Source organism: Nonomuraea sp. NPDC050478, from assembly GCF_044458265.1.
Lineage (GTDB): Bacteria > Actinomycetota > Actinomycetes > Streptosporangiales > Streptosporangiaceae > Nonomuraea > Nonomuraea ferruginea.
The window spans coordinates 394,101-504,975 of record NZ_JBITHT010000007.1 but is presented as its reverse complement, the minus strand read 5'-3'; the positions used below and the strand labels follow the sequence as shown (position 1 = coordinate 504,975).

Sequence of the window (110,875 nt, the reverse complement as noted above, 5' to 3'; positions counted from 1 at the left end):
TGAGCGCCTGGCAGCCGCCCTTGGCGCGCTCGGCGTTGGTGAGGCGGACGACCTCGTTCTCCTCGGCCGTGCCCACGGTGCCGGGCGACGAGGTCGTGGTGGGCTGGGGAGCCTGGGTGGCGGTGCGGGTGGGGGTCGGCCTGGGCGTCTGCGTCGCCGTGCGGGTCTGGGTGGGCGTCGGCCTCGGCGCCTGCGTGGCGGTGCGGGTGGCCGTCGGAGCGGGCTGGGGAGTCCTCGTCGCGGTGGGGACCGGCGTGGCGGCCAGGTCGCACTCCTTCACGCGGACCGCCCGGGACTTGCCCGCGTGGCCGCGGTAGTCGGTGGCGACGGCGTAGTACGTGCCCGGCGCGCACGCCATCGCGACGGTGACGCGAGGGCTGCGGCCCCGGTCGGCGCCGCTCTTGAGGATCCGGTCCTTGCCCGGCACCGCTCGCAGGATGCGCACGCGTACCGTGCCGTAGGTGTAGCAGCCGCGCAGGGCGGCGGTCGCCCGGATCTTGCCGTCGTCGGCGAGACGCGGCTTGGTCACGGAGACGCGGCAGGCCGACTGGGGCACCGTCGCGGCGTTCGCCGTGGCGACGGGTGCCGAGAGCGCGGCCGCGCCCACGAGGCAAGCGAGTACCCCTAAGGGTCTACGCATGGGGGGATTCCTTCCAGTTTGCGGTAGAGAGGCTGGATGGATTCCGCATTCTGCCGAGTCCGTCTCGCCTTTGTCACCAAAAACCGGATATTTGTGTAAACCAAAGGGGCCTCTCAGGCGTCTGGGACGCCTGCGAGAGGCCCCCTTCTCATGGGGATACGCGGACAGGTGGGACTCGGTTCACCACTGCCGCCGTCGAACGCGCGGCCACCGGCCCGCGCGGAGGCCGGTCAGCCGAGCCCGAAGGCGTCCAGGAGCCCGGCGATCCTGAGCTGGTCGAAGACCCGGGGGGTCGGGTTGACCACCCTGAACCCGGCCTCGACCTCCCACGCCGACTTCATGGCGTCGACCAGCACGCCGACGCCGGAGGAGTCGAGGAACGTCACCTCGCCCATCTCGACCCGCACCGCGCGGGGCCGCCGCGCCGACACCGCGGAGGAGATCGTCTCCCGCACCCGCGCGGCGTTCGTGAAGTCGATGTCGCCGCGCAGCACCACGGTCAGCGTCCCGTCCGTGACCTCGCCCACCGAAACCACGTCCATGTCGCGTTCGCCTCCTCGGAGCCTGGGCGAGCCTCGCCTGCTTGCCCGTACGCTGCCATACTCGGCCGCGTCCGGTCGAACCGGCCCGGCGCGGCGTCCGCGCCGGGCTTCCCCCACCGCTGTCTATCATCGGGACCTCCGCACCGCTACGGCGGGCTGCCGGTCGATCGTGCGGAGGGACGCCGCCGCCCCCGCCCGGCGAGGTGCGGGCGGGGGCGGCGGCGTGTGCGGGGACGGCCGGGCGGCCGGTCAGCGGGCGCCGAGCAGGTGGTCCATCGCCAGCTGGTCCAGGCGCTCGAACGCCATGCCGCGGCCGCCCGCCGCGTCCGCGTCGAACTCCTCGAAGGCGGTGCGGTCGGCCAGCAGGTCCGCCAGCGACTCCCCGTCCGCCAGCGTCGGGCGGGCCAGGTCGTCCAGCCGGGCCGCCCGCAGCGCCTCCTGCACCTCCGGGTCCGCGCGGAACGCCGCCGCGCGCTCCTTCAGCAGCAGGTACGTCCGCATGTTCCCGGCCGCCGAGGCCCAGACGCCGTCGATGTCCTCGGTGCGCGGCGGCTTGAAGTCGAAGTGCCGCGGGCCGGTGTATCCGCCGGTCTCCAGCAGGTCCACCACCCAGAACGCGTCGCGCAGGTTGCCGGCGCCGAACCGCAGGTCCTGGTCGTACTTGACGCCGGTCTGGCCGTTCAGGTCGATGTGGAAGAGCTTGCCGTGCCACAGCGCCTGGGCGATGCCGTGGGTGAAGTTGAGCCCGGCCATCTGCTCGTGGCCGGTCTCGGGGTTGACGCCGACCAGCTCGGGATGGGCGAGCTCCTCGATGAACGCCAGCGCGTGGCCGACGGTGGGCAGCAGGATGTCGCCGCGCGGCTCGTTCGGCTTGGGCTCGACCGCGAAGCGCAGATCGTACCCCTGGCCGAGCACGTACTCGCCGAGCAGGTCGAAGGCCTCCTTGAGCCGGTCCAGGGCCACCCGCACGTCCTTGGCCGCGCCGGACTCGGCGCCCTCGCGCCCGCCCCACGCCACGTACACCTTGGCGCCCAGCTCGACGGCGAGGTCGATGTTGCGGATGGTCTTGCGCAGCGCGTAGCGGCGCACGTCGCGGTCGTTCGCGGTGAACGCGCCGTCCTTGAAGACCGGGTGCGTGAACAGGTTCGTGGTCGCCATCGGCACCACGAGGCCGGCCGCGTCCAGCGCCTGGCGGAAGCGCTTGACGTGGCCCTCGCGCTCGGCGTCGGTCGAACCGAACGGGATGAGGTCGTCGTCGTGGAAGGTCACGCCGTACGCGCCCAGCTCGGCGAGGCGGTTGACGCTCTCCACGGGGTCCAGCGGGGCGCGGGTGGCGTCGCCGAACGGGTCGCGGCCCTGCCATCCGACGGTCCACAGGCCGAACGAGAACTTGTGCTCCGGGCGGGGAGTGAGGCTGTCAGTCATCGGACTCCTATTCGTAAGGGCAAAAAACAAATTAATATGCGGGAGCGCGGTAGGGAAGCCCACAACCGGGAGGCACCATGTCGGCACAGCGCGTCGTCATCGGCATCGACAGCTCCACCCAGTCGGCGAAGGCCGTCGCCGTGGACGTGGACACCGGCGCGATCGTGGGAGAGGGCCGCGCCCCGCACAGCGTGACCTCGGGCGCGGGCCGCGAGAGCGACCCGGAGCAGTGGTGGCGGGCGCTGTGCGCGGCCGTCGAGCAGACCGGCTGGGCGGGCCGGGCCGGCGCGGTCTCCGTCGGCGGTCAGCAGCACGGCCTGGTCACCCTCGACGAGTCCGGCGCGCCCGTCCGTCCCGCCCTGCTCTGGAACGACGTCCGCTCCGCCGGGCAGGCGGCCGCGCTGGGCGACAAGTACGGCCCCGAGTCGCTCGCCCGGCGCACCGGCAGCGTGCCGACGGCGGCGTTCACCATCTCCAAGTGGCTGTGGCTGCGCGAGAACGAGCCGCACCACGCCGCGCGGGCCGCGGCCGTCCGGCTGCCGCACGACTACCTGACCGAGCGACTGACCGGCGAGGGCGTCACCGACCGCGGCGACGCCTCCGGCACCGGCTGGTGGACACCCCAGGGGTACGACACGGACCTGCTGCGCGACATCGGGCTCGACCCGGCGCTGCTGCCCCGGGTCGTCTCGGGACGGGCGGGCACCGTACGGGCGGGCGGGCCGCTGCCCGAGGGCACCCTCGTCGCCTCGGGCACCGGCGACAACATGGCCGCCGCGCTCGGCCTCGGCCTCGAACCCGGCACCCCCGTGCTCAGCCTCGGCACCTCCGGCACCGTCTACGCCGTCACCCGGCAGCATCCCGAGGACCCGACCGGCATCGTCGCCGGGTTCGCCGACGCGCTGGACAACTGGCTGCCGCTGGCCTGCACGCTCAACTGCACCCAGGCGATCGACAAGATCGCCGCACTGCTCGGCCGGGACCGGGAGGCGGTCGAGCCGGGCGGCGACGCCGTCGTGCTGCCGTTCCTCGACGGCGAGCGGACCCCCAACCTGCCGCACGCCGCCGGGCTCGTGTACGGGCTGCGTCACGACACCACCGCCGGGCAGGTGCTGCAGGCCGCCTACGACGGCGCCGCCGCGGCCCTGCTGGCGGCGCTCGACGACGTGCTGCGCGCCGGCGGCGAGCGGCCCGACCCGGCCACGCCGCTGCTGCTCATCGGCGGCGGCGCCAGGGGCGCCGCCTGGCGGCAGACGATCCTGCGCCTGTCCGGGCGGCCGGTGCTGGTGCCGGCGGCGGCCGAGCTCGTCGCCCTCGGCGCCGCCGCCCAGGCCGCGGCCCTCCTCACGGGCGAGGCCCCGGACGCGGTCGCGCGCCGCTGGGGCACGGCCCGCGGCGAGCTCCTGGAGCCGGTGCCCCGGGACGTCGCGGCGGTGGAACGCATCGCCGGCACCCTGCCCCGCGCCGGCCAGCTCTTCACCCGGCTCTGATGTCGGAAGAACCGCCATGCGTCCCCACCGGCTCTGATCCGAGAGAACCGCCATGCGTCCCTTCCCCCGGCCCCACGCCACCGGCCCCCCTGCCCGCCCAACCCTCCACCCCCCGCCCCTCGTACCCGACCCCCGCACCCTCCCTGGTCCGTCTTCCCTCCTGTACCGGCGCGGAGACCTGCTGACCACGCCGGGAGCCCTCGCACGCTGTCCCCGGCCACGGCGCGTACGCTCCCTGCTCCGGGCCGCGTGCGTTCCCTGCTCTGGTCCTTCGGTCAGGACCGGGTACGCCGCCTGCTTCGGTTCTTCGGTCCGTGCGATGGGGGCAGTGCTGGGGATGCCCGCCGGTCTTGGCCATCCGGCGTGGGCTGTGTGGGGCGCTCCCCACTCCGGTTTTCCGCCCGCACGAGTACGCTCCCCGATCTGGTTCTTCGGTCTGTGTGATGGAGGGTGACGCGCGGGTGACCGTTGGTCTGGGTTTTTGGTGGGTGCGCCCGGATGTCTGGTTGTTGCTTCGGTACGGTTTGCGCCGTTGGGGGTGGTCGGTCAGGTGAGGTCGTTGTTCGGGGGAGGTCCGGGGTGAGAGGCGGGACGCGGCCCGCGTCGCAGCGGAGCATGCGGCAGCACAACCTGGCCCTGGTCATGGGCACCGTCGCCGGGCGCGGCCCGGTGTCCAGGGCGGCCGTCGCCGGGCACACCGGGCTGACCAGGGCGGCCGTGTCGAGCCTGGTCGACGAGCTGTTCGCCGCCGGGCTGCTGACCGAGCTGGGACCGGCCGCCAACGGGCGGGTCGGGCGGCCGGGCAGCGCGCTCATGGTCAGCGACCGGGGTCCCGCCGGGCTCGGGCTGGAGGTCGGCGTCGAGCACCTGGGCGTGTGCGTGACCGACCTGCGCGGCCAGGTACGCGCCTGGACGGTGGTGGACAGCCCGAACGCCGCTCTGCCGCCCGCCGAGGTGCTCGCCCGGCTGTCCGCGCTCGCCGACGACGCGACGGCAGACGTGGCCGGGCTGGGGTTGCGGCCGGTGGCGGCGGTGATGGCCGTGCCCGGTCTGGTCGCCGACGCCTCCGGCACCGTCGGGAGCGCCCCCAACCTGGGCTGGCACGACGTCCCCGTGGCGGACCTGTGGCCGGGCGCGCTGCCGCCGCGGGTCGAGAACGAGGCCAACCTGGGGGCGCTCGCCGAGCTCTGGGCGCACCCGGTGGCGTCCGACTTCATCCACGTCTCGGCGGAGAGCGGCATCGGCGCCGCCCTGGTGGTGGGCGGCCGCCTCTTCACCGGCGCACGCGGCCTTGCTGGCGAACTGGGCCACATGCCTGTCCACCCCGACGGCCCGCCCTGCTCCTGCGGCGCCCGCGGCTGCCTGGAGCAGTACGCCGCCAAAGCCGCCGTCCTCCGCACCGCCGGCCTCCCTTCCCCCTCCGCCCCCACCACCCCTGGGGTAGAACCTCGGATGACGGCCCTTTCACCTGACCTGGGTGCCGCGCCGGCGAGGCAGCAAGCGGCTCCTTCCGGTTCCGGGGACCCTCCGGCGACGTCTTCCGGGAGCGGGGGCACTCCGGCGGATTCTCTCTACGATTCAGGCGCCCCCGGGCGGCAGGCGGCTCAGCCTTACGGCGTGGCTGCCGGTGAGGCTGGGCACCGCGAGGCGGCTCCTTCCTCCGGTTCCAGAGGCCCGGGGGCAGGGCTCCCGGCGGCTCCTCCGTACGGGCGCAGGGGCGTCTCGGCAGAGGGCCGTGCGACGGTTCCCGATGCGCACGAGGCGGGGCTTCCGGCGGTTTCCTCTGATCCCGGGACACTCGTGGCGGGCCTCCTGATGGATCGCGATGCGCCCGGGGCGGGGTCTCGCGGATCGGGGGGACGGATGCCCGGTCCCGATGGGATCGGGTTGCTGGCTGCGCGGGCGCGGGAGGGGGACGCGCGGGTGGTGGCGGCGCTGGAGGAGGCCGGGAGGGCGCTGGGGACGGCGCTGGCCGGGGCGGTGAATCTGCTCGACCCGGCCGCCGTGGTGCTCGGCGGGGCCTATGCGGAGCTGGGGGAGTGGCTGGTGCCGCCGATACGGCGGGAGCTGGCCGCGCGGGTGACCGTACGGGAGTGGGACCCGGAGGCGCTGACCGTGTCGGAGCTGGGGAGGCGGGGGCCGCTGCTGGGAGCGGCGCTGGCCACGGTGCGCTCGGTGCTGGAGGACCCGGCCGCGCTCTGGGCCTGAACCCCGAGGGTGCTCTCCCGGGCGATCAGCGTGTGGGAGGCGCACACCTCCTGGGGGCGCCGGTCGGGGGCCGGGCCGGCCAGGAGGCCGGCGAGCAGGTCGACGGCCGTCTGGGCGATGCCCGCGCGGTCGGGCGCGATGGTCGACAGCGACGGGGTGGAGAACCGCCCGTCCTCGATGTCGTCGAAGCCGAACAGCGCGATGTCGTCCGGCACCCGCACCCCGCGCGACAGCAGCGTGCGCAGCGCGCCCAGGGCGAGCGTGTCGTTGAAGCAGAAGACCGCGTCCGGCTCGGCCCCGGAGTCCAGCAGATCGGCCATCGCCCGGGCCCCGTCCGCGCGGTGGAAGGCGTCGACGGGCACGACCAGCGCGGGGTCCTCCGCGAGCCCGGCGGCGGCCAGCGCCTGCCGGTAGCCGCGCAGCCGCAGCCGCGCCGTCGCCCCGGACGCGGCCTGGCGTGCGCCTATCGCCGCGATGCGGCGCCTGCCCAGCCCGGTCAGGTGCGAGGTGGCCTCTTCCGCCGCGGCCACGTTGTCGATGCAGACATGGTCGTACGCGGTGCGCCGCCGGCCGATCCGCTCGCCGAGCAGCACCATCGGCGTGTGGTCGGCGCGCTGGGCGAGGTCGGCGGCGGTGAGCGCGAGCGGGCTGAACAGCAGGCCGTCGATGAGGTGGGCCCGGATGCCCGACACGACCAGGCGCTCCTTGGCCCGGTCGCCCTGCGTCTGGTCGATGAGCACGGTCCAGCCGTGCCGGTCCGCGGCGGTGATCACGTTGGTGGCCAGCTCGGCGAAGTAGGGGATGTCCAGGTCGGGCACCGCCAGCGCGATCACCCCCGACCGGCCCTGCCGCAGGTTGCGCGCGGTCAGGTTGGGCCGGTAGTTCAGCTCGGCGATGGCCCGCTCCACCCGCTCCCGGGTCTCCGGCTTGACGAACGGATAGCCGTTGACGACGTTGGAGACCGTCTTGATCGACACTCCGGCGAGCTCGGCGACGTCCTTCAGTCGTGGCTGCACAGAGGCACTATAGCCGGGTTTCCAACGATGTAACACTTCAGTCTCCTCCTGTTTACAACGTTGGATTCATCGATGTAGAAATGCGGTCATCTCACCACCGTTGGGGAAGTGATCGTGATGACCGAGACGTCTACCCACACCCTCACCCGCCGCGGCCTGCTCGGCCTCGGCGCCGGCGCCGGCACCGCCCTGCTCCTCGCGGCCTGCGGCGGAGGCGGCGGTCCCGCCGGCCCCGCGGCCCGCCGATCCGGCCCCGCCTCCGCCGCCCCGACCGCCTACACGGGCCCGAACGTGACCCTGTCCTTCTGGAACGGCTTCACCGGCGGCGACGGCCCGTACATGAAGAAGCTCGTGGACCAGTTCAACGGCGAGCACCCCAACATCAAGGTGACGATGAACGTCTACCAGTGGGCGGACTACTACGCGAAGGTGCCCGCCGCGGTCACCGCGGGACAGGGGCCAGACCTGGGCATCATGCACGTCGACAGCGTGGCGACCAACGCCGCCCGCCAGATCGTGCTGCCGCTGGACGACCTGGCCGCCTCGCTCCAGCTCGCCGAGGCCGACTTCTCCCCGCCGGTCTGGCAGGCAGGCACCTACAAGGGCGGCCGGTACGCGATCCCGCTGGACGTGCACCCGCTCGGCATGTTCTACAACAAGACCGTCATGCGGGAGGCCGGCCTCGACCCGGAAAAGCCGCCGCAGAACGCCGCCGACTACCTGGCCGCGCTGGAGGAGCTGAAGAAGGCCGGCGTGCAGGGCCACTGGGCGACCCCGTTCCCGTTCACCGGCACGTTCCAGTTCACCAGCCTGCTCTACCAGCACGGCGGCACGCTGTTCAACGACGACGCCTCCAAGGCCATGTTCGGCGGGGACGCCGGCGTGCAGGCCCTGACCTGGCTCGTCGACCTGGTCAAGAAGGGCTACAGCCCGAAGAACGTGGGCCAGGACGCCGACGTCATCGCGCTGAAGAACGGCAAGGCCGCCTTCAACTGGAACGGCATCTGGACCATCAACACCCTCAACGAGGTCGAGGGCCTGGAGTGGGGCGTCGCGCCGCTGCCGCAGATCGGCTCCCAGCCGGCGGCGTGGGCGGGCTCGCACCAGTTCGTGGTGTTCAAGCAGCGCAGCCAGGACGACGACAAGCTCACCGCGGCCAAGGTGTTCATCAACTGGATCAGCCGCCACTCCCTGGAGTGGGCCAAGGGCGGCCAGGTCCCCGCCCGCAAGGCGATCAGGGAGAGCGCCGAGTTCCAGGCGCTGAAGGAGCAGGCGACCATCGGCTCCCAGATCGACCACCTGTTCTTCCCGCCGCCGGTCGCGGGCGTCGCCGACGTCAGCCCGCTCATCGACACCGCCGTCAACAGCGCGATCCTGCTCAAGAAGGAGCCGGCGGCCGCCCTGTCGGACGCCGTGACCAAGGCCGACAAGCTCCTGGAGCAGAACCGCAAGAAGTACGGCGGCTGATCCCGTGGTGGACGTACGCATCCGGCGGCCCGCACCGGTCGGGGGAGGCATGACGGCGCCCCCCGTGCGCAGGCGCGGGCGGCTCACGCCGCTGTTCTTCCTGAGCCCGTACCTGCTGCTGTTCTGCCTGTTCGTGGCCGTGCCGGCGGTGTACGGCCTCTACATCAGCCTGCACGAGTGGGACTACCTGCTGCCCGGCAAGCCGTTCGTCGGGCTGGACAACTACGCGGCGTTGTTCGACCCGGACTCGCCGGTGCACGACAACTTCTGGACCTCGATGAAGGCCACCGGCGTCTTCACCCTCGGCAGCGTGCCGCCGCTGGTGGTGCTGCCGCTCGGGGTGGCGATGATCCTGAACCGGCGCTTCCCCGGCCGCACGTTCTTCCGCGCGGTGTTCTTCCTGCCGTTCGTGCTCGGCGTCGCGGTCATCGGCGTCATGTGGCGCATCCTGCTCGACCCTAACCTGGGCTTCGTCAACCACCTGTTCGGCCTGGACATCCCGTGGACGACCGACCTGCCGTGGGCGTGGGTGTCGCTGATCGGCATCACGGTGTGGTGGACGCTCGGCTTCAACGCCGTCATCTACCTGGCCGGGCTGCAGGACATCCCGCGCGAGCTGTACGACGCCGCGTCCGTGGACGGGGCGGGCGCCTGGCAGCGGTTCGTGCACGTCACCCTGCCAGGGCTGCGGCCGGTGGCGGTGTTCGTCACCACCGTGACGATCCTGGCCTCGGCCAACATGTTCGGCCAGGCGCTGCTGGTCACCCAGGGCGCGCCCGGGATCGAGACCCGCACCGCGATCATGTACATCGCCCAGGAGGGTCTCGTCGACTACCGGATGGGCAGCGCCGCCGCCATGAGCTACGTGCTCACCCTCGCCCTCATCGTGGTCAGCGTGATCAACTTCCGGATCTTCAGGAGCAGGTCATGAAGACGCTGAAGGCGTCCGCCTGGTACGTCATGCTCGTCGGCTTCGCCGCGATCGTGATCGTGCCGCTGCTGTGGATGCTGCTCACCTCGCTCAAGACCAACGTCGAGGCGACCCGGATCCCGCCCACGTTCGTGCCCGAGGAGTGGAGCACCGGCGCCTACCGGACGCTCGCCGAGGGCACCAGCGAGACGCCGGTGCTGCGCTGGTTCCTCAACAGCATGGTCGCCGCCACCGGGCAGACCGTGCTCGTGCTGGTGGTCGCCTCCACCGCCGCCTACGCCCTGGCCCGGCTGGAGTTCCGCGGCCGCGGCCTGCTGTTCGGGATCATCGTGGGCACGCTGCTGGTGCCGAGCTTCACGCTGCTCATCCCGAACTTCCTCGTCGTGGACCAGCTCGGCTGGCTCGACAGCCCGTGGGCGCTCATCGTGCCCGGCGCTGCCAGCGCGTTCGGGGTGTTCTTCCTGCGCCAGTTCTTCCTGTCGCTGCCGCCCGAGCTGGAGGAGGCCGCCACCCTGGAGGGCGCCAACCACCTGCAGATCTTCCTGCGCATCGTGCTGCCGCTGGCCCGGCCCGCGCTGGCCACGCTGGCGGTGCTCACCTTCCTGAGCAACTGGAACGAGTTCATCTGGCCCATCTACGTGCTGTTCAGCCCGGACCAGTTCACGCTGCCGCCGGGGCTGTCCATCCTGCAGGGCGCCTACACCATCGACTATCCGGTGATCATGGCGGGCGCGGTGCTCGCCAGCGTCCCCGTCCTCGTCCTGTTCGTCATCGCCCAGCGCTACGTCATCGAGGGCGTGTCCCGGTCGGGCCTCAAGGGCTGACCCGTCCGCATTTCAAGGAGCTGTTTACGTGGAGACCGCACGGCTGACCCTGGACCGCGACTTCACCATCGCCCCGGTCGGCAGGCGCCTGTTCGGCTCGTTCGTCGAGCACATGGGCCGCTGCGTCTACACCGGGATCTTCGAACCCGGCCATCCGACCGCCGACGAGCACGGCTTCCGCGCCGACGTGCTGGAGCTGACCCGCGAGCTGGGGGTGAGCGTCGTACGGTACCCCGGCGGCAACTTCGTCTCCGGCTACCGCTGGGAGGACGGCGTCGGCCCGGTCGCCGACCGGCCCACCCGGCTGGACCTGGCCTGGCGGCAGATCGAGACCAACCGGTTCGGCCTCGACGAGTTCATGACCTGGACGCGGGCCGCCGGGGTGGAGCCGATGATGGCGGTCAACCTCGGCACCCGCGGCATCCAGGAGGCGTGCGACCTGCTGGAGTACGCCAACCACCCCGGCGGCACCCGGCTGTCCGACCTGCGGGCCGAGCACGGCAGGCCCGACCCGTACGGGATCCGGCTGTGGTGCCTGGGCAACGAGATGGACGGGCCGTGGCAGGTCGGCCACAAGACCGCGGACGAGTACGGCCGGCTCGCCAACGAGACGGCGCGGGCCATGCGGCTCGTCGACCCGGACGTGCGCCTGGTGCTCTGCGGCAGCTCCAACAGCCGGATGCCGACGTTCGGCGGCTGGGAGGCGACCGTGCTGGAGCACGCCTACGACGCCGTCGACTACCTGTCGCTGCACGCGTACTACGAGGAGGACGGCGACCTGCCAGGCTTCCTGGCCAGCGCGGCCGACATGGACCGGTTCATCTCCTCGGTGGTCGCCACCGCCGACCACGTCGCCGCCAAGCAGCGCACCCGCAAGCGGATCGACCTGTCCTTCGACGAGTGGAACGTGTGGAACCAGGCCGACTACCACGGCCGCGAGCGGGAGCCGTTCGAGGAGGCGCCGCGCCTCATCGAGGACACCTACACCGCCGCCGACGCCGTCGTCGTCGGCGACCTCCTCATCACGCTGCTGCGGCACGCCGACCGGGTGGCGGTCGCCTGCCAGGCGCAGCTCGCCAACATCATCGCGCCCATCCGCACCGAACCCGGCGGCCCCGCCTGGCGGCAGAGCATCTTTCACCCGTTCGCGCTGACCGCCCGGCACGCGCGCGGCGAGGTGCTGCGCGTCGAGCCGGTGTCGCCGGCGCTCGACACCGGGCGGCACGGCGAGGTGCCGCAGCTGTCCGCGGTGGCCACGCTCGACGAGGACGGGGTGACGCTGTTCGCCGTCAACCGGTCGCCGGACCGGCCGCTGGAGATGACCGCCGACCTGCGGGACGTGCACGCGGACCGCGTCGTCGAGGCGTGCACCCTCGCCGAGGACGACCCGCACCGGGTGGGCGGCCCCGCCGAGGAGGTGCGGCCCCGGCCGCTCGACGGCGTGAAGGCCGACGGCGGGACGCTCACCGCGGTGCTTCCCCCGGCCTCCTGGACAATGGTCAGACTGGGGCGCCGGGCATGAACCCCCGCGTCCTGGCGGGCGCGCTCCTGTGCCTGCTGGCCGCCTGTTCGACGGCAACCCCCACGGGAGAGAGCATGACCTTCACCAACCCGGTCCACGACGCGAACTTCCCCGACCCGGGCGCCCTCCGGGTGGGCGCGACGTGGTACGCGTACGGGACCAACGGGGGCGGCGCGAACGTGCCCCTGCTCACCTCGCCCGACCTGGTGACCTGGACGCCCCGCGGCGACGTGCTGCCCGAGCTCGGCTCGTGGGCCGAGCCGGGCCACACCTGGGCGCCGGAGGCGATCCAGGTGACCGGCGACCGGTTCGCCCTCTACTACACGGCCCGCGCCGCCGGGACCGGCCGCCAGTGCGTCGGCGTCGCCACCGCCGCCCGCCCCGAGGGGCCGTTCAGGGACGACTCCGGCACCCCGCTCGTCTGCCAGGCCGGCGAGGGCGGCTCCATCGACGCCAGCCCGTTCCGCGACGCCGACGGCGCGCTCTACCTCTACTGGAAGAACGACGGCAACGCGATCGGGGAGACCACCTGGCTGTACGGGCAGCGCCTCACCCCCGACGGGCTCGGCCTCGAAGGGGAGCGGGTGCGGCTGCTGGCGAACACCGCAGCCTGGCACGGCAAGGTCGTCGAGGCGCCCCAGCTCGTCCGCCACGAGGGCCGCTACTACCTGTTCTACTCGGCCAACGCCTTCGACGCCGCCGCGTACGCGGTCGGGTACGCCACCTGCGACACCCCGCTCGGCCCCTGCCACGACGCCCCCGAGAACCCGATCCTGTCCAGCGGCGAGGGGGCGGAAGGCCCCGGCCACAGCTACCTGGTGACCACGCCGGCCGGGCAGACCTGGCTGCTCTACCACGCCTGGCCGCCGGACGCGATCGGCAGCGTGGAGCCGGGGCGGCGGCTCTGGCTGGACCGGGTCGACTGGGAAGACGGCAAGCCGATCGTGCGCGGCCCCACCGCGACCCCCCAGCCCCACCCCGCGTAGGAGGGCCGGCCTAGCGTCTCCTGTCCTGGCGGCGGGCCAGCAGCGCCAGCCCGCCCGCCAGCGCGAGCAGGCCGCCGCCCGCCAGCCAGGGCAGGCCGGCGGCCCCGTCCGGCGGCTTCGCGGCGATCGTGAACACCACGTCCGAGCACGAGTAGTACGTGTCCGGAGTGTCGGTGTTGCGCCACACCGTGTAGATCAGGTGACGCCCCGTCTTGCCCGCGGGCAGGCGGCCCTCCATGACGTATGAGCCGTCCCGCATCGGCGGGTCGGTCGCCTCCACGAACGGGCGCGGCTCCAGGTCGTCCCAGCCGAGCGGCCGGGCGGGGTCGTAACCGTCAGCCGTCACGTACAGGTGGAAACTGCCCCGGTGCGGGATCGTGCCCCGGTACCTGAAGGTGAAGTCGCCGCCCCGCACGAGCGTGGTGGCGGGCCAGTCGGCGCGCGGCAGGTCCAGGCCCCGGTAGGCGTCGAGCCCGCCGCTGCACAGCCTGCCGTCGGGGATCACCTCGCGATCCCGCCCGCCGACGTCCGCCACCCGCAGGTCGTCCCACGCGTCCGGCAGGCCGCCGCCGCTCGCCGCCGCCGCGGCGGCGCACGCCGGCTCCCGCGGCGCCCCCTCCGCCCCGCAGGCCGCCGCCCGGCTGACGGGCTCCTCCAGCGCCCCGTGGGAGCCGGTCGCCCACAATCCCAGCACCGCGACGGCCACTCCGGCGATCCGCTGACGCACCTCGGCCGACCTCCTCCTCCGGCGACACCCTGCGCTCAGAGGTACGCCGCCGGGCCCCGGGCAGTTCAGGCCCATGGCGTAAAGGGGACATTGAGCAGTTAATGAGCGTAGAACGACCTGTTGAGTGAACAATGCCCCGGCGCATGCTCGCCGGGTGAACAGGGGGCAGGACAAGGCGTACGAGAGCCGGCACCGCAAGGCGGACCGGCTGTACGAACTCGACGGGTTACGGCTGGCGGCGGCGCTGTGCGTGGTGCTCTTCCACTACACGTTCTCCGGGCCGGTGGGCGGCACGACGACGATCACGTATCCGGAGATCTCCGGTCTGACCCAGTACGGCTACCTGGGCGTGGACCTCTTCTTCCTCATCAGCGGCTTCGTGGTGCTGATGAGCGCCTGGGGCAAGAGCCCGCGCGCGTTCGCCGCCTCCCGGCTGGCCCGGCTCTACCCGGCCTACTGGCTGGGCGTGGCCGTGACCGCGCTGGTGACGGTGACGCTCGGCCAGGGCATGTTCGAGGTCTCGCCGGTCCAGGTGCTGGCCAACCTGACCATGTTCCAGTCGGTGGCCGACGTGCCGAACGTGGACGTCGTCTACTGGACGCTCTGGGCCGAGATGCGGTTCTACTTCCTCATCCTGGCGTTCGCCTGGGTGGGGATGACCAGGGGCCGGGTCATGGCCATGCTGTGGGGGTGGCTGGCCATGACCGCCCTGGTCCAGGCCGGGGTGCTGCCGGGGGTCGCCGACCTGGTCGTGCAGTCGGAGTTCGCGCACTACTTCATCGCCGGCATGGCGCTGTTCATGGTGTACCGGTTCGGGGTCACCTGGCAGACGCTGCTCCTCGTGCCGCTCTGCCTGGCCAACGCGGTGTACCGCGGCATCGGGTACGCCGACGCCGTCGGGCGGCGGTACGGGGCCGAGTACGACCCGTGGGTGATCGCGATCGTGATCGCGGCGGCGTTCCTGGTCATGACGCTGGTCGCGGTGCGCGCGCTGCGGCCGCTCGCCCGGCCCTGGCTGGTGACGGCGGGAGCGCTCACCTACCCGCTCTACCTGCTGCACGGTCACATCGGCTTCGTCGTCATCGAGCGGACCGGCGGCGTCGTGGACCGGTGGGTGCTGCTGGCGGCGCTGGTCGCGGTCATGTGCCTGGCCGCCCACGCCGTGCACCGCTGGGTGGAGCGGCCCGCCGCCCCGCTGGTCAGGCGTCTGGCCGGGCCCCGAACACCTCCTGGTGCCACAGGATCTCCGCCACCCGTTCCAGTCCGGCCGCCAGATGCCGCCGGTAGGTACTGAACGGCAGCCCCAGCCTCTCGGCCGCGGCCTCCTGCGTGGGGACGCGGCCGAAGTACGTGGTGGCCAGAGCCCGGTGGAAGCGGTCCGCGCGCGGGTCCTGCCGCACCTGCTCGACCGCCTGTTCCAGCAGGTCGCGCACGGCCCGCGCGGGGTCGCGCTCGGGGTGCACGGCGACCAGCCGGCACCGGGCCAGCGCGTTGCCCGCCAGCGCGTCCGGCCGCGACACGTTCCGCAGCGCGTCGCGTACCGCCGCGTCGAAGTCCGTACGCGCCAGCACCGCGAGCTCCTTGCCCTGCGGGGACGCGGGCCTGCGCAGGCCCAGCCCGCGCGTGCTCATCCGCTCCAGCCAGGCCTCCGGCGTGATGGTGCGCCAGTCGTGCGCGAACAGGCCGAACGTCTCGCGTCCCAGCGGGATGCGGGCGCCCAGGTCGTGCATGTCGTAGTGGCCCAGGTAGCGCCGCCACGAGTCCGGGTCCCGCATGACCAGGAACGTCCAGGCCAGCCGGTCGGAGCGCAGGCACTCGCCCACCGCGCGCCACTGCACCAGGTCCATGACCGGCGACCTGCCGTGGAAGGGGGGCAGCACCCAGGCGCGGGCCAGCGCGATGTGCTCGCCGGGCCGCGGCGGCGCGGTCTCCTCCACGTGCCGCCACGCCGCCGCGATGAGCGGGCAGTCGGCGTCCGGCTCGGCCGGGCCGCTCACCCGCACCCACGACATGAGCGCGACCGGCTCGCCGGTCTCGGTGCGCCGGTGCACCCAGAACCCCTCCGGCTGCCGGTCGATCCAGTAAGCGGCGTCCGAGGCCGACGCCTCGCCCTCGGCCTCGGCGGCCATCCGCAGGACCTCGTCGCGGTCCTCGGGGTTGAAGGCCTCCTCGTGCACCTCGCCGTCGCCGCGCCAGTTCTGGAACTTCGAGGTCACCCCGTCGTGGCGGTGCAGGAAGAACAGCGAGCCCATGGCCGTCAGCGTGTCCTGCCCTGCGGCGGCCCGCACCTGCGCGGCCAGGTGGGCGTGGATGCGGTGGTGCATGTCCGCGTACCCCTCGGGGTCGCGCCAGCGCAGGTCCGCCTCCAGCGCGTCGCGCACCACGTCGTGCGGGAACAGGCCGTGCCGGCCTGACTCGATGAACGGCAGCCGCCGCAGCCAGTCGAACAGCGGTTTCGGATGGTCGGGCAGCACCGCGCGCAGCAGCTCCTCGGTGGTGGCGTGGGCGTGGGCGCACACCTCCAGGGCGTGGCGGTGGGCCGCCGAGGGCACCTCGCCGACGAGCTGGTCGAGCAGCGTCTCGGCGAGCTCCTCCGGGATGTCCTTGTCCAGGGTCCAGCGGGCCGAGGCCCGCTCGTCCTTGGCGGCGACGGCCGCGCCCAGGCACAGCGCCAGCGGGTGGCCTCCCGCGAAGGCCAGCAGGGGCTCGCGCAGGTCCGCCGCCACCCCGCGGGCGTCGATCAGCGCCATCGCCTCCTGCGGCGCGAGCGTGCGCAGCCGGATCACCCGCAGCACCTCGGCCCAGCCGGGGTCGGCCTGCCAGCGCAGGTCGGGCGGGTTGCGCCCGGCGACCACGACGAGGGCTCCCGCCGGCACCCGCGGCAGGAACCTCTCGCGCAGCCAGCCCTCCAGGCCCTGGCACCGCTCGAACGTGTCGACCAGGAGCACCCCGCGCTCCACGGTGAGCACCTGCCCGGCCTCGGCCTCGAAGCCGCCGGGCGACGGGTCGACGGTGTGCCCGTCCACCGTCACCACCGGACGGCCCGCCGCGGCCGCCTCGGCGCCGAACCGGCGCAACAGCGCCGACTTGCCGATGCCGCCCGAGCCGTGCACGAACAGGACCATGAACGAGCGGTCCGTGCCGAGCGCGGATCGGAAGAGGGCCTGCTCCTCCTCCCGCCCCACGAACGCACGGTCACGGGCGGCCTCCAGGCGCTGCCCCAGTGACGAGAAATCCGCCTCAGGACCCGATAACATGCGGGCCACGATAGCTGTGTGATCTTGACAAGGTCCGGCTAATACAGATCGTCAAACGTGAAAAATTCAACAGAATTTGCTCGCGAGTCATGTTGGCCGAGCACGCGCGGGGCCGTGCTAGTCTTAGAGACGTTGCAGTTCTGGTACCCATGACTTCGTGTGCGCCTAACGGTATGTAACCGTCGGGCGCATTTTGTTTTACCGGTCATTTCCGGATGGGTCCGGACACTCCGGCTCTGTACTCATCAAAGGAGAAATGACATGGCCACAGGCACCGTGAAGTGGTTCAACGCCGAAAAGGGCTTCGGCTTCATCGAGCAGGACGGCGGCGGCGCCGACGTCTTCGCCCACTACTCCAACATCGCCGCTCAGGGCTACCGCGAGCTGCGTGAGGGCCAGAAGGTGAGCTTCGACATCACCCAGGGCCAGAAGGGCCCGCAGGCGGAGAACATCGTCCCCGCCTGACGCTCCACGGCCGAGGGCCCGCATCCCGTTCCGGGGTGCGGGCCCTCGCTCGTTCCCCGGCAGCTCCTCGGCCGCGCCGGTCGCTCGCCGCCAGGCCATGGCGCTGCGGGTGCCCGCGACGTGCTAGACGGGACGCGCCGGAGGCTGCCAGTCGTCGCCGGGGACGGGCGGCTCGTCGCGCTTGCGGATGAGGTAGGGCGGCAGGGCCAGCGCGTGCAGGCCGGTCTTGCGCAGGGTGCCGACCGAGTGCTCCGGCGTCTCGGTGAGCGGGTCGCCCGGCCCGTTCAGCGAGGCGTTGACGAGCACCGGGCAGCCGGTCCTCTCGTGCCAGCGGGTCAGCAACTCGTGCAGGAACGGCGTGCGGCCCGGCTCCACCGTCTGCGGCCGGGCGGTGCCGTCCACGTGTGTGACGCAGGGCAGCTCCTCGCGGTGCTCGGGCCGCACCTCCGCCGCGTACTGCATGAACGGCGCCGGCCGGTCCACGTCGAAGATCCGCCCCGCGTGCTCGGCCAGCACCAGCGGGGCCAGCGGCCGGAACCACTCGCGGCCCTTGACCTCGACGTTGACGTAGTCGCGCAGCTCGGGCACCCGCGGGTCGCCGAGGATGCTCCGGTTGCCCAGCGCGCGCGGCCCCGACTCGGAGCGCCCCTGGTGCAGGCCCACCGTCCGGCCGCCCGCCAGCAGCTCGACGATCGCGCCCGCCAGGTCGGCGGGCCGCTCGGCCGTCAGATCCTCCGGCAGCGCCCGCACCGCCGCGTCGATCTCGGCCGGGTCGGGTTCGGGCCCGAGGAAGTCGTCGGCCCACCGGAAGCCGCTCTCGGCGCCCAGGCACTCGATCATCCCGTACAGGGCGCAGCCCACGGCGGTGCCGCCGTCGTGCGGGCTCGGCGGGATGAACACCTCGCGGAACGGCGACCCGCGGATCAGCCGGCCGTTGGCCGTGCAGTTCAGCGCCGTGCCGCCCGCGAACACCAGGTCCGCCAGGCCCGTCCGCTCGTGCAGCCAGGCCGCGAGCCGGTCGAGCGCCCGCTCGAACGCGCGCTGACCGGCGGCGGCCAGGTTGGCCGACCGCTTGAACGTGCTCGCGCCGTTGGTCACGTAGCGGAACGCCGCGCCCTGGTCGAACGTGTCCAGCCACGCCCGCGGGATGAACACCTCGTGCCCGCGCACGTCCAGCTCCGGCAGTCCGAGCGCGTCCGGGTCGCCGAACGGGGCCAGGTCCATCACCTTGCCCTCGTCGCCCCCGCCGCTCGGCCAGAGCATCCGCGTCAGCAGCGCGTAGAAGCAGCCCAGCCCCGCGGGCCTGGCCCAGTCGCCGTCCCAGAGCTGCTTGGCCAGGCATTCGACCCGGCCGCGCGAGCAGCGGTAGAAGGACGACACCTCCAGCAGGTCGCCCGGCGTGCCGCGGGGCAGCTCCACCCGCTCGGTGAAGTCCCGCACCCGGCTGCCCTGCGTGTCCACGACCAGCCCCGCGGCCTCCTCGAACGGCGACGGCGGGAAGGCGCTGTAGAGGTGGCTCAGGTGGTGCGAGACGAGCACGACCGGCGTGTCCCCGGTCAGGCCGAGGGTCTCGCGCAGCTCCGCACGGTAGGCGGCCAGATTGGCGATCTCGGTGTCGGACGAGTAGCCCTCCACCACGAGGTCCACCGGCCCGGCGAGCTGGGGCAGCCGGGGCAGGTAGTGGTCCGGCAGGTCGCGGAGCCGGCCCCGGTGGTGCTCGCGGCGGGTCATCCGCTCCTTCTGCAGGCTGTGGACCGAGGTCCGGCCGCGGGCGACCGCGATCGACCCGTCCCGGGTACGGTTGACGCCGATCACGACAGGACTTCCGGTCATCTTCGAACCCCCCGAACGAGCGACGAACCAGGAGTCCCGTACCCCGATATCACGATATGTCACAGTATGGTGACACAGTGCTCATGAAGGCCCGGCCGGATCCTCTTCCGGCAGCGACCGCACCCGCTCGATGATCGCCGTCGTGGACCGGTCCGAGACGTAGTCCAGCACCCGCACCTCGCCGCCCATGGCCCGCACCAGCGGAGCCTCCTCCAGCATCTCCGGCGTGTAGTCGCCGCCCTTCACGTACAGGTCGGGGCGGACCATCCGCAGCAGCCGCTCGGGCGTGTCCTCCTCGAACGAGATCACGTAGTCGACGTAACCGAGCGCCGCCAGCACCGACATGCGGTCCTCGCACGAGTTGATGGGCCGCCCCGGCCCCTTCAGCCGCGCCGTGCTCGCGTCGCTGTTGACCGCCACCACCAGCACGTCGCCGAGCCGGGCGGCCCGTTCGAGGTACGTCACGTGCCCCCGGTGCAGCACGTCGAAGCAGCCGTTGGTGAACACGATCCGCTGCCCGCGCCGCCGGTGCTCGTCCAGCCGGGCCGCCAGCCGCTCCGGCGTCTGCGCCCGCCCGTCCTCCCGGTGCAACGCCCGCAGCAGCTCCTGCCTGGTGCAGGTGGCGGTTCCCGGCCTGCGCACCACCACCCCGGCGGCGGCCTGCGCGGCCTGCGCCGCCTGCTCCGGGGCCGCCCCGCCGGCCAGCCACAGCGCGAACGCCGCCGTGTAGGTGTCGCCCGCCCCGGTCGTCATGTGGTCCGGCGCCGGCTCGGCGTAGGTCCGGTACGGCGGCCGTCCCTCCTGGTGCAGCAGGGTGCCCTCGCCGTCCAGCGTGGTCACCACCATCCGCGCGCCCGACTCCGCCAGCAGCCGGCCGGAACGCTCGGTCAGGAAGCGTACCCGGTCGTCGTGGCCGCCGTCCTCACCCAGCAGTTGCAGGACCTCGCCGTAGTTCGGCAGCACCACCGCGGGCGCGCAGGTCCGCCACGGCGTGATCGCGTGCGCGTCCACCACCAGCAGGGGCAGCCCGGCCAGCGCCCGCCGCACCGCGTCCGTGCACCCGCCCGCCCCGTAGTCGCAGGCGATCACCACGTCTGCGCCGGGCAGCGACTCCCGCAGCTCCTCGATCACGCGGGCCTCGGCCGCGGCCGGGATCGGGTCGCGGTCCTCCTCGTCGTAGCGGGCGATGAGCTGCTCGCCGACCATGAGCCGCTGCTTGTGCGGGGTGCGCCTGCCGGGCACGGTCACCATGCGGGCGTCCACGCCCAGCAGGCTGAGCGCCGTGGCGAGCTGCTCGGCGCAGGCGTCGTCGCCGACCGGCCCGATCAGCCGCACGCGCGCGCCCAGCGCGGCCAGGTTGGCCGCCGTGTTGCCCGCCCCGCCCGGCGCGTCCTCGGTGGCCTCGACACTCACCACGGGGACCGGCGCCTCCTGGGCGATGCGCTTGACCGGCCCGCGCAGCCACGAGTCGAGCATCACATCACCGACGACCACGGCCTGGATGTCCCTATCCATAGAAGGGCGACTACCAGGAGGAACGGTTCTCAAACGGTCGCGCTGATCTCACGACCCGGCAGGTCCCCGGACGGCGGCGGCGCACCCCGTGATCCGCGCGGTTCTCCCGCTCTATACAGTCGCCCCATGACGACCGTCCGCTCCCTGATCCTGTTCGCGCTGGCCGCCGTCGCGGAGATCGGCGGGGCCTGGCTCGTGTGGCAGGGGGTGCGGGAGCAGCGCGGGCTCCTCTGGATCGCCGCCGGCGTGCTCGCGCTCGGCGCCTACGGTTTCGTCGCCGCCTTCCAGCCGGACCCGCACTTCGGGCGCATCCTCGCCGCGTACGGCGGCGTGTTCGTGGCCGGGTCGCTGCTGTGGGGAGTGCTGGTCGACGGCTTCCGGCCCGACCGCTGGGACCTCGCGGGCGCGGCGATCTGCCTGGTCGGCGTGGCGGTCATCATGTACGCGCCGCGCGCCTAGTCGCAGAGCCGGGCGTCCGGCAGAGGGCGGCCCATCACCACGTCGGCGGCCGTCGGGAAGGCGCCGACGCACTGCTCGTTGATGCGGTAGAGGCTGGACGTGCCCTGACGCTCCACCAGCACGAAGCCGACGTCGGCGAGGATCTTCAGATGGTGGGACACGGTCGACTGGCCCACCCCGGACGCCGCCACGACCTCCCCGACGCTCATCGGCCCCCGGCGCCGGGCGAGCAGCGACACGATCTGGATGCGGGTGGCGTCGGCCAGCGCCCGGAACCAGCTCGCGTACTCTTCCGCCGCTGCGCGGTCCAGCGGCTGCGTCGACTCGTTCATCGGCCACCCACGATAGCCGTCAGGCGTCCCGCCGCAGCACCACGAGCGCCACGTCGTCCTCGCGCGACCCGAAGGCGGCCAGCATCCGGTCGCAGAAATGCTCCAGGTCGTCCTCGACCGTCTCCGCCAGCTCCCTGGCCCGCTCCAGGCTGACGTCCAGCAGCACATCGCGGTCTTCGAGCAGCCCGTCGGTGAACAGGACGATCGTGCCGCCCGGCGGGAGCATCAGGTGGTCCACCTTGTACTCCTCCTCCGCCACCCCGAGCAGCAGGTTCCCCATCCCGTGGTAACGCGCCCCGTCGCCGACCAGCAGGGGAGGGATGTGACCGGCGTTGGCGAGCTGGACCTCGCCGGTGCCGGGGTGCAGCAGCAGCATGCAGACCGTGGCCGTCATGCCCGGGTGGTAACGGCGCAGGACCTTGTTCAGCAGGCTCATCGAGGCCGCCAGGTCCACCTGGTCCATCACCGCGGCGCGCAGTGCGTGCCGCAGCTCGGCCATGACGGTGGCGGCGTGCAGGGAGTGGCCCATCACGTCGCCGATCGCCACCAGCACCCGGTCGTCGGCCTCCAGCACCTCGTAGAAGTCGCCGCCGACCTCCACGCTGTCGACCGCGGGCCGGTAACGCAGCCCCACCGACAGCCCCGGCACCTCGGGCACCCGCGTCGGCAGCAGGCTGCGCTGCAGGGTGAGCGAGATCGTGTGTTCCTGGGTGTAGGCGCGCAGCGCCTCCACGGCGAGCGCCAGCTCCTGGGCGAGCTGCCGCAGCAGGTTGATCTCGTTGCCGTCGAGTATGGGATCGGCCTCCACGCCCAGGAACACCGGCGGCCTGCTCTTCTTGGTGCGGCACAGCACACCCACGACGGGCCGCGTGACCTCCGAGCCGGGCATCAGCGTGGCCCAGTCGGCGGGGGAGATGGTGACCAGCTCGGCGCCGGCGCTCGGGCCCAGGACCATCTCGCACAACCGGTCGAGCAGGTCGGGCGCGACGTCCCTGGTGACGGCGCGCTCGCCCGGCTGGCCGAGGTAGCGGCGCAGCCGCCCGTCGGCCGGCACCGCCAGCGCCCTCGCCTGGCGGCCCAGGATCGAGGCGGTGCCCTGGACGGCCACCTCCTGCAGGCGTTCGAACGAGTCGGACCGGTTGATCCGCAGCGTCACCTCGGCCAGCTCGGCCAGCCGGTCGGCCATCACCTCCGCCCGCCGCCGCGCGCGCGAGTAGCGCAGCGTCGCCTCCACGGTCGCGATGAACTCACTCGGCTCGATCGGCTCCGCCAGGTAGGCGTCGGCCCCCCGCTCCAGACCCTCGGTACGGTCCTGCACGGTGACGGCGTTCCCCGACACCTGGATGACCGGGATGGACGCCGTCGCCGGATCGGCCTTGATGCGCTCGCACACCTCGAAGCCGCTCATGTCGGGCAGCCAGACGTCCAGGACCACCAGGTCGGGATGGTGCGCGTGCAGCACCGCCATCGCTTCCTCGCCGCCGCCCGCCTCGATCACGCTGTGACCGGCCCGGCGCAGCCAGCTGGACAGGATGTAGCGCTTGGCCGGCGTGTCGTCGACCACCAGCACGCTGGCCGGGCCGGAGTCAGGCACCGCGCCCCCTGGCCGCCTCGCGCACCGCCTCCAGCAGGTCGTGACGGCGCATCCCCTGCTTCGACAGCACGGGATGGCCCTCCGCCGCCTTGCCGGGCGCCACTGTCACCACGACCACCGAGACCTCCCCCAGGTTCTCGTCCTCCGACATCCGCTGCAGGAGCGCGTTGCCGTCAAGCCTGGGCATCAGCATGTCCAGCACGAGGACGTCCGGGGGCCGCGCCGTCATCAGCTCCAGCGCCTCGATGCCGTCGGCGGCCTCCTCGATCTCGCTCGCGACCCCGTACAGCATCCTACGGGCCAGCTCGCGGAAGCCCTGGTCGTCGTCGGCGATGAGCAGCCGCCCGATCTCGGGAGGCCCGTGGCGGCGGGGGAGCCGCAGAGTGGCGGTCGTGCCGGAGCCGGGCGCGCTGGTCAGCTCCAGCTGACCGTCGAGCGCCTCGGCCAGCCTGCGCGCGTACGGCAGGCCGAGGCCGGTGCCCTTGGTCTTGACCTGCAGCGCGTTGGGCACCTGGAAGAACTCCTCGAACACGCGGCTCAGGTGTTCCTCGGAGATGCCGATGCCGGTGTCGGACACCGTGATCACCACCTGGCCGGCCTCCTCGTCGAGGTGGGCGCTCAGTCGCACCTCGCCCTCCTGGGTGTACTTCAGCGCGTTCGCCACCAGGTTGCGCAGCACCCGGGTGAGCATGCCCTCGTCGGTGTAGATCTCGCCCACCTCCGGCGCCACCTCGGTGTGCAGGGCGACGTCGCTGGTGGGCTGCATGGTGGCTCTGAGCTGGTGCACGAGCCTGACGAGGTTCACGGACCCGAGCTGGGGATGCAGCGGGCCCGACTCGGCCTTGGCCATGTCGAGCAGCTCGCCGACGAGCGCCAGCAGCGTCTCCGCCGAGCTGCCGATGAACCCGATCTGCTGCTCCTGCTCCCCGGAGAGCGGCTCGCCGCCCGGGCCGGTCAGCAGCCGCACCAGGCCGATGATGGAGTTGAGCGGGGTGCGCAGCTCGTGGCTGACCGTGGCCCAGAACCGGTTCCTGGTCTCGGCCACCTCACGCAGCTGGCTGGACTTCTCGTCCAGCTCGGCGTAGAGGGCGACCACGCCCCTGTTGGTCTCCTCCAGCTCCGTGGACAGCTCGTTGTACAGGGCCAGCACGCCCGCGTTGGTCTCCTGCAGCTCGGCGTTGAGCCGCAGCACGTCGTCCAGGGTCGCGGCCAGCTCCCTGTTCTGCTGGCGCAGCTCCTCCAACGCGGTGGTGGGGGCCACACGGGCCAGCTGCTCGCGGATCCGCGCGGCCGGCATCGAGGGCTTGCGCCCCGGCAGCCGCTTGACGAGGGTGAACCGCCCGTCGTCCGCGGTGACCCTGTCCACCAGGCGGCGGGCCAGCGCCACACCGTCGGATCCGGCCGGGTCGGCGTCCGCGGCGTGCTCGATCGTGATGATCAGTTCGCCGTCCTCCAGCGTGGAACGTACGAGGGCGCCCGAACCGATCACCTCCCGGCCCACCTCGCTGAGCGCGGTGGCGATCCGGATCTGGTCCTGCGCCTCCAGCCCGGCCAGCTCGGCGGCGGCACGGCCGAGCCGGCGCAGCACGAACACGTCCCGGTCCTCGGCCAGGCGCATCCTGAAAAGCTCAAGCGCGGTCACGTCGCGGCCTCACGATCACTACGCAGGCGTCGTCCCGCCGGCTGCCCGCGTCGCGGAGCAGCCCGGCGGCGATCACGGCGGGGGAGCGGGAGAACAGGCCCGGCATGGTGGTGGGCGACCACCGGTCCGTGAGCCCGTCGGAGTGCAGCACGACCGTCGCGTGCTCGTCCAGTTCGTACTCGTACTGCCTGAGGCGCCGCCGCTGGTGGCCGGTGATGCCGGGCACCGACACCATGCCCTGGCGGTCGTCGGCGTGCGTGATCCAGCCGGAGATGTTGCCCAGCCCGGCGTAGCTCACCCGCGCGGGGGTGACCCGCGCGACCGCGGCCGCGCCGCCGCGGGTGTGCGCCAGCCCGTCGTGCAGGCGGCGCAGGATGGCCAGCGGCTCGTCGGCCGGCCTCTCCAGGAAGAGCTCGACCGCCTCCCGGGAGGCGTGCGCGGCGGCCGGTCCGTGGCCCAGTCCGTCGAACAGCAGGACGGTGATGTCCTGCTCGCCGGTGGACACGGCGAAGGCGTCACCCGAGACGACCTCCTCGCCGATGGGGCGGACGAGGCCGCTGGCCGGCGGCGGCTCGATCGTTCCCTTCGCGGCGAACTGGACGGCGAGCAGCGTTCCCCGGCCCGGCAGCGAGTGCACGTCGTACGAGGACGCCATGCGGGTGATGGCGCCCAGTCCGATGCCGAGCGTGCCGGAGGTCGAGTAGCCGTCGCGCAGCGCCCGCGCCACGTCCGGCATGCCCGGCCCCCGGTCCAGCGTGATCAGTTCGACCACCTGCGGCGCGACGGGGCAGGGGCGGACCAGGGCCACACCCTGCACGGCATGCTTGACCAGGTTGGAGACGGCCTCGGTGACCGCCACCGCCACCTGGCCGACGCGCTCGTCGCCGAACCCGGCCGTCTTGGCGAGGTCGACGGCCAGCCTGCGCACCGCCCCCACCGCGCTGGGCTCCTCGGCGCGGATCCAGGCGTCGTCGCGGACCTGGTCGGCTTCGATCATCCTCGGGCCCACTTCGTCACGACGATCGTGGTGCCCTCACCGGGGGCGGAGGTCAGGTCGAACTGGTCGACCAGCCGCCGCGAGCCGCCGAGGCCGAGACCCAGCCCGGCGCCGGTGGTGTAGCCGTCGACCAGCGCCTGTTCGACGTCGGCGATGCCGGGGCCCTCGTCGCTGAAGGCCAGACGCAGCCCGCGACGCCGGCCGTCCTCGACGACCTCCACGGTGACGCGGCCCCCGCCGGCGTGCACCAGCACGTTGCGTGCCAGCTCGCTCGCCGCGGTCACCACCTTCGTCTGGTCTATCAGGGACATGCCCGCCTCGATCGCGACGGCGCGCACCTGCTGGCGGACCGCCACCACGTCGGCGTTGCTGGCGATGGGCATCCGGCCGCCGTCCGTCATCGCGTCGTGTCCCTGCCGCGGAGGTGGCCGAGCGCCGCGACGCCCTTCTCCAGGTCGAGCGCGGTGCGCACACCGCCGAGTGACAGACCGAGCTCCACCAGGGTGATGGCCACGGCCGGGCGCATGCCGACGACCACGGTGTCGGCGTCGAGCAGCCGGCACATGGCCGCGATGGTGGCGAGCATCCTGCCGATGAACGAGTCGATGATCTCCACCGCCGTGATGTCGATGACGACGCCCCGGGCGCCGGTCGCGACGACCCGCTCCGCCAGGTCCTCCTGCAGACTCAGCACGCTCTGGTCGTCGAGGTCGATCTGGATGGAGATGATCAGGATGTCGCCGAGCTTGAGGATGGGGACACGTTCCATCACGCGTCCTCCGCGCGGATCGCGATCTGCGTCCGCCGGCCCTCGCCGAACTCGATGCCGCTGCGCCGCAGCGTGTACGCGAGCGCGTCGGCCAGCGTGGCCTTGGTCACGATGTCGCCGAACTCGATGCCGAGCGTGACGATCGTGTACGCGATCTGCGGGCTGATGCCGGAGATCACGCACTCGGCGCCCATGAGCCGGGCGGCCACCACGGTCTTGAGCAGGTGCTGGGCCACCTGCGTGTCGACGGCGGGGACGCCGGTGATGTCGATGACGGCGTGCTCGGACCCGGTGTCGACCAGGGTCTGCAGCAGCTTCTCCATCACGACCTGGGTCCTGGCCGAGTCGAGGGTGCCGACCAGGGGCACGGCCACGATGCCTTCCCACAGCTTGACCACCGGGGTGGACAGCTCCAGGAGCTGCTCGGCCTGGTCCAGGATGACCTTCTCCCTGGCGGCCGCGTACGTCTCGATGGTGTACAGGCCCAGGTCGTCGATCAGCCGCGAGAACCAGATGAACCCGCGCAGCGCCTCGGGCTCCCCGTCGGCCTCGACGACCTCGTACACCGCCTCCTTGAGGCCGAACACCGCGCGTGCGGTGTCGGAGGGGGTGTGGCCCCGGCGGACGCGGTCGCGCGAGAGCTCCGCGAGCAGGCCGCGAATGTCGGCGAGGTCACTGCCTTCCTCCGCCAAGGCGGTGCGCAGGGCCTGGTAGAGCTCCTTCAGCTCGTCTACCGGGGCCTTGGCGAGGGCGCTCCAGCGGCGCAGGATCTGCTCGTCCGAAGTGCCCAGCAGCTCCTCTATGCGTCGCCTGGCGACGTCGGCATGGACGTTCAAATGGACTCCTGATGATACGTATGACGCACTGCCGGGCAAAGATTAACGCCCGATTGGTCCGGCAGGTGAAAGATGTGCGATTTGTCCCGAACCGTGTGCTCTCACGACGATATCCGATGCTGAGCACCACACCGCGTACCGAGATATTCCCGTGGTGCGAAAGCGGAAAGCCGCTGGCCGGGCCTGGTCAGGACACCGCCGCCGTGGTACGCCGGGGCACCAGCGTGGGCGTGATCGAGATGCGCGCCGACGCCGTCCGGCCGCCGATGCGCTCCAGCAGCAGCCGGCCCGCCGTGCGGCCCATGGTGACGCCCGACTGGTCGACGCTGGTGAGCGAGATGTGCGCCAGCGCGGCCAGCCAGCTGTTGTCGTATCCGGCGACCGAGACGTCGTCCGGCACGGCGAGCCCGGCCTCGCGCAGCGCGGCGAGGGCGCCGATGGCGGCCAGGTCGGCGCCCGCGAAGATCGCCGTCGGCGGCTCGGGCCGGCTCAGCAGCTCGCCGACGCCCTTGTGGCCGCCTTCCTCGGTGTACGTGGTCCACGCGATGTCGGCGTGCTCGCCCAGGCCCAGCCGGACCATGGCCCGCTCGTACGCCCGGGCGCGGATGGCCTGCAGCAGGGTGGCGGGCTCGCCCCGGCTGGAGTCGCGGTGGGCGATGTGCGCGATGCGGCGGTGGCCCAGGCCGGCCAGGTGCTCGACCACGAGCTCGGCGCCCACCTCGTCGTCGTCGAAGACGGCGTCGTAGCGGGGGGAGCGGTCGTGGCGGCCGAGCACCACGACCGGCACCGTGGCGGCGATCGCCTCCAGGTCGGACTGCGGGCTGAGGGGGGCGACCAGCACGATCCCGCCCACCGACTGGTCGATGAGCGCGTGGATGGCCCGCGACTCGCTCGCCGGGCCGCGGCCCCCCTGGCTGATCACGACCTCGTACCCGGTGCCGGCGATCTCCTCGACGACGCCGTCGACCAGGTCGGGGAAGAACGGGTTGCGCAGGTCGGGCAGGAGCACGCCGAGAGTGGAGGTGTGGCCGCGCAGCGCGCGGGCCGCCACGTGCGGCCGGTAGCCCAGCTCGTCGATGGCCGCCAGCACCCGGGCGCGCATGGAGGGGCTGACCCCGTAGGCGTCGCGGAGCACCTTGGACACCGCCGACCTGGACACCTGGGCGTGCAGCGCCACGTCCGCGATGGTCACCCTGGTCATCCGGCCTCCCCGTAGAACGAACCACACCAGACGTGCCGTCGAGCCTCTTGACGCCCCTCCGGAGCGGAGGATAGCAATGGAGAACGTTCTACATCCCGTCTCGGAGCACCCGGATTCCCTCGACACCGCCCGCTTTCACGACATAACCGGAAAGCGGCCTTTCCGCATGCCATAAATTTCCGGAAATATCACCGATGAGTAATTGTTATCCGGACAAAGTCTTGACGCTACCGAATCGCAAAGTTTAAGTTAGCGGCGATTGGGGGGTTTGAAACGATTTAATGGTCCACGCGAAATTCCTGGAGGGCGTCATGAAGGCCGCTTGCCTCAGAGTCGCAGCCGCCGCCACCGCCGTGGTCACGTCACTGACCTCATGCGGGTCGTCCGAGCCGACCTCGGCCGACGGGACCGTCACGCTCAAGCTGCTCATCGACAACGCCGAGGCCACCGTGGCCGCCGCAGAATCCGTGGTGCGGGCGTTCGAGGCCGCCGAGCCCACTGTCGAAATCGACACCGAGACCCGTCCCGGCGGCGCCGAAGGCGACAACATCGTCAAAACCCGGCTCTCCACCGGCGAAATGGCCGACGTTTTCTGGTACAACTCGGGCTCACTCATCCAGGCGCTCAACCCGAGCCAGACGCTCGTCGACCTCACCGGCGACCCCGTCCTCGCGAACGTGCAGGAGTCCTACCTGCCGGTGGTGTCCCACCAGGACAAGGTGTACGGGGTCCCGGCCGGCACCGCGGCCGGCGGCGGCATCCTCTACAACCGCAAGGTCTACGCCGACCTCGGCCTGGAGACGCCCAGGTCCTGGGCCGAGTTCATGGCCAACAACGACAAGGTCAAGGCCGCCGGCCTGGCGCCGGTCATCTCCACCTTCAAGGAGACCTGGACCTCGCAGCTGTTCGTGCTCGGCGACTTCTACAACGTCCAGGCCGCGGTGCCCGCCTTCGCCGCCGGCTACACCGCCAACAAGGCCAAGTACGCCACCACCCCGGCCGCGCTGTCGGGGTTCCGGAAGCTCGCCGAGGTGCACGCCGCCGGCCTGCTGAACGACGGGTTCGGCTCGGCCACCCTGGACAACGGGCTGAAGCTGCTGGCCGAGGGCAAGGGCGCGCACTACCCGATGCTCACCGGCGTGATGCCGGCCCTCATCGAGCAGTACCCGTCCGTCAAGACCGACATCGGATTCTTCGGCATCCCCGGCGACGACCCGGGCACCCACGGCGCCACCGTCTGGGAGCCCGCCGGCGCCTACATCCCCGCCTCCAGCGAGCACGTCGACGCGGCCAAGAAGTTCCTCGCCTTCATCGCCTCACCGGCCGGCGCCCAGGCGTTCTCCGAGGGCGTCGCCCCGGCGGGACCGTACCGGATCAAGGGCGCCGAGCTGCCCGAGGACGTCATCCAGGTGGCCAAGGACCTCAGCGCCTACATCGAGAGCGGCGCATCCGCGCCCGCGCTGGAGTTCGTCTCGCCGGTGAAGGGCCCGTCGCTGGAGCAGATCACCGTCGCCGTCGGCTCCGGGCTCACCACGCCGGCGGAAGGCGCGGCCCAGTACGACAAGGACGTGGAGAAGCAGGCCAGGCAACTGGGGCTGGCCGGATGGTGACCTCGGCCCGGCCTCGCCGGGCGGCCGCTCCGGAGAGCGGCCGCCGCCCGGCCCGGCCCAGGGCCCGCGCGGTCTACCCGTACGCGTTCTACCTGCCGGCCGGGATCGTCTACACCGTCATCTTCCTCGTGCCGACGGTGATGGCCTTCTACTTCGCGCTCACCCGGTGGACGCTGTTCGACAGCACGTTCGTCGGCCTGGACAACTTCCGCGACTTCTTCGCCGAGCAGAACCTGCGCGTCGGCTTCCGGAACACGATCGTCTACGCGGTCGTCACCAGCGGGCTGAAGGTGGTGCTCGGCCTGCTGCTGGGCGTGCTGCTCACCTCGAACCTGCGGCTGCGCGGCTTCCTGCGCTCGGTCGTGTTCTTCCCCGTGCTGGTCAGCACCGTCGCGGTCGGCATCACCTTCAGCGTCCTGCTCAAACCCGACACCGGCCTGGTCGACAAGGCGCTGGGCGTCTTCGGGATCTCCGGCCCCGACTGGCTCGGCGACGCCACGACCGCGCTGCTGTCGGTGGCGCTGGTCGACGTCTGGAAGGGCGTGGGCCTGGCCACCGTCATCTACATCGCCGGGATCATGTCGATCCCGCGCGACTACTACCAGGCGGTCGAGGTCGACGGCGGCAGCGCCTGGCACCGGTTCCGGCACGTCACGCTGCCGCTGTCCTGGCCCGCCACCTACTCGGTGATCATCCTGTCGTTCATCGGCGGCCTGCGCACCTTCGACCTCATCTGGACCATGACCCGGGGCGGTCCCGGCTTCACCAGCGACGTCATCGCCTCGATCATCTACAAGCAGTATCAGGCGGGCTTCTACGGCCTGGCCACGGCCGGGAACGTGATCCTGTTCCTCGCCGTCACCGCGATCGTGGTCCCGCTCGTCCGCCTGCTCGACCGCCGGGAGATCCACTCGTGAGGACAACCGCGCGCAGGATCGGCGCCGAGACGCTCGCGCTGGCGGTGGCCGCCGCCGTCTTCCTGGTGCCCTTCTCGTTCATGCTGCTCACCGCGGTCAAGGACGAGAAGCAGGCCGCCGACCTGGACTTCGCCTGGCCGACGAGCTGGCCCGTGGTGCGGAACCTGGTGGAGGTGATCTCCGCCCGCGACTACCTGCTGCTGACCGCGTACGTGAACAGCACCATCCTCACGGTCACCTCGGTCGCGCTGCTCGTGGTGTTCGCCTCCATGGCCGCGTTCGTGCTGCAGCGGCGGCCCGGCCGGGTGGCCGGCGTGGTCAACCTGCTCGTGCTGTCCGGGCTGATCATCCCGCCGGCCGTGGTGCCGACCATCTGGGTGCTGCAGGGCATCGGGCTGTTCAAGACGCTGCCGGGGCTCATCCTGGTCGAGGTCGCCTACAGCCTGTCGTTCGCGATGCTGCTCTACCGGGCGTTCATCGCCGCCATCCCGCGCGAGCTGGACGAGGCCGCCATGATCGACGGCTGCACCGGGATGGCGCTGTTCTTCCGGGTGATCTTCCCGTTGATGCGGCCGGTGACCATCACCGTGATCCTCACCACGTCCGTCGCCGTCTTCAACGACTTCGTCAACCCGCTCTACTTCCTGCCCGGCGACGACAACGCCACCGTCCAGCTCACCCTCTACAACTTCCAGAGCCAGTACAGCACCCAGTGGAACCTGCTGTTCATGGACATCGTCCTGATCACGATCCCGCCGCTGCTGGCCTTCGTCTTCTTCAACCGCAAGATCGTGGCCGGCATGACCGCCGGCGCGATCAAGGGCTGACCCACTCGCACGAGGAGCACCATGACCCGAGCGTCCGGCATCACCGTCGACGCCCCCCGTTTCGAGCACCACCGCTTCGACCCGCACCGGCCGCCCCTCGGCATCGGTGCGTCCAGGCCACGCCTGACCTGGACCGTCACCGCCGCACCACCGTCCTGGACGCAGGACGCGTACGAGATCGAGATCCGCACCGGCGGCGGCACCGCCAGCCACCTGGTGCGCTCGGCCGAGTCCCGGCTGGTGCCGTGGCCCGGCGAGCCGCTCGGCTCCGCCGAACGCTGCGCCGTCCGCGTCCGGGTGCACGGCGGCGGCCGAGCCGGCGACTGGAGTCCCTGGTCGGAGGCGGAGACCGGGCTGCTGACGGCGGACCGCTGGCAGGCCGCGGCCGCCGCGCCGCCGCCGTCGCTCACCGGCCCGCCCGACGGCCCGGCGCCGCTGCTGCGCCGCGGCTTCGATCTGCGCGAGCGGCCCGTGCGGGCCCGCCTGTACGTGACCGCGCACGGCCTGTACGAGGTCGAGATCAACGGCCAGGTCGTCGGCGACGACGTGCTCGCCCCCGGCTGGACCAGCTACGGCCACCGGCTCCGCTACCGCACCCACGACATCACGGCCCTGCTGCGGCCCGGACCCAACGCGATCGGCGCGATGCTCGCCGACGGCTGGTACCGGGGCCGCGTCGGCTTCCTGGACGGCAGCACCGCCACGTACGGGACGCGCACCGCGCTCATCGCCCAGCTCGAACTCGTCTACGCCGACGGCGGCACCGAGACGCTCGTCACCGACGGCTCGTGGCGCGCCGCCCCCGGCCCGATCACCGCGACCGGCCTGTACGACGGCGAGAAGCACGACGCCCGGCTGCTGCCCGGCGGCTGGTCGTCGCCCGGGTTCGACGACTCCGGCTGGCTGCCCGCGGACGTGCTCGACCACGACCCCGCCCTGCTGGTGGCCCCCGACGGCCCGCCGGTGCGCCGGGTCGAGACGCTCGCCCCCGTCGCCACCCTGACCGGGCCGTCCGGCGAGACCATCCTCGACTTCGGCCAGAACATCTCGGGCCGGCTGCGCATCCGCGTGCAGGGTCCCGCCGGGCACACCGTCTCCCTGCGCCACGCCGAGGTCCTGGAGGACGGCGCGCCGGCCGTGCGCCCGCTGCGCGGCGCGGCCGCGCACGACACCTACACCCTGCGCGGCGGCGGGGCCGAGGAGTGGGAGCCGCGCTTCACCATCCACGGCTTCCGCTACGCCGAGGTGACCGGCTGGCCGGGGGAGATCCCGCCGGACGGCGTGGTCGCCGTCGTCTGCCACACCGACATGCGCCGCACCGGCTGGTTCGGCTGCTCGGACCCGCTGCTGGAGCGGCTGCACGAGAACGTGGTGTGGAGCATGCGCGGCAACTTCGTCGACATCCCCACCGACTGCCCGCAGCGCGACGAGCGGCTCGGCTGGACCGGCGACATCCAGGTGTTCGCCCCGGCCGCGGCGTTCCTGTACGACTGCGCGGGCCCGCTCGCCTCCTGGCTGCGCGACCTCGCCGCCGAGCAGGCCGAGCTGGGCACGGTCCCGCCCTACGTGCCGTGGGTGCAGGTGCAGTTCCCGCCGCTGCCGGCCGCCGCCTGGGGAGACGCGGCGGTCCTCGTGCCGTGGGTGCTGTACGAGCGCACCGGCGACCTGGAGCTGCTGCGGCGGCAGTATCCGAGCATGCGGGCCTGGGTGGACCAGGTCGCCGAACTGGCGGGGCCGGACCGGGTGTGGTCCGACGGGTTCCAGTTCGGCGACTGGCTCGACCCGTCCGCCCCGCCGGACGCGCCCGCCGACGGGCGCACCGACCCCTACCTGATCGCCACCGCCTACCACTTCTCCACCGCCTCCATCCTGGGACGGGTGGCCGGGCTGCTCGGCCACGAGGACGACGCGGCCCGTCACGCCGCTCTGGCGGGGGAGGTGCGGGAGGCGTTCCGGCGGGAGTACGTCACGCCGTCGGGACGGCTGGTCGGCGACAGCCAGACGGCCTACGCGGTCGCTCTGCGCTTCGGGCTGCTCGACGACGGCGGCGAGCGGGAGAGGGCCGGGCGGCGGCTGGCGGAGCTGGTCGCCCGCGACGGGTACCGGATCGGCACCGGCTTCGTCGGCACCCCGCTGGTCTGCGACGCCCTCGCGGAGACGGGCTCCCACGACGCGGCCTACCACCTGCTGACGCAGCGGGAGTGCCCGTCGTGGCTCTACCCGGTGACGATGGGGGCGACCACGATCTGGGAGAGGTGGGACAGCCTCCTGCCCGACGGGTCGGTCAACCCGGGGGAGATGACCTCGTTCAACCACTACGCGCTGGGGGCGGTGGCCGACTACCTGCACCGCGTGGTGGCCGGGCTGGCCCCGGCGGCGCCCGGCTACCGCCGCCTGCGGGTCGCGCCGCGGCCGGGCGGCGGCCTCACCCAAGCCTCCGCCGCGCACGACACCCCGTACGGGCGGGCGGCGGTGTCGTGGCGGCGGGCGGGCACGGAGCTGACGGTCGAGGTGACGGTGCCGCCCGGCACGACGGCCGAGGTCGATCTGCCGGGTCGGGCCCCGGTGCAGGCCGGGCCCGGTGAGCACGTCTTCACCTGTGACTACCGCGCGGCGGATGACGACCCGCCGATCCCGGCCACGGCGGGCCCGTTCCCGCTCCCCGAACCCGTCGCGACGTCGTAGGTCACGAACGGGCGGGGCGCCACCGGCGTGGTGTCCCGCCCCTTCCTCACTCCGTCAGGTGAAGGGCCTGGCCACCTCGTCCAGGATCTCCTCGCCGACCTCCAGCAGGGACCGGGCCTCCTCCTCCTCGATCCACTGGAAGGTCGCCAGGCGCAGCGCCCCGAGGAAGGCCGCCGCCATCACCCGCGGCCGTGCCGGGGCGCGCCGGTCGGCGATGGCCTGCGCCAGCTCGCGTTCGAGTGCGGCGTGGTTGGCGAGCTGGCGTGCCAGCAGCGCCGGGTGCTTCTTGGCCAGCCGGGTGCGGATCGCCCACTCGCGGTCGGGGGTGCCGACCTCCTCGTACAGATCCAGGATCGTGGCCCGCATGGCCTGCCACGCGCTGTGGCCGGGAGGCTGCTCCTGCACCAGCGCCACCAGCCGGCGGAAGCGTTCCTCCTCCCCGTACAGGAGGGCGTCTTCCTTGCCGGCGAAGTAGTTGGAGAAGGTGCGGCGGGAGATGTTGGCGGCGTCGGCGATGGCCTCGACCGTCACGCCGTCGAAGCCGTGCTCGACGACGAGCCGCAGCGCCGCCTCGTGCACGGCCTGCCGGGTCTCGGCCTTCTTGCGCTCGCGCAGTCCCAGCGTCGTGGTGTCCATCTTGCGGTCACTCTACCCGCCGGGAATAGATGCGCAATGCGCAAACTTTCTCAATGGGAAGTAGAGTATCCGGTCGTCACCCCGAGATCCGAAACGGAGGTCGCGCGTGAGCGCACCCATGACAGCACCTGCCGAGCCGATGACGCATCGGCAGGTGCTGAAAGCCCTCAGCGGGTTGCTGCTGGTCCTGTTCGTCGCCATGATCAGCGGCACGATCGTGTCGGTCGCGCTGCCCCAGATCATCGGCGCGCTGAAGGGCACCCAGTCGCAGTACACCTGGGTCGTCACCGCCTCCCTGCTGGCCGCCACCGCGTCGACGCCCATCTGGGGCAGGCTGGCCGACCTCTTCAGCAAGAAACTGCTGCTCCAGATCTCCATCGTGATCTTCATGGTGACCTCGCTGGCCTGCGGGTTCGCCCAGAACACCGAGCAGCTCATCGCCTTCCGGGCGCTGCAGGGGCTCGGCATGGGCGCGCTGCAGATCCTGGTCCAGGTCGTGATCGCCGCGATGATCAGCCCCAAGGAGCGCGGCCGCTACAACGGCTACCTCGGCGCCGTCATGGCCGTGGCCACCGTCGGCGGGCCGCTGCTCGGCGGGCTCATCGCCGACACCTCGTGGCTGGGCTGGCGCTGGTGCTTCTTCATCGCCGTGCCCTTCACCGTCGTCGCCCTGGGCCTGCTCCACAAGACGCTGCACGTCGCCACCGTCCGCCAGGACAACGTCAAGATCGACTACGCCGGGGCGACCCTCATCGCGGCCGGCGTGAGCGTGCTGCTCATCTGGATCACGTTCGTCGGCAACTCCTTCGACTGGCTGTCGTGGCAGACCGCGGCCATGGCCGGCGGCGGCGCCGTCCTCCTGGCGCTGGCCACCTGGGTGGAGACCAGGGCCGCCCAGCCCGTGGTGCCGCTGCACGTCATCCGCCGCCGCACCCCCGCCCTGGCCATCGTGGCCAGCCTCGCGGTCGGCATGGCCATGTTCGGCGGCTCGGTCTTCCTGGGCCAGTACTTCCAGATCGGCCGCGGCTACACCCCGACCGAGGCGGGCCTGCTCACCATCCCGATGATGGCGGGCGTGCTGGTCTCCTCCACGATCAGCGGCCGCATGGTCTCCAGGAGCGGCAAGATCAAGCCGTACATCGTGACCGGCTCGATCGTGCTCACCCTGGGCTTCCTGGTGCTGTCGACGATGGACCACCAGACCTCGCTGTACCTCATCGGCGCCGCCATGGTGCTGGTCGGCGTGGGCGTCGGCATGTCGATGCAGAATCTGGTGCTGGCCATCCAGAACACCGTCCCGCTGCGCGAACTCGGCGCGGCCAGCGGCGCCATCACGTTCTTCCGCTCGCTCGGCGGCACCATCGGCGTCTCGGTCCTCGGCGCCGTCCTCGCCAACCAGGTCGCCACCAGCATCAGCCAGGGTCTGGCCAAGGCCGGCATCCCGGCCTCGGCCAGCGGCGGCGCGGCCACCCTCGACATCGCCGCCCTGCCGGAGCCGATCAAGACGATCGTCCGATCCGCGTACGGGGACGCGACCGGTCACATCTTCCTCATCTCGGCGGGGCTCTCGGTCGTGGGCGTCATCGCCACCCTCTTCTTCAAGTCCGTCACCCTCCGCGACACCCTGGACCTCCCGGACCCCAAGCAGGCGGACGAGCACCCGGTCCCGGCCTCCTGACACCGGCCCCTTCCCGTGCCGAGCCGCCAGGATGAATCCGTGACTCCTGATCATCGGGTGATCCGGGTCGAGAAGATGCTCGACGGCGGTACGGGGTTCAGCGCCGCCTGGACGGCCGTGGGGGACAAGGTCACCGTTCCCGTGGCGTCGCGGCCCGTCCCAGACTCCAGGCTCCTGTCCTCGATCGGGCGCGGCCTGCGTGCGTGCGGCCAGACCCGCGTCCTCGCCGCGCCGCTCGGTGCACGGCGAGTCGAGACGATCCTGGTGGGCGATGGCGCCCTCGCGCTCCCGGGTTCGTGGGCCGGCTCCGACGTCGTCATGACTTTGCCCGACATGTCGGGAGCGGTCCTCATGACCATGCGGCAGTACGCCCTCGTCTCCGGCCCTCGTGCGTTCGTCGCGGCCTGCCTCGCTTGCGGGACCGAACAGGCGAAGGCGGATTTCGCGCGGCTCGCGCGGCGGCTCGCCACGACGAATCCCTTCCTGCTGGAGGTCGCGGCGGCTCATCCGCCCCGATGGCCCTCCTGGCGGACGCCGGCGGAGGTGCCACCGGAGTCGGTCACCCGGAGGAAACTCTCGCTGATCGACGGGTTCGTGGCGGGCCGTCTCGACGTCGAGCGGTTCCGCCACGCTTGGGTGGCGGCGAGAAGGGAAGCCATGGCGGCGGGGGAGCGGGCGCACGGCGATCTCGGCCGGCTTCTCGACGAGGCGTTCCACGAGATCGACGACTACGACGTGTACTCCGACGAGCGGGAGTTCACGCGGAGGATGACCGTGCTGCACGCCCGGCTCCACCGCATGTCGCGCAGGCAGGAACCCCGCTGACAGTCGGGTTCGCCCACTCCACCCGCGCGGGTCAGTCCGCCTTCTTCCAGCGGGCGATCAGCTCGTCGTAGTCCAGGGTCTCCGGCTTGCCGCGCTCGTCCGGGAGCTTCGCCACGGGCGCGCCCGGCTGGTCGAACCAGTACTGCGCGTCCCGTTCCTGGTTCAGCTTGGGCGCGCACTGGCCGCCGTAGCCGCGGCGCTCCAGCCGGGACAGGATGTCGTCCTGCTGCTTGGCCAGGCTGTCCATCGACTGCTGCGGCGTGGTCTCGCCGGTGACGGCGGTGGCCACGTTCTGCCACCACAGCTGCGCCAGCCGCGGGTAGTCCGGCACGTTCGTCCCGGTCGGCGTCCACTGCACGCGCGCCGGGCCGCGGTAGAACTCGATCAGCCCGCCGTACTTCTCCGCGTTCTGCTCGAAGTACTCGCTGCGGATGTCGGTGTCGCGGATGAACGTCAGCCCGACGATCGACTTCTTCAGCGACACCGTCTTGGACGTGACGAACTGCGCGTACAGCCAGGCCGCCGCCCTGCGCTCGGCCGGGGTGCTCTTCAGCAGCGTCCACGAGCCGGCGTCCTGGTAGCCGAGCTTGTGGCCGTCCTTCCAGTACGCGCCGTGCGGGCTCGGCGCCATCCGCCACTTGGGCGTGCCGTCCTCGTTCACCACCGGCAGCCCCGGCTGGGTCAGGTCGGCGGTGAAGGCCGTGTACCAGAAGATCTGCTGGGCGATGTTGCCCTGCGCCGGCACCGGGCCCGCCTCGCTGAAGTTCATGCCCGCGGCCTCGCGCGGGGCGTACTTCTTCAGCCAGTCGACGTACTTGGTGAGCGCGTACACGGCGGCGGGCCCGTTCGTGTCGCCGCCCCGGCTGACGGACGAGCCGACCGGGCGGCAGTTCTCCACCCGGATGCCCCAGTCGTCCACCGGCAGCCCGTTCGGGATGCCCGGGTCGCCGTTGCCCGCCATCGACAGCCACGCGTCGGTGAACCGCCACCCCAGCGACGGGTCCTTGCGCCCGTAGTCCATGTGGCCGTAGACCTTCTGGCCGTCGATCGTCCCGTCACCGTTCACCTTGCTGGTGAAGAAGTCGGCGATGTCCTCGTACGCGGCCCAGTTGACCGGCACCCCGAGCTCGTAGCCGTACGCGTCCCTGAACTGCTTCTTGACGGCCGGGTCGGTGAACCAGTCGTAGCGGAACCAGTACAGGTTCGCGAACTGCTGGTCGGGCAGCTGGTAGATCTTCTTGTCGGGCCCGGTGGTGAAGCTGATCCCGATGAAGTCCTCCAGGTCCAGCGTCGGCGAGGTGACCGCCTTGCCCTCCCCGGCGATGTAGTCCGACAGCGGCAGCACGTAGTCGCCGCGCGCGTGGGTGCCGATCAGGTCGGAGTCGTTGACGTAGGCGTCATAGATGTTCTGGCCGCCCTGGATCTGCGTCTGCAGCTTCTCGATCACGTCGCCCTCCTGGATCAGGTCGTGCTTGAGCCTGATCCCGGTGATCTCGGAGAACGCCTTGGCGAGCTGCTGCGACTCGTACTCGTGGGTGGTGATCGTCTCCGACACCACGTTGATCTCCATGCCGCGGTACGGGGCCGCGGCCTTCATGAACCAGTCCATCTCGGCGAGCTGCTGCTCCTTGGAGAGCGTGCTCGGGGTGAACTCGGTGGACACCCACCGCTGGGCGGCCGCCTTGGCGTCGGCCTCCCTGAACTCGCCGCCGCCTGCCGAGCCGCCGCCCTGCGAGCAGCCCGTGGCCAGCAGGACGAGCACGGCCGCGCAGATCGTGCTCCTCTTGGGGATCTTCCTGCCGAACGGCATCGCCGCCTCCTTAGTCAGCCCCACATCCCGATCGCCAGCACCACCAGGAACGCCACCGCCAGCGCCAGCCACATGGACAGATCGGTGACGGCGATCCACCCGGCGAGCACGGCGGCCCCACTGATGAGGCCGATGTACAGCCGGTCCCCCCGATCGGTCTCGATGCGCAGGAACCCCCGCCGCGACACCGGCGGCGAGATCCTCGCCCAGATCGCCATCCCGCACAGCAGCAGGCCGAGGCCGACGAAGACGGCGGCGGTGGGCCCGGTCCACACCATCCAGTCGGGCATCGGCTACACCCTCCCCAGACTGAAACCCTTGGCGATGTAGTTGCGGACGAACCAGATGACGATCGCGCCCGGCACGATCGTCAGCACCCCGGCCGCCGCGAGCAGCCCCCAGTCGACGCCCGCCGCGCTCACCGTGCGGGTCATGGTGGCGGCGATCGGCTTGGCGTTCACCGACGTGATCGTGCGCGCGATGAGCAGCTCGACCCAGCTGAACATGAAGCAGAAGAACAGCGTGACGCCGATCGCCGACCGGATCATCGGCAGGAAGATCCTGACGAAGAACCGGGGCAGCGAGTAGCCGTCGATCGCGGCCGTCTCGTCGATCTCGCGCGGGATCCCGGACATGAAGCCCTCCAGGATCCACACCGCGAGCGGCACGTTGAACAGCATGTGCGCGATGGCCACGCCCAGATGGGTGTCGAACAGCCCGACCGCCTGGTAGATCTGGAAGAACGGCAGCAGGAACACCGCGGGCGGCGCCATCCTGTTCGTCAGCAGCCAGAAGAACAGGTGCTTGTCCCCGGCGAACCTGAACCGGGAGAACGCGTACGCGGCCGGCAGCGCGATGACGAGCGACATGACCGCGTTCATGGACGTGTAGACGATCGAGTTGAGATAGCTGGAGTACCACACCGGGTTGGTGAAGAACGTGACGTAGTTGTCGAACGTCACCCGCTCCGGGATGAGCCGGAAGCTGCCGAGGATGTCCTGGTTCGGGCGGATCGACATGCCGAACATCCACAGCAGCGGCAGCATCAGCGTGATCCCGTACAGCCAGAACACCGTCCGCGCCCACGGCAGCCTCCGCACCGTGCTCACCTCCCGGTCCTGGTCAGCACGGTGAAGAACACGTAGCAGACGATCTGCACGGCCAGGAAGTACAGCAGCGAGAACGCCCCCGCCGGCCCCAGGTCGAACTGCCCGACCGCGATCTTCGACAGCAGGACGCTGAGGAACGAGGTCGCGTTCCCCGGCCCGCCTCCGGTCACCACGAACGGCTCGGTGTAGATCATGAAGCTGTCCATGAACCGCAGCAGGATCGCGATCGTCAGCACCCCGCGCAGCCGCGGCAGCTGGATGTGCCGGAACGTCGCCCACGCCGACGCGCCGTCGATCTGCGCCGCCTGGAAGTACGGGTCGGGGATCGACCGCAGCCCCGCGTACGCCAGCAGCGCCACCAGCGGCGTCCAGTGCCACACGTCCATGACGAGCACGGTGATCCACGCGTCGGCGGCGTCCAGCGTGTAGTTGTAGTCCAGGCCGAGCACGTTGTTGACGGCCCAGCCGCCGAGCCCGATGTCCGGCCGGGCGAAGATCTGCCAGATCGTGCCCACCACGTTCCACGGGATGAGCAGCGGCAGTGCGACCAGCACCAGCGCCGCCGGCACGCCGAGACCGCGACGCGGCATCACCACCGCCACCGCCACGCCCAGCGGGATCTCCAGCAGCAGCACCTGCGCCGAGAACAGCAGCGTGCGGACGAACGCGGCCCGCACCTCCGGGTCGCGCGCCACCGACCGGAACCACTCCAGGCCGACGAAGAGCCGGTCGTCCGGGCTGAAGATGTCCTGCACCGAGTAGTTCACGACCGTCATCAGCGGGATGACGGCGGTGAACGCGACCGACACCACCACCGGCAGCACCAGGAACCAGGCCCGGTTGGCGCGCCGCTTGCCCGGGGCCCGGTCCTCGGCGGCCGGCTCCGTCCGCCGCGAGGGGAGGGCGGCCGTCACGGGGCGCTCCCCGGCAGCGGCTCGACCACCCCGCACCGGACCGCGTCCCTGAACAGGAACGCCCGGCCCTCCGCGAAGCGCAGGAAGGTCACGGAGCCCGGCTCCCGCACGGCCGCCGCGTCCGTGCGGGCGACCAGCGGGTGCCCGTTCACCTGGGTGTGCACCAGATCGTACGCGCCCATCCGGTCGATCCCGGTCACCCGGGCGGCGAGGCCGGGCGGCGCCTCCTCGCTTGTGAGCCGCACGAACTCCGGCCGCACCCCGATCCGCACCGGCCCCGGCGGCAGGTCGCCGGACGCCCGGCCGACTGCGGCGTCGCCCACCCGCACCAGCCCGCCGGCCACCGCCCCGTCCAGCACGTTCATGCCGGGCGAGCCGATGAAATGGCCGACGAACTCGTGCGCGGGCGACAGGAACAGCTCGCCCGGCTCCCCGGCCTGCACGATCTCGCCGTCGTTGAGCACCACCACCTCGTCGGCGAACGTCAGCGCCTCCGTCTGGTCGTGGGTGACGTAGACCAGCGTGTGCCCGGTGTCGCGGTGGATCTCCTTGAGCTTGCTGCGCAGCGTCCACTTCATGGCCGGGTCCACCACGGTCAGCGGCTCGTCCAGCAGCACCGCGGCCACCTCCGGGCGGACCAGGCCGCGGCCCAGCGCCACGATCTGCTGGCGGCCCGGGTCCAGCCGCCGCGACCGGCGGCGCAGGTGCTCGTCCAGCCCGAGCAGGCCCGACACCCGGCGCACCCGCCGGTCCACCTCCTGCCTCGGGTACCCGCGGTTGCGCAGCGGGAAGGCCAGGTTGTCGTAGACCGACATCTGGTCGTATAACACCGGGAACTGGAAGACCTGCGCGATGTTCCGCCCCGCCGGCGGCACCCCGGTCACCTCGCGGTCGTCGAACCAGATCCGTCCCCGCGTCGGCGTCAGCAGCCCGCTGACGATGTTGAGCAGCGTCGTCTTGCCGCACCCGCTCGGCCCGAGCAGCGCGTACGCCCGGCCGGTCCGCCAGGTCCACGTCATCGGCTTCAGCGCCCACGTGCCGCCGCCGTCGTAACTGTGCGCCACGCCTTCCAGGCGGATCTCAGCCATGCGGGCGGACCTCCGCCCCCAGCGGGGCATGCAGCCGCGCGCCGTCCTCGCCGAACACGAACACCCGCGCCGGATCCACGTACGCCACCGCCGGCTCTCCCGGCTCGTACGGGTGCGTGCCCGCCAGATGCGCCACCAGGTGCGTCCCGCCCTCCAGCAGCAGGTGGACGAACGTGGCGCTGCCCGTCACCTCCGCCAGCCTGATCTCGGCCGGGAACTCCAGCATCCCGGGGCCGGCCCGTTCGATGCCCACCTGGTGCGGGCGCACCGCCACCACCACCACCCGCCGGTCCGGCCCGGTCAGGCCCGGCGCGGGGAACGAGGCGCCCAGGCACTCGATCCGGCCGTCGCGCACCAGGCCGGGCAGCAGGTTCAGCGGCGGGTCGCTGAGCGTCGCGGCCACCTCCAGCGTCGGCGGCCCGGCGTACAGGTCCGCGGGGTCGCCCCGGTGCCGCACCCGGCCCTCGCCCAGCACCACCGCCGGCGCGGCGAAGGACAGCGCCTCGTTCGGGTCCGCCGTCGCGTACAGCACCACGCCGGGGGAGTCCCTGAACATCCGCTTGAGGTCGGCGCGTAACTGCTCGCGCAGCTTGAAGTCCAGGTTGGCGAGCGGCTCGTCGAGCAGCAGCACGTCCACCGGCCGGGCCAGGGCCCTGGCGATCGCGGTGCGCTGCTGCTGGCCGCCCGACAGCTCGCCGGGACGGCGGCCGAGCAGCTCGCCGATGCCCATCAGCTCCGCGACCTCGCGCACCCGCCGGTCCACCTCGCCCTTGGGGAACTCCGCGGCCAGGCGCAGCGGGGAGGCGATGTTCTCGTAGACGGTCAGCGACGGGTAGTTGATGAACTGCTGGTAGACGAAGGCCACCGACCGCTTGCGCACCGACACGCCGGTGACTTCCTCGCCGTTGACCACCACCCGCCCGGCGTCCGGCGGCAGCAGCCCGGCCACTACCCGCATCAGCGTGGTCTTCCCCGCGGTCATCGGCCCGAGGAGCGTCGTCATGCCACCGGATGACTCCAGGTGGATGTCGTCGAGCCAGATCTCCCCGCGCCGGCGTACGGAGACGCCATCGATGACGAGCGTCACTGTGCCCGGTCCTTCCCGGAACAGGTGTCAGCTACCGCGACGATCGAGACTTTTCACCTCTAGTTAACATGATCCACAACCTCGTGCAAAGGCCGGATTTTGTGGTGCGAAGCGGGATTTATCCGGCGGGAAGATGAGAATCCACAGGCACCTCTTGTACGCAGAGTTACTTTGTGATTACGGTGGGTAGCAATCCCGGGGTGACCCGATTACCCGCCCAAGGAGGGCACATGCGACCCACCACCCGCTCGCTGACGGCCGCCGCGCTCGTGGCCGCCGGCCTGCTCGCCGCTACCCCCGCCCACGCCGTCGTCGACCCGGTCGCGGTCTCGCTCTGTCTGGCCGAGAGCGCCGCCGGTGCGACCAGTCTCGTCGACCCCAGCTCGCCGGGCATCCCGGCCGAGCTCCCCGCCGTCCACTGCCTGGCTCCCTGACACCTTCCCCCAGGCCGGTGGCGAGGGCGGCGCGGTCTCCAGCCGCGCCGCCCGGACGGATCCCCCGGTCCCCGCCCCCGCGCGCGTCCCCCCACTTATGAACGAAGGAGCTGCGATGTCCGACCGAGCCCTGGCCGCCGCCCTCGCCGCGGCGGCGATCGTCCTGCCGCCTCATATCGGCGGCGAACCGATCGCCCGCCTGGAGGCCGTGGTCCAGCACGTGAACATCCTCACGTCCTAGATGTATCCGCAGCTGCGCACCCTTCCCGCCCGCCGGCGCGCCGCCAGCCGGCTCGGCTATGTGATGTTCCTGAGCCGCTGGATCCAGGCGCCGCTCTACTTCGGCCTCATCGCCGCCCAGGTGGTCTACGTGTGGCGGTTCATGGCCGAGCTCGTGCATCTCGTCCATCTGGGATTCACCGGCCATCCGGCCGAGACCACCGTCATGCTCATCGTGCTCGGCCTGGTCGACGTGGTGATGATCTCCAACCTGCTGATCATGGTGATCGTCGGCGGCTACGAGACGTTCGTCTCGCGGCTGCGCATCGAGGGCCACCCCGACCAGCCGCAGTGGCTCTCCCACGTCAACGCCAACGTGCTCAAGGTCAAGCTCGCGATGGCCATCATCGGCATCTCGTCCATCCACCTCCTCCAGATCTTCATCAACGCGGCCAGACCGGCCGTCACCGACAGGGAGCTGCTTTGGAAGACACTGATCCACCTGACCTTCATCGCCTCGGCGGTGGCGCTCGCGCTGATCGACCGGATCATGCAGAGCAGCCGCCACCGCTCCGACCAGACGGCCGGTCCCGCCGGCGCCTCGCCGTCACGGGTCTCGGCGGCGTGATCGCCGGCCTGGTGTGCGCCGCCGCCCCCGCCGCCCCCGCCGCCGCCGAGGCTCCCGAGACCGCCAAGCCCGCCTCCTCCCTGATCGGCGATGTGATCATCTTCAACGACGAGATCGTCGAGCCGGTCTCCGCGCCGGTCAGCACCTGCGGGGCCGCGCTGAAGCTGCTCAGCACGGGCACCAGCACCTGCGCCGACGCCTCCCGGGTGTCGGACGACGACGCCTGACGAGGGCCCACCAGACCGTGCCCGCCCCTCATCTCCCCCAGCGGGGGCGGGCACGCCATCATGGAGAACAGGCACTTCGCTCGATGAAAGTTTCACGAGATTGCCGATAATTTCAGCTCTCCACCTGCTCTAACAGCAGCGTGCGCGCGCGGGCATTGACCCTGTCTCCTGCCTGTCCCTACCGTCCCGGCAGGGATCCCGAAGACGCCGAAAGATTTCGGGACCGGATCTTGGCAAGCTTCCGGAGGTAGGTGCTCGTGCTTTCGTCAACCCCCATCAGACCCGGCAGCCGGCCCAGGACGCTCGCGGCGGCGGCCCTGCTCGGGCTGCTCGCCGTGTTCTTCCTGCCGGCCGGCCCCGCCGACGCCTCGGCCCCACTGCGCCAGCACGCCGCGGCGCGGGGCAAGTTCATCGGCACCGCGCTCGCCACCGGACCGCTGTCGAACGAGACCCAGTACCGGAACATCGCGGCGACCGAGTTCAACCAGATCACCGCCGAGAACGCGATGAAGTGGGACGCCACCGAGCCCAACCAGGGCCAGTTCAACTTCTCCGGCGCCGACACCATCGTCAACTTCGCCACCCAGAACAACCAGCAGGTGCACGGCCACACCCTCGTCTGGCACAACCAGACCCCCGGCTGGGTGCAGGGCCTGGGCGCCACCGCCATGCGCTCGGCCATGCAGAACCACATCAGCCAGGTCGTCGGCCGCTACGCCGATAACGCCGCCGTCGTCTCCTGGGACGTGGTGAACGAGGTCTTCGAAGAGAACGGCAACCTGCGCTCGTCGTTCTGGTACAACACGCTGGGCCAGAGCTACATCGCCGACGCCTTCCGCTACGCCCGCGCCGCCGACCCGGACGCCCGGCTGTGCATCAACGACTACAACGTCGAGGGCATCAACGCCAAGAGCACCGCCATGTACAACCTGGTGCGCTCGCTGCGCGAGCAGAACGTGCCCGTCGACTGCGTCGGCTTCCAGAGCCACCTGGCGATCCAGTACGGCTTCCCCAGCGACCTCCGGCAGAACCTGGAGCGCTTCGCCGCCCTCGGCGTCCAGGTCCGCATCACCGAGGTGGACATCCGCATGCAGATGCCCCGCAGCTCCAGCAAGGACACCACCCAGGCCAACTACTACCGGGACGTGATCCAGGCCTGCCTGGCCGTGAACGCCTGCGCCGGCGTCACCATCTGGGGCTTCACCGACCGGCACTCGTGGGTGCCCGACACGTTCTCCGGCGAGGGCGCCGCGCTCATCTACGACGAGAACTACCAGCAGAAGCCGTCCTACACCGCCGTCCACAACGCGCTCGACGGCGGCACTCCCTCCGACACCACCCCGCCCACCACCCCGGGCACCCCGGTCGCCTCCAACGTCACCGGCAGCTCGGCCACGCTGACCTGGTCGGCCTCCACCGACTCCGGCGGCAGCGGCCTGGCGGGCTACAACGTCTACCGCGAGCAGGGCACCACGGACCCGCAGCTCGGCCAGTCGTCCACCAACTCGATCAACCTGACCGGGCTGTCCGCCGACACCCAGTACCAGGTGTACGTGCGAGCACGTGACGGCGCCGGCAACCTGTCCAGCCCGTCCAGCGCGGTCACCTTCACCACCACCGGCGGCGGCGGCCCGAGCGGCCCCTGCACCGCCACCGGCACCGTCCAGACCCAGTGGGGCAACGGGTACGTCATCCAGCCCGTCACCGTGACCAACAGCGGATCGTCGGCCATCAACGGCTGGACCGTCACCTTCACCCTCCCCGCCGGCCACAGCGTCACCGGCTCCTGGAACGCCACCCTCACCACCAGCGGCCAGACCGTCACGGCCAAGAGCATGGGCTACAACGGCAACCTCGGCCCGAGCGCCAGCACCTCGTTCGGCTTCCAGGTCAGCCGGCCCAACGGCAACACCCAGACGGTGTCCGGCTACACCTGCGCCTCACCGTGAGATCCCCGCGCGGGTTCGAGGGAGGCACGGCGAGCGCCGAGGAGCCCGCGCGGTCACCCCTCTGACCCTCCGCCCGCGTTCCGTTCCTCCGTCCCCGTGACTGCCTCGACGGGGCGGAGGAACGGAACCACCCCGTCCCGCCGCCCCGTCCCGTCCGGGACACCCCTCTCCGGTACGAGACGGGGGCCGGCGGGACGGGGTTTCCGTCCGTCCCGCCCCGGCGCGCGTACCATGATCCCTCTGCCGTACCGTCTGCTCCAGGGGACGAGAGGGGAGCGCCGATGGTGACGGAGCCCGTGCGGGCGGAGGCGCTGCGGCTGGCCGGCGGGGGAGACCTGCCCGCCTACGTGTACGACCTGCCGGCGCTGCGTGCGCACGCCGCCGGAGTGCGCGGCGCGCTGGCCGGGACCGCCGAGCTCTACTACGCCGTCAAGGCCAACCCGGCCGCCGAGATCCTGCGCGCGCTCGTCCCGTACGTGGACGGCTTCGAGGTGGCCTCCGGCGGCGAGCTGGCGCACGTGCGCGAGGTCGCCCCTGACCTGCCGATCGCCTTCAGCGGACCCGGCAAGACCGACGCCGAGCTGGCCCTCGCCCTGACGCCCGGCGTGCACCGGCTGCACGTGGAGAGCCCCCGCGAGCTGGCCCGCCTGATCGCCCTCGGCGCCCCGGCGGACGTGCTGCTGCGCGCCAACCCGGACCTGCCCGGCGAGGACACCCGGCAGGCCGCCGCCAGCCCGTTCGGCATGGACCAGGACGGCCTGGCCGCCTGCCTGCCGCTGCTGGCCGCCGCCCCGCACATCCGGGTGCGCGGTCTGCACACCCACCTGACCTGGGCCCAGCACGACGCCCCCGCCATGGCCGCTCTGGCCCGCCGGGTGACGTCCTGGGCGCTGCCCTGGCTCCGCGCACACCTGCCCGGCCTCACCGAGCCGGAGCTGGACCTCGGCGGCGGCATGGGCGTCGACTACCGGGCGCCGGACCAGGTGTTCGACTGGAAGGCGTACGCCGCCGCCCTGCCCGCCGCCCTGCCCGCCACAGGGGCGCGGCTCCGGGTCGAGCCCGGCCGGTCGCTCACCGCGTACCACGGCTGGTACGTCACCGACGTGCTCGACGTCAAGCGCAACCACGGCCGCGACTACGCCGTCCTGCGCGGCGGCACCCACCACCTGCGCACCCCCGTCGCCCGCGGCCACGACCAGCCGTTCACCGTCCTGCACCGGGCGATCGCCGGCCCCGCGCTCACCGGCCCGGCCACCCTGGTCGGCCAGCTCTGCACGCCCAGGGACGTGCTCGCCCGCGACGTCCCGGTGACCGGGCTGCGGCCTGGCGACCTCGTGGTGTTCGAGCTGGCCGGCGCGTACGCCTGGAACCTGTCCCACCACGAGTTCCTCATGCACCCGCCGCCGCGCTTCCGCTACCTCGACTGAGACCGTGCCGGGTCGGGTATCTACCGGCTCTCCTACCAAGGAACGGGTGCGAATGATCTTTGACGACCAGCGGGAACCGTTGCGGGTGTGGCAGTACGCCGAACGGTATCTGGGCGCGGGCACCCGCGCCTACAGTCGTTTCTCCGCGGACCTGGAGATCTCCGAGCCGTACCATCCGCAGCTCGGCCTCGACCGGTTCGCGGTGCCGACCTTCCGCGTGCCGCCCGAGCGGGGGACCTTCCTGCGCAACGCGCTGGAGTCCACCACGGTCAAGCTCTACCGGGGCGGCGACGGGTTCCTGCTGCCCGTGCACCCCGAGACGCTCGCCTTCCCCGGCCTGCCCGACCGGGACGCGCTCACCGAACGCGGGCCCGACCTGACCGTGGTGCCGTCGGCCAACGCCCGCACCGTGTTCGTCGAGCGCATCGGCGACGAGCCGGTGGAGCCGCACTTCGTCAAGCTCCACTACCCCCGGCGGCTGTCGCGCTTCACCCGGCGGCTGCGGCGGCCGATCATCTCGGTGCAGCTCTGGGCGGCCGAGGAGCTGTCGGCGGCCGGGCTGCCGGTCCTCCCCGAGGTCGCCGCCGGAGTCCTGGGCGCCGACCCGGCCGAGGCCTGGGGCTTCCTGATCCGTGAGATCCGCCCCCACCTGCTCCCCGGCCCGGCCCGGGGGACCCCGCGGTTCACCGTGCCGCTGTTCGCGCTGTACGGGCAGGACGTGCGCGGCCCCGACGACCCGCCGCTCATGGCGCAGCTCGCCGCCCGCAGCGGCGAGGACCCCACCGGCTGGCTGGCGAGCCGGGTCGTCGCCCCCATGGTGCGCCTCTGGCTGCGCGCCGTCTCCGCCACGGGCTGCGTACCGGAGCCGCACGGCCAGAACACGCTGTTCGCGTTCGACCCGGACGGCCGCCGCACCGCGATCCTGTACCGCGACTGCGGCGTCTACATCGACCCCGCCACCCGCGCCGAGCGCGGCCTGACCCGCGACCTGCCGCCCGTGAACGTCATCTCCCGCGACGTCGAGCAGCCGCGCGAGCGCGTCTTCAGCCTCACCTACGACAGCTTCATGGGCCACCACGCGCTCGAACGCCTCGCCAGGGTCGCCGCGGACACCCTCGGCGTGGACCCGGAGCACCTGCGGCGCGCCGCACGGGAGGAGTTCGCCGCCGGGCCGCGCGTCGGCCTGCCGCCCACCGTCCACTACTACGAGGACCGCCTGCATGCCAACGGCCGGTGGAACCTCGTCGACACCGGCGAGCCCCCCGCCTGGCGCTAGCTACAGCAGCGCCTGGTAGACGAGCTGCCGCAGCCTGCTCCTGATCGGATGGGTGTCCGAGGGGAGGAGCTGGGTCATGAAGACGACCGTCAGCTCCTCCGCCGGGTCCACCCAGAACGCGGTGCTCGCCGCCCCGCCCCAGCTGAACTCGCCCGCCGAGCTCAGCGTCCGGTGCCGGGCGGCGTCCCGCACCACCGCGAACCCGAGCCCGAACCCGACTCCCGCGTACGGCACCTCGGCGAACACCGGCCGCCCGAACTCCTCCAGGTCGGCTCCGCCCGGCAGGTGGTTGCGCGTCATGTAGGCGACGGTGCGCGGGCCGAGCAGCCGCACCCCGTCCAGCTCGCCGCCGCGCAGCAGCATCTGGGTGAACCGGTGGTAGTCGCCCGCCGTCGAGATCAGCCCGCCGCCGCCCGACAGGAACGACGGCCGCCGCAGCTCCGCGCCCCGCGTGTCCATGGGCACGGCCCTGCGGTGGCGGTCCGCCGAGTAGAGCGTGGCCATCCGCCCCGCCCGCTCCCCGTCGATCCAGAACCCGGTGTCGTCCATGCCCAGCGGCCGGAAGATCCGCTCGCTCAGGAACTCGTCGAGCGGCCGGCCCGACACCACCTCGACCAGCCGGCCGAGCACGTCGGTGGCCACCGAGTAGTTCCACTGCGTGCCCGGCTCGAACAGCAGCGGCAGCTCCGCCCACCGGTCGACCGCCTCGGCCAGGCTCATCCCGCGCGGCGCTCCCCGGTCGAACCCGGCCCGCCGGTAGAGCTCGTCCACGACGCTCACGTGCTGGAACCCGTACACCAGGCCCGAGGTGTGGGTGAGCAGGTGCCACACCCGCACCGGCTCCGCCGCCGGCCGGGTGACGGGGGAGAAGGTCGGCCCCTTCTCGTACACGCGCACGTCCGCGAACGCCGGAAGGTGACGGCTGACCGGGTCGGTCAGCTCCAGCAGCCCCTCCTCGTACAGCATCATCACCGCGACCGAGGTGATCGGCTTGGACATGGAGTAGATCCGGAACAGCGTGTCCGGCTCCACCGGGGCGCCCGACGCGACGTCGCGCGACCCGTACGCGGACAGGTGGGCGATCTCGCCGCGCCGGCTCACCAGCGCCAGCCAGCCGGGCAGCCGCCCGTCGTCCACGTACGGGGCGAAATGGGCGTCGATCCGCCGGAGGCGGGCGGAGTCGAGGCCGACGTCCTCCGGGTCGCAGGTCACCTTCAGCTCGCCCACCGCGCCTCCTCCGGAGCCCGGAACAAATCTAGAACAGGATTCTAGGCCGGTCGCGCGGCGTTGTGCAGCCCTCTGATCGCCAGCACGTACCCGTACACCCCGAAACCGACCACGATCCCTCTGGCAACCGGCGAGATGTAGGAGTGGTGCCGGAACGGCTCGCGGTGGTGCACGTTGGAGATGTGCAGCTCGATCACCGGCAGCTCCACGCCCTCGATCGCGTCGTGCAGCGCGACCGAGGTGTGGGTGTAGGCGCCGGGGTTCAGCACCGCGCCGACGGCCTGGCCGGCCTTGACCGCGGCGCCCGCCTCCTGGATCCAGTCGATGAGCTGGCCCTCGTGGTTGGACTGCCCGAAGACCAGCTCCAGGCCGAGCGCCTCGGCCTCCTCCCGGCACATCGTCTCGACGTCGGACAGGGTCGTGGTCCCGTACACCTCCGGCTTGCGGGTGCCGAGCAGGTTGAGGTTCGGGCCGTTGAACACGTAGACGGATGTCATCCGACTGATCGTACTCAGCCCTTGTAGTTGAAGACCTGCCGCAGCGTGTGCTGCACGGTGACCAGGTCCTTCTGGTCGTCCATCACCCGGTCGATCGGCTTGTAGGCCTCCGGGTGCTCGTCGACCAGCGCGGCGGCCCGGTCGGCGTTCCAGGTGCGGCCGCCCATCGCCGCCTTCAGCGACCTCGCCGACAGCTCGCGCTTGGCCTGGGTGCGCGACATCCGCCGCCCCGCCCCGTGCGCGCACGAGTGGTAGGAGTCGGCGTTCCCGCGCCCGCGCACGATGTACGACTGCGCGCCCATCGAGCCCGGGATGACGCCCTCGTCGCCGGTGTCCGCCTTGATCGCGCCCTTCCTGGTGATCCACAGCCGCTTGCCGTGGTGCGTCTCCAGCTGGGTGAAGTTGTGGTGGCAGTTGATGGTCCGCACCCTCCGGCCCGTGCCGACGACCTGGAACAGGGCGTTGACCAGGACCTTGTCCATGCGGGCCCGCGAGGCCATGGCGTAGTGCTGCGACCAGAGCATGTCCTCGATGTAGGCGTCGAACTCCGGCGTGTTCTGCACCAGGTAGGCCAGCGCCGGGTCCTCCAGGCCGATCGCCTGGCGCTTCATCAGGTTCTTCGCGCCGGTGATGTGCATGGTGGCGAGCTGGTTGCCGATGCCGCGCGAACCCGAGTGGAGCACGGTCCACACGCGGTCGCGCTCGTCCAGGCAGACCTCGACGAAGTGGTTGCCCGAGCCGAGGGTGCCGAACTGGCGGGCGACCTTGGTCTCCTGCTCCCGCGTCAGGCTCGTGTGCGGGTGGCCGAGCTCGCTGAGCGCCCGGTCGACCGACGGGTCCTGGTGTCCCTGGCCGACGCCGGCCGGGATGCGGCGCTCGACCAGCGACATCAGGGCGGCGAGCGTGTCGGGCAGGTCGGCGGCGGTCAGCGTGGTCTCCGTGGCGACCATCCCGCAGCCGATGTCGACGCCGACGGCGGCCGGGATGATCGCGCCCTCGGTGGGGATGACCGAGCCGACCGTCGCGCCGATGCCCACGTGCGCGTCGGGCATGAGCGCGACGTGACCGGACACGATCGGCATCCGGGCGGCGCGGGCCGCCTGCTCGATCGTGCGGTCGTCGATCTCGCTGGCCCAGGACAGCAGGTTCGGGGCGGGCTGGTTCGGCATGACGGGAAACTCCTTGATCGTCCTTGATCCAGTCTGCCCTGGAACCGCCGCTCCAGCCCACTCATTTACGCTGGCACGGAATATGGGACGGTTAATTGAGCTTGTTACGATCATCCTGTTACGGCCCTTTGCGGGTGGAGCGTGGGTGGAGCGTGAGCTGTGCTGCCTGACCCGACCGGATCCACGACCGAGGAGATCCTCGCGGGCGGTGGCGTCAACGTGGTCGTCCGCGTCGGCGACACCGTGCGCAGGCCGGCCGGTCCGTGGACGCCCGCCGTGCACGCGCTGCTCGGCCACCTCGCCGCGCGCGGCTTCACGGGCGCGCCCCGCGCCCACGGCCTCGACGGGCAGGGCCGCGAGATCCTCGACTTCGTCCCCGGCACGGCCGCCTGCGACCCGGTGCCCCCGTACGTGCGCGACGACGCCACCCTGCGGGCCGTGGCCGGCCTGCTGCGCGCCTACCACGACGCGACCACCGGCTTCACGCCGCCCGGCGACGCCGCGTGGTACTTCCCGCCGCGCGAGCCCGCCGAGGTCGTCTGCCACGCCGACATCGCCCCGTACAACTGCGTCTTCCGCGACGGCGCGCCCGTCGCGTTCATCGACTTCGACACCGCGCACCCCGGGCCGAGGCTCTGGGACGTCGCGTACGCGGCCTACCGGTTCGTCCCCCTGACCGCCCAGGGCCACGGGGAGGCGCCGACGCCCGTGCCCGAGCAGGCGCGGCGGCTGGGGCTGTTCTGCGACGCGTACGGGCTCGCCGCCGCCGACCGCGCGGCCCTGACGGACGTCGTGGGGGAGCGCCTGCACGGCATGGCGCGGCTGATCCGCGAGAAGGCGGCGGCGGGCGATGCCGCCTTCGCCGCCCACCTGGCCGGCGGCCACGACGCGCTGTATCTCGCCGACGCGGCCCACGTGGCACGCCACGCGCTCGTCCTCCAGGAGGCCGTACGGTGATGCGCCGTTTTGAGACCGGACACAAGGCGGACGTAGGCTGTCCTTTTGGCGACCACGGGAGGTGACGCCCATGCTGCGTGACTCGTTCGGGCGGGTGGCTACCGATCTTCGGGTGTCCCTCACGGACAAATGCAACCTGCGCTGCACCTACTGCATGCCGCCGGAAGGGCTCGACTGGCTGCCCAACGCCCAGCTCCTGACCGCCGACGAGGTGGTCAGGCTCGTCACCATCGGCGTCGAGCGCCTCGGCGTCACCGAGGTCCGCTACACCGGAGGCGAGCCCTTGCTGCGCCGGGAGCTTGCCGACATCGTGGCCCGCACCACCGCGCTGCGGCCCCGGCCGCAGGTGTCGCTCACCACCAACGGTATCGGCCTGGCCCGCATGGCGGACGCGCTCGCCGGCGCCGGGCTGGACCGGGTCAACGTCTCCCTCGACACGCTCGACCGCGACACGTTCAAGCGGCTCGCCCACCGCGACCGGCTGCCCGACGTGCTCGACGGCCTGGCCGCCGCGCACCGTGCCGGGCTGCGCCCGGTCAAGGTCAACGCCGTGCTCATGCGCGACGTCAACCAGCACGAGGCGGTGCCGCTGCTGCGCTGGTGCCTGGAGCAGGGCTACGAGCTGCGCTTCATCGAGCAGATGCCGCTCGACGCGCAACACGGCTGGAGCCGCGCGAACATGGTCACCGCCGACGAGATCCTCGCGCTGCTGTCCGGCTCCTTCGAGCTCACCCCCGACGACGTGGAGGAGCGCGGCAGCGCGCCCGCAGAGCGGTTCCTGATCGGCGGCGGGCCCGCGCGGGTCGGCGTGATCGGGTCGGTCACCAGGCCGTTCTGCGGCGCCTGCGACCGCGTGCGGCTCACCGCCGACGGCCAGATCCGCAACTGCCTGTTCGCCCGCGAGGAGTCCGACCTCAAGTCCGCCATGCGGGCGGGAGCCACCGACGACGAGCTGGCCGAGCGGTGGATCGCCGCCGTCGCGGGCAAGCGCGCCGGCCACGGCATCGACGACCCCTCCTTCCTCCAGCCGGCCCGCCCCATGTCGGCGATCGGCGGCTAGTGCGGGCCCGCGACCTGGGCCTCGCCACCGGTGACAGCGGCCGGCACAACGCGATCACCGACGTGCCCGGCGTGGGCGTCGGGCACGTCACCCTCGTCCGCGACCCCGCCGTCCGCACCGGCGTCACCGCCGTCGTGCCCGGCGGGATCGGCCCGCACGCGCCGCTCCCCGCCGGGCTGTTCACCGGGAACGGCCACGGCAAGCTCGTCGGCGCCACCCAGCTGTCCGAGCTCGGCCTGCTGGAGTCGCCGATCGTGCTCACGGCGACCCTGTCGGCGTTCCGCGCCGCCGACGCGCTGGTGACCTGGATGCTCGCGCAGCCGGGCTGCGCCGGCGTACGAACCTTCAACCCGGTGGTCGGCGAGTGCAACGACGGCCACCTGTCCGACATCCGCGCCCGCCCCGTCACCGAGGCCCACGTCCTGCGGGCCGTCGCCACGGCCGCCGGCGGTCCCGTCGCCGAGGGCTGCGCCGGCGCCGGCACGGGCACCACCGCCCTGGGCTTCAAGGCCGGCATCGGCACCGCCTCCCGCCTGCTGCATGCCGCGGGCGAGCAGGTCACGCTGGGCGCCCTCGTCCAGGCCAACTTCGGCGGCACCCTCCGCCTCCACGGCCGCCCGATCACCCCCTCCTCCCTGGGGCTCCCCGGCGAGTGCCTCCCTCCAGCCGGGCCGGAGGAGGCGGGCTCCTGCATGATCGTCATCGCCACCGACGCGCCCGTGGACGCCCGGCAGCTCACCCGGCTGGCCAGGCGGGCCGTCTTCGCGCTCGGCCGGGTGGGCGCCGACTACAGCCACGGGAGCGGCGACTACGCCATCGCCTTCACCACCCGCACCGGGCACGCCCCGATGCCCGACCACGAGCTGAACCCGCTGTTCGGCGCGGCCATGGACGCCGTCGAGGAGTCCGTGCTGAACTCCCTGCTCGCGGCCGAGACGACCACGGGCGCCGAGGGCCGCACCGCCCACGCGCTCCCCGCGCCGCGTCTTCTGGAGCTCCTGAGGACATGACCGCGTACGGTGGAGACGTGTTCGACGCGGTGATCCTGGCGGGCGGCAGGGCTGAACGGCTGGGCGGGGTGGACAAACCCGGCCTGGAGGTGGGCGGCACGCCGATGGTCGGCAACGTCGCCGCCGCCGCCCGTGAGGCCGGGCGCGTCGTCATCGTGGGACCTGCCAGGGCCATCCCGGGCGCCGTCTTCGTCCGCGAGGACCCGCCGGGCGCCGGGCCGGTGCCCGCGCTCCGGGCGGGGCTCGCCGAGGTCACCGCCCCCTGGGTGGTCCTCCTCGCCGGCGACCTCCCGTTCCTGGCCCCCTCCCACCTCTCCACCCTCCTGGCGCATACCGGCGCAGGGCGTGGGGCGGTCGCCGTGGACGGGGAAGGACGCGAACAGTGGCTGCTCGGCGTCTGGGAAGCCGCCGGGCTGCGGGAGGCGCTGGCGGCCTACGAGGGGCGGTCGCTGCGCGGGCTGCTGGCGCCGCTCGTGGGGCGGCGGGTGCCGCTGCCCCGGCAAGCCTGGTTCGACTGCGACACCAGGGACGACCTGGAGGAGGCTCGGAATGAACGTGCTGGCTGAGTGGACCGCGCTGGCCTGCGAGGAGTTGGGCATCGACCCGGCCAGGGTGGACCGCGACCAGATCCTGGAGCTGACGAAGGAGGTCGCGCACGGGGTGGCCAGGCCGGCCGCGCCGCTGACCGCCTACCTGCTGGGGCTGGCCCAGGGCGCCGGGACCGCGCCGGAGGAGGCGGTGGAGCGGCTGACCGCGCTCGCCAGGAATTGGGGCCAGACCACAACCGAGACGCTGACCGACCGCTGACACTGGAACGAACTCGTGCAGTCAAGCCCCGCCCGACCCTGAAGATTCCCTGTGAATTGTGGGGCTGGCGGGGTGTAAACGATTTCGGGAAAGCGGCCCTATCCGACTGCGAAGCCGGCTCGTGAACAGATCATCGGCTTCGAAAGTTTTGCCGGGAAAAGGGCGACGCCGGGTGGTTACGGGGGCAAACCACCCGGCGTCGCTACATCGGCGTTCCGACGGGGGCCCGGAACGCCGGCACCAGCACTCCGACGGGGGACCGGAGCGCTTGGCTAAAGCGTACACCTACAACCCGTGGGATGCGTCAAGACTTAGTCACGACCCGATCTCGCGTCGGTGCATCGGTATCTCGCTTTGGTTAGCTTCCGGGGTCTGAAAGGTGGGAGGTGGGGCGTCCTTGCCACGCTCATTGGCCCCGATAACCGCTATGTACGGCAAAAAGACCGCACCGGCGATGAACAGCAGCTTGTACGGCCACGGCAGCGGCACCACCACCGCCAGGATCAGGCAGATCGTGCGGATGCCCATCTTGATGAGGTAGCTCCGCTCCCGGCGCCGGATGTCGGTGCTCAGCGAAGGCCTGGCGTCCGTGACCGTGTGGACCGCCTGCTTCCTGCGCCAACTCCTCATACCCCCCACGTTAGACCTCGGACGGGCCGGCGGCGACAGCGCCCCTGGACGGCACTATGGGTCATGCGATCATGGCCTTGGAGTAAGGAGGATTCGGAGATGACGGATCGTACGTACCGCGTGACCGAGATCGTCGGCACCTCGCATGAGAGCGTCGACCAGGCCATCCGCAACGGCATCAGGCGGGCCTCGCAGACCCTGCGCCACCTCGACTGGTTCGAGGTGACCGAGGTGCGCGGCCACATCGACGCGGGCGAGGTGGCCCACTTCCAGGTCGGCATGAAGGTCGGCTTCCGCCTGGAGGACAGCTAGCACCGTCGAGCCCCCGCGGCTCGACGGCCGCGGGCGATGCGACGGGACAGCGGACGCCACCCGGCCGGGTAGGACGGGCGAGCCCTCGCGGCTCGACGGCCGTGGGCGATCAGCGACGAGACGGCGGACGCCACCCGCCCGCGGAACCGCTCGTCCTGACTGGCTTACAGATCGAGCGCGCCCCGGGCCTCCACCGCCGGCTCACCGGCGGAGCGCGTCCCGGGTTCCGCCATCAGCTCACCGGCGGGCGCGTCCCGGGTTTCCCTGCCAGCTCAACAGCCGAACGTGCCCAAGGTCTCCGCCATCAGCTCACCGGCGGAGCGCGTCTGGGGGTTTCCGCCGCCGGCTCATGGGCGGAGCGCGTCCTGGGTTCCGCTATCGACTCACCGGTGGAGCGCGTCCCGCGTCTCCGCCACCAGTTCACGCGCCGCGTCCACCGCCGTGGCCAGCGACTCCGGGGTCTCGCCCAGGCCGCCGAGCAGCGCGCGGGCCCGGCGGCCGAACCCGGCGGGGGCGCCCGGCAGTGTCTCCGCGACCGCCAGTGCGCCCTTCTCGTTGAGGCACCACCGCCGTTCGGCCGCGAACAGCGCCTGCACCAGCACGCCGACCGCCCGCGACAGGCAGAGCGCGACGTAGAGGGTGTCCGCCCTGCCCACGCCCTTGCCCGCCACCTCCACCAGGAACCCGGCCTCCTCGGCCGCCCCCATCAGCGACTCCCGCAACCGCTCCGGGTACACGGCGGCCTCCCGCCGCAGCCGTCCCAGCTCCCCGTGCGGATCGGCGAGGATCGCGCCGAGCGCCACCTCACCCGCGTAACACGGCGACCAGAACCCCAGCGGATGCCCCACCTGGACGCCCACCTCGTAGCGGCCCTCCCGGCAGTCCTCCCACACGCGCCGCACCCGGTCGACGTCGCGCAGGATCCAGTCCACCGCCACGCCGCCGACCTCCAGCCACGCCCCGCCGTCCACCCACGGCCCCCACCCGCCCGGCCCGGCCACCTCGACCCCGGGCCCCGCGAGCTTCCGCAGCCCTTCCACGTCGAGCGGCGCCCGATAGTAGACGCCCAGATCCCAGTCGGACTCCGGCCGGTGCTCCCCACGCGCCCGGCTGCCGCCCAGCAGCACCCCCACCACCCCCGGCACCTCGACCAGCCGCTCCGCCATCTCCGCCACAACGGTCCGCACCGCCCACCCTCCCCATCCGGCATGGTCATCCAAGATCAAATAGTGCCCATCCTACGTCCGCCCTGACACCACCCCACCCGCCCCTCAACCAGCCTCCGGCGCCCGCCACCCGCAGGCCGCAATGGCGCCCCCACCGTCCCAACCCCGTCGACTACCGCTCTGCCGCCACCGGCAATGGCGGCGATCGGTTTCGGATCCCCGTAGGGACGCATCGAGGCGGGACGGCGGCGGTCGCCCCTCCGGCGGAAAGGGCGGGCATAAGGTCGGTGACCATCGGGCGTAGCCGGCCGTCGTACCGATGGCGCTGCCTCGGCGGCCACCACCGCGCGGCGGCGCCCGCGCAACCGCGGTGCCGGCGGACAACGCCGGTCCCGCACCACCGGCCTGCCCGCGTGGGCGCTCGACGCGCTGGCGGGTCGGCCGATAGCCACCTCCGTCGGCCGCACCTCCGTCGGCCGTCCGGCCGCCGCGGCACCGGCCGCATCACGTGCCGACCCGCTACGCGATCGAGGGACCTCGTCGGGCCGGGGGCGGCCCCTCGTCCGCGGTGGGCGTCAGGGGGGCGGAAGCGGCCTCTCCTCATTCACGGTGGGCGGTCAGGGGGCGGAAGCGGCCTCTCCTCGTCCGAGGTGGGCGTCAGGAGAGCGGAAGCGGCCTCTCATCCACGGCGGGCGTCGGGGTGGGATTCACGCGACTCGACGACCGGGGGCGTCAGGGGGCGGATCCGGTCGCTCCAGCCATGCCTCTCCTCGGCGGCGAACGATCACCAGAGGCTTGTAGGGGGTGACAGATGGGGGGAGTGGACGGCACACTTCGGTCATGCGCAGCCGTACCGCGGGGGTGTTGACGGCACTGCTCCTCGTCGCTTCCACAGTGGCGTGCGCGGGGGAGCCGGCGGCGCGGCGGCCCGCGGGGGAGAGCCCGGTGTTACGGCAGAACCAGGACCAGGTCGAGCGGACCGCGGGCAGCCTGCGGCGGCTGGACGACCTGCCGATGTACGAGATGACCTACCACGGCGGCTACGACGCCGAGGCGCCGCTCACCGACGAGGAACTGGCCCGCCCCGACAGCGCCTGGGCGTGCTCGCTGTTCGCCCGCGGCCCCGAGTCGGCAGGCGGCCCGGAGTTCGCCCGCAACTTCGACTGGGACCCGAACGCCGCCATGGTGGTGCACGCCAAGGCTCCCGGCGCGTACGCCTCGATCTCCGTCTCCGACGTCTCGTACGTGCTCGACGGCGGCGGGCCGGACCTGGCGGACCCTGGGCACCGGCGGCGGCTCGGCCACGCGGTGCTGCTGCCGTTCGACGGCATGAACGAGAAGGGCCTGGCCGTCGGACTGGCCCAGACGCCCGACGCCGAGCTGCCCGAACGGACGCCGGGCCGCGCGCTGGTGGGCACCACGCGCATCATCCGGCTGATGCTCGACCGCGCCGCCACCGTGGACGAGGCGATCGCGCTGATGCGCCGCTACGACGTCGAGTTCACCGGCGGGCCGCAGGTGCACTACCTGATCGCCGACCGGACCGGCCGCGCCGTCGTCGCCGAGTACGGCGGCGGCAGGCTGCACATCGTCGACGACCGGATCCTCACCAACATCACCATGGCCGGCACCAGCCCGGCCGACCGGCTGTCGGACGCCCGCTACGGCGCCCTGGCCAAGGGCGCAGGCACCGGCGCCGACGCCCTCGACCTGCTGCGCCGGGTGGCGCAGCCGCACACCCGCTGGTCGATCGTCTACGACCTGGACGACCTCACCGCCCGGCTGGTCACCGGGCAGCGGTGGAGCAGGGTGCACGAGCTGGCGATCAGCTCGCCTGGCTGACCGTCGACATGTTGAAGTCCGGCACCCGCACGGCGGGCATGACGGTGCGGGTGAAGTAGTCGCCCCACTCACGCGCCAGCGTCTGCCGGGCGCCGCCCACCTCGCTCAGCCGGCCCAGCAGGTCGACCGGGCTCTCGTTGAACCGGAAGTTGTTGACCTCGCCCACCACCTCGCCGTGCTCGACCAGGTAGACGCCGTCGCGGGTGAGCCCGGTCAGCAGCAGCGTCTGCGGGTCGACCTCGCGGATGTACCACAGGCAGGTCAGCAGCAGCCCGTGCTTGGTGGAGGCGATCATGTCGTCCAGCGAGCGGCCCTCCCCGGGGCCCTTCATGATCAGGTTGTCGATGGCGGGCGTCACCGGCAGCCCGCTCAGCTCGGCCGAGTAGCGGGTCTGCAGCAGCGCCTCCAGCCGCCCCTCACGGATCCAGTCGGTGGACGACAGCGGCAGCCCGTTGTCGAACACCGAGCTCTGGCGGCCGGAGGAGTGCGCCGTCACGAACGGCGAGCAGGCGATGCCGTCGGCCGCGGGGTCGCTGGAGAGCGTCACGGGCACCGTGGCGAGCTGCTCGCCCACCCTGGTGCCGCCGCCCGGCCTGGCGAACACCGAGCGGCCGTCCACGGCGTCCCTGGCGCCCGCGGACCAGAAGAGGTAGACCATCAGGTCGGCCACCGCCGTCGGCGGCAGCAGCGTCTCGTAGCGGCCCGCGGGCAGGTCGACCCGCGTCTTGGCCCAGTCGAGCCGCCGCGCCAGCCCGGAGTCGAGGGCGGCGACGTCCACGTCGGTGAAGTCGCGGGTGGCCACGCCGGTCCACGCCGAGCGCTTGAGGTCCTCGGACTTGGCGTTGAGCTCCAGCCTGCCGGTCGGCTGGTCGTGGCGCAGCCGCAGCCCAGCGGAGCTGCCGAGGAAGGTCGAGGTGAGCGTGTGCTCGGCGAACCCGTACAGCTTCCTGCCGCCCGACGCGGCGGCCGAGAACGCCTCGCCGAGCGCGGGCGCGAAGTCCGCGAACACGTCGATGCCGGTCGGCGGCACCGGCTCGTCCCAGGACGGGCTGGCGGGCACCCCGGACACCAGCTCGCGGGCGTCCTCGGCGGGCCGCGCGTCGCGCGCCGCCGCGTCGGCGGCGGCCACCACGTCGGCGAGCTGGTCAGGGCGGACGGCGGCGCGCGACACCACGCCGACGCCCTGCCCGGCCACCGAGATCACCGTGAGCCGGCTGGAGCGCGCCACCCCGTTGGTGGTCAGCGTGTTGCCGGCGAAACGCAGGTTGGCCGTGGACTGCTCGTCGGCCAGCACCACGCACCCGTCGGCCGTGGAGAGCTCCAGCGCCTTCTCCACCATCTGCTGGGGAGTCACTTTCCGCCCTCCTGAACGGTGTTGAGTATCCGGACGTTCCTGAACAGCGCCGACGGGCAGCCGTGGCTCACCGGCGCGACCTGCCCCGGCTGGCCCTTGCCGCAGTTGAACGCGCCGCCCAGCACGTAGGTCCGGGGCCCGCCGACGGCCTCCATCGACTGCCAGAAGTCGGTCGTGGTGGCCTGGTAGGCGAAGTCGCGGACCTGCCCGGCCAGCTTCCCGTGGGAGATCCGGTACGCGCGCTGACCAGTGAACTGGAAGTTGTAGCGCTGCATGTCGATCGACCAGCTCTTGTCGCCGACGATGAACAGCCCGCGCTCCACGCCGGCGATCAGCTCCTCGGTGTCGGGGCCGCCGGGCGCGGGCTGGAGCGACACGTTGGCCATCCGCTGGATCGGGGTGTGGCCGGGCGAGTCGGCGAACGCGCACCCGTTGGACCGGCCGAGCCCCTTCATCAGCGCCATCCGCCGGTCGAGCTGGTAACCGACCAGGACGCCGTCGCGGACGATGTCGAAGCTCTGCCCCAGCACGCCCTCGTCGTCGTAGCCGACGGTGGCCAGCCCGTGCTCGACCGTGCGGTCGCCGGTGACGTTCATCGACGGCGACCCGTACACCAGCTCGCCGAGCTGGTCGAAGGTGGCGAAGCTGGTGCCGGCGTAGGCGGCCTCGTAGCCGAGCGCCCGGTCGAGCTCGGTGGCGTGGCCGATCGACTCGTGGATGGTCAGCCACAGGTTGGACGGGTCGACCACCAGGTCGTAGTCGCCGGCCTCGACCGACGGCGCCGCCAGCTTCTCCGCCAGGTGCAGCGGCAGCGCCTCCAGCTCCGTCCGCCAGTCCCACCCCGTGCCGGTGAGGTACTCGTAGCCGCGGCCCACCGGGGGCGCGATCGTGGACATGTCGTCGAAGCCGGACTCCGACGCCTTCATCGCGTTCAGGCTCGGATGGATCCGCACCCGCTGCTGCGTGGTCGTGGTGCCGGCCGTGTCGGCGTAGAACTTCTGCTCCTTGACCTGCAGCAGCCGGGCCGAGACGTGGTCGGCGCCCTTGAGCAGCCCCGCCGACCAGTCGGCCAGCAGCGCCACCTTGTCGGCCTGCGGCACCTCGAACGGGTCGACCTCGTAGGACGACACCCATGTGGCGTCGGCGTGCACCGGCTCGGGCGCGAGCTCGATCGGCTCGCGGTTGATCGGCGCGCTCACCTGCGCCACCCGGACCGCCTGCTCGGCCACCAGCGCCGCGGCCTCCGGCGTCAGCTCGATCCCGGCGGCGAAGCCCCAGGTGCCGCCCTTCACCACGCGGACGGCGTAGCCCAGGTCGTCCGCGTCGGAGGCGCCTTCGAGGCGGGCGTCGTAGAGGCTGAGCGTCTCGGCGCGGACGCGTTCCAGCCGGAAGTCGGCGTGTTCGGCGCCCAGGTCGCGGGCGCGCTGCAGGGCGGCGTCCGCGAGCCGCCGCAGCGGCAGCGCGAGGAAATCGGAGTCGATCTGGCGCATGTCCACGATCCTAATCCCGTGATCTTGTGTCCCCCGGATAAGCGGGTACCGGCGGGTAGCCGATAGCGTCTGGTGTCATGGCACGCTCTGTACTCGTCACCGGAGGCAATCGCGGCATAGGCCTCGCGATCGCCCGTGAACTCGCCGCCGCCGGCGACGCCGTCGCCGTCACCTACCGCTCGGGGGAGCCGCCGGAAGGGCTGTTCGGGGTCCGGTGCGACGTGACCAGCATGGCCGAGGTCGAGGCCGCCTTCGACAAGGTCGAGGCGGAGCAGGGCCCGGTCGAGGTCCTCGTCTCCAACGCCGGCATCACCAAGGACACCCTGCTGGCGATGATGAAGGAGGAGACCTTCACCGACGTCATCGACGCCAACCTCACCGGCGCCTACCGCGTCGCCAAGCGGGCCATCCGGCCCATGATGCGGCTCAAGCGCGGCCGCGTCATCCTCGTCTCCTCCGTGATCGGCCTGCTCGGCCAGGCCGGCCAGACCAACTACGCCGCCTCCAAGGCCGGTCTGATCGGCTTCGCCCGCTCCATGGCCCGCGAGTACGGCTCGCGCGGCATCACGGTCAACGTGGTCTCGCCCGGGTTCGTGGCCACCGACATGACGGCCGAGCTCGACACCGAGGCGATCGTCAAGAACATCCCCCTCGGGCGCCAGGCGTCTCCCGAGGAGGTCGCGCGCGTCGTCCGCTTCGTGGCGAGCGACGACGCCTCCTACATCACCGGGGCCGTGATCCCCGTCGACGGCGGTCTGGGAATGGGGCACTGACGTGGGCATACTCGAAGGCAAGCGGATCCTCGTGACGGGCGTGCTGACCGACGCGTCCATCGCGTTCTCGGTCGCCAAGCTGGCGCAGGAGGAGGGCGCGACCGTCGTCCTCACCGGGTTCGGCCGGCTGAGCCTGGTCGAGCGGATCGCCAAGCGGCTGCCCGATCCCGCTCCGGTCCTGGAGCTCGACGTGCAGGACACCGACCACCTCGACACGCTCGCCGCCCGGGTGGGCGAGCACGTCGAGGGCCTCGACGGGGTGGTCCACTCCATCGGCTTCGCCCCGCAGACGGCGCTCGGCGGCAACTTCCTCAACACCTCGTGGGAGGACGTCGCCACCGCCCTGCACGTGTCGACCTACTCCTACAAGGCGCTCGCGGTGGCCTGCCTGCCGCTCATGAAGGACGGCGGCGCGGTCGTCGGCCTCGACTTCGACGCCACCAAGGCCTGGCCGGTCTACGACTGGATGGGCGTGGCCAAGGCCGGCCTCGAGTCGTGCAACCGCTACCTCGCCCGCGACCTCGGCAAGCACGGCATCCGCGTCAACCTCGTGGCCGCCGGGCCGCTGCGCACCATGGCCGCCAAGTCGATCCCGGGCTTCAAGGAGTTCGAGGACAGCTGGCCCGACAGGGCCCCGCTCGGCTGGGACCTCGCCGACACGGTGCCGGCCGCCCGCGCCTGCGTGGCGCTGATGTCCGACTGGTTCCCGGCCACCACCGGCGAGATCGTGCACGTCGACGGCGGCGTCCACGCGATCGGCGGCTGACCCTCAGGCGAGCCGGTGCCGCCCCGCCGGCTCGAAGGGGATCGACTCGTGCTGCTCGCTCCGGCGCCTGCGCTGCTGCACCACGCGGCTGGCCAGGACCGCCGTGGCGAGCAGCACCACGGTCAGCGTGGTGCCCACCACGTCGGAGGCCTTCGCCACCGGCCGCACCACCGGCTCCCTGCCCACCTGAAGGGGCAGCTTGTCGGTGAACGGGTCCGGCCACAGCAGGTCGATGCGCAGGTCTTCGGGGTCGGCCGCCGGGTCGTCGGTGACCGGCTCCTCGCTGCCGTCGACGGAGTGCGTCTCGCGCGCGGGCGGCTGCGTCGGCCAGGTGGTGGGCGCCGCGTCCGCCTCCTCCCGGTCGTCCTCGCGGTCCCGGTCGTCCGGGTCGCGGCGGCGCTCCTCGCGCTCCCGCTCGGGCTCGGGCTCGGCAGTCGTACGGCCGGTGGTCTCGGGCGTGGGGCGGAGCGTCTCCTCCAGCAGGCCCTCGCCCTCGCAGGCGAGGCCCGGCAGGCAGACGTCGCTGAGCGGCTCGGGCAGCAGGGTCTTCTTGGGCTTGGCGGAGGGCTTGGCGTCGGAGGAAGGCTCGGCCGACGAACGCGGCGCGGCGGTCGGCACGGCCTCGCCGACGGTGCCGAGCACCTTGTCGGTGGTCTTGCCGAGTCCTTCGGTGAGAGGTTCGGTGAGCCCGCCGGTCAGCTTGTCGACCGTGCCGGTCACGGCGCCCACGGTGTCGCACAGGCCGTCGGTCAGGCCCGAGAGCAGGCCGCCCCCGCCGTGCTCGCAGTCGAGGACCTGGGCCCCCGCCGGGGCGGCGGCGACGACGGGAAGCGTCACCATCGACACCGCGAGGATCCCAGCCGAGATCGCGGTTCTGCTCCCCATCCGTCCCCTCCCGCGTCGCTTCCGAGGAAAATCCTTATGGACACAGGCCAGACGACGCAGGGTTTTTCGGGGTAAAGTTGCGATTCGGTATCGACTAGTAACACGCGAGCGAGGCTCTCGTTCGTCATTCGGGGGACGAGACGTCATCAAGGGCCTCTCGGATCTCGATCGGGAGCTCCAGGTCTTCTGCGAGCAGCGTGCCTTTGAGCTGCGCGAGCGTGCGGGCGCCGACGATCGCCGAGGCGACCCCCGGCTGGTCGCGGACCCACGACAGCGCCACCGCCGTCGCCGAGACGCCCAGCCCCTCGGCCGCCGTCACGACGGACTCGACCACGCTGCGGCTCCTGTCGTCGAGGTACGGGCGGACGAAGTCGGCGAAGTGAGGGGTGGCGGCCCGCGAGTCGGCGGGGATGCCGGTGCGGTACTTGCCGGTCAGCACCCCGCGGCCCAGCGGCGACCAGGCCAGCACGCCCACGCCCATGTGGTGGGCGGCGGGCAGCAGCTCGCGCTCGGCGTCGCGGGCCAGCAGGGAGTATTCGGTCTGCACCGAGGTGATCGGCGCCCGGCCCGGGATCACCCGCTGCGTCACCGAGGCCGCGGCGAGTTGCCAGCCGGTGTAGTCGCACACGCCCGCGTAGAGCGCCCGGCCGGAGGAGACGATGGTGTCGACCGCGGCCAGCGTCTCGTCGAGCGGGACCTCGGCGTCGTAGGTGTGCAGTTGCCACAGGTCGACGTAGTCGACGCCGAGCCGGCTCAGCGAGGCGTCGACCGCGGCGATCAGGTGGCGCCGGGAGGCGTCGCGCTGCCGGTGGCCCATCGGCGTCACCACGGCCTTGGTGGAGATCACCAGCTCCTCGCGCGGCACCTGGTCGCGCAGCAGGCGGCCGAGCACCCGCTCGGCGTCGCCGCCGGTGTAGACGTCGGCCGTGTCGACGAGGGTGCCGCCCGCGTCGAGGAACATCCCGAGCTGGGCCGCCGCGTCGTCGGCGTCGGTGTCACGCCCCCACGTCATCGTGCCGAGGCCCAGCCGGGACACCGACAGGCCGCTGCGGCCGACATAACGCTGCTCCATGATCCCGCCAGATTACCGCTCGGGGCCGTGAAACACCGCGACAGACGCCTGCGACACTTGGGTGGATGACGACGCTGCTATTGGCCCGTCACGGGCTGACCGATCTGACGGGGCCGGTCCTGGCCGGCCGCACACCTGGAGTTCACCTCAGCGACGCCGGCCGGGCGCAGGCCGCCGCGCTGGCCGAGCGGATCGCCGGCGTCCGCCTCGACGCCATCGTCTCCAGCCCGCTGGAGCGCTGCCGCGAGACCGCCGAGGCCGTCGCCGCGGGCCGCGGCCTGCCCGTCGAGACCGACGAGCGGCTGCTGGAGTGCGACTACGGCGACTGGACCGGGCGCGAGCTCAAGGAACTGGCCAAGGATCCGCTCTGGCCGGTGGTGCAGGCCCACCCGAGCGCGGCGGTCTTCCCCGGCGGGGAGGCGATGACCGCGATGCAACACCGCGCCGTCGCCGCCATCCGGGGCTGGAATCGACGTCTGGGGGAGAAGGCTGTCTACCTGGCGTGCAGTCACGGAGACGTGATCAAGGCGATCGTCGCGGACGCGCTGGGGCTCCACCTCGATCAGTTTCAGCGGATAACCGCTGATCCGGCCGCTCTCACCGTTATTCGCTATGCCCCCTTGCGTCCCTTTGTTCTCAAACTTAACGATATGGGGGAATTGAAGCTTTCTGAGGATTCGGAGGAGAAAGACGGGGGAGAAAACTCCACCGGGAGCGATGCCGCCGTCGGCGGCGGGCCCGGGACCACGTAAGGTCAGGCTATGCCGGTCTTCGACTACGACCCGCCGGAGAGGTTCGTGGCGGGCGCCCTCGGCCAGCCGGGCGCGCGCGCCTTCTTCCTCCAGGCCAGGGCCGAGGGCAGACTGACCACGGTCGCGCTGGAGAAACTGCAGGTGGCCGCGCTCGCGGGCAGGCTCGAAGAGCTGCTCGACGAGGTGCTGCGGCGCAGCGGAGGCACCGCCCAGGTGCCCGCCATCGCCCCCGCCGAGCTGACCGACGAGGGCCCGCTCGACGTCCCGGTCGCCGAGGACTTCCGGGTCGGCACGATGGCGCTGGCGTGGGACCCCGAGAGGTCGCAGGTGGTCATCGAGGCCCAGGAGATGGTCGACGAGGAAGACCTCGGGGCGCCCGAGCCCGCGGTGCTGCGGGTCCGCATCAGCGCCGGCGCCGCCAGGGCCTTCACCCGGCGGGCGCTGGACATCGTCGCGGCGGGCCGCCCGCCTTGCCCGCTCTGCGGGCAGCCGCTCGACGCCGAGGGGCACGTGTGCGTACGTCTCAACGGCTACCGCGGAGGTGAGGCGGCTTCATGACCGCTCCGGAGAGCGAGCCCGCCGTCAGGCCTGCCCTCCCCTCGGCCATGGACGAGGAGGAGACGCTCAAGCTGCTCCGTGACGGCCGCCTGGAGATGGCCGGGCGCCTCGTCGAAGCCACCAACATGACCCTCTACTGCACGGTCAGGCTGGGCGAGCGCGCGGTCGCGTGCGTCTACAAGCCGGTACGCGGCGAGCGCCCGCTGTGGGACTTCCCCGACGGCACCCTCGCCGCCCGCGAGGTCGCCGCCTACGAGGTCTCCCAGGCGACCGGCTGGCACATCGTGCCGCCCACGGTCTACCGCGAGGGGCCGTTCGGGCCCGGCATGTGCCAGCTGTGGATCGACACCGAGCGCGAGATCGACCTGATGCGGCTGGTGCGCAGCCGCAACCCGGTGGTGCGCCGGATGGCGATCTTCGACGCGGTGGTCAACAACGCCGACCGCAAGGGCGGCCACCTGCTGCCGCTGCCGACCGGCCACGTCTACGGGGTCGACCACGGCGTCTGCTTCGCGGTGGAGGACAAGCTCCGCACGGTCCTGTGGCAGTGGCGGGGCAAGCCGCTGTCGCGCGAGGCGGTGGGCGTGCTGGCCAAGCTGGAGCGCGACCTCGACTCCGGTTCGCTGGGCCGCAAGCTGCGCGACCTGCTGACGACGGCCGAGGTCGAGGCGACCTGGAAGCGGGTGCGGCGGCTGCTCGACACCGGCGTGCACCCGTACCCCTTCGAGGGCTGGCCTGCCATCCCCTGGCCGCCCATCTAGAGCAGTTTTGTACGCTTTGCCGCATGTGCACGGTGATCGTGAGAACGGGTCGGCCCCTGACCCTGATGGGCATCAGGGACGAGTTCGCCGACCGCCCGTGGGAAGGCCCGGCCGAACACTGGCCCGACCATCCCGGTGTCGTCGGCGGGCGCGACCTCAAGGCGGGCGGCACCTGGCTCGCGGTCGACCGGCAGGCCCGCCGCGCCGCCGCCCTGCTGAACGGCCGCGGGCTGCCCGCCCCCGAGATCAGCAAGCTCTCCCGCGGCGACCTGCCGCTGCTCGCGGTCTCCTCCGGCGAGATGCCGGACGTCGACCTGACCCGCTACGACCCGTTCCACCTGGTGCTCGCCGGCCTGTCCGGGGCCCGCGTCTTCAGCTGGGACGGGCACCGGCTGGAAGCCGCCGAGCTGCCCGACGGCACCAGCGTGATCGTCAACACCGGGCTCGACCCCGGCCACGAGCGCGTCACCACCAACCTGCCGAGATTCGCCGGCGACGCCGACTGGCACGAGCCGCTCCGCGACCCGCCCTCCGACGCCCCCGACGCGCTGATCGTCCGGCACGAGCTGCCCGACGGCCGCGTCTTCGCCTCCCTCAGCGTCACCCTCCTGACGCTGGCGCCGGACGGCGTGACGTACGAGTTCACCGACATGACCGCTGATCAGCACGGATAGGCTCGAAGACATGAAATCGTGGTCCGCCCCCAACGTTCCCAGGCTCCCCGGCGCGAGCGTCCCCCTGCGGCTCTACGACACCGCGTCCCGGCAGGTCCGGCAGACCGATCCCGGGCCGACCGCGAGGATGTACGTCTGCGGCATCACCCCCTACGACGCCACCCACCTCGGCCACGCCAACACCTACCTCGCCTTCGACCTGGTCGGCCGCATGTGGCGCGACGCCGGCCACACCGTCCACTACACGCAGAACGCCACCGACGTCGACGACCCGCTGCTGGAGCGGGCCGAGCAGACCGGCGTCGACTGGCAGAGCCTGGCCGAGCGCGAGATCGACCTGTTCCGCGCCGACATGGAGGCGCTGCGCATCCTGCCGCCCCGCGAGTACGTCGCCGTCACCGAGGTCGTCGGCCGGGTGGCGGAGCTGATCGGCGAGCTGGCCGAGCGCGGCGTCACCTACACCCTCGACGGCGACGTCTACTTCGACGCGTCCGCCGCCCCCCGCTACGGCGAGGTCTCCGGCTACTCGCGGGAGCGGATGCTGGAGCTGTCCGCCGAGCGGGGCGGAGATCCGGAGCGGCCCGGCAAGCGAGACCCGCTCGACTGGCTGCTGTGGCGGGCCGAGCGGCCCGGCGAGCCCGCCTGGGACTCGCGGCTGGGCCGCGGCAGGCCCGGCTGGCACGTCGAGTGCACCGCGATCGCCCTCGACAACCTCGGCTCCGGCTTCGACGTGGCCGGCGGCGGCTCCGACCTGATCTTCCCGCACCACGAGTGCGGCGCCTCCGAGGGGTACGCGGCCGCCGGCGAGTGGCCGTTCGCCCGCTTCTACACGCACGCCGGCATGGTCGGCCTCGACGGCGAGAAGATGTCCAAGTCGCGGGGCAACCTGGTGTTCGTCTCCAAGCTGCGGGCCGAGCACGACCCGATGGCGGTCCGGCTCGTCCTGCTGTGCAGGCACTACCGCGCCGACTGGGACTACACCCCTGACCTGCTCGCCGACGCCGAGGCCAGGCTGGAGCGCTGGCGCTCCGCCGTGGCCGTGACCGCCGGGCCGCCCGCGGAGGCGTTGCTGGCCGAGGTGCGCGACCGGCTCGCCGACGACCTCGACGCCCCCGGCGCCGTGGCCGCCGTCGACCGGTGGGCCGGCGAGGCACTCGACGGCGGCGGGAGCGACCGGGCGGCGCCGGCCCTGGTCCGCGACCTGGCCGACGCCCTGCTCGGCGTGGCGCTCTAGACCGTCATCCGGGCCGGCCGGTGACCGTCCAGCTCGCGGGCGAACCACTCGATGGTGCGCCGCAGCCCTTCACCGGCCGGCACCTTCGCCGTCCATCCGAGCCGCTCGGCGGCCAGCGTGGTGTCCGGCCGGCGCACCTTCGGGTCGTCCTCCGGCCGCTCGACGAACTCGATCGGCGACGCCGACCCGGTCAGCTCCTTGATCATGGTGGCCAGGTCGAGCATGGTCAGCTCGTCCGGGTTGCCGAGGTTCACCGGGCCGTCGAAGTCGCTCTCGGCCATGGCCAGCACGCCCGACACCGTGTCGTCCACGTAGCAGATCGACCGGGTCTGCGAGCCGTCGCCGGTGACGGTGATCGGCTCGCCGGTCAGCGCCTGCCGGATGAACGTCGGGATGGCACGGCCGTCGAACGGCCGCATGCGCGGACCGTACGTGTTGAAGATCCGCACGATGCCGGTGTCGGTGCCGCGCGAGTCGCGGTAGGCCGTGGTCAGCGACTCGGCGAAGCGCTTGGCCTCGTCGTAGACGCTGCGCGGCCCCACCGGGTTGACGTTCCCCCAGTACGTCTCGCGCTGCGGGTGCTCCAGCGGGTCGCCGTACACCTCGCTGGTGGACGCCAGCACGAACCTGGCCCCCTTCTCCCTGGCCAGCCCGAGCGCGTGCAGCGTGCCGACGCTGCCGACGCGCAGCGTCTCGATCGGGTAGCGCAGGTAGTCGGCCGGCGAGGCGGCCGAGGCGAAGTGCAGCACCAGATCCACGTGACCGGCGACGTGCACGTAGCCGGTCAGGTCGCACTCGATGATGCGGAACGACGGACGGTCGACCAGGTGTTCCACGTTGCGCGGCCCGCCGGTGAGGAAGCTGTCCATGCACACCACGTCAGCCCCCCGGTCCAGCAGCCGCTCACACAGGTGGGAGCCGAGGAACCCGGCTCCTCCGGTGACCAGCGCCCTCATGACGTGACCTCCATCGCGGCGTCGACGACCTCGGATACCTCGATCTTCAGCAGGCCCGGGTCCGGCTGGTCGCCGTGCGGGTCCCCCCGGCTGCCCGCCCACAGCGCCACGTGCCGCCACCCGGGCGGCGGCCCCCACTGCGCAGGGGAGACCGGCCCGAACAGCACCACCGACGGCACGCAGAACGCGGTCGCCAGATGGCCCACGCCGGTGTCGCCGCACACCACCAGGCGCGCCCTGCTCACCAGCTCGATCAGCTCGGCCAGGTCGGTGCGGCCGGCGAGCACCCGATCCGCCGGCAGCCCGGCAAGCTCGGCCACCCTCCTGGCCAGCCCGGCCTCCTCGGCGCTGCCGGTGACGACCACGTCGTCGTCCAGCAGCGCCGCCACCTTCGCGAACCGCTCCGGCGGCCAGCGCCTGGCCGGGTAGGCGGCGCCGGGATGCACGATCGCCGGCCCCGTACGGTCGGAGACGCCGAGCGTGAGGTCCTGCGGGTCGGCCGGGATGCCGTACCACCTCAGCAGGTCGCACCAGCGCCGCACCTCGTGCACGCCGTCCTGCCACGGCGGGCCGGTCTCGTAGCTGATCAGCCGTCCCGGCTCGGTACGGCGCAGCGCCTCGATGCTCTGCGGGCCCCGGCCGTGCAGGTTGACCGCCAGGTCCGGCCGCTCGAACGGCACCGGGCCGGGCCCGGACACGTCGATCTGTTCGTCCACCGCGCCGGTGAGCGGCAGCAGCGGGCCGAGATAGGCCGGGGTGGCGAGCGTGATCCGGTGCTCCGGATGCGCCTGGCGCAGCGCGCGCAGCGCGGGCACGGCGGTGAGCAGGTCGCCCAGCCCCAGCCCGCGCAGCACCAGGAGTTCTAGGGCCATGATGTCTCCGTGTCCGGGCAGACGACGAGTTCCCTGATCTCGCAGCCGACCGGCCTGCCCAGCGCGAACACGATCGCCTGGGCGACGTCCGCGGGGTCGTTCAGCCCTGCCTCCGGGCCGGGCTTGTACTGCTCGGGCCGTCCGTCGAAGAAGCCCGTCCGCATGCCGCCCGGCACCAGCAGGGTGACCCCCACCTCGCCGCGCAGCTCGACCGCCAGCGCCCGGGTCAGCCCGACCACGCCGAACTTCGACGCGCTGTAGGCCGAGGCGTCGCTCAGCGGGCGCAGCCCGAGCGTGGACGCGCAGGTGACGATCCGGCCGCGCGACCTCTTCAGGTACGGGAGCGCGGCCCGCACGACGGAGGCCGTGCCGAGCAGGTTGACCTTGACCACCTGCTCCCAGTCGTCGGCGGGCACGTCCTCCAGCCGCCCGCACCGGTCGATGCCGGCCGCGGTGACGACCGCGTCCAGCCCGCCGGCCCGCTCGGCCAGCTCGCGGACGGCGCGCTCGGCCTGCTCCCGATCGGCCAGGTCCGCGGTGGCGTGCTCGAAGCGCTGGCTCGGCTCGCGGACGTCGACGACGAACGATCGCCAGCCCTCCTTCTCGACCGCTTCCGCGGTGGCCAGGCCGAGGCCCGAGGCGCCCCCCGTGATCAGTACGTTCATCGGATCTCCTTGATCAGATTGGTTGTCGAACGTCCCGGCAGCAGGTCCAGCACCACCGTCTCGGCGCCGATGCCGGCCAGGACCTCGGATTCGGGCAGCGTGCCGCCCTCGTAGTCGCCGCCCTTCACCCACACGTCGGGGCGGAGCAGCTCGATCGCGCGGACCGGAGTGCCCTCGTCGAACACCAGCACCGCGTCCACGCAGCTCAGCGCGCGCAGGACCTCGACCCGGCCGGTCACGTCCACGATCGGGCGCGACGGGCCCTTGAGCCTGCGCACGGACTCGTCGGAGTTGACGCACACGACCAGCGCGTCGCCGAGCGCGCGGGCCCGACGCAGCAGGCTGACGTGCCCGGCGTGCAGCAGGTCGAAGCAGCCGCCGGTGGCGATCAGCCGGCCGCCGGACGCCCGGACCAGCTCGGCCACCTCGACGGCGGTGCGCGGCCGGTCGCCCAGCTCCTGCTCCTGGACGCGGACGGCGGCCGCGCCGCCGCCGGCGACGAACCGCGAGGCCTCGCCGACGCCCGTGATCACCGCCTCCGCCACGCCGGCCCCGGCCCGCATCGCGAGCGCCGCGGCCCCGGCCAGCCTGTCTCCCGCGCCGCACGGGTCCTGGCCGCTCGCCCGGACCGGCGCCGGGATCTTGAGCATCGTGCCGTCGGCCAGCGCCAGGGACGCGCCCCCGGCGCCCCGGGTGACCACGACCGCGCCGGCGTCCAGCTCCTCCCGGATGGCGCGCGCCGCCCGGTCGGCGCCCGGGAACTCGCCCGGGCACAGCAACCTGGCCTCGGCCTCGCTCGGCGTGATCAGCGCGCATCCCCGGGGCGGCCTGACGCCTCTCGGGTGCGGATCCCACACCACAGGCGCCGCACAGCCGCGCAACAACTCCCGCGCCACCGCCGCCACCCCCCGTCCGTAATCCGCCACCAGCACCGCCCCCGCCCCCGCAACCACCTCAACCGCCCGCGCATACCCATCCACAGCGGCCAGATGTCCCCCTACGGCGGCCATATCCACGCCCTCGGCCGTCACGCCCTGGACGCCGGCATCCGGCCCGAACTCCCCCATGTGTCGTTCGGCACCACTGACGCTTCCGCCTGCGGCGGTCACGACCGTGTCGCGCGTGTTTCCGTCAGCGGAGGCTGGGTCCGATTCCGGCGTGTGTGGGTTGGCGGCACTCCCGCTTCCGCTTGCGGCGGTCAGTTCGGTGTCGCGCACGCTTCTGTTGGTGGCGGTTGGGCCCCCTTCCCGGGTGTGTCGGTCGGCGGTCGTGTTTCCGCCTGTGACGATCACGTCTGCGTCGCTAGCGTTTCCCTTCGCGAGAATTGGGTCCGGCTCCGGGGTGTGTGGGTCGGTGGTTGTGTTTCCGCCTGCGGCGGTTGGATTCGGTTCCAGCGTGTGTGGGTTGGAGGCGGTCACGTTCGCGTGCTGCGGATTTTCGCCTGCGGCGATGGTGTGGCTGTCTGTGTCTTGTGGGGTTTGATCTGTGGCGGGTGTGTGGTCGTCGGCGGGTCGGGCGTGGTGGTCGAAGAGGTCAGAGTGCGCGTCTCTGGTCTCGGGGGCTTCTCGTGGTGGGACTTCGTCCTGGTGGGCGGGTCCGGTTGTGGGCGCTTCTGGGAAGGGTGGGGCGGTTCCGTCGCCGGTGTCCAGGCGCAGGAGTGTCTGGCCTCCGGCTCGTACGCGGGTCTTGCGTACGGTCTCGCCCCGCAGCGGGAGTCGTACCAGCTCCAGTTCGGCCGACAGCAGCCCGCACAGGCGGCGCCCCGCGGGGTCGTCGCCGATCGCGGTGATCAGCACCACGTCGGCGCCGTCACGGGCGGCGAGCAGCGCCGCCAGCCCCGCCCCGCCGGGACGGGCGTGCTCGGCCGTCACGTCGACCACCGGCACCGGCGCGTCCGGGCAGAGCCGCACGGCTTCGCCGTCGACGTCCACGTCCAGCAGCGTGTCGCCGATCACGACCAGCGGACCCGGCGGCGGGGGACCGCGATGGACGTCCCGGCCCCGCCGTGGATCCGTCACCGGGCCTCCTCGGCCGCGTCGCAGAGCATGTGGATCATGGCGAGGTGCACCTCCTGCACCGTGGCCGTCTCGTCGGCGGGCACGGCGACCGCGTCGTCGCACAGGTCGGCGAGCGGGTTCGGCGCGGGCCCGGTCAGCGCCCACGACAGGATTCCGCGCTCCTGGGCGGCCCGCGCCGCGGCCAGCACGTTGGCGCTGCGGCCGCTTGTCGACAGGCAGATCAGCACGTCGCCCGGACGGCCGTGCGCGTGCACCTGGCGGGCGTAGATCTCGTCCGCGCCGAAGTCGTTGGCGATCGCGGTGAGCGACGAGGTGTCGGCGTGCAGCGGGATCGCCGCGTACGGCGACCGGTCGGCGCGGAACCGCCCGACCAGCTCGGCCGTCAGGTGCTGGGCCTCGGCCGCCGACCCGCCGTTGCCGCAGGCCAGCAGCCTGCCCCCGGCCGCGAGCACGCCCCCGAGCTTGCCGCCCCAGGCGCGGATCGTGGTGGCGTGGTCGTCGACCCTGGTCAGGGCCGTGCGGAGCTTCTCCAGATGCGTGTCCATGATTACCCCCCCAGCGCGGCGAGACGGCGCGGCTGTCCGTCGATCACCTGCGTGTACACGGCCTCGGTCTGCTCGGCGATGCGCGGCCAGCCGTACCGTTCCCGGGCCCGGCGTGCGCCGGCCCCGCCGATCTCCCGGCGCATGTCCGGTCTGCCGAGCACCTCCTTCAGCGCCCTGGCGAGCGCTCTCGGCCTTCGCGGCGGCACCAGCAGCCCGCAGCCGGCCACGGTGTCCAGGTGGCCGCCGACCGCCGACGCCACGACCGGCACGCCGCACGCCATCGCCTCCACGGGCACCAGCCCGAACGGCTCGTACCACGGCACGGTGACCAGCACGTCGGCCGCGCGCATGAGCGCCGGGACGTGCTCGCGCGGCACGCTGCCGATCACGTGCACCCGGTCCGCCAGCCCGTAGCCCTCGGCCAGCTCGCGCAACCGCACCGCCTCCTCGTCGTCGGTTCGCCCGCCCGCGATGACCAGCTCGGCGCCGGGCAGCCGGCGCAGCGCCGCGATCACCGTGTCGACGCCCTTGCGCGGCACCAGCCGGCCGATGCTGAGCACCATCGGCCCCTCCGTGCGCGGCGCCACCGGCCCGTCCGGGCAGAACGTCTCCAGGTCGACGCCGCACGGCACGACCGTGATCCGCCGCTCGGGCACGCCCATCGCGACGAGCTCCGTGACCTCGTCGCCGCAGGTCGCCAGCACCGCGTCGGCGCGCCGGCCGATGGCCCGCTCGGTGGCCACGCGGTGCGCGGGGCTGGTGTCGGCGCCGCCCTGCCAGCGCCGCTTCACCGTGCCGAGCGCGTGGAACGTCTGCACCACCGGGAACCCGTCCGCCGCCTGCAGCGCCGCCTGCCCGCTCATCCAGAAGTGCGCGTGCGCCACGTCGGGGGCGCGCAGCGCCCAGCGGTCGGCCAGCCGGTCGGTGAACTCCGGCATGTACGGGGGAAGCTCGTCCTTCGGCACCGGGGCCGCCGGGCCCGCCGGCACGTACTCGACGGTGATGCGGGGGGAGAGCCGCACCGACGAGGGCTGGGCGGCGTGGGAGCGACGGGTGTGCACGACGATCGAGTGGCCGCGCGCGGCCAGCGCGGTGGCCAGCGCGGCCACGTACACGTTCTGACCGCCGGAGTCCACGCCGCCGATCGCGGCGAGCGGGTCGGCGTGCTCCGAGATGAGATCGATCTTCACTGCGTCAGCTCCCTCACTGCCTTGACCACCTGCTCACTCGTCACCTGCGACAGGCACGGGTGCCCGGGGACCGGGCAGACGCGCGCCCTGCTCGCCCGGCAGGGCGCGTGCTGGTCACCGAGCAGCACCGTGGGCACGCCGTACGGGGCCCACCGCTCGGCGGGGACGACAGGGGCGAACAGGCTGACCACCGGCGTGCCGACCGCCGCCGCCAGATGTGCCGGGCCGGTGTTGCCCGCCACGAGCACCCCGGCACGCTGGAGGACGGCCGCGAGTTCGGCGAACGAAGTCCGCCCGCCGAGGTCCACGGCGTCCTCGCCGGCGACGAAGGCGGTGAGATCGCGTTCCTTGCCGGTGACCACGACCTGGTGCCCGTCGTGGACCAGCTCTCGTACGGTCTGGCGATGCCTCTCTGCGGGCCAGGTCCGGGCGGGAGCGGAGGTCCCCGGGTGCACCACGACATACGCGCCTTTGTCGGCAACGCCGCCGACATTGAGCAATTGCCCTGTTTCTCGGCTGATATCCGGAAGTGGCTGTCGAACTGCGAGTCTGCCGTCGTCGCCGGGCGGCAGCTCGAACCCGGCGGCGCGGGCCAGCGCCAGCATCCGCTCCGCCTCCGGCACGTCGACGCTCTCGTCGACCCGGTGGCGCACGTCGAGCAGCGAGCCCGGGTAGTCGTCGCTGATGGCGGCGATCCGCCCTACCCCTGCCAGCCTCAGCAGCAGGGCCAGCGGCAGCGCCGACTGGTGGAACGAGGTCAGGATCAGCGCCTCTTCGCAGCCGCGTACCTCCCGGACGAGCGCGTCCACCTCGGACCGCGTCACGGGCGGCGGCTCGCTCATGATCCACGGCGCCCGCCACTCCACCACCCGGTCCACCCCGGGCAGCAGCCCGGCGGCCGCGCTGCCATGGGGGCCGGCCAGGAAGACGACCTCGCCCGCCCGCCCGCGCACGGCCCGCACGGCGGGGCCGGCCAGCAGCACGTCCCCGGCGTCGTCGAGCCGCGCCACGAGCACCCGCGGAGCGCTCATCGCCGCACCTCCCATTCCCCCCTGAGCCGGTGCCAGCAGGCCACCGGTGGGATCAGCACGCCGGTGACGGCCATCCGCGCCACCTCGCCGGGGCTCCGCGGCCCCGGCCGCACCCGGGCCCACACGAACTCCCCGGTCATGAGCACCCACCCCGCCCCCGCCAGCCAGGCCCCGGCCCCCGCCGGCCCTCTGACGCGCCTCCAACGGGAGAAGGCGGCCTGGTGAGCGGTCAGGCTGTAGGCGGTGCCCAGGGCGAGAGCGGCGGCGGCGAAGGCCGTCGTGAGGGCGTGGCCGCGCAGGCGCCCGCGGACGCCGATCGCCGCGCGCCAGGCCGGCCCGTGCAGGCGGCGCATCAGGGCGTCGTCGGCGTTGCCGCGCTGGAACCTGACGCTGGCCCAGAAACCGTCGTCGCGCACCGGGTGCACCGTCACCCGCGCCCCCTTGACCAGCCGGTAACCGGCCCGCCGCACGCGCAGGGCCAAATCGGCGTCCTCCCGGTAGGCGCGCGGGAACCGCTCGTCGAAACCGCCCACCCGCTCCAGCGCCGAGCGCCGGTAGGCCATGTCGGCCGTCGGCCAGTCGGCGTCCACCAGCCCGGCGGTGTGCCGCTCGCCGTCGGTGGGCCGTCGCCCGGACGGCAGCGGCACCGTGATCCGCCCCTGGCTGCCCCCCACGTCCTCCGGCAGGTCCATCAGGTCCTTCCAGACCGCGCGCGCCCAGCCGGGCGACGGCACCACGTCGTCGTCCAGGAACGCCACCCACGGCGTGTCCGCCGCCCGCCAGCCGGCGTTGCGCGCCGCCGCGGGCCCGCGCCCGCCCGAACGCACGACCCGTACGCCGCCGGGCACCTCCAGCGGCTCGGCGGCGCCCGGCCGGTCGTCGGCCACCACGACCGGGACGTCCGCCAGCGCGGCCAGCGTGGCGCGCAGGCTCGGCCGCCCGATCGTGGGGATCACCACCGTGATCACGACGCGAACACCTCCCCCCGCCGTATCAGGTAGGGCCCCAGGGCCAGCACCTCCACCGGCGAGGACCCGAAGCACTCCAGCGCGTCACGCGGGTCGTCCACCATGGGCCGCCCGGCGGTGTTGAGGCTCGTGTTGACCACGACGGGCAGCCCGGTCCGCGCCTCGAACTCGGCCAGCACCCGCGCCATCAGCGGATCGGCGGCGGGGGAGACGGTCTGGACCCGGGCGGTCCCGTCCACGTGCACCACGGCGGGGACGCGCTCACGCCAGCCGGGGAGCACGTCGTGCACGAACAGCATGTACGGCGACGGCACCGGCCCCCGGCCGAAGACGGCGGCGGCCCGGTCCTCCAGCACCATGGGCGCGATCGGCCGGAACTGCTCCCGCCCCTTGACGTCGTTGAGCCGCTCGGTGTTGGCCGCGTGCCCCGGGTGGGCCAGCAGCGAGCGGTGCCCGAGCGCCCGCGGCCCGTACTCCGACCGCCCCTGGAACCAGGCGACGAGCCGGTCGGCGGCCAGCTCGTCCGCCACCGCCGCCGCCAGGTCGGCGGGGCGCGTGTACGGGACGCGGGCCACGTCCAGCCACGCCCCGAGCTCCTCGTCGGTGAAGCCGCGGCCGAGCGCCGCGGTGCTCATCGGGGCGGCCGGCTCCCCGTGCACCTGGGCCAGGTGCAGCGCCCCGCCCAGCGCGGTGCCGGAGTCGCCGGCGGCCGGCTGCACCCACACCTCGTCGAACGGCCCCTCGGCCAGCAGCCGGGTGTTGGCCACGCAGTTCAGCGCGACCCCGCCGGCCAGGGCCAGCCGCCGCTCGCCGGTCCGCTCGTGCAGCCAGCGGGCCAGGTCCAGCAGCACCTCTTCGAGCCGGGCCTGCACGCTGGCCGCCAGGTCGGCGTGGTCGTCCGTCCACTGCTCGCCCTTGCGCAGCGCCTTGGCGTACCCGCCCCACTCGATCGGCGTCACGTGGAAGCCCCCGTCGCCCGTCGCGTAGACGAGCTCGCGCAGCTCCTCCAGGAACCGCGGCCGCCCGTACGAGGCGAGCGCCATCACCTTGTACTCGTCGCAGGAGCGCAGGAATCCCAGGTGCTCGGTCACGTCCTCGTACATCAGCCCGAGCGAGTGCGGCAGCGGCTGGGCGGCCAGCACCTCCAGCTCGCCGCCGGTGTAGCGGCCGGCCAGGTGGGAGACGTTCTCGCCGCGGCCGTCGCACACCAGCACTGCGCAGTCGCGCCAGGGCGAGGCCAGCCCCGCCGAGGCGGCGTGCGCGATGTGGTGCGGCACGAACCGCACCCGCGCCGCGTCCAGCCCCGGCAGCGCCGTGGACAGGAACAGCGGGGCGCGTACCGCGTAGCGGGTCCGCAGGTCCTCCCAGTCGCCGTCCGGGCGCTGCTCGACCAGGGCGGGATCGTAGGAGTAGGCCACCGCGTCGACGTCCTCGGGGCCGATGCCCGCCTCCCGCAGGCACCAGGCGGCCGCCTGCTCCGGCAGTTCCCACGCGGAGAACGGAAGCGGGCGCTTGCCGTGCTTGCGCCGGCTGAACCGCTCCTCCTCCGCGGCGGCGACCACCCTCCCGTCCACGACCAGGGCCGCCGCGGGGTCATGGAAGATCGCGTTGATGCCGAGAAATCTCATCGGTTCCCTTCCTGCGAAGATTAGGAGAACGGCTACCGAGAGGAGCGCTCCTCAAACACACCCCCCTCGCTGAAATGGGCAAACACCCCCGAACTCTGGCGTCTGGTCACATTGAGTAGTTGTTTGCCCGATATGGCGCCGGGTAGCTGTGGGCCACGCGACGGAGGTGGATGGTGTTCGAACAACGACGTCCCGGGGCGGTGCTCTTCGACAGGGATGGAACCCTGATCAGGGATGTCCCGTACAACGGCGACCCGGCCCGGGTCCGGCCCATGCCGGGCGCGCTGGAGGCGCTGAGCAGGCTGCGCCGCGCAGACCTGCCGGTGGCGGTGGTGACCAACCAGTCGGGCGTGGCCAAGGGCCTGATCACCGCGGACGAGATGGAACAGGTGAACGCCCGGGTCGAGGAACTGCTCGGGCCGTTCGACGCGTGGGCGATCTGCGTGCACGACGACGGCGACGGCTGCACCTGCCGCAAACCCGCGCCCGGCCTGCTCATCAGGGCCGCCGCGGTGCTGGACGTGAGCCCGCGCGAGTGTGTCATGGTCGGCGACATCGGCCGCGACATGGAGGCGGCCAGGGCCGCCGGGGCGCGCGGCATCCTGGTGCCGACCGTGGAGACGCGGCGCGAGGAGATCGAGCACGCTCCCGAGGTCGCCGACGACCTCACCGACGTGGCCGAACGGCTGCTGCGCGAGGCGGACGCCGCGCCGGCCCCCGTCGCCGCCGGCGGCTCCGCCTGGTCGCGGGCGCTCGGCTGGAGCCGCTGGTGAGGATCCTCCTCTGGCACGTCCACGGCTCGTGGACCACCTCGTTCGTGCACGGCCGCCACGAGTACGTCCTGCCGCTCGTCCCCGGCCGCGGTCCCGACGGCAGGGGACGGGCCGACACCTATCCGTGGCCGGGGAGCGCCCGGGAAGTGCCGTGGGACCGGCTCCGCGACGAGCCGGTCGACGTGGTCGTCTACCAGCGCCCGCACGAGCTCGACCTGGCCCGCGAGTGGCTCGGCCGCGACCTGCCCGGCGTCTACGTCGAGCACAACACGCCGGTCGGCGACGTGCCCCGCACCCGCCACCCGCTGGCGGACCGCTCCGACATCACGCTCGTGCACGTCACCCACTTCAACGAGCTGTTCTGGGACAACGGCCGGGCTCCCACCCGGGTCGTCGAGCACGGCGTCGTGGACCCCGGCCACCTCTACATCGGCGAACTGCCCAGGGCGGGCGTCGTGGTCAACGAGCCCGTCCGGCGCACCCGGGTGGCCGGCACCGACCTGCTGCCGCGCTTCGCCGCCGAGGTGCCGCTCGACCTGTTCGGCATGAAGGTCGAAGGTCTCCCGTACGGGACGTACGAGGACCTGCCGCAGGCCCGCATGCACGCCGAGCTCGCCAGACGGCGGGTCTACCTGCACCCCTACCGGTGGACCTCGCTCGGGCTCGCCCTCATCGAGGCGATGACCCTGGGCATGCCCGTGGTCGCGCTGGCCGCCACCGAGGCCGTCGAGGCGGTGCCGCCCGAGGCGGGCGTCGTCTCCACCCGGGTGGACGTGCTGGCCCAGGCGCTCAGGGAGTTCGCGGCGGACCCGGAGCGGGCCGCCCAGGCCGGCAAGGCCGCGCGGACGGCCGCGCTGGCGCGCTACGGGCTCGACAGGTTCCTGCTCGACTGGGACCGCCTGCTCGAAGAGGTATGACCCGGAAGGCGCTGGGTAGGCGCGATGAGCATGATGATGCTCGACTGGTCACGCAGGGCCGCCTGCTCTGACCTGGACCCTGAGCTGTTCTTCCCGATCTCGCTCCAGGGTCCGGGCCAGTCGCAGGTGGAACGCGCCAAGACGATCTGCCACACGTGCCCCGTACGGGAGCCGTGCCTCGACTACGCGATCAGCAGCGGCCAGACGCACGGCGTCTGGGGCGGCCTGGATCCGGAACAGCGCCGCGCGCTCATCCCGAGGGCAGCGCCGCGGCCAGAAAGCGTTCGCGCTCGTCCGCTGACAGGTGGTCGCTGAACAGCACCCCGTCCAGATGATCGGACTCGTGCTGCAGCACCCTCGCCAGCACGCCCAGCGCCCGCACCGTGACGGGCTTGCCGAACATGTCGCGGCCACGCGCGACGACCATGAAAGCGCGCCGCAGCGGCCACCAGATGCCCGGGGCCGACAGACAGGCCTCGTCCGCCGTGATCCGCCGCTCCGACAGCTCCAGCCGCGGATTGACGAGATGGCCTGACGCGCCCTCGTAGGCGTAGACGAGCACCCGCAGCGGCACCCCCACCTGAGGAGCGGCCAGCCCGGCCCGGCCGGTGCCCGCCCGCAACGTCGCCGTCATGGACTTGACCAGCCCGCGCAGCTCCTTGTCGTAGTCCTTGACCGGCTCCGCGACCGAGCGGAGCGCCGGATCGTCGAAAGCCAGGATCGGCCGCACCGTCACCCGCGCCTCCCCGAATAGCCGCGTCGCACACCGACGGGTTTCCCTCCCGGGTCCGCCGCCAACCGCGCGGGCTGTCGCTTGTAGCACAGCGGTAACAGAAGAGACCCAGCGCGGAAACCCTCCGAATCCACGATGAAGGCGTGATCTCACTTCCGGTTCACGTACGTGTGATGCCCGGCCGGGTGCTCGGGGCCCGGCCGGGTGTCCCGATCCACGACGAGGTTCTCGCATGAGCGGGTCATCCATCGGGGACGCCGTCCTTTCGCCCGAGACGGCGCCCGACGCGCTGGCGGGCTTCACCGTCGGCGTCACGGCCACCCGCCGGCGCGAGGAGTTCGGGGCGCTGCTCGAACGGCGCGGCGCCCGGGTGCTGAGCGCCCCCGCCATCAGGCTCGTCCCGCTCGCCGAGGACGCCGACCTGCTCGCCGCCACCCGGCGGAGCCTGGAGAGGCCCGTCGACGACGTGGTCGTCACCACCGGCGTCGGCTTCCGCGGCTGGATGGCCGCGGCGGAGGGCTGGGGCCTCTCCTCCGACCTGGGCGACCACCTCGCCGGGGCACGCCTGCTCACCCGCGGGCCCAAGGCCAGAGGCGCGGTCCGCGCCGCCGGGCTCAACGACCACTGGACCCCCGCCACCGAATCCTGCGCCGAGGTCAAGGACTACCTGCTCGCCCAGGACCTGCGCGGCCGCCGCATCGCCGTCCAGCAGCACGGCGAGCCGCTCACCGACTTCGTCGCCGACCTGCGCGGGGCCGGCGCCGAGGTGATCGTGATCCCCGTCTACCGGTGGCTGCCGTACCGCGACCCGTCGCCGCTGCGGCGCCTGATCACCCAGACGGTCTCCGGCTCCGTCGACGCCGTCGCCTTCACCAGCGCGCCCGCCGTGCACGCCATGCTCAACGCCGCCCGCGCGGAGGGGGCCGAGGACGCCCTGCTGGCCGCGTTCGCCGGCCCCGTCGTGGCCGCCTGCGTCGGCCCGGTCACCGCGGGCCCGCTCGCCGACCGCGGCGTGCCCACCCTGCAGCCCGACCGGGCCCGGCTCGGCGCGCTGGCCCGCGTCCTGGCCCGCCACCTGCCCGCCCAGTCCGTCACCCGGCTCGAAGCAGGCGGGCACCGCCTGGAGATCCGCGGTCACGCCGTGGTCGTCGACGGCGAGCTGCGGCCGCTGCCGCCCGCCCCGATGGCCGTGCTCAAGCGCCTGGCCGACAAGCCCGGCCACGTGGTCTCCCGCGCCGACCTGCGCACCGTCCTGCCCGGCAGCGCCGTCAGGGACTCGGCCGAGCACGCGGTCGAGATGGCGGTCACCCGCCTGCGCCGCGCGCTCGGGCCGGCCGGGATCGTCGAGACCGTGGTCAAGCGCGGCTACCGGCTCGCCTGCCGGTACGAGGGCGCGCGGTGACCCCGACGCTCGTCCTGGCCGCTCACGGCACCCGCAGCGAGGAGGGGGAGCGCACCCTGTCCGCGCTGGCCGGAGCCGTCCGCGCGGCCCGGCCCCGCCGCCGCGTCGAGCTCGCCTACCTGGAGATCAGCGCGCCGCTGCTGCGTGACGTGCTGCCGGCCGTCCCCGGGCCGGTGGTTGTCGTCCCGCTGCTGCTCGCCGGCGGCTACCACGTGCACGTCGACCTGCCCGCGGTGCTCGCCGAGCACCGGCCAGGCGCCCTCGTCGCCCCGCCGCTCGGCCCGCACCGGTTGCTGACCGCCACGCTCGCCCGCCGGCTCAACAGGGCCGGGCTGCGCGCCACGGACGCGGTCGTGCTGGGCGCGGCCGGGTCCTCCGACCCGTCCGCGCTGGCCGGCGTGCGCGCCGCCGCCCACCAGCTCGCCGTCCGCCTGTCCCGCCCGGTCACCGCCGCCTTCGTCTCCTCCGGCTCGCCGGGGCTGGGGGAGACGATGGAACGGCTGCGCTCCGGCCCGGCGGCCCGGGTGGCGCTGGCCTCCTACCTGCTGGCGCCCGGCTTCTTCCACGCCCGCCTGGCGGCCGCCGGCGCCGACCTCGTCACCCCGCCGCTGGGCGCCGACCCCGACGTGGCCGCCCTGGTCTGGCACCGCCACGACCAGGCCCTGCGCCACCACACGGCCACCTCGGCAGCCGGCTGACACCCCACCGCCGTGCGGCCTCCCCGCATCCCCGGGCGGCCTTCGTGCATCCCCGTGCGGCCTTCGTGCATCCCCGTGCGGCCTTCGTGCATCCCCGTGCGGCCTTCGTGCATCCCCGGGCGGCCTTCGTGCATCCCCGGGCGGCCTTCGTGCACCGCCGGGCGGCCTTCGTGCACCGCCGGGCGGCCTTCGCGCACCGCCGGGCGGCCTTCGCCCACCGCCGGGCGGCCTTCGCGCACCGCCGGGCGGCCTTCGCGCACCGCCGGGCGGCCTCCGCCCACCGCCGGGCGGTCTCCCCGCACCGCCGGGCAGCCTCCGCGCGGCGGCCTGTGGCTCTGGCCGCGTCCGGAGGACGGCCCCGGGGGGTCCGCTCAGCCCGTTTTCCAGTCTCACCGGGGTTCCAGCCGTAGTTCGCGGACGATCTCCTCGGCGGCGGTTTCGCGTGACGGTCCGGCGTCGGCGCCGACGAAGAGCTCGACGAAGGCGTGGCGGAGGCAGCCGGCGAGCAGGAGCCGGGCGCTGGCCTCCGGGTCGACCTCCCCGGCCACCCGGCCGAGCAGTCGTTCCTCCCGCAGGTACGAGGCGAGCGGGGTCACCTCGGCGGGCGGTCCCAGCCCGTTCGCCTTGAGCGCGTGCCGGAAGCGCACGGTGACCGCGGGGGAGGAGAACACCGGCAGCGCGGCCGACTGCACGTCCGCGTAGTAGCCGATGCCGGCCCGCGCCACCACGACGAGGTTGTCGCGCACCTGACCCCGGCCCGCGCGGTGCTCCAGGTCGCGCAGGACACCCAGCCAGAGGGGGAGACGGTCCTGGAGCAGGGCCAGGAAGTGGGTCACCTGACCGCTGGGCCCGTCCTCACGCAGGGGCGCGGCCATCTGCAGGACCAGACGCCTGGTGTCCTGGCTGGTCAGGTGCGGGCTTCCGGACGGAATCGCCATGATCGGCCTCACGTGGACGGTCAGCGGAAACCCGATTATGAACCGGCGTACGGAAAAAGTCCGGCGTTTAGGTTTTTAGTCGCAAATGTCCGCCGGCGTCCAAGGCGCCCATGGCCGCGGCCGCTCGGCGGGGAAGCGAACGCCGGACGTCAGCCGTCGGTGTCGCGGTCGCGGCGCCTCAGGTAGCGCTCGAACTCGGCCGCGATCGCGTCGCCGCTCGCCTCGGGCAGCTCCGCCGCGTCCTTGCGCTCCTCCAGCTCCTTGACGTATTCGGCCACCTCGCTGTCCTGCGAGGCCAGCTCGTCGACGCCGTGCTCCCACGCCCGGGCCTCCTCGTCGAGGTCGCCCAGCGGCATCGGGATCTCCAGCACGTCCTCCAACCGGCGCAGCAGCGCCAGCGTGGCCTTCGGGTTGGGCGGCTGGGCCACGTAGTGAGGCACCGACGCCCACAGCGTGACGGCGCTCAGGCCGGCGCGGCCGAACGCGTGCTGCAGCACCCCGACGATGCCCGTCGGGCCCTCGTAGCGGCTCAGCTCCAGGTTGATCGAGCGAGCCAGGCCGTCGTCGGTGGCCGAGCCGAGGACCGGCACCGGACGGGTGTGCGGCGAGTCGTTGAGCAGCGCGCCCAGCATGACGGCCATGTCGACGCCCAGCTCCCGGCAGACGTCGATGATGTCGGCGCAGAACGACCGCCAGCGCATGTTGGGCTCGATGCCGCGCAGCAGCACCACGTCGCGCTCGCTGCCCGGCGGCCGTGCCCGCAGCAGCCTCGTCGTCGGCCAGATGATCGACCGGGTCAGCCCGTCGCCCATCTCCACGACGGGGCGGGTGACCTGGAAGTCGTAGTAGTCGTCAGGGTCCAGCTCGGCCAGCGGCTCGGCCTTCCAGGCGGACTCGAGATGGGCGATCACACCGCTCGAGGCCTCGCCCGCGTCGTTCCACCCTTCGAACGCGGCAATGAGCACCGGGTCGACGAGCTCGGGGAGCCCTTCGAGCTCGATCACGTGTCGCCTCCTGTCTGCACCATCGCGCTAAGCCTATGCGGTGAGGAGGTACTCCTGTCACGTGGTAAGCGCGATCAGTGGCTCCCGCCGTACAGCCTGTGATGGAACGCCAGGTCAGGCGAGGGACGGGGCGGAGCGGCGTACGCTGCGAGCTGAGCCCGCGGGCCCTGCCGGAGGACGGTTCTTCGCCGCCTTGTCCTGGTGTGTCCCCTTCCGGAGGGGAGGGCGTCGCACCAGGCGCTGGACGTGCGAGGCGGGGCCCGGCGGGCGGGGGATCCCGGTGTGGCGCAGCCGATAAGCTGGAGCGCATGAGCATCGCCCGGTCATTTCGAGAAGTGCTGTCCCAGCGAGTCGTCGTCGCCGACGGCGCCATGGGAACGATGCTCCAGGCCCACGACCCGACCCTCGACGACTTCCAGGGCCACGAGGGCTGCAATGAGGTGCTCAACGTCACCCGCCCCGACATCGTCGCGGGCGTCCACGACGCCTACTTCGCCGTCGGCGTCGACTGCGTGGAGACCAACACCTTCGGCGCCAACCTCGCCGCGCTCGGCGAGTACGACATCGGCGACCGCGTCTACGAATACTCCGAGGCCGGCGCCAGGATCGCCAGGGAGCGCGCCGACCACTGGTCCACGCCCGACCGGCCGCGTTTCGTGCTCGGCTCGATGGGTCCCGGCACGAAGCTGCCCACGCTCGGCCACCTGCCGTTCGCCGTCCTGCGCGACGCCTACCGCGACAACGCGGCCGGCCTGATCGCCGGCGGCGCCGACGCGCTCATCGTCGAGACCTCCCAGGACCTGCTGCAGGTCAAGGCCGCCGTGCTCGGCGCGAAGCGGGCGATCGACGCGGCCGGGCGCGACGTGCCGATCATCGCCCAGGTGACGATCGAGACCAACGGCGCCATGCTGCTCGGCTCCGAGATCGGCGCCGCCCTCACCGCGATCGAGCCGCTCGGCGTCGACGTGATCGGCCTCAACTGCGCCACCGGCCCCGCCGAGATGAGCGAGCACCTGCGCTACCTCGCCCGCCACTCGCGGCTGCGGCTGTCGTGCATGCCCAACGCCGGCCTGCCCGTGCTCACCTCCGACGGCGCCTACTACCCGCTGAGCGCCGAGGAGCTGACGACCGCCCACGAGACCTTCGTCCGCGACTACGGCCTGTCCATCGTCGGCGGCTGCTGCGGCACCACCCCCGAGCACCTGCGCCAGGTGGTCGAGCGGGTGCACGGCCGGGAGGTCGTCCGCCGCCGCCCGCACCCCGAGCCCGGCGTCTCCTCCCTCTACCAGACGATCCCGTTCCGCCAGGACACCTCCTTCCTGGCCATCGGCGAGCGGTGCAACACCAACGGCTCCAGGGCCTTCCGCGAGGCCATGCTGGAAGGCCGCTGGGACGACTGCGTGGAGACCGCCCGCGACCAGGCGCGCGGCGGCGCCCACATGCTCGACCTGTGCGTCGACTATGTCGGCCGCGACGGCGTGGCCGACATGAAGGAGCTGGCGTTCCGGCTGGCCACCGCCTCCACCCTGCCGATCATGCTCGACTCCACCGAGCCGGAGGTGCTGCGCGCCGGGCTGGAGATGCTCGGCGGCCGCGCCGCGGTCAACTCCGTCAACTACGAGGACGGCACCGGCCCCGACTCCCGCTTCCAGCGGATCATGCGGCTGGTGCGCGAGCACGGCGCCGCCGTGGTGGCGCTCACCATCGACGAGGAGGGCCAGGCCCGCACCGCCGACCACAAGGTGCGCGTGGCCAGCCGCCTCGTCGACGACCTGACGGGCAACTGGGGCATGCGGGTCGACGACATCATCGTCGACTGCCTCACCTTCCCCATCGCCACCGGCCAGGAGGAGACCAGGCGCGACGGCCTGGAGACCATCGAGGCCATCCGCGAGCTCAAGCGCCGCTACCCCGGCGTGCAGACCACGCTCGGCGTCTCCAACATCAGCTTCGGCCTCAACCCGGCCGCCCGCATGGTGCTCAACTCGGTCTTCCTCAACGAGTGCGTCAACGCCGGCCTCGACTCCGCCATCGTCCACGCGTCCAAGATCGTGCCGATGGCGCGCATCCCCGACGAGCAGCGCCAGGTCGCCCTCGACATGGTCTACGACCGGCGGCGCGAGGGCTACGACCCGCTGCAGCGGTTCATGGACCTGTTCGAGGGCGTCGACGCGGCGGCCCTGCGCGCAGGCAAGGCCGAGGAGCTGGCCGCGCTGCCGCTGTGGGAGCGGCTCAAGCGGCGCATCATCGACGGCGAGCGCAAGGGCCTGGAGACCGACCTCGACGACGCGCTGACCCAGCGGCCCGCCCTGGAGATCATCAACGACGTGCTGCTCGACGGCATGAAGACGGTCGGCGAGCTGTTCGGCTCCGGCCAGATGCAGCTGCCGTTCGTGCTGCAGTCGGCCGAGGTGATGAAGGCCGCCGTCGCCCAGCTGGAGCCGCACATGGAGCGGGTCGAGGGCGAGACGAAGGGCCGCATCGTGCTGGCCACCGTCAAGGGCGACGTGCACGACATCGGCAAGAACCTCGTCGACATCATCCTGTCCAACAACGGCTACGAGGTCGTCAACCTCGGCATCAAGCAGCCCGTCTCGGCCATCCTGGAGGCCGCCGACGAGCAGAAGGCCGACGTCATCGGCATGTCCGGCCTGCTGGTCAAGTCGACCGTGGTCATGAAGGAGAACCTGGAGGAGCTCAACTCCAGGGGCCTGGCCGAGAAGTACCCCGTGCTGCTCGGCGGCGCCGCGCTCACCCGCGCCTACGTCGAGCAGGACCTCGCCGAGCTGTTCGCGGGCGAGGTCCGCTACGCCCGCGACGCCTTCGAGGGCCTGCGCCTGATGGACGCCATCATGGCGGTCAAGCGCGGCGTGGCGGGCGCCCAGCTGCCGCCGCTGCGCCAGCGGCGGGTCAAGACCGGCGCCAAGCTCGACCGCACCCCCGTCGAGGAGCTGCCGTCCCGCTCCGACGTGGCCGCCGACAACCCGGTGCCGAAGCCGCCGTTCCACGGCGACCGCATCGTCAAGGGCATCCCGCTGGCCGACTACGCGGCCTTCCTCGACGAGCGGGCGCTGTTCCTCGGCCAGTGGGGGCTCAAGCCGACCAGGGGCGGCGACGGCCCCGGCTACGAAGAGCTGGTCGAGGCCGAAGGCCGGCCGAGGCTGCGCATGTGGCTGGAGCGGCTGCAGACCGAGGGCCTGCTGGAGGCGGCCGTCGTCTACGGCTACTTCCCGTGCGTCAGCGACGGCGACTCGCTGATCATCCTCGACGAGTCGGGCGGCGAGCGCACCCGCTTCACGTTCCCGCGCCAGCGCCGCGACCGCCACCTGTGCCTGTCCGACTTCTTCCGGGGCAAGGACTCGGGGGAGACCGACGTGGTCGGCCTGCAGGTCGTCACCATGGGCAGCAAGATCTCCCAGGCCACGGCCGAGCTGTTCGCCAAGGACGCCTACCGCGACTACCTGGAGCTCCACGGCCTGTCGGTGCAGCTCACCGAGGCGCTGGCCGAATACTGGCACGCCCGCACCCGGTCGGAGTGGGGCATCGGCGGCGACGAGTCGCTCGACGACATGCTCAAGGTCAACATCCAGGGCTGCCGCTACTCGTTCGGCTACCCCGCCTGCCCCAACCTCGAGGACCAGGTGCAGCTGTTCCAGCTGCTCGACCCGGAGCGCATCGGGGTCACGCTGTCGGAGGAGTTCCAGCTCCACCCGGAGCAGGCCACCTCCGCCCTCGTCGCGCACCATCCCGAGGCCAAATACTTCAACGTCTGACGGTCCGTCGGTCCCAGGGAGCACGGGTGGAAGCGGTTTTCTTCGACATGGACGGCCTCCTGGTCGACACCGAGACGGTGTGGCTGGAGGTCGAGACCGAGGTGATGGAGCAGCTCGGCGCCCAGTGGACCCCCGGGCACCAGGCCCACCTCGTCGGCGGCTCCATGGAGCGCACCGTCGACTACATGCTGGCCGTGTCGGAGTCGACGGTGCCCGCGTGGACGGTCCGGGAGTGGATGGCGACCGGCATGGTGGCCCGCCTGGCGGGCGGCGTGCGGGTCATGCCGGGCGCCTCCGAGCTGCTCGACGCGCTGCGTGACGAAGGGGTGCCGGTGGCGCTGGTGACCGCCTCGCTCAAGGAGATCGCGGACGCGGTGCTGAAGGAAGTAGGGCGCGACCGGTTCGACGCCGTCGTCACCGCCGACGACGTCCTCCGCACCAAACCCGACCCGGAGCCCTATCTGACGGCGGCCCAGCTGCTGGGCGTCGAGCCGGTGCGCTGCGTGGTGCTGGAGGACTCGCCCAACGGGGTGGCCGCGGCGACGGCCGCGGGCTGCGCGGTGGTCGCGGTGCCCAGCCTGCTGCCGGTGGAACCGGCGCCGGGCCGCTTGGTGGTCTCGTCTCTCGCGGAGGTCGGCCCCTCCGACCTGCGCGCCCTCCTGGCCGCCTGACGCCCTCACGCTCCCGTACGGGCGCGAGAAGGCGCACGGGTGAGCCCTCGGGGACGAACCCGGAGATCCCGTAGGCCGGGAGCCGGGTCCCCCTAAGGGATCGGTGGTTCTCCCGGAGGAGGGGCAGACGCCGGATCGCGTGCCAGGATGGAGAGAAACGCGCATACCGAGGGGTGTCCCGAATGGGTTTCGAACAGATCGCCTGGTTCCCGCTCTGCATCGGCCTGACCGCCGCGGGGCTGGTGCTGAGCTTCCTGGCGTTCCGGCGCAGGGGAGCGGCCTCGGGGCTGCGGATGCTCGCCTGGGCGCTGCTGCCGCTGGCCGCCTACCTGACCGACGCCCTGCGCGCGATCTGGACCATCGGCTCCACCGCCGTGGGGTTCGTGGCCAACCTGGTGTTCAACCCGGTGGTGTGGTCGGGCGTGGCCGTGGCCGGGCTCTCGGTGGTGCTGTTCGTCGTCTCCGGCGTGCTGCGCGGCCGTAAGCTCCGCAAGGCCGAGTCCGGGGCGCCCGCCCCCGCCGAGGCCCCGGCGAAGCCCTCCGCTCAGGCGCCCGCCGCAGGCCGGCCGCAGGCGGCCGCCAAGCCCGCCGTCGAGAACAAGAAGGCCTCGAAGGGCGATGACGATTTCTCGGACATCGAGGATCTTCTCCGGCGACGTGGCATCAGCTAGATCCGCGTATGTCACGGATCTGAGACGCAACCAGGACTGGCCGTGGACAATCCCACCAAGATCGATACGAATGCGTTTCGCGTCAATCACAGTTGAGCCACATAGCGGTCTGAGGGGCTAGTCAGCGCAGCTCAGGCCATACATTCTGCCTCCTGAAGGTCGCGACGAAGCGGTCTGAAAGACGAAACTCCAGACAACGTCGTCTGAGAATTCAGGGGGCTATCCGGCATGACCGCACCGCTCGACGTTTCCGGTGCTTCGGCGCAGGTGCCGCCGGAGCCCACGCTTTCCGGAGCGGACAGAGCCGTCCAGGGCCGGTCCCTCACCCGGATCGCCTGGATGCGGCTGCGGCGCGACAAGATCGCGCTCGCCGGCGGCATCACCGTGCTCCTGCTGATCCTCATGGCGATCTTCGCCACGCCCATCATCAACCTGTTCGGTCAGGACCCCCTGGAGTTCAACCAGGACGCGATCGACCCGAACACCCTGCTGCCCCTGGGCGCCTACGGCGGCATGGGCGCCGAGCACCTGCTCGGCGTCGAGCCGGTCAACGGCCGCGACATCTTCAGCCGGATCGTCGCCGGGGCCGGCATCTCGCTGCTGATCGGCTTCCTGGCCACGATCGTGTCGGTGCTGATCGGCACCGTCATGGGCGTCGTCGCCGGCTACTTCGGCGGCTGGGTCGACCAGATCATCGGCCGCATCATGGACGTGTTCCTGGCCTTCCCGCTGCTCGTCTTCGCGATCGCGCTGGTCGGCGTGATGCCGAACGAGGGGTTCGGGCTGGAGGGCAACGGGCTGCGGATCGCCATGCTGATCTTCATCATCGGCTTCTTCAGCTGGCCCAGCATCGGGCGCATCGTCCGCGGCCAGACGCTGTCGCTGCGTGAGCGCGAGTTCGTCGACGCCGCCAGGAGCCTGGGCGCACGCAACGGCTACATCCTGTTCCGGGAGATCCTGCCCAACCTGATGGCGCCGATCCTGGTCTACGCGACCCTGCTCATCCCGGCCAACATCCTGTTCGAGGCCGCGCTGTCCTTCCTCGGCGTCGGCATCAACCCGCCCACCCCCACGTGGGGCGGCATGCTCTCCGAAGCGGTGCGGTTCTACACGCTGCCGCACTTCGTGATCTTCCCCGGTCTGGCGATCTTCATCACCGTGCTGGCTTTCAACCTGTTCGGCGACGGGTTGAGGGACGCCTTCGACCCCCGGGCTCACTGACATTCGCCAACGCTCCATCCCCATCTCCACTAACAAGGGGTATCAATGAGAAGGAAATCCGCACTGGCAGGGGCCGCGACAGCGGCGCTCGCCCTGGTGCTCTCCGCCTGCGGCGGCGGAGGGGGCGGTACGCAGCAGCCGGCGCAGTCGGCTTCGGGCGCGGCCGCGCAACCCGCGGCCGATGCCGCCCTCACCCAGGTCTACAACCCTTCCACCAAGAAGGGCGGGACCCTCAAGGCCGCGCACTCCTCCGACTGGGACAGCCTCGACCCCGGCGACACCTACTACGGCTACTCGTTCAACTTCGGCCGGTTCTACTGGCGGACGCTGACGATGTACAAGCCCGGACCGGGCGCCGAGGGCAACACCGTCATCCCGGACCTCGCCGAGTCCCTCGGTGAGCCGAGCGCCGACGGCAAGACCTGGACGTACAAGATCAAGTCGGGTCTCAAGTTCGAGGACGGCACCCCGATCACCTCGAAGGACGTCGCCTACGCGGTGGCCCGCTCCTTCGACAAGGAGACCTTCCCGCACGGCCCGTCGTACCTCAACGAGCTGCTCGACTGGCCGAAGGACTTCAAGGGCGTCTACAAGACCCCGGACGCCGACTACAGCTCCGCCATCGAGACCCCTGACGACCAGACCATCGTCTTCCACCTGAAGAACCCGTTCGCGTCGATGGACTACGTGGTCCAGATGCCGATGACGGCTCCGGTGCCGAAGGACAAGGACACCGGTGCGAAGTACCGGGAGAAGGTCGTCTCGTCCGGTCCGTACAAGTTCGAGACCAACGAGATCGGCAAGCGCTTCACCCTGGTCCGCAACGACCAGTGGGACCCGGCGACGGACCCGAACCGTCCCGCGCTGCCCGACCGCATCGAGGTCCAGCTCAACGTCAACGCCGACGACCTCGACAACCAGCTCATCGCCGGTGACATCCACCTGGACATCCCCGGCACCGGTCTCCAGCCGGCCGCGCTCGGCAAGGTGCTGCCTGACCCGGCGATGAAGGCCCGCACGGACAACCCGGTGATCCCGAGGCTCTGGTACATCTCGGTGATCCCGGACAACCCGCCGCTGGACAACGTCGAGTGCCGCAAGGCCGTCATGTTCGCCGCCGACCGCGTGGCCAACCAGACCGCCTACGGAGGCCCGGTCGCCGGTGGCGACATCGCGACCAACGTCATGCCGCCGCCCATCGTCGGCCAGGAGAAGTTCGACCTCTACCAGACGCCGGAGAACAAGGGCGACGTCGAGAAGGCCAAGCAGGCCCTCACCGCCTGCGGCCAGGCTGACGGCTTCGAGACCACGATGGTCTACCGGGCCGACCGCCCGCGCGAGAAGGCGCTGGCCGAGGCCATGCAGCAGGCGCTGGCCAAGGCCAACATCAAGCTCAACCTCAAGGGCTTCCCGGCCTCCAGCTACTTCTCCGACTACGCCGGCAACGTCGAGTACGTCAAGAAGAACAACATCGGCCTGGCCGGTCACGGCTGGGGCTCCGACTGGCCCGACGGCTACGGCTTCATGCAGGCCATCGTCGACAGCCGCACCATCCGCGACGCCGGCAACTACAACCTGAGCGTCAAGAGCGACAAGGTCGACGGTCTGATCGACCAGGCTTCGGCCGAGCTCGACGCGACGGCCCGCGCCAAGCTGTGGGTGGAAGTCGACAAGGCGGTCATGGAGGACGCCTCCCTGCTGCCCGTGGTCTGGGCCAAGGCCCTGCTCATGCGCGGCCAGGGCGTCACCAACATCGCCTACAACGAAGGCCAGAGCATGTACGACTACATCTTGCTCGGCGTCGAATAGCAGGCGAGGTACGGGGATCTAGCGAAGGCAGGTGAAGGCAGGGATGGCCTGCCCGGCGACGGGCAGGCCATCCGGCCGGTAGCGGTGCTCACATACATCATCAGACGATTCATCGGCGCGATCGCCATGTTGATCGTGATCAGCATGGTCACCTTCGGCATCTTCTTCGTCGTGCCGCAGTGGGCCGGGTCCACCCCCGAGTCCCTCGCCTCGCGGTACGTCGGCCGCGCGGCCACGGAGGAGACGGTGGCCCTGGTCGCCGAGCGGCTGGGATTCAACGATCCCGTGATCGTGCAGTACGGCCGGTTCCTCAAAGGCATCTTCCTCGGTGCCGAGTACGACTACGGCGCGGGTGTGGAGCACTGCCCGGCGCCCTGCCTCGGCTACTCCTTCATCAGCGGCCAGCCCGTCTGGCCTGACCTGATCGACCGCATGCCGGTGACGTTCTCCCTCGCCATCGGCGCCGCGATCCTCTGGGTGGTCGCCGGCGTCTCCGTAGGAGTCATCTCCGCGCTGCGGCGCGGCAGCTTCTTCGACCGCCTGTCGATGGGCACCGCCCTGGCCGGCGTGTCGCTGCCCATCTTCTTCACCGGCATGGTCTCGCTCGTCGTCTTCTCCTACGGACTCGGCTGGACACCGCCGGGCGGCTCGTGGACGGACTTCACAGAGAATCCGGCGCAATGGGCCTACAACCTGCTGCTGCCATGGATCACGCTCGCGTTCCTGTTCGCCGCCACCTATGCGCGGCTCACCCGCGCGGGCATGCTGGACACCATGGGGGAGGACTACATCCGCACCGCCAGAGCCAAGGGCCTGCGAGAACGGGATGTGGTGGTCAAACACGGCCTGCGGGCCGCGCTCACCCCCATCCTGACCCTCTTCGGCATCGACTTCGGCCTGCTGATCGGTGGCGCCATCCTCACCGAGACCACCTATACTCTGCCCGGCCTCGGTCAGTTCGCCATCCTGGCCATCAGAAACCAGGATCTGCCGCAGGTCATGGGAGTGGTCCTGTTCGCCGCGAGCTTCGTGGTCGTCGCGAGCCTGATCGTCGACCTGCTCTACGCCTGGGTCGACCCGAGGGTGAGGTTGTCGTGAGCTTTCTTGACGTCAAGGACCTGAAGATCCATTTCCCCACCGACGACGGCCTCGTCAGGTCGGTCGACGGTCTCACCTTCTCCCTCGAACGCGGCCGTACCCTCGGCATCGTGGGCGAGTCCGGCTCCGGCAAGAGCGTGACCAGCCTCGGCATCCTCGGCCTGCACAAGGGCGGCCGGGCCCAGATCTCCGGCGAGATCTGGCTCGACGACGAGGAGCTCGTCGCCATGTCCGCCGAGCAGGTACGCCGCCTGCGGGGCAAGAAGATGGCGATGATCTTCCAGGATCCGCTCTCGTCGATGCACCCGTACTACAGCGTCGGCCACCAGATCATCGAGGCCTACCGGATCCACCACGACGTCAGCAAGCAGGTCGCCCGCAAGCACGCCATCGACCTGCTCGGCCGCGTCGGCATCCCGGAGCCGGCCAGGCGCGTCGACAGCTACCCGCACGAGTTCTCCGGCGGCATGCGCCAGCGCGCGATGATCGCCATGGCGCTCTCCTGCGACCCCGAGCTGCTCATCGCCGACGAGCCGACCACCGCGCTCGACGTGACCGTGCAGGCGCAGATCCTCGACCTGATGCGCGACCTGCAGCGCGAGTTCAACTCCGCGCTCATCATCATCACGCACGACCTCGGCGTGGTGGCCGAGCTGTCCGACGACATCCTCGTCATGTACGCGGGCAAATGCGTCGAGTACGGCAAGGCCGACGACATCTTCTACCAGCCCGAGCACCCCTACACCTGGGGGCTGCTCGGCTCGATGCCCCGGCTCGACCGCGAGCCGACCGAACGGCTGCTGCCGATCAAGGGCTCCCCGCCGTCCCTCATCAACGTGCCGCCGGGCTGCGCCTTCCACCCCCGCTGCCCGTACGCCGAGCGCACCGAGGGGCGCGCGTCCACCGAGGTCCCCGACCTGGCCTCGACCGAGCGCGGCCACCTGGTGCGCTGTCACATGCCCAGGACGGAACGGCGGGCGCTGTGGGAGAACGAGATCAAGCCAGTCCTGGAGACCCAGTGAGCGAGAACGAGCCGCTTCTTTCCGTGCACAACATGGAGAAGCACTTCCCTGTGACCGCGGGCCTGTTCAGAAGGCAGGTCGGCGCCGTCAAGGCGGTCGACGGGATCAGTTTCGAGGTGTTCAAGGGCGAGACCCTCGGCCTGGTGGGCGAGTCCGGCTGCGGCAAGTCCACCACCGGGCGGCTGGTCACCCGCCTCCTGGAGCCCACCGGCGGCAAGGTGGTCTTCGAGGGCCAGGACATCACCCACCTGGGCCAGGGCAAGCTCCGGCCGCTCCGCCGCGACATGCAGATGATCTTCCAGGATCCGTACTCGTCGCTCAACCCCCGGCACACGGTCGGCGCCATCGTCGGCGCGCCCTTCCGCATCCAGGGCATCAAGACCGAGCAGGGCACCAAGAAGGCCGTCCAGGACATCCTGGAGCTGGTCGGGCTCAACCCCGAGCACTACAACCGCTACCCGCACGAGTTCTCCGGCGGCCAGCGCCAGCGCATCGGCATCGCCCGCACGCTCGCGCTCAAGCCCAAGCTGATCATCGCCGACGAGCCCGTCTCCGCCCTCGACGTGTCCATCCAGGCCCAGGTGGTCAACCTGCTGGAGGACCTGCAGAGCGAGCTCGACCTCACCTACGTGGTCATCGCCCACGACCTGTCGGTGGTGCGGCACATCAGCGACCGGGTCGCGGTCATGTACCTCGGCAAGATCGTCGAGATCGCCGACCGCAAGAGCCTGTATGCCGCGCCCATGCACCCCTACACCAACGCGCTGCTGTCGGCGGTGCCGGTGCCCGACCCGAAGGCGCGCAGGGACCGCGAGCGCATCCGCCTCACCGGCGACGTGCCCAGCCCGCTCAACCCGCCGCCCGCCTGCCGCTTCCACACCCGGTGCTGGAAGGCGCAGGAGATCTGCAAGAAGGTCGAGCCGCCGCTGGAGAAGCTGGCCGACGGCCACCAGGTGGCCTGCCACTTCCCGGAGAACGCCCCGGTCGCCACCGCGGGAGCCGCCGCGGACGACGCCGCGCAGGCCTGATCGCCGCTCCGGGCGTCCGCTACGACAGGGCGCCCGGGGTGATCAGGCCCGTCTCGTAGGCCAGCACCACCGCCTGGACGCGGTCGCGCAGCCCCAGCTTCGTCAGCACGTTGCCGACGTGGGTCTTGACCGTCGTCTCGCTGACCACCAGCTTGGCCGCGATCTCCGCGTTGGACATGCCTTTGGCGATCAGCCGCAGCACCTCCAGCTCCCGCTCGGTCAGCCGGTCGAGCCGCGCGGGCGCGGGCTGCTCGTGAGCCGCCGGCAGCCGGGCCGCGAACCGGTCGAGCAGCCTGCGCGTGACGCTCGGCGCCACGATCGCGTCGCCCGCCGCCACCACCCGGATCGCCTGCACCAGCTCGTCCGGCGGCACGTCCTTCAGCAGGAACCCCGACGCCCCCGACCGCAGCGCCTCCACGATGTACTCGTCCAGGTCGAAGGTCGTCAGCACCAGCACCTTCGGCACGTGCGCCGACGGCACCGCCCGGGGCGCGTCGCGGACGATCCGGCGGGTCGCCTCGATCCCGTCGACCCCCGGCATGCGGATGTCCATCAGCACCACGTCCGGCAGCAGCGCCCTCGTCTGCTCCTGCGCGGCCTTGCCGTCGCCCGCCTGACCGACCACCGTGATGTCGGGCTCTGCCTCGAGGATCAGGCGGAAACCGGTGCGCAGCAGCGGCTGGTCGTCCACCAGCAGCACCCTGATCGTCATGATCCGTCCTTCAACGGGAACCTCGCCCGCACCTCGAAACCGCCCCCCGATTTCGGGCCGATGTTCAGAATTCCACCACAGAGGGCCACCCGCTCGCGAATTCCGACCAGACCGTGACCCGCCTCCTCCGGTCGCGCAGCCTCGCCGCGCCCGTCGTCCACCACCCGCACGTCCAGCTCGCACCGTCCGTGACGCACGGTCACCACCGCCTTCGCGCCCGGCCCCGCGTGGCGCAGGCTGTTGGTCAGCGCCTCCTGGACCGTGCGGTAGGCGGCCAGGTCGACGCCCGCCGGCAGCGGGACCGCCTCGCCCTCGACCGACAGCCGCGCCGGCAGGCCCGCCTCCGTCATCTGCTCCACCAGCGCGGGCAGATCGCGCACCCCCGGCTGCGGCCCGAGCTCCACGCCCGCGTCGGTGCGCAGCACGCCCACGATGTCGCGCATCTCGGACATCGCCAGCCGGCCGGTGTGCTCGATCGCGGTCAGCGCCTCCCGCGCCACGTCGGGATCCGACGCCAGCACCTTGCGCGCCGCGGCCGCCTGCACCGTCATCACCGACACGTGATGCGCCACCACGTCGTGCAGCTCCCTCGCGATCCTGGAGCGCTCCTCCGCCCGCGCCGCCCGCGTGTCGGCCGCGTGCGCCCGCTCCAGCCGCGCCGCCCGGTCCTTCAGCTCCTCCAGGTACGCCCTGCGCAGCCGCATGCTCCGGCCCGTGCCCCAGACCGCCACCAGCACCACGGCCATCATCAGATGGTCGCTCCAGTGGGCCGTGCGGACCGGCCCGGCCGCCGCCCCCACCGAGTAGACCGCCAGCGACACCAGCAGCCCGCCCAGCGCCGCGGCCAGCCCCCGGTTGGCGGCCACCGAATAGAGCATCACCAGCGCCCCCACCCCGGCGAGGCCGTAGCCGTAGCCGAAGGCCGCCAGCAAGGTCTCGGGCACCAGGCTCGCGCACAGCCCCGCCAGCGGCCAGCGCCTGCGCGCCGCCACCGGAGCGCAGCTCGACAGCACCAGGAAGGCGCCCAGGGAGTCGGGGCCGCGCAGCCCGTCGACCACCAGCCCCTGCGCCTCCAGCCGGCCGACGTTCTCGGTCAGGAACAGCGACAGCGACACCACGGCCGCCAGCACCGCCAGGACCGAGTCATGGAACGTCGTTCGGTCTGCGCGCACCGCTTCACTGTAAGCCCAGGTGAGCCGGGGCTCCTCCTCCTGCAGGAGGAGAAGGCGGCTACAGCTCGTCGGTGGCGGCGCGGCGGCTGCCGCGCACCGTGTCGCCCGGCTGCCGGTCGGGCACCGGCGGGGGAGTGCCGCCGAACTCGGGGCACAACGCCTGGTGATCGCACCAGTCGCACAGCCGGCTGCGCCGCGCCCGCCACTCGCCGGTGTCGAGCGCCCGCGCGATCGCCTTCCACAGCGCCTTGACCTTGCGCTCGGTGGCCAGCAGATCGGCCTCGTCGGGCGCGTACCGCAGCACCTCGCCCCGGCCGCCCAGATAGACCAGCTGCAGCAGCCGCGGCACCTCGCGGCGCAGGCGCCACAGCACCAGCGCGTAGAACTTCATCTGGAACAGCGCCTTGGCCTCGAACTCCGGCCCCGGGGCGCTGCCCGTCTTGTAGTCGACCACCCGGACCTCGCCGGTCGGCGCGACGTCCAGCCGGTCGACGTAGCCCCGCAGCATCAGCCCGCCGTCGAGCACCGCCTCCACGTAGAGCTCGCGCTCGGCCGGCTCCAGCCGGGTGGGATCCTCCAGCGTGAAGTAGCGCTCCAGCATCTCGCGCGCCTGGGCCAGCCACGCCGCCTGCTCGCCTTCGCCGGTGAACATCTCCGCCAGCTGCGGGTCCTCCTCCAGCAGCCGCAGCCACTGCGGCTCCAGCAGCTCCAGGGCGGCGCGTACCGACCGCTCCGGCGCCGGCAGGTCGTAGAGCCGCTCGAGCACCGCGTGCACGACCGTGCCGCGCACCGCCGCCTGCGACGGCTTCTCCGGCAACTGGTCGACCACCCGGAAGCGATAGAGCAGCGGGCAGGTCATGAAGTCGCCCGCCCGGGACGGGGAGAGGGCTCCGATGATCTCCGGCTCGGTCAACGTCATGACCCGCACTCTAGGCCACCCCTCCGACACAATGCCCCGGCACAAAAGGGACACGCGCGTCCTGGATCACCCTGCGCGGCGCGTAGCATCAAGGCAGGCACAGCCCGTGGCCGAGGGCGCTTTCGACGGCGCGTTCGACGGCTCCGACGGCATGTGGACGGCGCTTGGACGGCAAGGAGTGCGGTGAGCGAGCAGAGCCCGCGACAGGAATCCTCCGGAATTCTGATGGGAAAGCCGTTCGGCATCCCGGTCTACGTGTCGTGGACGTGGTTCATCGTCGCGGCCTTCATCACCTGGCTCTTCGGTGACACCTTCCGCTACATGATCCCCGGCGTGAGCGCCGCCGGGGCCTACGGCGTCGCGTTCGCCTTCGCGGTGTTGCTGTACGTGTCGGTGCTGCTGCACGAGCTGGCCCACAGCGTCCTGGCCAAGTGGTACGGCCTGCCCGTCCGCCGCATCACCCTCTACCTGCTCGGCGGCGTCTCCGAGATCGAGAAGGAGCCGCCGACCCCCGGCAAGGAGTTCATGGTCGCCGCCGCCGGGCCCGCGCTCTCCCTCGGCCTGGCCGGCGTCGGCTGGCTGGCCGACGTCTTCCTGGTCGAAGGCGACGGGATCCCGCAGGTGCTCATCTGGCAGCTGTGGGTGGCCAACCTCATCGTCGGCGTCTTCAACCTGCTGCCCGGCCTGCCGCTCGACGGCGGCCGCATGCTCCGCGCGGGGATCTGGAAGATCGCCCGCGATCCCGGCACCGGCACCGTCGCCGCGGCCTGGGGCGGCCGGATCCTCGCCGCGCTGCTCGTCGCCGCCCCCTTCGCGCTGGCGACGGCCACCGGGCAGGAGATCGACTTCCGCGACCTCATCTGGCCGCTCGTGCTGGCCTCCTTCATCTGGATGGGCGCCTCCCAGTCGCTGCGCGCGGCCCGCATCCGCGCCCGCATCCCCCAGGTCAACGCCCGCACCCTGGCCCGCAGGGCGATCCCCGTCACGGCCGAGACGCCGCTCGCCGAGGCGCTGCGCCGGGCCTCGGAGGAGCACGCCGGCGCGCTCGTCGTGGTCGACCACGACGGCCGCCCGCTCGCCATCGTCAACGAGTCGGCCGTGCAGGCGACGCCCGAGCACCGGCGCCCCTGGGTGAACGTCGGCTCCATGGCCAAGTCCCTGGAGCCGTCCCTGGTCCTCGCCGCCGACCTGGTGGGTGAGCCGCTCATCGAAGCCATGCGCGAAACCCCCGCGGGCGAGTACCTCCTCGTCGAGCGGGGCGGCGAGATCTACGGCGTGCTGTCCACCGCCGACGTCAACCGGGTCTTCACCGGCGTCTGATTTGTCCCACTCGAATAAGCGGCCGGCCACGACTAGTGTCTTTCCCGGTGATCTAGCCGGCCCTGCGATTCGAAGGCACGACGTCTGGCCCGATAGTGTGCTGTTTGGCCAAACTTGCACAGTTGACGGGTTCACCGCGTCCCACGGTTCACCGAATCGAGACGCGACGCGGCCCCGTTGCCTGGGTATGCGTATGGCTGGTGGCCAGCACGGTGATGCGCGCACCACGGCATCGCCTGCTTCCGGGAAGGACAGTTGAGTGACCGAGCGCAGCACGGTCATGTGGGAGGACTCATGACGGACCAGGGCTTCGGGACGGTGCGGCCGCTTCCCGGCAACGGGCTCGTCGCGTACGAGAGCGGCCTGCTCCTGGTGTGCGACGTCGACGAGGACTCCGGCACCCGCCTGATCGACGCGCTGCGCCAGACGGCCGCATCCGGGGGCGACGGCAGGGCGCTCGCGCGGCGCGCCGCCCAGGTGCTCGCCGCCACCATGACCAGCGACCCCGGCACCTGCGCGGTCGCCGGCCGCGTCGGCGACGGCGTGGCCGTCCTGGTCAGCGGCGCCGCCTCCGCCCATGTCACCGGCCCGGCCGGCGAGACGCGCCTGTCCGGCAGCGACTCGCTCACCTGGGCCGACCGGCTCATCGGCGGCCCCGTCGAACGCGTCGAGCTGGTCCTGCCCGGCGCCGGCCGCCCCCACCCCGCCGTCCGCTTCGAGAGCGGCGTCGTCCACGGCGGCGGCATCGTCGGCGAGCTCACCGCCCAGAGCCCGGCTCCCTCCAGGCCGCTCACCAGCGAGATGCCCAACACGGCGCTCCACTTCGAGCCCGACCTGATGCCGCGCCAGGAGCCGCCCGCGCCCGCCCAGGCGCCGCCCTACCCCATGTCGGGCACCGACCAGCCGCCGCCGCTCCCTCCCCAGCCGCCCTCCGGCCCGCAGCCGCAGCCCCACTCCCAGCCGCAGATGGGGCCGCCGGTCATCGACCAGCCGCCCGCCAGGCCCGAACCGGCGCCGTTCCCCTCCTACGACGAGCCCGCGCCCGCCGCGCCGTCCTCCGGCAACGGCACCATGCCGGAGTACGAGCAGCAGCCCGCCCCCATGGGCCCGCCCCCGCAGGACCACTACGACCCCGGCCCGCCCCTCATGGGCCCGCCCCAGGACCTGCAGCCGCCGATGGGCCCGCCCCACGACCTTCACCCGCCCATGGGCCCGCCGTCGCAGGAGCAGCAGGCCGCGCCCGTCCAGGAGCAGGACCACGGCGACCGGCCGCTCGTCTACGGCGTCGACTGCAAGAACGACCACTTCAACGACCCGCGCGCGCCCTACTGCGCGGTGTGCGGCATCGCGCTCGTGCAGCGCGCGCTCGTCCCCTACAAGGGCCCGCGCCCCGCGCTGGGCGTCCTCGTCCTCGACGACGGCACCGCCCTGCCGCTGGAGACCGACTATCTGCTGGGCCGCGATCCCGAGCGGGCGCCCGAGGTCGCCGGCGGCAGCGCCCGCCCGGCCAAGGTGACCAGCCCCGACGGATCGGTCTCCCGCCGCCACCTGCGCGTGGCGCTCGACGGCTGGGACGTCAACCTGGTCGACCTCGGCTCGGTCAACGGCACCCAGATCCAGCCGCCCGGCGACCCCAACTTCTACGACATCCCGCCCAACGAGCCCGTCACCATCGCCCCCGGCACCACCGTCCGCGTCGGCGTCTCCCGCACCCTCCGCTTCGAACCCCACCGCGGCTGACACCCCACGCCCCGCGCCTTCCCCGAAGGCGCGGGCATCATCGACGCCCAGCCCCTCTCAGGCTGGACCACGTCGACGTCCTCCCCGTACACAACCCCTTCACCGTACGGACCTAGTCACCGTACGGACGCAGACCGCGAATAGCCTCAGCCTCCCGCCCGACCCTCGCCGTCCCCATCGGCCCTGGGGTCCCACCGGACTTGGCGCCCCGTACGACGGTGTGTACGGCCCTCACGCCCCGTACACACCGTTGGCTGACGAGCCGCAGATCGCCGGGATCGGGCCGACCGCTCCCGCCGCGACTTGCCCTTCAAGCCCCAACCAGCCCTATCGCCCTGCGGTCTCAGCCTCTCGAACGAACCTCTCCGTCCTAGTCCGCCCTTGTGTCCCACTCTTGCGGCCCGTACACGCCGCGCTGACGGGCAGCTGGTCGCCGGGATCGGGCCGACAGGCTTCGCCCCGACTGCCCCTTGAGTCCCAAGCGGCCCGATCGCCTTAGTGGGCTCACCACCCCGAACCGGCCCCTGCCCCAAAGGGCTTTGCCGCCGTAGTCGTCCTGCCGCAAGGAGTCCTGGCGCGCAATCGACCCTCCGATCCACCAGGCGCCGCACTTGTCCTGCCCTAAGGGCCCTTGGCGCCGCAATCGGCCCTCCGGCCCCAGGCGGGTCCTCATGCCGTAAGCGGCCCTTCGGCCCAAAACGGCCCTTACGCCGCAGCCGGCCCTGGGTCGAATCTGGCCCTTTCCGCTTCCTCTCGTGTGGTGCCGCTGCGCTCGGTGCGTGCCGTGCCGCAGGCTCCGTGCCGCGCCCTCTTTATCCGCCTGACAGCGCACGGGGGAGTCGGATGTTCCCGCCGACGCGGGGGTGCCGGTCTCCCGCGGTGGTTCCCACCAACTGCCTGTCCGGGGAGGGCCCGGGTCCGTACGGTGCGTTTGCCACCCCTCGGCCTAAGGGCCCTTGCCGCCGCACTCGTCCTGCCCCAAGGGGCCTCTCTCGCCGCAATCGGCCCTCGGACCCCAAACGGCCCTCATGCCGCAGCCGGCCCTGGGTCCGAATCCGGCCCTTTCCGCCTTCGTACGGTGCGACTGCGCTCCGTGCCGTGCATATGCGTGCCGTGCCATGCCGTGCCGCAGGCTCCGTGCTGAGCCTTCTCTCTATCCACCTGTCATCGCACGGGGGGCGCGGATGTTCCCGCCGACGCTGGGGACTTCCGGGGTGCCGGTCTTCCCGCGTATCCAACTGCCTGTCTGCGAAGGGCGCGAGTCCGTACGGGAGTTTGCCGTCCCCGCGCTGCCTTGACGGGTCGGGGCGCTCGGGCGGCTGCGACTGGAGGGCCGGTGTTCCGTCCGCAGCCGGATGCGTACGAGGGGATCCCGCTGGGTGACGCCAGACCCCGTACGGTCAGCGGGGGTCAGGCCGGGGGGAGAGGCGGCGGGGGGCCGGGAGGCAGGGTTTGGGGGAGAGAGGGAGGGACTGGACGCCGCGGAGCAGGCGCGCCGCGGCCTCCAGCCCGTTGGACGCCTCCAGCGCCCGCCCGGCCGCGATCGCGAAGCGGCCGAGGAGGTGCTCGTCGCGGTCGTCGAAGGCGCGCCCCGCCGCCCACAGGAACGCGTGGTCGCAGGTGACCGTGGCCAGCGGCGTCGCCAGGAACCCCGGTGTCCCCACCGACCTGTCGCAGGCCAGCAGCACCGGCCCGCGCGACACCGCCAGCTCCTTCAGCACCCCGCACTCCGCGAGCCAGAGCCGGACCCGCAGCGGGTCTCCCGGCGGCACGTGGGTGACCACGGCACACGCCTCCTCCCGGAGCGGGTCCACCCGCACGAAACCGGCATAACCCACCCGGACGACGGCGGCGGCGGCCCGGGCCAGGCTGTCCATCAGCCGGGACGACTCCAGGCAGGTGAAGGAGGAGACCAGCTCACGCATGGCGACTTCGGCACGGTCGAGCGGCATCGCGGCACTCCCTCGACAGGGTCGCGCAGCCCGATCACGCGACACTCAGGGGCGGTGACCCGGAGTATCACCCCGCACGGGCCCCTTGGCCATACCTCAAGAGGAAATCTGTCTTCCCGGGCGCAGCCGCAGCCACGAGACCTCGTCCGTACGGCTCCCGTCAGGCTGCGGGAAGAACTCCGGCCGCACCCCCTCACGCACGAACCCGGCACGTTCGAGCACCGCCTGCGACTCCAGGTTGGCCGCGTCGGTCCCGGCCACCAGCCGGTGCAGCGACGTGTGCGCGAACGCCCAGTCCGACAGCAGCCGCACCGCCCGCGTCATCAGCCCCCTGCCCCGGAACTCCGGCAGCAGCGAGTAGCCGATCATGCCCTCGCCGAACGCCGGCATGCTGTGCAGGAGCTGGATGTGACCGGCGAACGCCCCGCTGACGGCGTCCCTGACCGCCAGCTCGATCCGCTGCCCCGACAGCCACAGGTAGCCCGTGGCCCGGCAGCGCCGCTCGTCCTCCTCCAGCGAACTGCCCGGCCCCATGTTGTATTTGGACACGCTCGGGTCGCCCAGCATCCGGTGGAAGTCGGCGGCGTCCTCCACCACCATCCGCGTCAGCCGCACCACCCCGTCGCCCAGCTCGCCGCCCTCGAAGAACGGCAGCGCCTGCTCCACCGGCTCGCCGCCGTCGCGGGCGATCCTGGCGAACGACACGAGGTCCACCCGCCGGCCGTCGCGCAGCGCCTTCGCGTCGCGCCGCCGTCCCTCCTCGGTGAACCCGGCGCGGTAGGCGGCCCGCAGGGACGGGAGGTTCTCCACCTCGGTCTCCAGCTCGACCCGCTCCACCCCGTGGTCGAGCAGCCACTCCGTCAGCCCGCGCGCCACCGCCCCGGCCACGCCCCGCCCCCGCGCCCACGGCGCCACCACGAGCTCCACCGTCGCCGACCCGTACGGGGTGAGCGGCGTCACCCCCGCCGAGCCGACGTAACGCCCCTCCTCGGTGATCGAGAACTCCGCTCCGCCCGACTCCCACACGGTCTTGGCCCGGCGCACGTGCTCGTGCGCGTCCTCCATCGTGTACGGGGACGAGATCAGCGGCAGATAGCGGGCCGTCAGCGGATCGTCGCAGGTGGCACGTATCGCCGCCGCGTCCTCGTCCACCGGGGCGCGCAGCACCAGGGGGCCGACGGCGATCACTTCACGCGGGAGCATCCCTCATAGATATCGCGCGTCAGGAGCCCGCCGAAAGCCCTATAACCTTGCCGCCATGGGTTTCCGCAGGCATGGGCCGTTCCGGCCCGGGGATCAGGTGCAGCTCACCGACCCCAAGAACAAGCGCCACACCATCACGCTCAAGGAGGACGGCGTCTTCCACACCCACAAGGGCGCCATCCCGCACAGTGAGCTGATCGGGCAGCCCGAGGGCTCCGTGGTGCGCTCCTCCGGCGGCACCCAGTATCTCGCCTTCCGCCACCTGCTGCAGGACTACACGCTCGCCATGCCGCGCGGCGCCGCCGTCATCTACCCCAAGGACGCCTCCATGATCGTCGGCATGGCCGACGTCTTCCCGGGCGCGCGGGTGGTCGAGGCGGGCGTCGGCTCCGGCGCCCTGACCTGCTTCCTGCTGCGCGCGGTCGGCCCGGAAGGGCACGTGACCTCGTACGAGCGCCGCCAGGAGTTCGCCGACGTGGCCGCCAAGAACGTGGAGAAGTTCTACGGCGGCCCGATGGACGACAACTGGCGGCTCGTCGTCGGCGACCTCGTCTCGTCCATCGACGAGTCCGACGTCGACCGGGTGATCCTGGACATGCTCGCCCCCTGGGAGTGCGTCGACGCCGCCGCCAAGGCGCTCACCCCCGGAGGCGTCATCTGCTGTTACGTGGCCACCACCACCCAGATGTCCAAGACGGTCGAGGCCATTCGCGATCACGGGAGTTTCACCGAGCCCCACGCGTGGGAGACCCTGGTTCGCGACTGGCATGTCGAAGGACTCGCCGTGCGGCCCGATCACCGGATGATCGGCCACACCGGGTTCCTCGTCTCCGCCAGGCGCATGGCCGACGGCGTGACCCCGCCGCCGCGCCGCCGGAGACCGAAGGGAACCACCGAAGAACTATGACAATTTGGCCACGAGGCTGCGCCGATGCGTGACACGGGAACAGATCACCGTGTTCATATGCTGGGAGTATTAAACACCCCATTGGGGATTATTCACCGAATACAGATAGTCACTGTACGAACACTGCCCGGCCAGGTTACGGAGGGGCCCGAGATAGGTAAGGTCCTTAGTAGTCGCCCTCGACTGGGAAGGAGGTGACGGGGCGTGGCAGCTCGCGATGATGCTGAGGCTCGAGCCGCGCAGCGCGAACGGGAGGTCGCTGATCTTTCAACACAGGTCTCCTTCCTCCAAGAGGAGATCACCGCGCTGAGGCGGAAGCTGGCCGAGTCACCCCGTCAGGCCAGGGTCCTCGAAGAGCGTCTCCATGAGGCACAGGCGAACCTCGCGGCCGTTACCGGCCAGAACGAACGCCTGGTGGCAACCCTCAAGGAGGCCCGGGACCAGATCGTCGCCCTCAAGGAGGAGGTCGACCGGCTGGCGCAGCCGCCATCCGGCTTCGGCACCTTCCTGGAGGCCAGAGACGACGGGACGATCGAGGTGTTCACCGGCGGCCGCAAGCTGCGGGTGAACGTCAGCCCGTCCGTCGACGTCGACTCGCTCAAGCGTGGCCAGGAGGTCATGCTCAACGAGGCGCTCAACGTGGTCGAGGCGCTCGGCTACGAAGAGGTCGGCGAGATCGTGATGCTCAAGGAGCTCCTCGACGAGGGCAAGCGCGCCCTGGTCATCTCACACGCCGACGAGGAGCGCGTCGTCCGCCTGGCCGACTCGCTGCTCGGCCAGCCCATCAGGGCCGGCGACTCGCTCCTGCTCGAAGCCCGCTCCGGCTACGTGTACGAGCGCATCCCGAAGTCCGAAGTCGAAGAGCTCGTCCTGGAAGAAGTGCCCGACATCTCCTACCACGAGATCGGCGGCCTCTCCCGGCAGATCGAGCAGATCAGGGACGCCATCGAGCTGCCCTACCTGCACTCCGACCTGTTCCGCGAGCACCAGCTCCGTCCGCCCAAAGGCGTGCTGCTCTACGGCCCGCCCGGTTGCGGCAAGACGCTCATCGCCAAGGCCGTCGCCAACTCCCTGGCCAAGCAGGTGGCCGAGCGCACCGGCCAGGAAGGCAAGAGCTTCTTCCTCAACATCAAGGGCCCGGAGCTGCTCAACAAGTACGTCGGCGAGACCGAGCGGCACATCCGCCTGGTCTTCCAGCGCGCCCGTGAGAAGGCGTCCGAGGGCACCCCGGTGATCGTGTTCTTCGACGAGATGGACTCGATCTTCCGCACCCGCGGGTCCGGCGTGTCGTCCGACGTCGAGAACACCATCGTGCCCCAGCTGCTGTCGGAGATCGACGGAGTCGAGGGCCTGGAGAACGTCATCGTCATCGGCGCCTCCAACCGCGAGGACATGATCGACCCGGCGATCCTGCGGCCCGGCCGCCTGGACGTCAAGATCAAGATCGAGCGGCCGGACGCCGAGGCGGCCAAGGACATCTTCTCCAAGTACCTGGTCACCGACCTCCCGCTCCACCCCGACGACCTGACCGAGCACGGCGGCTCCCGAGAAGCCACCATCCAGGGCATGATCCAGAGCGTCGTCGAGCGCATGTACACCGAGAGCGAAGAGAACCGCTTCCTCGAGGTCACCTACGCCAACGGCGACAAGGAAGTGCTCTACTTCAAGGACTTCAACTCCGGCGCGATGATCCAGAACATCGTCGACCGGGGCAAGAAGATGGCCATCAAGCAGTTCCTGGAGACCAAGCAGAAGGGCCTGCGGGTGCAACACCTCCTCACGGCCTGCGTGGACGAGTTCTCCGAGAACGAGGACCTGCCCAACACCACCAACCCCGACGACTGGGCCCGCATCTCCGGCAAGAAGGGCGAGCGGATCGTCTACATCCGCACGCTCGTCTCCGGCAAGCAGGGCGCCGAGGCCGGCCGTTCGATCGACACGGTCGCCAACACCGGTCAGTACCTCTAGATCACGACCAGGAGCCGCCGCCGCGTCGAAACGCCGGTCGGCGGCTCCTGTCGTGGGCTAGCCCCTCTCCGGACCGGCGGGCCAGGGGAGCGTACGGGATGCCGCGGTGATGAGGGCGCCCGCCTGGCGGACGGCCCGCACGAGGCCGTGGTCGGAGCCCGGCGGGCCGGATGCCAGGACCGCGTAGGCGAGAGGGCCCAGGATGCCCACGTCGGCGCGGACGCCGTCGTCGGTGCCCGTCTTGTTGGCCAGCCGGCCGCCCTCCGGGTCATGCCCCATGAAGGCGGGCACCAGGCCGTGGTCGGTGTTGGCCAGCATCCACCCGCGCATC

Annotated in this window: 104 protein-coding genes and 1 pseudogene (2 of these 105 only partly in view); 54 read left to right on the top strand and 51 right to left on the bottom strand. The window is 72.1% G+C overall.

Features of this window, described 5'->3' with window-relative positions:
* From ACIBF7_RS35175 to xylA, 3 genes are all read right to left on the bottom strand, one after another.
* A protein-coding gene (locus ACIBF7_RS35175; protein ID WP_271275635.1) for a CAP domain-containing protein crosses the window boundary here: on the bottom strand, positions 1–640 show its 5' portion. The gene continues 317 nt to the left of window position 1, outside the view; the window shows 640 of its 957 coding nt (coding positions 1–640); it begins with the start codon at positions 638–640; the stop codon falls past the left edge of the window.
* A 230-nt stretch (positions 641–870) separates the two neighbouring features.
* Complete coding sequence (locus ACIBF7_RS35170) at positions 871–1,182, bottom strand: STAS domain-containing protein (protein WP_148031332.1); 312 nt, start codon at positions 1,180–1,182, stop codon at positions 871–873.
* Between the two features lie 249 nt (positions 1,183–1,431).
* Positions 1,432–2,607: a xylose isomerase gene (gene xylA, locus ACIBF7_RS35165; RefSeq protein WP_345482948.1), complete on the bottom strand. Its 1,176-nt coding sequence runs from the start codon at positions 2,605–2,607 to the stop codon at positions 1,432–1,434.
* Positions 2,608–2,684: 77 nt separating this feature from the next.
* Between xylA and xylB the strand changes: the two genes are divergently transcribed.
* On the top strand, positions 2,685–4,097 hold the full coding sequence (gene xylB / locus ACIBF7_RS35160) for a xylulokinase (protein ID WP_345482950.1): 1,413 nt from the start codon (positions 2,685–2,687) through the stop codon (positions 4,095–4,097).
* A 579-nt stretch (positions 4,098–4,676) separates the two neighbouring features.
* Positions 4,677–6,305, top strand: coding sequence for an ROK family protein (locus ACIBF7_RS35155; protein ID WP_271280500.1), 1,629 nt, complete (start codon positions 4,677–4,679; stop codon positions 6,303–6,305).
* Positions 6,306–6,325: 20 nt separating this feature from the next.
* Here the strand turns inward: ACIBF7_RS35155 and ACIBF7_RS35150 are convergent.
* Positions 6,326–7,321 (bottom strand): annotated as a pseudogene (locus ACIBF7_RS35150) (LacI family DNA-binding transcriptional regulator); the annotation flags it as partial.
* Between the two features lie 117 nt (positions 7,322–7,438).
* Here ACIBF7_RS35150 and ACIBF7_RS35145 point away from each other — a divergent pair.
* From ACIBF7_RS35145 to ACIBF7_RS35125, 5 genes are read left to right on the top strand one after another with little or no spacing between them, the layout of a single operon-like run.
* Positions 7,439–8,788, top strand: coding sequence for an ABC transporter substrate-binding protein (locus tag ACIBF7_RS35145; protein WP_364230583.1), 1,350 nt, complete (start codon positions 7,439–7,441; stop codon positions 8,786–8,788).
* 49 nt (positions 8,789–8,837) lie between these two features.
* Entirely contained in the window at positions 8,838–9,719 is an 882-nt protein-coding gene (locus ACIBF7_RS35140) for a carbohydrate ABC transporter permease (protein WP_219547751.1), read from the top strand.
* Entirely contained in the window at positions 9,716–10,543 is an 828-nt protein-coding gene (locus ACIBF7_RS35135) for a carbohydrate ABC transporter permease (RefSeq protein WP_219547753.1), read from the top strand. The genes ACIBF7_RS35140 and ACIBF7_RS35135 overlap by 4 nt, the downstream gene beginning before the upstream one ends.
* A gap of 28 nt (positions 10,544–10,571) precedes the next feature.
* Positions 10,572–12,065 (top strand): alpha-N-arabinofuranosidase, encoded by a 1,494-nt coding sequence (locus ACIBF7_RS35130; protein ID WP_397199065.1) that lies wholly within the window; start codon positions 10,572–10,574, stop codon positions 12,063–12,065.
* The gene (locus ACIBF7_RS35125) at positions 12,062–13,051 is read left to right on the top strand and encodes a glycoside hydrolase family 43 protein (RefSeq protein ID WP_397199064.1); all 990 of its coding nucleotides are present in this window, start codon (positions 12,062–12,064) and stop codon (positions 13,049–13,051) included. The genes ACIBF7_RS35130 and ACIBF7_RS35125 overlap by 4 nt, the downstream gene beginning before the upstream one ends.
* A 10-nt stretch (positions 13,052–13,061) precedes the next feature.
* On the opposite strand, the gene ACIBF7_RS35120 is transcribed toward ACIBF7_RS35125, so the two are convergent.
* Positions 13,062–13,778 (bottom strand): lytic polysaccharide monooxygenase, encoded by a 717-nt coding sequence (locus tag ACIBF7_RS35120; RefSeq protein WP_397199063.1) that lies wholly within the window; start codon positions 13,776–13,778, stop codon positions 13,062–13,064.
* 154 nt (positions 13,779–13,932) lie between these two features.
* Here ACIBF7_RS35120 and ACIBF7_RS35115 point away from each other — a divergent pair, with 154 nt between their 5' ends.
* Positions 13,933–15,072 (top strand): acyltransferase family protein, encoded by a 1,140-nt coding sequence (locus ACIBF7_RS35115; protein WP_397199062.1) that lies wholly within the window; start codon positions 13,933–13,935, stop codon positions 15,070–15,072.
* Here ACIBF7_RS35115 and ACIBF7_RS35110 read toward each other — a convergent pair.
* The gene (locus ACIBF7_RS35110) at positions 14,978–17,035 is read right to left on the bottom strand and encodes an ATP-binding protein (RefSeq protein ID WP_397199061.1); all 2,058 of its coding nucleotides are present in this window, start codon (positions 17,033–17,035) and stop codon (positions 14,978–14,980) included. The two genes, ACIBF7_RS35115 and ACIBF7_RS35110, sit on opposite strands and share 95 nt — an antisense overlap.
* Before the next feature lie 261 nt (positions 17,036–17,296).
* Here ACIBF7_RS35110 and ACIBF7_RS35105 point away from each other — a divergent pair, with 261 nt between their 5' ends.
* Positions 17,297–17,500: a cold-shock protein gene (locus tag ACIBF7_RS35105; protein WP_148031343.1), complete on the top strand. Its 204-nt coding sequence runs from the start codon at positions 17,297–17,299 to the stop codon at positions 17,498–17,500.
* Between the two features lie 123 nt (positions 17,501–17,623).
* Here ACIBF7_RS35105 and ACIBF7_RS35100 read toward each other — a convergent pair whose 3' ends face one another.
* Both ACIBF7_RS35100 and rfaE2 read right to left on the bottom strand, forming a co-directional pair.
* Entirely contained in the window at positions 17,624–19,333 is a 1,710-nt protein-coding gene (locus ACIBF7_RS35100; RefSeq protein ID WP_271279556.1) for a carbamoyltransferase C-terminal domain-containing protein, read from the bottom strand.
* Positions 19,334–19,414: 81 nt separating this feature from the next.
* Positions 19,415–20,848: a D-glycero-beta-D-manno-heptose 1-phosphate adenylyltransferase gene (gene rfaE2, locus ACIBF7_RS35095; protein ID WP_397199060.1), complete on the bottom strand. Its 1,434-nt coding sequence runs from the start codon at positions 20,846–20,848 to the stop codon at positions 19,415–19,417.
* Between the two features lie 126 nt (positions 20,849–20,974).
* On the opposite strand from rfaE2, the gene ACIBF7_RS35090 reads away from it, so the two are divergent.
* Complete coding sequence (locus ACIBF7_RS35090; protein ID WP_148031346.1) at positions 20,975–21,307, top strand: YnfA family protein; 333 nt, start codon at positions 20,975–20,977, stop codon at positions 21,305–21,307.
* Here the strand turns inward: ACIBF7_RS35090 and ACIBF7_RS35085 are convergent.
* The 8 genes from ACIBF7_RS35085 to ACIBF7_RS35050 form a co-directional block, all read right to left on the bottom strand.
* Positions 21,304–21,639, bottom strand: coding sequence for a helix-turn-helix transcriptional regulator (locus ACIBF7_RS35085; RefSeq protein WP_148031347.1), 336 nt, complete (start codon positions 21,637–21,639; stop codon positions 21,304–21,306). The genes ACIBF7_RS35090 and ACIBF7_RS35085 overlap by 4 nt on opposite strands.
* A gap of 19 nt (positions 21,640–21,658) precedes the next feature.
* Positions 21,659–23,233 carry a SpoIIE family protein phosphatase gene (locus tag ACIBF7_RS35080; RefSeq protein WP_271279555.1) on the bottom strand — a complete coding sequence of 525 codons (1,575 nt, stop codon included), beginning with the start codon at positions 23,231–23,233 and terminating at the stop codon, positions 21,659–21,661.
* Positions 23,226–24,875 carry an ATP-binding protein gene (locus tag ACIBF7_RS35075; protein ID WP_271279554.1) on the bottom strand — a complete coding sequence of 550 codons (1,650 nt, stop codon included), beginning with the start codon at positions 24,873–24,875 and terminating at the stop codon, positions 23,226–23,228. The genes ACIBF7_RS35080 and ACIBF7_RS35075 overlap by 8 nt, the downstream gene beginning before the upstream one ends.
* Positions 24,862–25,872 (bottom strand): ATP-binding SpoIIE family protein phosphatase, encoded by a 1,011-nt coding sequence (locus ACIBF7_RS35070; protein WP_271279553.1) that lies wholly within the window; start codon positions 25,870–25,872, stop codon positions 24,862–24,864. Before ACIBF7_RS35070 ends, ACIBF7_RS35075 begins: the two co-directional genes overlap by 14 nt.
* Positions 25,869–26,273: an anti-sigma regulatory factor gene (locus ACIBF7_RS35065; protein ID WP_271279552.1), complete on the bottom strand. Its 405-nt coding sequence runs from the start codon at positions 26,271–26,273 to the stop codon at positions 25,869–25,871. The genes ACIBF7_RS35070 and ACIBF7_RS35065 overlap by 4 nt, the downstream gene beginning before the upstream one ends.
* Entirely contained in the window at positions 26,270–26,641 is a 372-nt protein-coding gene (locus tag ACIBF7_RS35060; RefSeq protein WP_271279551.1) for an STAS domain-containing protein, read from the bottom strand. The genes ACIBF7_RS35065 and ACIBF7_RS35060 overlap by 4 nt, the downstream gene beginning before the upstream one ends.
* Positions 26,641–27,477, bottom strand: coding sequence for an STAS domain-containing protein (locus ACIBF7_RS35055; RefSeq protein ID WP_271279550.1), 837 nt, complete (start codon positions 27,475–27,477; stop codon positions 26,641–26,643). The genes ACIBF7_RS35060 and ACIBF7_RS35055 overlap by 1 nt, the downstream gene beginning before the upstream one ends.
* Positions 27,478–27,664: 187 nt before the next feature.
* Positions 27,665–28,678 carry a LacI family DNA-binding transcriptional regulator gene (locus tag ACIBF7_RS35050; RefSeq protein WP_148031354.1) on the bottom strand — a complete coding sequence of 338 codons (1,014 nt, stop codon included), beginning with the start codon at positions 28,676–28,678 and terminating at the stop codon, positions 27,665–27,667.
* A 311-nt stretch (positions 28,679–28,989) separates the two neighbouring features.
* Here ACIBF7_RS35050 and ACIBF7_RS35045 point away from each other — a divergent pair, with 311 nt between their 5' ends.
* The 4 genes from ACIBF7_RS35045 to ACIBF7_RS35030 are packed head-to-tail and all read left to right on the top strand — an operon-like array spanning position 28,990 to position 34,717.
* Positions 28,990–30,288: an ABC transporter substrate-binding protein gene (locus ACIBF7_RS35045; protein ID WP_397199059.1), complete on the top strand. Its 1,299-nt coding sequence runs from the start codon at positions 28,990–28,992 to the stop codon at positions 30,286–30,288.
* Entirely contained in the window at positions 30,282–31,205 is a 924-nt protein-coding gene (locus ACIBF7_RS35040; RefSeq protein ID WP_364230622.1) for a sugar ABC transporter permease, read from the top strand. The genes ACIBF7_RS35045 and ACIBF7_RS35040 overlap by 7 nt, the downstream gene beginning before the upstream one ends.
* On the top strand, positions 31,202–32,032 hold the full coding sequence (locus tag ACIBF7_RS35035; RefSeq protein ID WP_271280495.1) for a carbohydrate ABC transporter permease: 831 nt from the start codon (positions 31,202–31,204) through the stop codon (positions 32,030–32,032). The genes ACIBF7_RS35040 and ACIBF7_RS35035 overlap by 4 nt, the downstream gene beginning before the upstream one ends.
* Before the next feature lie 21 nt (positions 32,033–32,053).
* The gene (locus ACIBF7_RS35030) at positions 32,054–34,717 is read left to right on the top strand and encodes a family 78 glycoside hydrolase catalytic domain (RefSeq protein WP_397199058.1); all 2,664 of its coding nucleotides are present in this window, start codon (positions 32,054–32,056) and stop codon (positions 34,715–34,717) included.
* A gap of 54 nt (positions 34,718–34,771) precedes the next feature.
* Here the strand turns inward: ACIBF7_RS35030 and ACIBF7_RS35025 are convergent, their stop codons facing one another.
* The gene (locus tag ACIBF7_RS35025; protein ID WP_219545772.1) at positions 34,772–35,353 is read right to left on the bottom strand and encodes a TetR family transcriptional regulator; all 582 of its coding nucleotides are present in this window, start codon (positions 35,351–35,353) and stop codon (positions 34,772–34,774) included.
* A 118-nt stretch (positions 35,354–35,471) separates the two neighbouring features.
* On the opposite strand from ACIBF7_RS35025, the gene ACIBF7_RS35020 reads away from it, so the two are divergent.
* Together ACIBF7_RS35020 and ACIBF7_RS35015 are read left to right on the top strand one after the other, a co-directional pair.
* Positions 35,472–37,031: an MDR family MFS transporter gene (locus ACIBF7_RS35020; protein ID WP_397199057.1), complete on the top strand. Its 1,560-nt coding sequence runs from the start codon at positions 35,472–35,474 to the stop codon at positions 37,029–37,031.
* A 39-nt stretch (positions 37,032–37,070) separates the two neighbouring features.
* Positions 37,071–37,856 (top strand): hypothetical protein, encoded by a 786-nt coding sequence (locus tag ACIBF7_RS35015; RefSeq protein WP_148031359.1) that lies wholly within the window; start codon positions 37,071–37,073, stop codon positions 37,854–37,856.
* A 31-nt stretch (positions 37,857–37,887) separates the two neighbouring features.
* Here ACIBF7_RS35015 and ACIBF7_RS35010 read toward each other — a convergent pair whose 3' ends face one another.
* Genes ACIBF7_RS35010 through ACIBF7_RS34985 form a run of 6 tightly spaced genes read right to left on the bottom strand, consistent with a single transcriptional unit; the run spans position 37,888 to position 43,864 of the window.
* Positions 37,888–39,666, bottom strand: a complete 1,779-nt coding sequence (locus ACIBF7_RS35010; protein WP_397199056.1) for an ABC transporter substrate-binding protein — start codon at positions 39,664–39,666, stop codon at positions 37,888–37,890.
* A 14-nt stretch (positions 39,667–39,680) separates the two neighbouring features.
* Entirely contained in the window at positions 39,681–39,956 is a 276-nt protein-coding gene (locus ACIBF7_RS35005; protein ID WP_397199055.1) for a DUF2160 domain-containing protein, read from the bottom strand.
* A 3-nt stretch (positions 39,957–39,959) separates the two neighbouring features.
* Positions 39,960–40,712, bottom strand: a complete 753-nt coding sequence (locus ACIBF7_RS35000; RefSeq protein WP_148034532.1) for a carbohydrate ABC transporter permease — start codon at positions 40,710–40,712, stop codon at positions 39,960–39,962.
* Positions 40,713–40,771: 59 nt separating this feature from the next.
* The gene (locus tag ACIBF7_RS34995) at positions 40,772–41,689 is read right to left on the bottom strand and encodes a carbohydrate ABC transporter permease (protein WP_397199054.1); all 918 of its coding nucleotides are present in this window, start codon (positions 41,687–41,689) and stop codon (positions 40,772–40,774) included.
* Complete coding sequence (locus ACIBF7_RS34990) at positions 41,686–42,777, bottom strand: ABC transporter ATP-binding protein (RefSeq protein WP_397199053.1); 1,092 nt, start codon at positions 42,775–42,777, stop codon at positions 41,686–41,688. The genes ACIBF7_RS34995 and ACIBF7_RS34990 overlap by 4 nt, the downstream gene beginning before the upstream one ends.
* Complete coding sequence (locus ACIBF7_RS34985) at positions 42,770–43,864, bottom strand: ABC transporter ATP-binding protein (RefSeq protein ID WP_397199052.1); 1,095 nt, start codon at positions 43,862–43,864, stop codon at positions 42,770–42,772. The genes ACIBF7_RS34990 and ACIBF7_RS34985 overlap by 8 nt, the downstream gene beginning before the upstream one ends.
* 230 nt (positions 43,865–44,094) lie before the next feature.
* On the opposite strand from ACIBF7_RS34985, the gene ACIBF7_RS34980 reads away from it, so the two are divergent.
* The 7 genes from ACIBF7_RS34980 to ACIBF7_RS34950 all read left to right on the top strand — a co-directional run bounded on the left by ACIBF7_RS34980 (position 44,095) and on the right by ACIBF7_RS34950 (position 50,024).
* Positions 44,095–44,298, top strand: a complete 204-nt coding sequence (locus tag ACIBF7_RS34980) for a hypothetical protein (protein WP_364230640.1) — start codon at positions 44,095–44,097, stop codon at positions 44,296–44,298.
* 115 nt (positions 44,299–44,413) lie between these two features.
* Positions 44,414–44,539 (top strand): hypothetical protein, encoded by a 126-nt coding sequence (locus ACIBF7_RS34975; RefSeq protein ID WP_261808515.1) that lies wholly within the window; start codon positions 44,414–44,416, stop codon positions 44,537–44,539.
* Complete coding sequence (locus ACIBF7_RS34970) at positions 44,540–45,145, top strand: TIGR00645 family protein (protein ID WP_148031365.1); 606 nt, start codon at positions 44,540–44,542, stop codon at positions 45,143–45,145.
* Positions 45,142–45,372 (top strand): hypothetical protein, encoded by a 231-nt coding sequence (locus ACIBF7_RS34965; RefSeq protein ID WP_271278407.1) that lies wholly within the window; start codon positions 45,142–45,144, stop codon positions 45,370–45,372. Before ACIBF7_RS34970 ends, ACIBF7_RS34965 begins: the two co-directional genes overlap by 4 nt.
* A 257-nt stretch (positions 45,373–45,629) precedes the next feature.
* Positions 45,630–47,321: an endo-1,4-beta-xylanase gene (locus ACIBF7_RS34960; RefSeq protein ID WP_271278406.1), complete on the top strand. Its 1,692-nt coding sequence runs from the start codon at positions 45,630–45,632 to the stop codon at positions 47,319–47,321.
* 281 nt (positions 47,322–47,602) lie between these two features.
* On the top strand, positions 47,603–48,748 hold the full coding sequence (locus ACIBF7_RS34955) for an alanine racemase (protein ID WP_271278405.1): 1,146 nt from the start codon (positions 47,603–47,605) through the stop codon (positions 48,746–48,748).
* 52 nt (positions 48,749–48,800) lie between these two features.
* Entirely contained in the window at positions 48,801–50,024 is a 1,224-nt protein-coding gene (locus ACIBF7_RS34950; RefSeq protein WP_397199051.1) for an IucA/IucC family C-terminal-domain containing protein, read from the top strand.
* Here ACIBF7_RS34950 and ACIBF7_RS34945 read toward each other — a convergent pair whose 3' ends face one another.
* Genes ACIBF7_RS34945 through ACIBF7_RS34935 form a run of 3 tightly spaced genes read right to left on the bottom strand, consistent with a single transcriptional unit; the run spans position 50,025 to position 52,917 of the window.
* On the bottom strand, positions 50,025–51,251 hold the full coding sequence (locus tag ACIBF7_RS34945; protein WP_271278403.1) for a serine hydrolase: 1,227 nt from the start codon (positions 51,249–51,251) through the stop codon (positions 50,025–50,027).
* Between the two features lie 41 nt (positions 51,252–51,292).
* Entirely contained in the window at positions 51,293–51,748 is a 456-nt protein-coding gene (gene aroQ / locus ACIBF7_RS34940) for a type II 3-dehydroquinate dehydratase (protein ID WP_271278402.1), read from the bottom strand.
* Between the two features lie 14 nt (positions 51,749–51,762).
* Positions 51,763–52,917 (bottom strand): RtcB family protein, encoded by a 1,155-nt coding sequence (locus ACIBF7_RS34935; RefSeq protein WP_148031371.1) that lies wholly within the window; start codon positions 52,915–52,917, stop codon positions 51,763–51,765.
* 159 nt (positions 52,918–53,076) lie between these two features.
* On the opposite strand from ACIBF7_RS34935, the gene ACIBF7_RS34930 reads away from it, so the two are divergent.
* The 5 genes from ACIBF7_RS34930 to ACIBF7_RS34910 all read left to right on the top strand — a co-directional run bounded on the left by ACIBF7_RS34930 (position 53,077) and on the right by ACIBF7_RS34910 (position 56,751).
* Complete coding sequence (locus tag ACIBF7_RS34930; protein ID WP_397199050.1) at positions 53,077–53,874, top strand: phosphotransferase enzyme family protein; 798 nt, start codon at positions 53,077–53,079, stop codon at positions 53,872–53,874.
* Positions 53,875–53,944: 70 nt separating this feature from the next.
* Entirely contained in the window at positions 53,945–54,934 is a 990-nt protein-coding gene (gene moaA / locus ACIBF7_RS34925) for a GTP 3',8-cyclase MoaA (RefSeq protein WP_397199049.1), read from the top strand.
* Entirely contained in the window at positions 54,934–55,944 is a 1,011-nt protein-coding gene (locus ACIBF7_RS34920) for a P1 family peptidase (RefSeq protein ID WP_397199048.1), read from the top strand. Before moaA ends, ACIBF7_RS34920 begins: the two co-directional genes overlap by 1 nt.
* Positions 55,941–56,510 (top strand): molybdenum cofactor guanylyltransferase, encoded by a 570-nt coding sequence (locus ACIBF7_RS34915; RefSeq protein WP_271278399.1) that lies wholly within the window; start codon positions 55,941–55,943, stop codon positions 56,508–56,510. Before ACIBF7_RS34920 ends, ACIBF7_RS34915 begins: the two co-directional genes overlap by 4 nt.
* A complete protein-coding gene (locus ACIBF7_RS34910; RefSeq protein ID WP_148031375.1) occupies positions 56,494–56,751 on the top strand; it encodes a DUF6457 domain-containing protein in 258 nt (85 codons plus the stop codon). Before ACIBF7_RS34915 ends, ACIBF7_RS34910 begins: the two co-directional genes overlap by 17 nt.
* A 315-nt stretch (positions 56,752–57,066) precedes the next feature.
* Here ACIBF7_RS34910 and ACIBF7_RS34905 read toward each other — a convergent pair whose 3' ends face one another.
* Entirely contained in the window at positions 57,067–57,381 is a 315-nt protein-coding gene (locus tag ACIBF7_RS34905; RefSeq protein ID WP_148031376.1) for a DUF3099 domain-containing protein, read from the bottom strand.
* Between the two features lie 99 nt (positions 57,382–57,480).
* Between ACIBF7_RS34905 and ACIBF7_RS34900 the strand changes: the two genes are divergently transcribed.
* Positions 57,481–57,693 carry a dodecin gene (locus ACIBF7_RS34900; RefSeq protein WP_148031377.1) on the top strand — a complete coding sequence of 71 codons (213 nt, stop codon included), beginning with the start codon at positions 57,481–57,483 and terminating at the stop codon, positions 57,691–57,693.
* Between the two features lie 383 nt (positions 57,694–58,076).
* Here ACIBF7_RS34900 and ACIBF7_RS34895 read toward each other — a convergent pair whose 3' ends face one another.
* Entirely contained in the window at positions 58,077–58,880 is an 804-nt protein-coding gene (locus ACIBF7_RS34895; RefSeq protein WP_397199047.1) for a nucleotidyltransferase domain-containing protein, read from the bottom strand.
* A gap of 819 nt (positions 58,881–59,699) precedes the next feature.
* Here ACIBF7_RS34895 and ACIBF7_RS34890 point away from each other — a divergent pair.
* A complete protein-coding gene (locus ACIBF7_RS34890) occupies positions 59,700–60,701 on the top strand; it encodes a linear amide C-N hydrolase (RefSeq protein ID WP_397199046.1) in 1,002 nt (333 codons plus the stop codon).
* Here ACIBF7_RS34890 and ACIBF7_RS34885 read toward each other — a convergent pair.
* Together ACIBF7_RS34885 and ACIBF7_RS34880 are read right to left on the bottom strand one after the other, a co-directional pair.
* A complete protein-coding gene (locus tag ACIBF7_RS34885; RefSeq protein ID WP_261808518.1) occupies positions 60,685–62,055 on the bottom strand; it encodes a metallopeptidase TldD-related protein in 1,371 nt (456 codons plus the stop codon). The two genes, ACIBF7_RS34890 and ACIBF7_RS34885, sit on opposite strands and share 17 nt — an antisense overlap.
* On the bottom strand, positions 62,052–63,545 hold the full coding sequence (locus tag ACIBF7_RS34880; protein ID WP_148031380.1) for a TldD/PmbA family protein: 1,494 nt from the start codon (positions 63,543–63,545) through the stop codon (positions 62,052–62,054). The genes ACIBF7_RS34885 and ACIBF7_RS34880 overlap by 4 nt, the downstream gene beginning before the upstream one ends.
* A 77-nt stretch (positions 63,546–63,622) precedes the next feature.
* On the opposite strand from ACIBF7_RS34880, the gene fabG reads away from it, so the two are divergent.
* Together fabG and fabI are read left to right on the top strand one after the other, a co-directional pair.
* Positions 63,623–64,318, top strand: a complete 696-nt coding sequence (fabG, locus tag ACIBF7_RS34875) for a 3-oxoacyl-ACP reductase FabG (RefSeq protein WP_148031381.1) — start codon at positions 63,623–63,625, stop codon at positions 64,316–64,318.
* A 1-nt stretch (position 64,319) separates the two neighbouring features.
* Positions 64,320–65,084, top strand: coding sequence for an enoyl-ACP reductase FabI (fabI, locus tag ACIBF7_RS34870; RefSeq protein ID WP_148031382.1), 765 nt, complete (start codon positions 64,320–64,322; stop codon positions 65,082–65,084).
* A gap of 3 nt (positions 65,085–65,087) precedes the next feature.
* Here fabI and ACIBF7_RS34865 read toward each other — a convergent pair whose 3' ends face one another.
* Together ACIBF7_RS34865 and ACIBF7_RS34860 are read right to left on the bottom strand one after the other, a co-directional pair.
* Positions 65,088–65,969 carry a hypothetical protein gene (locus tag ACIBF7_RS34865; RefSeq protein ID WP_397199045.1) on the bottom strand — a complete coding sequence of 294 codons (882 nt, stop codon included), beginning with the start codon at positions 65,967–65,969 and terminating at the stop codon, positions 65,088–65,090.
* 124 nt (positions 65,970–66,093) lie between these two features.
* Complete coding sequence (locus ACIBF7_RS34860; protein WP_148031384.1) at positions 66,094–67,041, bottom strand: aldo/keto reductase; 948 nt, start codon at positions 67,039–67,041, stop codon at positions 66,094–66,096.
* 65 nt (positions 67,042–67,106) lie between these two features.
* On the opposite strand from ACIBF7_RS34860, the gene ACIBF7_RS34855 reads away from it, so the two are divergent.
* Genes ACIBF7_RS34855 through mshC form a run of 5 tightly spaced genes read left to right on the top strand, consistent with a single transcriptional unit; the run spans position 67,107 to position 71,020 of the window.
* Complete coding sequence (locus tag ACIBF7_RS34855) at positions 67,107–67,793, top strand: histidine phosphatase family protein (RefSeq protein ID WP_148031385.1); 687 nt, start codon at positions 67,107–67,109, stop codon at positions 67,791–67,793.
* A gap of 9 nt (positions 67,794–67,802) precedes the next feature.
* Complete coding sequence (locus tag ACIBF7_RS34850) at positions 67,803–68,351, top strand: DUF3090 domain-containing protein (protein WP_397199044.1); 549 nt, start codon at positions 67,803–67,805, stop codon at positions 68,349–68,351.
* Positions 68,348–69,112 (top strand): SCO1664 family protein, encoded by a 765-nt coding sequence (locus ACIBF7_RS34845; protein ID WP_148031387.1) that lies wholly within the window; start codon positions 68,348–68,350, stop codon positions 69,110–69,112. Before ACIBF7_RS34850 ends, ACIBF7_RS34845 begins: the two co-directional genes overlap by 4 nt.
* 23 nt (positions 69,113–69,135) lie before the next feature.
* Positions 69,136–69,786, top strand: coding sequence for an NRDE family protein (locus ACIBF7_RS34840; RefSeq protein ID WP_148031388.1), 651 nt, complete (start codon positions 69,136–69,138; stop codon positions 69,784–69,786).
* A gap of 10 nt (positions 69,787–69,796) precedes the next feature.
* The gene (gene mshC, locus ACIBF7_RS34835; protein WP_397199043.1) at positions 69,797–71,020 is read left to right on the top strand and encodes a cysteine--1-D-myo-inosityl 2-amino-2-deoxy-alpha-D-glucopyranoside ligase; all 1,224 of its coding nucleotides are present in this window, start codon (positions 69,797–69,799) and stop codon (positions 71,018–71,020) included.
* Here the strand turns inward: mshC and ACIBF7_RS34830 are convergent.
* Genes ACIBF7_RS34830 through ACIBF7_RS34790 form a run of 9 tightly spaced genes read right to left on the bottom strand, consistent with a single transcriptional unit; the run spans position 71,017 to position 80,893 of the window.
* A complete protein-coding gene (locus tag ACIBF7_RS34830) occupies positions 71,017–71,976 on the bottom strand; it encodes a UDP-glucuronic acid decarboxylase family protein (RefSeq protein ID WP_271278388.1) in 960 nt (319 codons plus the stop codon). The genes mshC and ACIBF7_RS34830 overlap by 4 nt on opposite strands.
* Positions 71,973–72,848, bottom strand: a complete 876-nt coding sequence (locus ACIBF7_RS34825) for a glycosyltransferase family 9 protein (RefSeq protein WP_397199042.1) — start codon at positions 72,846–72,848, stop codon at positions 71,973–71,975. Before ACIBF7_RS34825 ends, ACIBF7_RS34830 begins: the two co-directional genes overlap by 4 nt.
* On the bottom strand, positions 72,839–73,513 hold the full coding sequence (locus ACIBF7_RS34820; RefSeq protein WP_271278386.1) for an SDR family oxidoreductase: 675 nt from the start codon (positions 73,511–73,513) through the stop codon (positions 72,839–72,841). Before ACIBF7_RS34820 ends, ACIBF7_RS34825 begins: the two co-directional genes overlap by 10 nt.
* Complete coding sequence (locus ACIBF7_RS34815) at positions 73,510–75,531, bottom strand: PfkB family carbohydrate kinase (protein WP_397199041.1); 2,022 nt, start codon at positions 75,529–75,531, stop codon at positions 73,510–73,512. The genes ACIBF7_RS34820 and ACIBF7_RS34815 overlap by 4 nt, the downstream gene beginning before the upstream one ends.
* Entirely contained in the window at positions 75,528–76,076 is a 549-nt protein-coding gene (locus ACIBF7_RS34810) for an SIS domain-containing protein (protein WP_397199040.1), read from the bottom strand. Before ACIBF7_RS34810 ends, ACIBF7_RS34815 begins: the two co-directional genes overlap by 4 nt.
* 2 nt (positions 76,077–76,078) lie before the next feature.
* Entirely contained in the window at positions 76,079–77,266 is a 1,188-nt protein-coding gene (locus tag ACIBF7_RS34805) for a glycosyltransferase (RefSeq protein ID WP_397199039.1), read from the bottom strand.
* Positions 77,263–78,297 carry a glycosyltransferase family 9 protein gene (locus ACIBF7_RS34800; RefSeq protein WP_148031395.1) on the bottom strand — a complete coding sequence of 345 codons (1,035 nt, stop codon included), beginning with the start codon at positions 78,295–78,297 and terminating at the stop codon, positions 77,263–77,265. Before ACIBF7_RS34800 ends, ACIBF7_RS34805 begins: the two co-directional genes overlap by 4 nt.
* Positions 78,294–79,265: a glycosyltransferase family 2 protein gene (locus ACIBF7_RS34795; protein WP_397199038.1), complete on the bottom strand. Its 972-nt coding sequence runs from the start codon at positions 79,263–79,265 to the stop codon at positions 78,294–78,296. Before ACIBF7_RS34795 ends, ACIBF7_RS34800 begins: the two co-directional genes overlap by 4 nt.
* Complete coding sequence (locus ACIBF7_RS34790; protein ID WP_364230674.1) at positions 79,262–80,893, bottom strand: carbamoyltransferase C-terminal domain-containing protein; 1,632 nt, start codon at positions 80,891–80,893, stop codon at positions 79,262–79,264. The genes ACIBF7_RS34795 and ACIBF7_RS34790 overlap by 4 nt, the downstream gene beginning before the upstream one ends.
* 170 nt (positions 80,894–81,063) lie before the next feature.
* Here ACIBF7_RS34790 and ACIBF7_RS34785 point away from each other — a divergent pair, with 170 nt between their 5' ends.
* From ACIBF7_RS34785 to ACIBF7_RS34775, 3 genes are read left to right on the top strand one after another with little or no spacing between them, the layout of a single operon-like run.
* Positions 81,064–81,666: an HAD-IIIA family hydrolase gene (locus tag ACIBF7_RS34785; RefSeq protein ID WP_246640123.1), complete on the top strand. Its 603-nt coding sequence runs from the start codon at positions 81,064–81,066 to the stop codon at positions 81,664–81,666.
* Positions 81,663–82,583 (top strand): glycosyltransferase, encoded by a 921-nt coding sequence (locus tag ACIBF7_RS34780; RefSeq protein WP_397199037.1) that lies wholly within the window; start codon positions 81,663–81,665, stop codon positions 82,581–82,583. The genes ACIBF7_RS34785 and ACIBF7_RS34780 overlap by 4 nt, the downstream gene beginning before the upstream one ends.
* A 24-nt stretch (positions 82,584–82,607) precedes the next feature.
* Complete coding sequence (locus tag ACIBF7_RS34775; RefSeq protein WP_397199036.1) at positions 82,608–82,898, top strand: WhiB family transcriptional regulator; 291 nt, start codon at positions 82,608–82,610, stop codon at positions 82,896–82,898.
* Here the strand turns inward: ACIBF7_RS34775 and ACIBF7_RS34770 are convergent.
* Entirely contained in the window at positions 82,834–83,319 is a 486-nt protein-coding gene (locus ACIBF7_RS34770; RefSeq protein WP_397199035.1) for a peptide deformylase, read from the bottom strand. The genes ACIBF7_RS34775 and ACIBF7_RS34770 overlap by 65 nt on opposite strands.
* Positions 83,320–83,548: 229 nt before the next feature.
* Here ACIBF7_RS34770 and ACIBF7_RS34765 point away from each other — a divergent pair, with 229 nt between their 5' ends.
* Positions 83,549–84,718, top strand: a complete 1,170-nt coding sequence (locus tag ACIBF7_RS34765; protein ID WP_219545738.1) for a uroporphyrinogen-III synthase — start codon at positions 83,549–83,551, stop codon at positions 84,716–84,718.
* Positions 84,715–85,416 carry a sirohydrochlorin chelatase gene (locus tag ACIBF7_RS34760; protein WP_397199033.1) on the top strand — a complete coding sequence of 234 codons (702 nt, stop codon included), beginning with the start codon at positions 84,715–84,717 and terminating at the stop codon, positions 85,414–85,416. The genes ACIBF7_RS34765 and ACIBF7_RS34760 overlap by 4 nt, the downstream gene beginning before the upstream one ends.
* Before the next feature lie 389 nt (positions 85,417–85,805).
* Here ACIBF7_RS34760 and ACIBF7_RS34755 read toward each other — a convergent pair whose 3' ends face one another.
* Together ACIBF7_RS34755 and ACIBF7_RS34750 are read right to left on the bottom strand one after the other, a co-directional pair.
* Entirely contained in the window at positions 85,806–86,354 is a 549-nt protein-coding gene (locus ACIBF7_RS34755; RefSeq protein ID WP_397199032.1) for a hypothetical protein, read from the bottom strand.
* Positions 86,355–86,503: 149 nt separating this feature from the next.
* On the bottom strand, positions 86,504–87,358 hold the full coding sequence (locus ACIBF7_RS34750) for a PAC2 family protein (protein ID WP_148031403.1): 855 nt from the start codon (positions 87,356–87,358) through the stop codon (positions 86,504–86,506).
* A 308-nt stretch (positions 87,359–87,666) separates the two neighbouring features.
* Here ACIBF7_RS34750 and metH point away from each other — a divergent pair, with 308 nt between their 5' ends.
* From metH to ACIBF7_RS34725, 5 genes are all read left to right on the top strand, one after another.
* The gene (gene metH / locus ACIBF7_RS34745; RefSeq protein WP_148031404.1) at positions 87,667–91,131 is read left to right on the top strand and encodes a methionine synthase; all 3,465 of its coding nucleotides are present in this window, start codon (positions 87,667–87,669) and stop codon (positions 91,129–91,131) included.
* A 26-nt stretch (positions 91,132–91,157) separates the two neighbouring features.
* Positions 91,158–91,802 carry an HAD family phosphatase gene (locus tag ACIBF7_RS34740; RefSeq protein WP_148031405.1) on the top strand — a complete coding sequence of 215 codons (645 nt, stop codon included), beginning with the start codon at positions 91,158–91,160 and terminating at the stop codon, positions 91,800–91,802.
* Between the two features lie 182 nt (positions 91,803–91,984).
* Positions 91,985–92,473, top strand: coding sequence for a cellulose synthase (locus ACIBF7_RS34735; protein WP_397199031.1), 489 nt, complete (start codon positions 91,985–91,987; stop codon positions 92,471–92,473).
* A 228-nt stretch (positions 92,474–92,701) separates the two neighbouring features.
* The gene (locus ACIBF7_RS34730) at positions 92,702–93,694 is read left to right on the top strand and encodes an ABC transporter permease (RefSeq protein WP_219545732.1); all 993 of its coding nucleotides are present in this window, start codon (positions 92,702–92,704) and stop codon (positions 93,692–93,694) included.
* Positions 93,695–93,739: 45 nt separating this feature from the next.
* Entirely contained in the window at positions 93,740–95,503 is a 1,764-nt protein-coding gene (locus ACIBF7_RS34725; protein WP_219545731.1) for an ABC transporter substrate-binding protein, read from the top strand.
* Here the strand turns inward: ACIBF7_RS34725 and ACIBF7_RS34720 are convergent.
* Positions 95,479–95,649 carry a hypothetical protein gene (locus tag ACIBF7_RS34720; RefSeq protein ID WP_397199130.1) on the bottom strand — a complete coding sequence of 57 codons (171 nt, stop codon included), beginning with the start codon at positions 95,647–95,649 and terminating at the stop codon, positions 95,479–95,481. The two genes, ACIBF7_RS34725 and ACIBF7_RS34720, sit on opposite strands and share 25 nt — an antisense overlap.
* Here ACIBF7_RS34720 and ACIBF7_RS34715 point away from each other — a divergent pair.
* Genes ACIBF7_RS34715 through ACIBF7_RS34705 form a run of 3 tightly spaced genes read left to right on the top strand, consistent with a single transcriptional unit; the run spans position 95,588 to position 98,651 of the window.
* The gene (locus ACIBF7_RS34715; RefSeq protein ID WP_219545730.1) at positions 95,588–96,601 is read left to right on the top strand and encodes an ABC transporter permease; all 1,014 of its coding nucleotides are present in this window, start codon (positions 95,588–95,590) and stop codon (positions 96,599–96,601) included. The two genes, ACIBF7_RS34720 and ACIBF7_RS34715, sit on opposite strands and share 62 nt — an antisense overlap.
* Positions 96,598–97,623: an ABC transporter ATP-binding protein gene (locus tag ACIBF7_RS34710; RefSeq protein ID WP_364230691.1), complete on the top strand. Its 1,026-nt coding sequence runs from the start codon at positions 96,598–96,600 to the stop codon at positions 97,621–97,623. Before ACIBF7_RS34715 ends, ACIBF7_RS34710 begins: the two co-directional genes overlap by 4 nt.
* 32 nt (positions 97,624–97,655) lie before the next feature.
* Positions 97,656–98,651 (top strand): dipeptide ABC transporter ATP-binding protein, encoded by a 996-nt coding sequence (locus ACIBF7_RS34705; protein ID WP_364230942.1) that lies wholly within the window; start codon positions 97,656–97,658, stop codon positions 98,649–98,651.
* A 19-nt stretch (positions 98,652–98,670) separates the two neighbouring features.
* Here ACIBF7_RS34705 and ACIBF7_RS34700 read toward each other — a convergent pair whose 3' ends face one another.
* Genes ACIBF7_RS34700 through ACIBF7_RS34690 form a run of 3 tightly spaced genes read right to left on the bottom strand, consistent with a single transcriptional unit; the run spans position 98,671 to position 101,454 of the window.
* Positions 98,671–99,363, bottom strand: coding sequence for a response regulator transcription factor (locus ACIBF7_RS34700; protein ID WP_148031410.1), 693 nt, complete (start codon positions 99,361–99,363; stop codon positions 98,671–98,673).
* Positions 99,360–100,535 (bottom strand): sensor histidine kinase, encoded by a 1,176-nt coding sequence (locus ACIBF7_RS34695; protein WP_148031411.1) that lies wholly within the window; start codon positions 100,533–100,535, stop codon positions 99,360–99,362. Before ACIBF7_RS34695 ends, ACIBF7_RS34700 begins: the two co-directional genes overlap by 4 nt.
* Positions 100,536–100,593: 58 nt before the next feature.
* The gene (locus ACIBF7_RS34690) at positions 100,594–101,454 is read right to left on the bottom strand and encodes a RecB family exonuclease (protein WP_364230695.1); all 861 of its coding nucleotides are present in this window, start codon (positions 101,452–101,454) and stop codon (positions 100,594–100,596) included.
* A gap of 225 nt (positions 101,455–101,679) precedes the next feature.
* Here ACIBF7_RS34690 and ACIBF7_RS34685 point away from each other — a divergent pair, with 225 nt between their 5' ends.
* Complete coding sequence (locus ACIBF7_RS34685) at positions 101,680–102,774, top strand: site-2 protease family protein (RefSeq protein ID WP_187281139.1); 1,095 nt, start codon at positions 101,680–101,682, stop codon at positions 102,772–102,774.
* A gap of 294 nt (positions 102,775–103,068) precedes the next feature.
* Positions 103,069–104,514, top strand: a complete 1,446-nt coding sequence (locus tag ACIBF7_RS34680; RefSeq protein WP_148031414.1) for an FHA domain-containing protein — start codon at positions 103,069–103,071, stop codon at positions 104,512–104,514.
* Positions 104,515–105,914: 1,400 nt separating this feature from the next.
* Here the strand turns inward: ACIBF7_RS34680 and ACIBF7_RS34675 are convergent.
* Together ACIBF7_RS34675 and ACIBF7_RS34670 are read right to left on the bottom strand one after the other, a co-directional pair.
* Complete coding sequence (locus ACIBF7_RS34675) at positions 105,915–106,466, bottom strand: hypothetical protein (protein ID WP_148031415.1); 552 nt, start codon at positions 106,464–106,466, stop codon at positions 105,915–105,917.
* A gap of 96 nt (positions 106,467–106,562) precedes the next feature.
* A complete protein-coding gene (locus tag ACIBF7_RS34670; RefSeq protein WP_397199030.1) occupies positions 106,563–107,669 on the bottom strand; it encodes a GNAT family N-acetyltransferase in 1,107 nt (368 codons plus the stop codon).
* A 55-nt stretch (positions 107,670–107,724) separates the two neighbouring features.
* On the opposite strand from ACIBF7_RS34670, the gene ACIBF7_RS34665 reads away from it, so the two are divergent.
* Complete coding sequence (locus ACIBF7_RS34665) at positions 107,725–108,576, top strand: tRNA (adenine-N1)-methyltransferase (RefSeq protein WP_271278806.1); 852 nt, start codon at positions 107,725–107,727, stop codon at positions 108,574–108,576.
* A gap of 204 nt (positions 108,577–108,780) precedes the next feature.
* A complete protein-coding gene (gene arc / locus ACIBF7_RS34660; RefSeq protein WP_148031418.1) occupies positions 108,781–110,544 on the top strand; it encodes a proteasome ATPase in 1,764 nt (587 codons plus the stop codon).
* A gap of 57 nt (positions 110,545–110,601) precedes the next feature.
* On the opposite strand, the gene ACIBF7_RS34655 is transcribed toward arc, so the two are convergent.
* Positions 110,602–110,875 carry the 3' end of a serine hydrolase gene (locus ACIBF7_RS34655; protein WP_364230702.1) on the bottom strand. It continues 953 nt past the right edge of the window, so only the last 274 of its 1,227 coding nucleotides appear in the window; the start codon falls outside the window, past its right edge; the stop codon is at positions 110,602–110,604.

What these genes read in the sequence shown, in the direction of transcription:
- ACIBF7_RS34860 (WP_148031384.1), bottom strand. Translation starts at nt 67,041, where the DNA reads ATGGAGCAGCGTTATGTCGGCCGCAGCGGCCTGTCGGTGTCCCGGCTG.
- ACIBF7_RS35000 (WP_148034532.1), bottom strand. Translation starts at nt 40,712, where the DNA reads ATGCTGCCGCTGCTGTGGATGTTCGGCATGTCGATCCGCCCGAACCAG.
- ACIBF7_RS35060 (WP_271279551.1), bottom strand. Translation starts at nt 26,641, where the DNA reads ATGGAACGTGTCCCCATCCTCAAGCTCGGCGACATCCTGATCATCTCC.
- ACIBF7_RS34970 (WP_148031365.1), top strand. Translation starts at nt 44,540, where the DNA reads ATGTATCCGCAGCTGCGCACCCTTCCCGCCCGCCGGCGCGCCGCCAGC.
- ACIBF7_RS34880 (WP_148031380.1), bottom strand. Translation starts at nt 63,545, where the DNA reads ATGCGCCAGATCGACTCCGATTTCCTCGCGCTGCCGCTGCGGCGGCTC.
- ACIBF7_RS34915 (WP_271278399.1), top strand. Translation starts at nt 55,941, where the DNA reads ATGACCGCGTACGGTGGAGACGTGTTCGACGCGGTGATCCTGGCGGGC.
- ACIBF7_RS34990 (WP_397199053.1), bottom strand. Translation starts at nt 42,777, where the DNA reads ATGGCTGAGATCCGCCTGGAAGGCGTGGCGCACAGTTACGACGGCGGC.
- ACIBF7_RS34865 (WP_397199045.1), bottom strand. Translation starts at nt 65,969, where the DNA reads ATGGGGAGCAGAACCGCGATCTCGGCTGGGATCCTCGCGGTGTCGATG.
- ACIBF7_RS34785 (WP_246640123.1), top strand. Translation starts at nt 81,064, where the DNA reads ATGGTGTTCGAACAACGACGTCCCGGGGCGGTGCTCTTCGACAGGGAT.
- ACIBF7_RS34735 (WP_397199031.1), top strand. Translation starts at nt 91,985, where the DNA reads ATGGGTTTCGAACAGATCGCCTGGTTCCCGCTCTGCATCGGCCTGACC.
- ACIBF7_RS35105 (WP_148031343.1), top strand. Translation starts at nt 17,297, where the DNA reads ATGGCCACAGGCACCGTGAAGTGGTTCAACGCCGAAAAGGGCTTCGGC.
- ACIBF7_RS34705 (WP_364230942.1), top strand. Translation starts at nt 97,656, where the DNA reads ATGGAGAAGCACTTCCCTGTGACCGCGGGCCTGTTCAGAAGGCAGGTC.
- ACIBF7_RS34775 (WP_397199036.1), top strand. Translation starts at nt 82,608, where the DNA reads ATGAGCATGATGATGCTCGACTGGTCACGCAGGGCCGCCTGCTCTGAC.
- ACIBF7_RS35050 (WP_148031354.1), bottom strand. Translation starts at nt 28,678, where the DNA reads ATGACCAGGGTGACCATCGCGGACGTGGCGCTGCACGCCCAGGTGTCC.
- ACIBF7_RS34690 (WP_364230695.1), bottom strand. Translation starts at nt 101,454, where the DNA reads ATGACGTTGACCGAGCCGGAGATCATCGGAGCCCTCTCCCCGTCCCGG.
- ACIBF7_RS34845 (WP_148031387.1), top strand. Translation starts at nt 68,348, where the DNA reads ATGACCGCTCCGGAGAGCGAGCCCGCCGTCAGGCCTGCCCTCCCCTCG.
- ACIBF7_RS35040 (WP_364230622.1), top strand. Translation starts at nt 30,282, where the DNA reads ATGGTGACCTCGGCCCGGCCTCGCCGGGCGGCCGCTCCGGAGAGCGGC.
- mshC (WP_397199043.1), top strand. Translation starts at nt 69,797, where the DNA reads ATGAAATCGTGGTCCGCCCCCAACGTTCCCAGGCTCCCCGGCGCGAGC.
- ACIBF7_RS34855 (WP_148031385.1), top strand. Translation starts at nt 67,107, where the DNA reads ATGACGACGCTGCTATTGGCCCGTCACGGGCTGACCGATCTGACGGGG.
- ACIBF7_RS35135 (WP_219547753.1), top strand. Translation starts at nt 9,716, where the DNA reads ATGAAGACGCTGAAGGCGTCCGCCTGGTACGTCATGCTCGTCGGCTTC.
- ACIBF7_RS34850 (WP_397199044.1), top strand. Translation starts at nt 67,803, where the DNA reads ATGCCGGTCTTCGACTACGACCCGCCGGAGAGGTTCGTGGCGGGCGCC.
- ACIBF7_RS34820 (WP_271278386.1), bottom strand. Translation starts at nt 73,513, where the DNA reads ATGAACGTACTGATCACGGGGGGCGCCTCGGGCCTCGGCCTGGCCACC.
- ACIBF7_RS34900 (WP_148031377.1), top strand. Translation starts at nt 57,481, where the DNA reads ATGACGGATCGTACGTACCGCGTGACCGAGATCGTCGGCACCTCGCAT.
- ACIBF7_RS34955 (WP_271278405.1), top strand. Translation starts at nt 47,603, where the DNA reads ATGGTGACGGAGCCCGTGCGGGCGGAGGCGCTGCGGCTGGCCGGCGGG.
- xylA (WP_345482948.1), bottom strand. Translation starts at nt 2,607, where the DNA reads ATGACTGACAGCCTCACTCCCCGCCCGGAGCACAAGTTCTCGTTCGGC.
- ACIBF7_RS34675 (WP_148031415.1), bottom strand. Translation starts at nt 106,466, where the DNA reads ATGCCGCTCGACCGTGCCGAAGTCGCCATGCGTGAGCTGGTCTCCTCC.
- rfaE2 (WP_397199060.1), bottom strand. Translation starts at nt 20,848, where the DNA reads ATGGATAGGGACATCCAGGCCGTGGTCGTCGGTGATGTGATGCTCGAC.
- ACIBF7_RS34950 (WP_397199051.1), top strand. Translation starts at nt 48,801, where the DNA reads ATGATCTTTGACGACCAGCGGGAACCGTTGCGGGTGTGGCAGTACGCC.
- ACIBF7_RS34890 (WP_397199046.1), top strand. Translation starts at nt 59,700, where the DNA reads ATGCGCAGCCGTACCGCGGGGGTGTTGACGGCACTGCTCCTCGTCGCT.
- ACIBF7_RS34720 (WP_397199130.1), bottom strand. Translation starts at nt 95,649, where the DNA reads ATGCTGATCACGATCAACATGGCGATCGCGCCGATGAATCGTCTGATG.
- ACIBF7_RS34810 (WP_397199040.1), bottom strand. Translation starts at nt 76,076, where the DNA reads ATGGACACGCATCTGGAGAAGCTCCGCACGGCCCTGACCAGGGTCGAC.
- ACIBF7_RS35170 (WP_148031332.1), bottom strand. Translation starts at nt 1,182, where the DNA reads ATGGACGTGGTTTCGGTGGGCGAGGTCACGGACGGGACGCTGACCGTG.
- ACIBF7_RS34840 (WP_148031388.1), top strand. Translation starts at nt 69,136, where the DNA reads ATGTGCACGGTGATCGTGAGAACGGGTCGGCCCCTGACCCTGATGGGC.
- ACIBF7_RS34800 (WP_148031395.1), bottom strand. Translation starts at nt 78,297, where the DNA reads ATGAGCGCTCCGCGGGTGCTCGTGGCGCGGCTCGACGACGCCGGGGAC.
- ACIBF7_RS35025 (WP_219545772.1), bottom strand. Translation starts at nt 35,353, where the DNA reads ATGGACACCACGACGCTGGGACTGCGCGAGCGCAAGAAGGCCGAGACC.
- ACIBF7_RS34825 (WP_397199042.1), bottom strand. Translation starts at nt 72,848, where the DNA reads ATGGCCCTAGAACTCCTGGTGCTGCGCGGGCTGGGGCTGGGCGACCTG.
- ACIBF7_RS35110 (WP_397199061.1), bottom strand. Translation starts at nt 17,035, where the DNA reads ATGTTATCGGGTCCTGAGGCGGATTTCTCGTCACTGGGGCAGCGCCTG.
- aroQ (WP_271278402.1), bottom strand. Translation starts at nt 51,748, where the DNA reads ATGACATCCGTCTACGTGTTCAACGGCCCGAACCTCAACCTGCTCGGC.
- ACIBF7_RS34680 (WP_148031414.1), top strand. Translation starts at nt 103,069, where the DNA reads ATGACGGACCAGGGCTTCGGGACGGTGCGGCCGCTTCCCGGCAACGGG.
- ACIBF7_RS34685 (WP_187281139.1), top strand. Translation starts at nt 101,680, where the DNA reads ATGGGAAAGCCGTTCGGCATCCCGGTCTACGTGTCGTGGACGTGGTTC.
- ACIBF7_RS35065 (WP_271279552.1), bottom strand. Translation starts at nt 26,273, where the DNA reads ATGACGGACGGCGGCCGGATGCCCATCGCCAGCAACGCCGACGTGGTG.
- fabG (WP_148031381.1), top strand. Translation starts at nt 63,623, where the DNA reads ATGGCACGCTCTGTACTCGTCACCGGAGGCAATCGCGGCATAGGCCTC.
- ACIBF7_RS35070 (WP_271279553.1), bottom strand. Translation starts at nt 25,872, where the DNA reads ATGATCGAAGCCGACCAGGTCCGCGACGACGCCTGGATCCGCGCCGAG.
- ACIBF7_RS34665 (WP_271278806.1), top strand. Translation starts at nt 107,725, where the DNA reads ATGGGTTTCCGCAGGCATGGGCCGTTCCGGCCCGGGGATCAGGTGCAG.
- ACIBF7_RS34700 (WP_148031410.1), bottom strand. Translation starts at nt 99,363, where the DNA reads ATGACGATCAGGGTGCTGCTGGTGGACGACCAGCCGCTGCTGCGCACC.
- ACIBF7_RS35005 (WP_397199055.1), bottom strand. Translation starts at nt 39,956, where the DNA reads ATGCCCGACTGGATGGTGTGGACCGGGCCCACCGCCGCCGTCTTCGTC.
- ACIBF7_RS34830 (WP_271278388.1), bottom strand. Translation starts at nt 71,976, where the DNA reads ATGAGGGCGCTGGTCACCGGAGGAGCCGGGTTCCTCGGCTCCCACCTG.
- metH (WP_148031404.1), top strand. Translation starts at nt 87,667, where the DNA reads ATGAGCATCGCCCGGTCATTTCGAGAAGTGCTGTCCCAGCGAGTCGTC.
- ACIBF7_RS34765 (WP_219545738.1), top strand. Translation starts at nt 83,549, where the DNA reads ATGAGCGGGTCATCCATCGGGGACGCCGTCCTTTCGCCCGAGACGGCG.
- ACIBF7_RS34725 (WP_219545731.1), top strand. Translation starts at nt 93,740, where the DNA reads ATGAGAAGGAAATCCGCACTGGCAGGGGCCGCGACAGCGGCGCTCGCC.
- ACIBF7_RS34905 (WP_148031376.1), bottom strand. Translation starts at nt 57,381, where the DNA reads ATGAGGAGTTGGCGCAGGAAGCAGGCGGTCCACACGGTCACGGACGCC.
- ACIBF7_RS35125 (WP_397199064.1), top strand. Translation starts at nt 12,062, where the DNA reads ATGAACCCCCGCGTCCTGGCGGGCGCGCTCCTGTGCCTGCTGGCCGCC.
- ACIBF7_RS35030 (WP_397199058.1), top strand. Translation starts at nt 32,054, where the DNA reads ATGACCCGAGCGTCCGGCATCACCGTCGACGCCCCCCGTTTCGAGCAC.
- ACIBF7_RS34980 (WP_364230640.1), top strand. Translation starts at nt 44,095, where the DNA reads ATGCGACCCACCACCCGCTCGCTGACGGCCGCCGCGCTCGTGGCCGCC.
- moaA (WP_397199049.1), top strand. Translation starts at nt 53,945, where the DNA reads ATGCTGCGTGACTCGTTCGGGCGGGTGGCTACCGATCTTCGGGTGTCC.
- ACIBF7_RS35020 (WP_397199057.1), top strand. Translation starts at nt 35,472, where the DNA reads ATGACAGCACCTGCCGAGCCGATGACGCATCGGCAGGTGCTGAAAGCC.
- ACIBF7_RS35145 (WP_364230583.1), top strand. Translation starts at nt 7,439, where the DNA reads ATGACCGAGACGTCTACCCACACCCTCACCCGCCGCGGCCTGCTCGGC.
- ACIBF7_RS34910 (WP_148031375.1), top strand. Translation starts at nt 56,494, where the DNA reads ATGAACGTGCTGGCTGAGTGGACCGCGCTGGCCTGCGAGGAGTTGGGC.
- ACIBF7_RS34790 (WP_364230674.1), bottom strand. Translation starts at nt 80,893, where the DNA reads ATGAGATTTCTCGGCATCAACGCGATCTTCCATGACCCCGCGGCGGCC.
- ACIBF7_RS35045 (WP_397199059.1), top strand. Translation starts at nt 28,990, where the DNA reads ATGAAGGCCGCTTGCCTCAGAGTCGCAGCCGCCGCCACCGCCGTGGTC.
- ACIBF7_RS35010 (WP_397199056.1), bottom strand. Translation starts at nt 39,666, where the DNA reads ATGCCGTTCGGCAGGAAGATCCCCAAGAGGAGCACGATCTGCGCGGCC.
- ACIBF7_RS34935 (WP_148031371.1), bottom strand. Translation starts at nt 52,917, where the DNA reads ATGCCGAACCAGCCCGCCCCGAACCTGCTGTCCTGGGCCAGCGAGATC.
- ACIBF7_RS34755 (WP_397199032.1), bottom strand. Translation starts at nt 86,354, where the DNA reads ATGGCGATTCCGTCCGGAAGCCCGCACCTGACCAGCCAGGACACCAGG.
- ACIBF7_RS34730 (WP_219545732.1), top strand. Translation starts at nt 92,702, where the DNA reads ATGACCGCACCGCTCGACGTTTCCGGTGCTTCGGCGCAGGTGCCGCCG.
- ACIBF7_RS35140 (WP_219547751.1), top strand. Translation starts at nt 8,838, where the DNA reads ATGACGGCGCCCCCCGTGCGCAGGCGCGGGCGGCTCACGCCGCTGTTC.
- ACIBF7_RS35085 (WP_148031347.1), bottom strand. Translation starts at nt 21,639, where the DNA reads ATGAACGAGTCGACGCAGCCGCTGGACCGCGCAGCGGCGGAAGAGTAC.
- ACIBF7_RS34670 (WP_397199030.1), bottom strand. Translation starts at nt 107,669, where the DNA reads ATGCTCCCGCGTGAAGTGATCGCCGTCGGCCCCCTGGTGCTGCGCGCC.
- ACIBF7_RS34975 (WP_261808515.1), top strand. Translation starts at nt 44,414, where the DNA reads ATGTCCGACCGAGCCCTGGCCGCCGCCCTCGCCGCGGCGGCGATCGTC.
- ACIBF7_RS35100 (WP_271279556.1), bottom strand. Translation starts at nt 19,333, where the DNA reads ATGACCGGAAGTCCTGTCGTGATCGGCGTCAACCGTACCCGGGACGGG.
- ACIBF7_RS35090 (WP_148031346.1), top strand. Translation starts at nt 20,975, where the DNA reads ATGACGACCGTCCGCTCCCTGATCCTGTTCGCGCTGGCCGCCGTCGCG.
- xylB (WP_345482950.1), top strand. Translation starts at nt 2,685, where the DNA reads ATGTCGGCACAGCGCGTCGTCATCGGCATCGACAGCTCCACCCAGTCG.